The 112,701-nt window shown below is 65.0% G+C and carries 108 protein-coding genes, 2 tRNA genes and 1 riboswitch (2 of these 111 running past the window's edge); of the genes, 50 read left to right on the plus strand and 60 right to left on the minus strand.

Annotated features, from left to right (window positions below; all coding sequences use genetic code 11):
* From BMG00_RS04825 to ccoN, 7 genes are all read right to left on the minus strand, one after another.
* On the minus strand, positions 1-939 hold the 5' end (the start) of the coding sequence (locus tag BMG00_RS04825; RefSeq protein WP_078573534.1) for a heavy metal translocating P-type ATPase. The gene continues 1,287 nt to the left of window position 1, outside the view; 939 of the gene's 2,226 nt are visible here — the first part of the coding sequence; it begins with the start codon at positions 937-939; its stop codon lies off the left edge, out of view.
* 5 nt (positions 940-944) lie between these two features.
* Complete coding sequence (locus BMG00_RS04830) at positions 945-1,409, minus strand: FixH family protein (RefSeq protein ID WP_337957650.1); 465 nt, start codon at positions 1,407-1,409, stop codon at positions 945-947.
* Positions 1,406-2,854, minus strand: coding sequence for a cytochrome c oxidase accessory protein CcoG (gene ccoG / locus BMG00_RS04835; RefSeq protein ID WP_078524962.1), 1,449 nt, complete (start codon positions 2,852-2,854; stop codon positions 1,406-1,408). Before ccoG ends, BMG00_RS04830 begins: the two co-directional genes overlap by 4 nt.
* Before the next feature lie 371 nt (positions 2,855-3,225).
* On the minus strand, positions 3,226-4,110 hold the full coding sequence (gene ccoP, locus BMG00_RS04840; protein WP_078524964.1) for a cytochrome-c oxidase, cbb3-type subunit III: 885 nt from the start codon (positions 4,108-4,110) through the stop codon (positions 3,226-3,228).
* Between the two features lie 31 nt (positions 4,111-4,141).
* Complete coding sequence (locus BMG00_RS04845) at positions 4,142-4,342, minus strand: CcoQ/FixQ family Cbb3-type cytochrome c oxidase assembly chaperone (protein WP_038072058.1); 201 nt, start codon at positions 4,340-4,342, stop codon at positions 4,142-4,144.
* Positions 4,343-4,354: 12 nt separating this feature from the next.
* Positions 4,355-5,083 carry a cytochrome-c oxidase, cbb3-type subunit II gene (gene ccoO, locus BMG00_RS04850; protein WP_078524965.1) on the minus strand — a complete coding sequence of 243 codons (729 nt, stop codon included), beginning with the start codon at positions 5,081-5,083 and terminating at the stop codon, positions 4,355-4,357.
* A 12-nt stretch (positions 5,084-5,095) separates the two neighbouring features.
* Positions 5,096-6,697 (minus strand): cytochrome-c oxidase, cbb3-type subunit I, encoded by a 1,602-nt coding sequence (ccoN, locus tag BMG00_RS04855; protein ID WP_078524967.1) that lies wholly within the window; start codon positions 6,695-6,697, stop codon positions 5,096-5,098.
* A gap of 263 nt (positions 6,698-6,960) precedes the next feature.
* Between ccoN and BMG00_RS04860 the strand changes: the two genes are divergently transcribed.
* Positions 6,961-7,800: a universal stress protein gene (locus tag BMG00_RS04860; RefSeq protein WP_078524969.1), complete on the plus strand. Its 840-nt coding sequence runs from the start codon at positions 6,961-6,963 to the stop codon at positions 7,798-7,800.
* A gap of 66 nt (positions 7,801-7,866) precedes the next feature.
* Here BMG00_RS04860 and BMG00_RS04865 read toward each other — a convergent pair whose 3' ends face one another.
* From BMG00_RS04865 to fnrL, 3 genes are all read right to left on the minus strand, one after another.
* The gene (locus BMG00_RS04865; protein ID WP_146642559.1) at positions 7,867-8,115 is read right to left on the minus strand and encodes a hypothetical protein; all 249 of its coding nucleotides are present in this window, start codon (positions 8,113-8,115) and stop codon (positions 7,867-7,869) included.
* A 176-nt stretch (positions 8,116-8,291) separates the two neighbouring features.
* Positions 8,292-9,185: a PhzF family phenazine biosynthesis protein gene (locus BMG00_RS04870; RefSeq protein ID WP_078573535.1), complete on the minus strand. Its 894-nt coding sequence runs from the start codon at positions 9,183-9,185 to the stop codon at positions 8,292-8,294.
* A complete protein-coding gene (gene fnrL / locus BMG00_RS04875; protein ID WP_078524976.1) occupies positions 9,182-9,928 on the minus strand; it encodes a transcriptional regulator FnrL in 747 nt (248 codons plus the stop codon). The genes BMG00_RS04870 and fnrL overlap by 4 nt, the downstream gene beginning before the upstream one ends.
* Positions 9,929-9,990: 62 nt before the next feature.
* On the opposite strand from fnrL, the gene hemN reads away from it, so the two are divergent.
* Together hemN and BMG00_RS04885 are read left to right on the plus strand one after the other, a co-directional pair.
* On the plus strand, positions 9,991-11,346 hold the full coding sequence (hemN, locus tag BMG00_RS04880; protein ID WP_078573536.1) for an oxygen-independent coproporphyrinogen III oxidase: 1,356 nt from the start codon (positions 9,991-9,993) through the stop codon (positions 11,344-11,346).
* Between the two features lie 145 nt (positions 11,347-11,491).
* Complete coding sequence (locus BMG00_RS04885; protein WP_078524980.1) at positions 11,492-11,659, plus strand: DUF2256 domain-containing protein; 168 nt, start codon at positions 11,492-11,494, stop codon at positions 11,657-11,659.
* Here the strand turns inward: BMG00_RS04885 and BMG00_RS04890 are convergent.
* Positions 11,634-12,524 carry an alpha/beta hydrolase gene (locus tag BMG00_RS04890; protein WP_078573537.1) on the minus strand — a complete coding sequence of 297 codons (891 nt, stop codon included), beginning with the start codon at positions 12,522-12,524 and terminating at the stop codon, positions 11,634-11,636. The genes BMG00_RS04885 and BMG00_RS04890 overlap by 26 nt on opposite strands.
* A 171-nt stretch (positions 12,525-12,695) precedes the next feature.
* Between BMG00_RS04890 and BMG00_RS04895 the strand changes: the two genes are divergently transcribed.
* The 6 genes from BMG00_RS04895 (at position 12,696) to acuI (ending at position 21,157) form a co-directional block, all read left to right on the plus strand.
* A complete protein-coding gene (locus BMG00_RS04895; RefSeq protein ID WP_078573538.1) occupies positions 12,696-15,056 on the plus strand; it encodes a Tex family protein in 2,361 nt (786 codons plus the stop codon).
* Positions 15,057-15,159: 103 nt separating this feature from the next.
* A complete protein-coding gene (locus BMG00_RS04900) occupies positions 15,160-15,864 on the plus strand; it encodes an ABC transporter ATP-binding protein (RefSeq protein WP_078524987.1) in 705 nt (234 codons plus the stop codon).
* A 4-nt stretch (positions 15,865-15,868) separates the two neighbouring features.
* Complete coding sequence (locus tag BMG00_RS04905) at positions 15,869-18,232, plus strand: ABC transporter permease (protein WP_078573539.1); 2,364 nt, start codon at positions 15,869-15,871, stop codon at positions 18,230-18,232.
* A 4-nt stretch (positions 18,233-18,236) separates the two neighbouring features.
* Complete coding sequence (locus BMG00_RS04910) at positions 18,237-19,454, plus strand: efflux RND transporter periplasmic adaptor subunit (protein ID WP_078573540.1); 1,218 nt, start codon at positions 18,237-18,239, stop codon at positions 19,452-19,454.
* Between the two features lie 57 nt (positions 19,455-19,511).
* A complete protein-coding gene (acuR, locus tag BMG00_RS04915; protein ID WP_078573541.1) occupies positions 19,512-20,153 on the plus strand; it encodes an acrylate utilization transcriptional regulator AcuR in 642 nt (213 codons plus the stop codon).
* 14 nt (positions 20,154-20,167) lie between these two features.
* The gene (gene acuI, locus BMG00_RS04920) at positions 20,168-21,157 is read left to right on the plus strand and encodes an acrylyl-CoA reductase (NADPH) (RefSeq protein WP_211274120.1); all 990 of its coding nucleotides are present in this window, start codon (positions 20,168-20,170) and stop codon (positions 21,155-21,157) included.
* Here the strand turns inward: acuI and BMG00_RS04925 are convergent.
* A complete protein-coding gene (locus tag BMG00_RS04925; protein WP_158521679.1) occupies positions 21,154-22,158 on the minus strand; it encodes a helix-turn-helix transcriptional regulator in 1,005 nt (334 codons plus the stop codon). The genes acuI and BMG00_RS04925 overlap by 4 nt on opposite strands.
* Between BMG00_RS04925 and cysD the strand changes: the two genes are divergently transcribed.
* Together cysD and cysN are read left to right on the plus strand one after the other, a co-directional pair.
* Complete coding sequence (cysD, locus tag BMG00_RS04930) at positions 22,134-23,153, plus strand: sulfate adenylyltransferase subunit CysD (RefSeq protein WP_281251059.1); 1,020 nt, start codon at positions 22,134-22,136, stop codon at positions 23,151-23,153. The genes BMG00_RS04925 and cysD overlap by 25 nt on opposite strands.
* Positions 23,154-23,200: 47 nt before the next feature.
* Positions 23,201-25,108, plus strand: a complete 1,908-nt coding sequence (gene cysN, locus BMG00_RS04935; RefSeq protein ID WP_078573544.1) for a sulfate adenylyltransferase subunit CysN — start codon at positions 23,201-23,203, stop codon at positions 25,106-25,108.
* A 45-nt stretch (positions 25,109-25,153) separates the two neighbouring features.
* On the opposite strand, the gene BMG00_RS04940 is transcribed toward cysN, so the two are convergent.
* The gene (locus BMG00_RS04940; RefSeq protein WP_078573545.1) at positions 25,154-26,299 is read right to left on the minus strand and encodes an amidohydrolase; all 1,146 of its coding nucleotides are present in this window, start codon (positions 26,297-26,299) and stop codon (positions 25,154-25,156) included.
* Positions 26,299-27,294 (minus strand): LLM class flavin-dependent oxidoreductase, encoded by a 996-nt coding sequence (locus tag BMG00_RS04945; RefSeq protein ID WP_078573546.1) that lies wholly within the window; start codon positions 27,292-27,294, stop codon positions 26,299-26,301. Before BMG00_RS04945 ends, BMG00_RS04940 begins: the two co-directional genes overlap by 1 nt.
* 183 nt (positions 27,295-27,477) lie before the next feature.
* Here BMG00_RS04945 and BMG00_RS04950 point away from each other — a divergent pair, with 183 nt between their 5' ends.
* Both BMG00_RS04950 and argE read left to right on the plus strand, forming a co-directional pair.
* Complete coding sequence (locus tag BMG00_RS04950) at positions 27,478-28,662, plus strand: M24 family metallopeptidase (RefSeq protein ID WP_078573547.1); 1,185 nt, start codon at positions 27,478-27,480, stop codon at positions 28,660-28,662.
* Positions 28,663-28,664: 2 nt separating this feature from the next.
* A complete protein-coding gene (argE, locus tag BMG00_RS04955; protein WP_078573548.1) occupies positions 28,665-29,819 on the plus strand; it encodes an acetylornithine deacetylase in 1,155 nt (384 codons plus the stop codon).
* A 6-nt stretch (positions 29,820-29,825) separates the two neighbouring features.
* Here argE and bhcA read toward each other — a convergent pair whose 3' ends face one another.
* Complete coding sequence (bhcA, locus tag BMG00_RS04960; protein WP_078573549.1) at positions 29,826-31,016, minus strand: L-aspartate--glyoxylate aminotransferase BhcA; 1,191 nt, start codon at positions 31,014-31,016, stop codon at positions 29,826-29,828.
* Between the two features lie 195 nt (positions 31,017-31,211).
* Here bhcA and bhcR point away from each other — a divergent pair, with 195 nt between their 5' ends.
* The gene (gene bhcR / locus BMG00_RS04965) at positions 31,212-32,018 is read left to right on the plus strand and encodes an HTH-type transcriptional regulator BhcR (RefSeq protein WP_078573550.1); all 807 of its coding nucleotides are present in this window, start codon (positions 31,212-31,214) and stop codon (positions 32,016-32,018) included.
* Here the strand turns inward: bhcR and BMG00_RS04970 are convergent, their stop codons facing one another.
* The 5 genes from BMG00_RS04970 to BMG00_RS04990 form a co-directional block, all read right to left on the minus strand.
* On the minus strand, positions 32,019-33,071 hold the full coding sequence (locus BMG00_RS04970) for an ABC transporter ATP-binding protein (protein ID WP_078573551.1): 1,053 nt from the start codon (positions 33,069-33,071) through the stop codon (positions 32,019-32,021).
* A 9-nt stretch (positions 33,072-33,080) separates the two neighbouring features.
* Positions 33,081-33,917 (minus strand): sn-glycerol-3-phosphate ABC transporter permease UgpE, encoded by an 837-nt coding sequence (ugpE, locus tag BMG00_RS04975; protein WP_078527129.1) that lies wholly within the window; start codon positions 33,915-33,917, stop codon positions 33,081-33,083.
* A gap of 32 nt (positions 33,918-33,949) precedes the next feature.
* A complete protein-coding gene (ugpA, locus tag BMG00_RS04980; protein ID WP_078573552.1) occupies positions 33,950-34,831 on the minus strand; it encodes a sn-glycerol-3-phosphate ABC transporter permease UgpA in 882 nt (293 codons plus the stop codon).
* 67 nt (positions 34,832-34,898) lie between these two features.
* Positions 34,899-36,212 (minus strand): sn-glycerol-3-phosphate ABC transporter substrate-binding protein UgpB, encoded by a 1,314-nt coding sequence (ugpB, locus tag BMG00_RS04985; RefSeq protein WP_078573553.1) that lies wholly within the window; start codon positions 36,210-36,212, stop codon positions 34,899-34,901.
* A gap of 347 nt (positions 36,213-36,559) precedes the next feature.
* Positions 36,560-37,213 (minus strand): pyridoxamine 5'-phosphate oxidase family protein, encoded by a 654-nt coding sequence (locus tag BMG00_RS04990; RefSeq protein ID WP_078573554.1) that lies wholly within the window; start codon positions 37,211-37,213, stop codon positions 36,560-36,562.
* A gap of 61 nt (positions 37,214-37,274) precedes the next feature.
* Between BMG00_RS04990 and pdxR the strand changes: the two genes are divergently transcribed.
* The 6 genes from pdxR to BMG00_RS05020 all read left to right on the plus strand — a co-directional run bounded on the left by pdxR (position 37,275) and on the right by BMG00_RS05020 (position 41,281).
* Positions 37,275-38,723, plus strand: coding sequence for a MocR-like pyridoxine biosynthesis transcription factor PdxR (pdxR, locus tag BMG00_RS04995; protein WP_078573555.1), 1,449 nt, complete (start codon positions 37,275-37,277; stop codon positions 38,721-38,723).
* 121 nt (positions 38,724-38,844) lie between these two features.
* A tRNA-Gly gene (locus BMG00_RS05000) sits at positions 38,845-38,919 on the plus strand.
* Between the two features lie 32 nt (positions 38,920-38,951).
* Positions 38,952-39,026: transfer RNA gene (locus BMG00_RS05005), tRNA-Gly, on the plus strand.
* A 364-nt stretch (positions 39,027-39,390) separates the two neighbouring features.
* Positions 39,391-39,978 carry an imidazoleglycerol-phosphate dehydratase HisB gene (gene hisB, locus BMG00_RS05010; protein ID WP_078525028.1) on the plus strand — a complete coding sequence of 196 codons (588 nt, stop codon included), beginning with the start codon at positions 39,391-39,393 and terminating at the stop codon, positions 39,976-39,978.
* Positions 39,978-40,616 (plus strand): imidazole glycerol phosphate synthase subunit HisH, encoded by a 639-nt coding sequence (gene hisH, locus BMG00_RS05015; protein WP_078525030.1) that lies wholly within the window; start codon positions 39,978-39,980, stop codon positions 40,614-40,616. Before hisB ends, hisH begins: the two co-directional genes overlap by 1 nt.
* Positions 40,616-41,281: a Dph6-related ATP pyrophosphatase gene (locus tag BMG00_RS05020; RefSeq protein ID WP_078573556.1), complete on the plus strand. Its 666-nt coding sequence runs from the start codon at positions 40,616-40,618 to the stop codon at positions 41,279-41,281. Before hisH ends, BMG00_RS05020 begins: the two co-directional genes overlap by 1 nt.
* On the opposite strand, the gene BMG00_RS05025 is transcribed toward BMG00_RS05020, so the two are convergent.
* Positions 41,282-41,668, minus strand: coding sequence for a DUF2147 domain-containing protein (locus tag BMG00_RS05025; protein ID WP_078525034.1), 387 nt, complete (start codon positions 41,666-41,668; stop codon positions 41,282-41,284).
* Between the two features lie 143 nt (positions 41,669-41,811).
* Between BMG00_RS05025 and hisA the strand changes: the two genes are divergently transcribed.
* Entirely contained in the window at positions 41,812-42,531 is a 720-nt protein-coding gene (gene hisA / locus BMG00_RS05030; RefSeq protein ID WP_078573557.1) for a 1-(5-phosphoribosyl)-5-[(5-phosphoribosylamino)methylideneamino]imidazole-4-carboxamide isomerase, read from the plus strand.
* A gap of 105 nt (positions 42,532-42,636) precedes the next feature.
* Positions 42,637-43,107 carry a hypothetical protein gene (locus BMG00_RS05035; protein WP_078525038.1) on the plus strand — a complete coding sequence of 157 codons (471 nt, stop codon included), beginning with the start codon at positions 42,637-42,639 and terminating at the stop codon, positions 43,105-43,107.
* Positions 43,108-43,185: 78 nt separating this feature from the next.
* Here BMG00_RS05035 and BMG00_RS05040 read toward each other — a convergent pair whose 3' ends face one another.
* Positions 43,186-43,776 (minus strand): TetR/AcrR family transcriptional regulator, encoded by a 591-nt coding sequence (locus BMG00_RS05040; RefSeq protein ID WP_078525040.1) that lies wholly within the window; start codon positions 43,774-43,776, stop codon positions 43,186-43,188.
* A gap of 111 nt (positions 43,777-43,887) precedes the next feature.
* Here BMG00_RS05040 and BMG00_RS05045 point away from each other — a divergent pair, with 111 nt between their 5' ends.
* From BMG00_RS05045 to glpX, 4 genes are all read left to right on the plus strand, one after another.
* On the plus strand, positions 43,888-44,103 hold the full coding sequence (locus BMG00_RS05045; protein WP_078525042.1) for a hypothetical protein: 216 nt from the start codon (positions 43,888-43,890) through the stop codon (positions 44,101-44,103).
* 73 nt (positions 44,104-44,176) lie between these two features.
* Complete coding sequence (locus BMG00_RS05050; RefSeq protein WP_078573558.1) at positions 44,177-45,481, plus strand: homoserine dehydrogenase; 1,305 nt, start codon at positions 44,177-44,179, stop codon at positions 45,479-45,481.
* 10 nt (positions 45,482-45,491) lie between these two features.
* On the plus strand, positions 45,492-45,905 hold the full coding sequence (locus tag BMG00_RS05055) for a VOC family protein (RefSeq protein WP_078573559.1): 414 nt from the start codon (positions 45,492-45,494) through the stop codon (positions 45,903-45,905).
* Between the two features lie 83 nt (positions 45,906-45,988).
* Positions 45,989-46,954 carry a class II fructose-bisphosphatase gene (gene glpX / locus BMG00_RS05060; protein WP_078573560.1) on the plus strand — a complete coding sequence of 322 codons (966 nt, stop codon included), beginning with the start codon at positions 45,989-45,991 and terminating at the stop codon, positions 46,952-46,954.
* Between the two features lie 137 nt (positions 46,955-47,091).
* Here glpX and gcvP read toward each other — a convergent pair whose 3' ends face one another.
* From gcvP to BMG00_RS05110, 10 genes are all read right to left on the minus strand, one after another.
* Positions 47,092-49,929, minus strand: a complete 2,838-nt coding sequence (gene gcvP, locus BMG00_RS05065) for an aminomethyl-transferring glycine dehydrogenase (RefSeq protein ID WP_078573561.1) — start codon at positions 49,927-49,929, stop codon at positions 47,092-47,094.
* A 6-nt stretch (positions 49,930-49,935) separates the two neighbouring features.
* Positions 49,936-50,295: a glycine cleavage system protein GcvH gene (gene gcvH, locus BMG00_RS05070; RefSeq protein ID WP_078573562.1), complete on the minus strand. Its 360-nt coding sequence runs from the start codon at positions 50,293-50,295 to the stop codon at positions 49,936-49,938.
* Between the two features lie 24 nt (positions 50,296-50,319).
* Complete coding sequence (gene gcvT, locus BMG00_RS05075) at positions 50,320-51,423, minus strand: glycine cleavage system aminomethyltransferase GcvT (protein ID WP_078573563.1); 1,104 nt, start codon at positions 51,421-51,423, stop codon at positions 50,320-50,322.
* 164 nt (positions 51,424-51,587) lie between these two features.
* Positions 51,588-51,678, minus strand: a riboswitch (glycine riboswitch).
* A 189-nt stretch (positions 51,679-51,867) separates the two neighbouring features.
* The gene (locus BMG00_RS05080; RefSeq protein WP_078573564.1) at positions 51,868-53,199 is read right to left on the minus strand and encodes a glutamine synthetase family protein; all 1,332 of its coding nucleotides are present in this window, start codon (positions 53,197-53,199) and stop codon (positions 51,868-51,870) included.
* Between the two features lie 3 nt (positions 53,200-53,202).
* Entirely contained in the window at positions 53,203-54,030 is an 828-nt protein-coding gene (locus tag BMG00_RS05085) for an ABC transporter permease (RefSeq protein ID WP_078525056.1), read from the minus strand.
* Positions 54,027-54,905 (minus strand): ABC transporter permease, encoded by an 879-nt coding sequence (locus BMG00_RS05090; RefSeq protein ID WP_078525058.1) that lies wholly within the window; start codon positions 54,903-54,905, stop codon positions 54,027-54,029. Before BMG00_RS05090 ends, BMG00_RS05085 begins: the two co-directional genes overlap by 4 nt.
* A gap of 45 nt (positions 54,906-54,950) precedes the next feature.
* Complete coding sequence (locus tag BMG00_RS05095; RefSeq protein WP_078525060.1) at positions 54,951-55,670, minus strand: transporter substrate-binding domain-containing protein; 720 nt, start codon at positions 55,668-55,670, stop codon at positions 54,951-54,953.
* A 38-nt stretch (positions 55,671-55,708) separates the two neighbouring features.
* Positions 55,709-56,503: an ABC transporter ATP-binding protein gene (locus BMG00_RS05100; protein ID WP_078525062.1), complete on the minus strand. Its 795-nt coding sequence runs from the start codon at positions 56,501-56,503 to the stop codon at positions 55,709-55,711.
* Between the two features lie 140 nt (positions 56,504-56,643).
* Positions 56,644-57,087: a tellurite resistance TerB family protein gene (locus BMG00_RS05105; protein ID WP_078525064.1), complete on the minus strand. Its 444-nt coding sequence runs from the start codon at positions 57,085-57,087 to the stop codon at positions 56,644-56,646.
* 76 nt (positions 57,088-57,163) lie between these two features.
* On the minus strand, positions 57,164-58,195 hold the full coding sequence (locus BMG00_RS05110) for an NADP-dependent oxidoreductase (RefSeq protein ID WP_078525066.1): 1,032 nt from the start codon (positions 58,193-58,195) through the stop codon (positions 57,164-57,166).
* Positions 58,196-58,468: 273 nt separating this feature from the next.
* On the opposite strand from BMG00_RS05110, the gene BMG00_RS05115 reads away from it, so the two are divergent.
* Positions 58,469-59,488 (plus strand): hypothetical protein, encoded by a 1,020-nt coding sequence (locus BMG00_RS05115; protein ID WP_078573565.1) that lies wholly within the window; start codon positions 58,469-58,471, stop codon positions 59,486-59,488.
* 49 nt (positions 59,489-59,537) lie between these two features.
* On the opposite strand, the gene BMG00_RS05120 is transcribed toward BMG00_RS05115, so the two are convergent.
* The 5 genes from BMG00_RS05120 to BMG00_RS05140 all read right to left on the minus strand — a co-directional run bounded on the left by BMG00_RS05120 (position 59,538) and on the right by BMG00_RS05140 (position 64,339).
* Positions 59,538-60,701: an SPOR domain-containing protein gene (locus BMG00_RS05120; RefSeq protein ID WP_078573566.1), complete on the minus strand. Its 1,164-nt coding sequence runs from the start codon at positions 60,699-60,701 to the stop codon at positions 59,538-59,540.
* Positions 60,702-60,768: 67 nt separating this feature from the next.
* Positions 60,769-61,401, minus strand: coding sequence for a uracil phosphoribosyltransferase (gene upp / locus BMG00_RS05125; RefSeq protein WP_078525072.1), 633 nt, complete (start codon positions 61,399-61,401; stop codon positions 60,769-60,771).
* Positions 61,402-61,410: 9 nt separating this feature from the next.
* Positions 61,411-62,628 (minus strand): phosphopentomutase, encoded by a 1,218-nt coding sequence (locus tag BMG00_RS05130; protein WP_078525074.1) that lies wholly within the window; start codon positions 62,626-62,628, stop codon positions 61,411-61,413.
* A complete protein-coding gene (locus BMG00_RS05135) occupies positions 62,625-63,947 on the minus strand; it encodes a thymidine phosphorylase (protein WP_078525076.1) in 1,323 nt (440 codons plus the stop codon). Before BMG00_RS05135 ends, BMG00_RS05130 begins: the two co-directional genes overlap by 4 nt.
* On the minus strand, positions 63,947-64,339 hold the full coding sequence (locus BMG00_RS05140; RefSeq protein ID WP_078525078.1) for a cytidine deaminase: 393 nt from the start codon (positions 64,337-64,339) through the stop codon (positions 63,947-63,949). The genes BMG00_RS05135 and BMG00_RS05140 overlap by 1 nt, the downstream gene beginning before the upstream one ends.
* A gap of 240 nt (positions 64,340-64,579) precedes the next feature.
* On the opposite strand from BMG00_RS05140, the gene BMG00_RS05145 reads away from it, so the two are divergent.
* The 4 genes from BMG00_RS05145 (at position 64,580) to BMG00_RS05160 (ending at position 72,109) form a co-directional block, all read left to right on the plus strand.
* A complete protein-coding gene (locus BMG00_RS05145) occupies positions 64,580-66,856 on the plus strand; it encodes an NADP-dependent malic enzyme (RefSeq protein WP_078573567.1) in 2,277 nt (758 codons plus the stop codon).
* A gap of 206 nt (positions 66,857-67,062) precedes the next feature.
* Positions 67,063-68,955, plus strand: coding sequence for a propionyl-CoA synthetase (locus tag BMG00_RS05150; RefSeq protein ID WP_078525082.1), 1,893 nt, complete (start codon positions 67,063-67,065; stop codon positions 68,953-68,955).
* Positions 68,956-69,183: 228 nt separating this feature from the next.
* Positions 69,184-70,650 carry an ATP-binding protein gene (locus BMG00_RS05155; protein ID WP_158521680.1) on the plus strand — a complete coding sequence of 489 codons (1,467 nt, stop codon included), beginning with the start codon at positions 69,184-69,186 and terminating at the stop codon, positions 70,648-70,650.
* Complete coding sequence (locus tag BMG00_RS05160; RefSeq protein ID WP_245794952.1) at positions 70,616-72,109, plus strand: sigma-54-dependent transcriptional regulator; 1,494 nt, start codon at positions 70,616-70,618, stop codon at positions 72,107-72,109. The genes BMG00_RS05155 and BMG00_RS05160 overlap by 35 nt, the downstream gene beginning before the upstream one ends.
* A gap of 23 nt (positions 72,110-72,132) precedes the next feature.
* Here the strand turns inward: BMG00_RS05160 and BMG00_RS05165 are convergent, their stop codons facing one another.
* On the minus strand, positions 72,133-72,897 hold the full coding sequence (locus BMG00_RS05165; RefSeq protein ID WP_078525086.1) for an NAD kinase: 765 nt from the start codon (positions 72,895-72,897) through the stop codon (positions 72,133-72,135).
* A 160-nt stretch (positions 72,898-73,057) separates the two neighbouring features.
* Here BMG00_RS05165 and glyA point away from each other — a divergent pair, with 160 nt between their 5' ends.
* On the plus strand, positions 73,058-74,350 hold the full coding sequence (glyA, locus tag BMG00_RS05170; RefSeq protein ID WP_078573569.1) for a serine hydroxymethyltransferase: 1,293 nt from the start codon (positions 73,058-73,060) through the stop codon (positions 74,348-74,350).
* Between the two features lie 214 nt (positions 74,351-74,564).
* Here the strand turns inward: glyA and BMG00_RS05175 are convergent, their stop codons facing one another.
* Positions 74,565-74,936, minus strand: coding sequence for a hypothetical protein (locus BMG00_RS05175; RefSeq protein WP_078573570.1), 372 nt, complete (start codon positions 74,934-74,936; stop codon positions 74,565-74,567).
* A gap of 129 nt (positions 74,937-75,065) precedes the next feature.
* On the opposite strand from BMG00_RS05175, the gene BMG00_RS05180 reads away from it, so the two are divergent.
* The gene (locus BMG00_RS05180) at positions 75,066-75,839 is read left to right on the plus strand and encodes an alpha/beta fold hydrolase (protein WP_078573571.1); all 774 of its coding nucleotides are present in this window, start codon (positions 75,066-75,068) and stop codon (positions 75,837-75,839) included.
* A 17-nt stretch (positions 75,840-75,856) separates the two neighbouring features.
* Here the strand turns inward: BMG00_RS05180 and BMG00_RS05185 are convergent, their stop codons facing one another.
* The 3 genes from BMG00_RS05185 to BMG00_RS05195 all read right to left on the minus strand — a co-directional run bounded on the left by BMG00_RS05185 (position 75,857) and on the right by BMG00_RS05195 (position 77,064).
* Entirely contained in the window at positions 75,857-76,348 is a 492-nt protein-coding gene (locus BMG00_RS05185; RefSeq protein WP_078525095.1) for a cytochrome b, read from the minus strand.
* A gap of 98 nt (positions 76,349-76,446) precedes the next feature.
* Complete coding sequence (locus BMG00_RS05190) at positions 76,447-76,629, minus strand: hypothetical protein (protein WP_078525097.1); 183 nt, start codon at positions 76,627-76,629, stop codon at positions 76,447-76,449.
* 111 nt (positions 76,630-76,740) lie between these two features.
* Positions 76,741-77,064 carry a hypothetical protein gene (locus tag BMG00_RS05195; RefSeq protein WP_093469909.1) on the minus strand — a complete coding sequence of 108 codons (324 nt, stop codon included), beginning with the start codon at positions 77,062-77,064 and terminating at the stop codon, positions 76,741-76,743.
* Positions 77,065-77,517: 453 nt separating this feature from the next.
* Between BMG00_RS05195 and BMG00_RS17380 the strand changes: the two genes are divergently transcribed.
* Positions 77,518-77,658 (plus strand): entericidin A/B family lipoprotein, encoded by a 141-nt coding sequence (locus BMG00_RS17380; protein WP_093469912.1) that lies wholly within the window; start codon positions 77,518-77,520, stop codon positions 77,656-77,658.
* Positions 77,659-77,816: 158 nt separating this feature from the next.
* Here the strand turns inward: BMG00_RS17380 and lepA are convergent, their stop codons facing one another.
* Positions 77,817-79,616 carry a translation elongation factor 4 gene (gene lepA / locus BMG00_RS05200; RefSeq protein ID WP_078573572.1) on the minus strand — a complete coding sequence of 600 codons (1,800 nt, stop codon included), beginning with the start codon at positions 79,614-79,616 and terminating at the stop codon, positions 77,817-77,819.
* Between the two features lie 118 nt (positions 79,617-79,734).
* Between lepA and BMG00_RS05205 the strand changes: the two genes are divergently transcribed.
* Complete coding sequence (locus BMG00_RS05205; protein ID WP_078525101.1) at positions 79,735-79,926, plus strand: heavy-metal-associated domain-containing protein; 192 nt, start codon at positions 79,735-79,737, stop codon at positions 79,924-79,926.
* A 227-nt stretch (positions 79,927-80,153) separates the two neighbouring features.
* Complete coding sequence (locus BMG00_RS05210; RefSeq protein ID WP_078573573.1) at positions 80,154-80,465, plus strand: hypothetical protein; 312 nt, start codon at positions 80,154-80,156, stop codon at positions 80,463-80,465.
* A 28-nt stretch (positions 80,466-80,493) separates the two neighbouring features.
* On the opposite strand, the gene BMG00_RS05215 is transcribed toward BMG00_RS05210, so the two are convergent.
* A complete protein-coding gene (locus BMG00_RS05215) occupies positions 80,494-80,964 on the minus strand; it encodes a low molecular weight protein-tyrosine-phosphatase (protein ID WP_078573574.1) in 471 nt (156 codons plus the stop codon).
* 28 nt (positions 80,965-80,992) lie between these two features.
* Between BMG00_RS05215 and BMG00_RS05220 the strand changes: the two genes are divergently transcribed.
* Positions 80,993-81,682 (plus strand): NAD-dependent deacylase, encoded by a 690-nt coding sequence (locus tag BMG00_RS05220; protein WP_078573575.1) that lies wholly within the window; start codon positions 80,993-80,995, stop codon positions 81,680-81,682.
* Positions 81,683-81,713: 31 nt separating this feature from the next.
* On the opposite strand, the gene BMG00_RS05225 is transcribed toward BMG00_RS05220, so the two are convergent.
* From BMG00_RS05225 to BMG00_RS05235, 3 genes are all read right to left on the minus strand, one after another.
* Complete coding sequence (locus BMG00_RS05225; RefSeq protein ID WP_078573576.1) at positions 81,714-83,084, minus strand: glutamate--cysteine ligase; 1,371 nt, start codon at positions 83,082-83,084, stop codon at positions 81,714-81,716.
* A gap of 69 nt (positions 83,085-83,153) precedes the next feature.
* On the minus strand, positions 83,154-83,717 hold the full coding sequence (locus BMG00_RS05230) for a hypothetical protein (protein WP_245794953.1): 564 nt from the start codon (positions 83,715-83,717) through the stop codon (positions 83,154-83,156).
* Positions 83,687-84,412, minus strand: a complete 726-nt coding sequence (locus tag BMG00_RS05235) for a 16S rRNA (uracil(1498)-N(3))-methyltransferase (RefSeq protein ID WP_078573578.1) — start codon at positions 84,410-84,412, stop codon at positions 83,687-83,689. The genes BMG00_RS05230 and BMG00_RS05235 overlap by 31 nt, the downstream gene beginning before the upstream one ends.
* A gap of 12 nt (positions 84,413-84,424) precedes the next feature.
* Here BMG00_RS05235 and ubiA point away from each other — a divergent pair, with 12 nt between their 5' ends.
* The 3 genes from ubiA to BMG00_RS05250 all read left to right on the plus strand — a co-directional run bounded on the left by ubiA (position 84,425) and on the right by BMG00_RS05250 (position 87,938).
* On the plus strand, positions 84,425-85,417 hold the full coding sequence (ubiA, locus tag BMG00_RS05240) for a 4-hydroxybenzoate octaprenyltransferase (RefSeq protein ID WP_078525115.1): 993 nt from the start codon (positions 84,425-84,427) through the stop codon (positions 85,415-85,417).
* A 77-nt stretch (positions 85,418-85,494) separates the two neighbouring features.
* Positions 85,495-87,600, plus strand: a complete 2,106-nt coding sequence (locus BMG00_RS05245; RefSeq protein WP_078525117.1) for an OmpA family protein — start codon at positions 85,495-85,497, stop codon at positions 87,598-87,600.
* A gap of 11 nt (positions 87,601-87,611) precedes the next feature.
* Positions 87,612-87,938, plus strand: coding sequence for a hypothetical protein (locus BMG00_RS05250; RefSeq protein ID WP_078525119.1), 327 nt, complete (start codon positions 87,612-87,614; stop codon positions 87,936-87,938).
* 77 nt (positions 87,939-88,015) lie between these two features.
* On the opposite strand, the gene BMG00_RS05255 is transcribed toward BMG00_RS05250, so the two are convergent.
* The 6 genes from BMG00_RS05255 to BMG00_RS05280 all read right to left on the minus strand — a co-directional run bounded on the left by BMG00_RS05255 (position 88,016) and on the right by BMG00_RS05280 (position 95,073).
* On the minus strand, positions 88,016-88,960 hold the full coding sequence (locus BMG00_RS05255; protein WP_245794954.1) for an Lnb N-terminal periplasmic domain-containing protein: 945 nt from the start codon (positions 88,958-88,960) through the stop codon (positions 88,016-88,018).
* 351 nt (positions 88,961-89,311) lie between these two features.
* The gene (locus tag BMG00_RS05260) at positions 89,312-90,496 is read right to left on the minus strand and encodes a DegT/DnrJ/EryC1/StrS family aminotransferase (protein ID WP_078573580.1); all 1,185 of its coding nucleotides are present in this window, start codon (positions 90,494-90,496) and stop codon (positions 89,312-89,314) included.
* A gap of 103 nt (positions 90,497-90,599) precedes the next feature.
* Positions 90,600-91,901 (minus strand): NAD(P)/FAD-dependent oxidoreductase, encoded by a 1,302-nt coding sequence (locus tag BMG00_RS05265; protein WP_078573581.1) that lies wholly within the window; start codon positions 91,899-91,901, stop codon positions 90,600-90,602.
* Positions 91,902-91,905: 4 nt separating this feature from the next.
* The gene (locus tag BMG00_RS05270; RefSeq protein ID WP_078527138.1) at positions 91,906-93,261 is read right to left on the minus strand and encodes a glutamine synthetase family protein; all 1,356 of its coding nucleotides are present in this window, start codon (positions 93,259-93,261) and stop codon (positions 91,906-91,908) included.
* 12 nt (positions 93,262-93,273) lie between these two features.
* Positions 93,274-93,984: a type 1 glutamine amidotransferase gene (locus tag BMG00_RS05275; RefSeq protein WP_078525127.1), complete on the minus strand. Its 711-nt coding sequence runs from the start codon at positions 93,982-93,984 to the stop codon at positions 93,274-93,276.
* 105 nt (positions 93,985-94,089) lie between these two features.
* Entirely contained in the window at positions 94,090-95,073 is a 984-nt protein-coding gene (locus BMG00_RS05280; protein ID WP_245794955.1) for a Hint domain-containing protein, read from the minus strand.
* A 188-nt stretch (positions 95,074-95,261) separates the two neighbouring features.
* Between BMG00_RS05280 and BMG00_RS05285 the strand changes: the two genes are divergently transcribed.
* The 3 genes from BMG00_RS05285 (at position 95,262) to BMG00_RS05295 (ending at position 98,655) form a co-directional block, all read left to right on the plus strand.
* Entirely contained in the window at positions 95,262-96,041 is a 780-nt protein-coding gene (locus BMG00_RS05285; RefSeq protein WP_078525131.1) for an SDR family oxidoreductase, read from the plus strand.
* 75 nt (positions 96,042-96,116) lie between these two features.
* Entirely contained in the window at positions 96,117-97,202 is a 1,086-nt protein-coding gene (locus BMG00_RS05290) for an ABC transporter ATP-binding protein (RefSeq protein ID WP_078525134.1), read from the plus strand.
* Between the two features lie 166 nt (positions 97,203-97,368).
* The gene (locus BMG00_RS05295) at positions 97,369-98,655 is read left to right on the plus strand and encodes a GGDEF domain-containing protein (RefSeq protein ID WP_158521681.1); all 1,287 of its coding nucleotides are present in this window, start codon (positions 97,369-97,371) and stop codon (positions 98,653-98,655) included.
* A gap of 53 nt (positions 98,656-98,708) precedes the next feature.
* Here the strand turns inward: BMG00_RS05295 and BMG00_RS05300 are convergent, their stop codons facing one another.
* Genes BMG00_RS05300 through ccmI form a run of 3 tightly spaced genes read right to left on the minus strand, consistent with a single transcriptional unit; the run spans position 98,709 to position 101,007 of the window.
* Positions 98,709-98,978 (minus strand): DUF1289 domain-containing protein, encoded by a 270-nt coding sequence (locus BMG00_RS05300; protein ID WP_078525139.1) that lies wholly within the window; start codon positions 98,976-98,978, stop codon positions 98,709-98,711.
* A complete protein-coding gene (gene ruvX, locus BMG00_RS05305) occupies positions 98,975-99,448 on the minus strand; it encodes a Holliday junction resolvase RuvX (RefSeq protein WP_078525141.1) in 474 nt (157 codons plus the stop codon). The genes BMG00_RS05300 and ruvX overlap by 4 nt, the downstream gene beginning before the upstream one ends.
* Complete coding sequence (ccmI, locus tag BMG00_RS05310; protein WP_211274112.1) at positions 99,445-101,007, minus strand: c-type cytochrome biogenesis protein CcmI; 1,563 nt, start codon at positions 101,005-101,007, stop codon at positions 99,445-99,447. The genes ruvX and ccmI overlap by 4 nt, the downstream gene beginning before the upstream one ends.
* 196 nt (positions 101,008-101,203) lie before the next feature.
* Here ccmI and BMG00_RS05315 point away from each other — a divergent pair, with 196 nt between their 5' ends.
* The 6 genes from BMG00_RS05315 to BMG00_RS05335 all read left to right on the plus strand — a co-directional run bounded on the left by BMG00_RS05315 (position 101,204) and on the right by BMG00_RS05335 (position 107,055).
* Positions 101,204-102,448 carry a sarcosine oxidase subunit beta family protein gene (locus BMG00_RS05315; protein WP_078525147.1) on the plus strand — a complete coding sequence of 415 codons (1,245 nt, stop codon included), beginning with the start codon at positions 101,204-101,206 and terminating at the stop codon, positions 102,446-102,448.
* 91 nt (positions 102,449-102,539) lie between these two features.
* Positions 102,540-102,692, plus strand: a complete 153-nt coding sequence (locus BMG00_RS17580; RefSeq protein WP_158521682.1) for a hypothetical protein — start codon at positions 102,540-102,542, stop codon at positions 102,690-102,692.
* Positions 102,693-102,731: 39 nt separating this feature from the next.
* On the plus strand, positions 102,732-103,055 hold the full coding sequence (locus BMG00_RS05320; protein WP_078525149.1) for a sarcosine oxidase subunit delta: 324 nt from the start codon (positions 102,732-102,734) through the stop codon (positions 103,053-103,055).
* Positions 103,052-106,006, plus strand: coding sequence for a sarcosine oxidase subunit alpha family protein (locus tag BMG00_RS05325; RefSeq protein ID WP_078573585.1), 2,955 nt, complete (start codon positions 103,052-103,054; stop codon positions 106,004-106,006). The genes BMG00_RS05320 and BMG00_RS05325 overlap by 4 nt, the downstream gene beginning before the upstream one ends.
* The gene (locus BMG00_RS05330) at positions 105,999-106,550 is read left to right on the plus strand and encodes a sarcosine oxidase subunit gamma (RefSeq protein ID WP_078573586.1); all 552 of its coding nucleotides are present in this window, start codon (positions 105,999-106,001) and stop codon (positions 106,548-106,550) included. Before BMG00_RS05325 ends, BMG00_RS05330 begins: the two co-directional genes overlap by 8 nt.
* A gap of 64 nt (positions 106,551-106,614) precedes the next feature.
* Positions 106,615-107,055, plus strand: a complete 441-nt coding sequence (locus tag BMG00_RS05335; RefSeq protein ID WP_078573587.1) for a hypothetical protein — start codon at positions 106,615-106,617, stop codon at positions 107,053-107,055.
* 276 nt (positions 107,056-107,331) lie between these two features.
* Here the strand turns inward: BMG00_RS05335 and purD are convergent, their stop codons facing one another.
* Positions 107,332-108,594, minus strand: a complete 1,263-nt coding sequence (gene purD / locus BMG00_RS05340) for a phosphoribosylamine--glycine ligase (protein WP_078573588.1) — start codon at positions 108,592-108,594, stop codon at positions 107,332-107,334.
* A 66-nt stretch (positions 108,595-108,660) separates the two neighbouring features.
* On the opposite strand from purD, the gene xseA reads away from it, so the two are divergent.
* Positions 108,661-110,244, plus strand: a complete 1,584-nt coding sequence (xseA, locus tag BMG00_RS05345; protein ID WP_078573589.1) for an exodeoxyribonuclease VII large subunit — start codon at positions 108,661-108,663, stop codon at positions 110,242-110,244.
* 71 nt (positions 110,245-110,315) lie between these two features.
* Here the strand turns inward: xseA and BMG00_RS05350 are convergent, their stop codons facing one another.
* The 3 genes in view from BMG00_RS05350 to fdhF are tightly spaced (each overlapping or abutting the next) and all read right to left on the minus strand, a layout consistent with a single transcriptional unit that may run on beyond the window.
* Positions 110,316-110,522 (minus strand): formate dehydrogenase subunit delta, encoded by a 207-nt coding sequence (locus tag BMG00_RS05350; protein WP_078525166.1) that lies wholly within the window; start codon positions 110,520-110,522, stop codon positions 110,316-110,318.
* Entirely contained in the window at positions 110,519-111,289 is a 771-nt protein-coding gene (fdhD, locus tag BMG00_RS05355) for a formate dehydrogenase accessory sulfurtransferase FdhD (RefSeq protein WP_078573590.1), read from the minus strand. Before fdhD ends, BMG00_RS05350 begins: the two co-directional genes overlap by 4 nt.
* On the minus strand, positions 111,286-112,701 hold the end of the coding sequence (gene fdhF, locus BMG00_RS05360) for a formate dehydrogenase subunit alpha (RefSeq protein WP_078573591.1). 1,470 nt of this gene lie beyond the right edge of the window; only the last 1,416 of its 2,886 coding nucleotides appear in the window; the start codon falls outside the window, past its right edge; its stop codon occupies positions 111,286-111,288. The genes fdhD and fdhF overlap by 4 nt, the downstream gene beginning before the upstream one ends.

A 112,701-nucleotide genomic window follows, 5' to 3' on the forward strand; every position in this document is an offset into this window, starting at 1 on the left:
GCCCGTGAGCACCGAGCGGTCGCTCTCGGAATGGCCCTCGATCACCTCGCCGTCGGCGGGGATGCGGCCGCCCGGACGCACCCGGATCAGATCGCCCGGCACGAGTTCCCCGACCGGCACCACGACCTCGGCCCCCTCGCGCAGCACGGTCGCGCGCGGCACTTCGAGCGCGGCCAGCTCTTCGGCCGCCGAGCGTGCCACGGCGCGGGTGCGATAGTCGAGATAGCGCCCCACCAGCAGGAAGAAGGTGAGCATCGTCGCCGCCTCGAAATAGGCATGCGAGCCGGAATGCATCGTCTCGAACAAAGAGATCCCGAGGGCCAGCAGGATCGCGAGCGAGATCGGAACATCCATCCCCAGACGCCCGCCGCGCAGCGCAGCCCAGGCGTTGGCGAAGAAGGGTTGCGCCGCAAAGATCGTCGTCGGGATCGCGATCGCCGCCGAGATCCAGTGGAACAGGTCGCGCGTCGTGTCCTCGGCCCCGGACCAGACCGCGACCGAGAGCATCATGATGTTCATCATCGCGAAGCCCGCGACGCCGATACGCATCAGAAGATCGCGACCGCGCTTGTCGGCCTCAGTGGCCGAGAGCATGCCCGGATCGAGCTCATGCGCCTCATAGCCGATCCGGTCGAGTGCCGAGATCAGGTTCGCCGCCTCGACATCGCTTTCGGCATCGACCGAGGCGCGTTTCAGCGTCAGGTTCACCCGGGCCGATTTCACGCCCGGCTGCTTCATCAACTCGCGCTCGACATCGGTGATGCAGACCGCACAATGCGCTGTGGGCAGCGAGAGCATGATCCGCGCGCCCCTGATATCGCCCGATTTCGCCATCTGCTCGGCCGAAGGGGCCGCGATGCAGGCAGGGCAGGCCGAGGCCGAGACATGCTCGTCCTCGAACTCGTCCACGCTGCGAGATGGCGCCGGCGAAACCGTCATCGCACTCAGCCTTTCACGAAGAGGTCGATCCGCTGGCGAAAATGCGTGCCATCGGCGGCCTCGGCATCAAGATGGATCAGCCAGGCACCCGGCCCGAGCTGCAACGGGGTGACGAAGATGCCGCCCACGTAGTTGAATTTCGGCTCCACGTCCTCGCGGACATGGGTGGTGCGCCCGATCAGCGCCTTCAGCGTCTTGACCTTCGCCGGCAGCCCCGAGTTGTCACGGACGACAAGGCTCAGCTTGCCGTCCGAATAGTCGGGAGAAACCGTCCAGCCGAGCGCCTCCTGCGCCGCGCGGTTCTTGTCGAACTGCTGCGACGCCACATAGGAGTTCTTCACCTCCAGACCGGGAAAGGTGCTGACTGCCTGCCAGGCCATCACGAGGTTCACCGCGATGATGATGCCGAAGGCACCCACGGCAATCATCAACACTTTCCGGCCGGTCAGAGGTTTCGACATCACGCTCATTTCGCCTTTCCGTTGAAGACCGTCTCGGTCGAGACGCGGTCCGTGTTATGGGTATCCTCGACCCAGACCGTCAGTTCGGTCCGGTCCGAAGTCGCCAGCGAAGAGCCCGGCGCAGCCATGATATAGAGACGCTGCGTGTAGGTTTCATCCGCCGGTACCGTCACGGTATCGCCGTCCGTCCCTTCGAGCGCAAGGGAGAGCGTCGATTGCTCTTCCTGCGTCGGCGCGATGACCGAGACCTTGAAGGCGGTATCCTCGCCCGACTTGTTGCGCAGCCGCAGTGTATAGATGTTGCGGATCGTGCCGTCGGGCTCCATCACGTAGAGCGGATCGCGGTTCGGGGTAATGTTGAAATCGATCGGCGAGCGCATGAAGAGCGCCACGACGAGCCCGATGCCGATCCCCGCCCACAGCGTGAAATAGAGGAGCGTGCGCGGGCGCAGAATGTGCTTCCAGACGTTGATGACCGGGTTGCCGGAACGCTCGTTGGCTTCGTCCTTGAGCGCCATGTAACCGATCAGGCCACGCGGCTTGCCGATCTTGTCCATCATCTCGTTGCAGGCATCGATGCAAAGACCGCAGGTGATGCATTCGAGTTGCTGGCCGTCGCGAATGTCGATCCCCATCGGGCAGACGTTGAAGCAGGCCATGCAGTCGATGCAATCGCCCTGGGTCGGATCGTGCTCGCCCTTCTTGAGCTTGCCGCGCGGTTCGCCGCGCCATTCGCGATAGGCGATGGTGATCGTGTCCTCGTCCATCATCGCAGCCTGAATCCGCGGCCAGGGGCAGGCGTAGATACAGATCTGCTCGCGTGCGAAGCCGCCGAAGGCGAAGGTCGTCGCGGTGGCGACGGCGATGGTGATATACGCCACCGGCGAGGCGGTGCCGGCGAAGAGGTCGCGCAGCAGCGTCGGCGCATCGGTGAAGTAGAACACCCAGGCCCCGCCCGTCGCGAGACCGATCAGCAACCAGAGCACCCATTTCGTGACGCGCTTGCGGATCTTCTCGGCATTCCAGTTCTGACGCAGCAGGCGGATCCGGGCGTTGCGGTCGCCTTCGACCCAACGCTCGACCAGGATGAAAAGGTCGGTCCAGACGGTCTGCGGACAGGCATAGCCGCACCACACCCGCCCCAGCGCCGAGGTGAACAGGAAGAGACCGAGACCAGCCATGATCAGGAGGCCCGCGACGAAATAGAATTCGTGCGGCCAGATCTCGATCATGAAGAAGAAGAAGCGTCGGTTGGCGAGATCGAGCAGGACCGCCTGATTGGGCAGTTCCGGCCCGCGATCCCAACGGATCCACGGCAGGATGTAGTAAAGCCCCAGCATCATGGCCATCAGAACCCATTTCAGGTTGCGGAACTGGCCCTTGACGCGACGCGGGAAAACCGGCTCGCGCGCGGAGTAAAGCGGCGGGGGTTCAACTGGTTCGGTGGAGCTCACGACTCTCTCCGTTATTTGACTGCGTCCGAAGCCACTTCTGGGCTGACACCGGGCCCAAGACTTTGACCTGCGTCAAAAAGGCAGATTTGCCATGCAGGAAAAACTGGGCGTTTGGTCGCAGGGCCAGGTCTCCGGCGCGCCGGTTTCCAAGCCCTCGAAGCGGGTTCACTCATCACATGGGCGTGCTCTGGTGCCTCAGACCTTGCTTTTGCGAAAGATACATCCAAGAGTAAGGAAAGGTAACCCTCAACACGAAAAAAGAGGGCCCCAGAGGGCCCTCTTGAAAAGGGCACCGGCACCCCCAGGAAACGCGCGAACAGGACGGGGCGCCGGTGCTACCCGAGGGGACCGAAGCCCCCACGGATGCCGTGTTACTGACCACCGCCGAGGCTGTGGACATAGGACGCGACCGCACGGATATCCGCTTCGGTCAGACGCTCGTTCCAGTTCGGCATCACGCCGAAACGGGCGTTGGTCACGGTGTAGGTCAGCGTGTCCACATCCCCACCATAGAGCCAGATCGCGTCGGTCAGGTTCGGTGCGCCCTGCATCTGGTCGCCAGTGCCGTCTTCGGCGTGGCAAGCAGAGCAGTTGTCCATGAAGACCGTCTCGCCAGCCGATGCGAGTTCCGCATCGCTCTCCTGGCCCGAGATCTGACGGACATATTGCACGACCTGGTCGATTTCCTCACCCGAGAGGATACCGTCCTTGCCGAAAGCGGGCATCTGCGAGAAACGCGCCTCTTCTTCGGGATCGGTCTCGTTACGGATGCCGTGGGTGATGGTGAAATGGATTTCCTCCATCGTGCCACCCCAGAGCCAGTCGCTGTCGAGCAGGTTCGGGTAACCCAGACCCGGGTTACCGCCCGCACCCGCACCGTGGCACTGAGCGCACCAGGTCCGGAACACGGCCGCACCGGCGTTCTGCGTGTAGTTGCGCAGCTCCGGGTCTTCCGCGATCTGGTCGAGATCCACCGCAACCAGTTTCTCCTGGATCGGCTTGTTCATCGCCGCGAACTTGTCGAGATCGGCCTGAACGTTCGCACGCGTCGAGGAGCCCAGAATCCCCGGGGTCGCCCCCGATTTGAAGATCGGCCAGGCGGGCATGGCGATCGAGTAGCCGACGCCCCAGATGATGCAGGCGTAGAACGTCCACAGCCACCATCTGGGGAGAGGGTTGTTATATTCCTCGATGCCGTCCCACGAGTGCCCCGTGGTTTCGACTTCGTGCTTCTTCTTCAACGGTTTTTTGCTCATTTTCTCCACGCCTCCTTAGAACGTGGCGCCGTCATTCCTTGGAGTCCCGGCTTGCGCCGGGCTCCTCGGAACTGGCGGGTTTGTCTTCATTCCGGAAAGGGATCGCGGACGTATCCTCGTAGGTCCGGCGCGCACCGGGGCGAAACACCCAGACGACGATGCCGAGGAAGAACGTGAACAGGAAGATCAGAAACCAGCTGTCCGCGAATTCCCTGAGGATGTGATAGTCCATCGCTAAGCCCCCTTACCGGCTGGCCACGGGTTGGAAGGTCGAGAAATCGACCATGGTTCCGAGCACCTGGAGATAGGCGACAAGAGCGTCCATCTCGGAGATGCCGGGGCGACCGTCGAAGTTACGGACGTTGGTGGCGTTGGGATAACGCTCCAGCAGCCCGTCAGTGTCGGCATCGGGATCCGCCTGGGCGGCAAAGTCCGCCTTCGCGTTCTCGATCATGTCCGACGTGTAGGGCACACCCACCATCGCATCGGTCGACAGACGCTGATCGATATGCGCCGGCTCGATCATCCGGTTCAGCAGGAAGCCGTATTTCGGCATCACCGATTCCGGAACGACCGATTGCGGGTTGGTCAGGTGATCCACATGCCAGGCATCCGAGTAACGGCCGCCGACGCGGGCGAGGTCGGGCCCCGTCCGCTTCGAGCCCCACTGGAACGGGTGGTCGTATTGCGACTCCGCTGCCAGCGAGTAGTGACCGTACCGTTCCACCTCGTCGCGCATCGGACGGATCATCTGCGAGTGGCAGACATAGCAGCCCTCACGGATGTAGATGTCGCGACCGGTCAGTTCGAGCGGCGTGTAGGGGCGCATGCCGTCCACATCCTCGATCGTGTTCTCGAGGTAGAAGAGCGGTGCGATTTCCACGATGCCGCCCACGGTGACCACGAGGAAGGCGAAGATCAGAAGCAGCGTGGCGTTCTTTTCAATTACGCCGTGCTTGTCGAGAAGTCCCATCTGTTCTCCTCCTTACTCGGCGGGCACAGCGGCAACCGAACGCGATTCCACGCGCGGCTGACGAGCGACCGTCATATACAGGTTGTAGGCCATGATGATGCCACCGGTGAGGTAGAGCACCCCGCCCAGAGCGCGCACCACGAACATCGGGTGCATTGCGGCCACGGTGTCGGCGAAGGCGTTCACGAGGAAGCCCTGGCTGTCCACTTCGCGCCACATCAGACCCTGCATGATACCCGCAACCCACATCGAGGCGGCGTAGAGCACGATGCCGATCGTCGAGAGCCAGAAGTGCCAGCTCACCAGTTTCAGCGAGTAGAGCCCTTCACGCGCCCACAGACGCGGCACGAGGAAGTAGAGCGTGCCGAAGGTGATCATGCCGTTCCAGCCGAGCGCGCCCGAGTGCACGTGACCGATCGTCCAGTCGGTGTAGTGCGACAGCGAGTTCACCGCCTTGATCGACATCATCGGGCCTTCGAAGGTCGACATGCCGTAGAAGCCGACCGACACCACCATCATCCGGATGACCGGATCGGTGCGCAGCTTGTCCCAGGCGCCCGAGAGCGTCATCAGGCCGTTGATCATGCCACCCCAGGAGGGCATCCACAGGATCACCGACATCACCATGCCCAGCGTCGAGGCCCAGTCGGGCAGCGCCGTGTAGTGCAGGTGGTGCGGACCAGCCCAGATGTACAGGAAGATCAGTGCCCAGAAGTGCACGATCGACAGCTTGTAGGAATAGACCGGACGTTCGGCCTGCTTCGGCACGAAGTAGTACATCATGCCCAGGAAGCCTGCGGTCAGGAAGAAGCCCACTGCGTTGTGGCCGTACCACCACTGGGTCATCGCGTCCTGCACGCCCGAGAAGACCTGGACCGACTTGGACCCGAAGAAGGAGACCGGGATGGCGAGGTTGTTGACCACGTGCAGCATGGCGATGGTCACGATGAAGGACAGGTAGAACCAGTTCGCCACGTAGATGTGGGGCTCTTTACGCTTGAAGATGGTGCCGAGGAAGGCGAGCAGATAGGCGACCCAAACGATGGTCAGCCACCAGTCGACATACCATTCCGGCTCCGCGTATTCCTTGGATTGCGTCGCGCCCAGAATGTAACCCGTCGCGGCGAGCACGATGAACAGGTTGTAGCCCCAGAACACGAACCAGCCGAGGCCACCGCCCCACAGCCGCGCCGCGGAGGTGCGCTGCACGACGTAGAAGCTCGACGCGATCAGCGCGTTGCCGCCAAAGGCGAAGATGACCGCCGAAGTGTGCAGCGGGCGCAGCTTGCCGAAGTTCAGGTAACCTTGCGCCCACTCGAAATTGAGAACCGGATAGGCGAGCTGGAAAGCGATGATTACGGCGACCAGGAAGCCCACGACGCCCCAGAAGGTCGTCGCGATCACCCCGGCTCGAACCACGCCGTCGAAATACTCGTTTTGCGGTGCCGGCTGGCGGCTCCCCATGGTGCGAAGCACCCAGATGAACGCGATCGCCGCGGCCAGCATGACCTCGACGGCATTCACCTGATAGGCAAGATCGCGCGCGTTCCCGGCCGCGATGGCGGCCAACACCGCCACGAGACCAAGCGCGATCAGCTTGATGTAATCCCACATTTTGTGCGTCCCTTCGTCTTGTCTGCCTTCCGGGCTTCGACTCGTGAAACGAGAATCCCCCCGGAACGTGACTGTAGTCCTTGTGGGGTCAGGGTATGCACGATGCCTTGATCTGCATCAAATGCTCGCGATCCAACTGCGCCATTCGGTCGCAGGGACGTGATCTTTGGGCCACCACTCTTGATCCGTGTCAAAGTCATACGGATTTCGTCGAGTTAGCTTGGGATCCGAAACGTTAATCGGACAGCGCAAGGACAGGACCGATGTCTTACAAAACTCTTCTGACGATCGTCACAGACCCGAAAGCCGCGGCATCGCAGCTTGAAACGGCGATTGCCATCGCGCGCCGCCGCGAAGCCCATCTCGATGTGCTTTGTCTCGGCGTCGATCGCACACAGACCGGCTATTATTATGCCGGGGCAACCGCTTTCGTGCAGCAAGAAACGATGGATCGCGCGCAGGAGGATGCCCGCGCCGCCGAGGTCGCCGTACGCGAACGCCTCGATAGCGAGGATATCCGCTGGGGCGTCGACGCTGTCGTCAGCCAGATCGGCGCGATGGCGACAGTTGTTGGCCTGCGGGCGCGCTTTGCCGATCTTGTGGTCATGGGTCGACCCTATGGCGAAGGTCGCGGACCGGAGATCGAAGCTGCGGTCGAAGCCGCTCTCTTCGAAGGTCAGGTGCCCGTGGTGATCGTCCCCGACGGCTATACGAGCGACATGCCCGCCAAGCGCGTCGTGGTCGCCTGGAACCAATCGCATGAATCGATGCGCGCGATCCGCGCGGCCCTGCCGGTGCTCAAGGCGGCCGATCTGGTCGACATCACCATCATCGACCCGCCCGCGCATGGGCCCGAACGCTCGGATCCGGGCGGCCAGCTCAGCCAGATGCTCTCGCGCCACGGCGTTCACGCCGAGGTCTCGGTGCTCGCCAAGACGATGCCGCGCGTCTCCGACGTGCTCAACCGTCACGTCAGCGACACCAATGCCGATGCGATCGTGATGGGCGCCTATGGCCATTCGCGCTTCCGCGAGGCGATCCTGGGCGGTGCGACGCGTCACATGCTGGAAATGGCGGAAGTGCCGGTGCTGATGGCGCATTGAGCGCCCGCCACCCTCGCCGAGACAAAGCGGCGCCCTTCGGGGCGCCGTTTTTCCTTGCCCTCCCGCTCAGTCGGGCATGATCGTCAGCCCTTTCGATTTGGCCAGCGAGTTGCAGTATTTCGCCCAGTCGCGAAAATCCTCGCTGAAGGCCGAGAGCTTGCCGCGCCCGCGCCAATCCTCGTAGCTTTCGCGCTGGTATCGGGCAACATAGCCCGCAGGATCGACCTGCCCCTCGCCTTGCGCCTGCGATACGGCCGCCGCACGCCACGCGATCCCCGCTTTGTCGAGCTTCTCCGCACGTGCGGGGTCACTCATGAAGGTGCTCATCGCGTGAAAAAGGCCCGAACATTGAGCCATCCTCTGCGACAGGGGGTGAGCCTGCGCAGCACAAGGCAGCAAGACGAGGGCAACGGCAAGGATCGATCGGCGCATCGCGGTCTCCAACGGGATGTTTGCGAGGCTAGCGGCAAATTCCGGCGAAGATCGGGCGTTCAGAGGCCGGGCAGGTCAATCTCGCCGCGCATCACCGGCACCGCGCAGCCCGCGACATGCGCCGCACGCAACTGGCCGCCTTCGACTTCGATGCGCAAAACCAGGTCGGAGGGCCGCCCCATCTCGACGCCCTGCCGTAGCCGGAAGACCGTCTCCCCCTCACCGACGCGACCCTGTCCAACCAGCGGACCAGCAAGGATCGCCGTCGCCGAGCCGGTCGCGGGGTCTTCGGGCATGTTCTCGGCCGGCGCGAACATCCGTGCCTGAAAATCGCAGTCCTCGCCCGCGGTGAAGACGTAAGCGCCCAGTTCGCCGACCCGACTCATCAGCGCGTCGAAAGTCGGTTGGATCGGCCGCGCCCTCGCAAGCGCGTCCAGAGATGCCAGCTCGATAAAGAGAAACCCCGGCCCGCCACGCCAAAGCTGCGGCACGAGCCTCCCGAGGTCGTCCTCTTCCAACCCCAACGCTGCGGCGCAATCGGAGCGGGTCGGCACAACCGTACCTTGCTCGGGCAGGACAGGCGCGGTCAATTCCGCCCGCATCCGCCCGCTCTCCGACCAGACCCGCACAGGCACCGGCCCCGCCTTTTCGCCCAAAACCAGACGCCCCTCGAAACCGGGCCCGTGGCGCGTTGTCGCTAGATGGATCGCCGTGCCGATCGTCGGATGTCCGGCGAAGGGTATCTCTCCGGCGGGCGTGAATATACGCAGCTGCGCCTCATGGTCCGGACGCCGCGGGGGAAACAGGAACACTGTTTCGGAAAGGTTGAACTCGCGCGCAATCGCCTGCATCTGCGCGGTGTCGAGACCTTCGGCCTCTTCCACGATTGCCAGAGGATTGCCGGCCAGCGCCGCGTCGGTGAAAACGTCCAGAGTGACGAAGCGCCGCTTCAAACGAGGAAGCCGCCGTCGCTATCGTCGCCCGCTTCAAGCAAAAGCCGGTCCATGTCGGGTACGGTCACGTGGCGCTTGCCCTGCAACTCGATGACCCCGTCGCGCTTGAGCGCGGACATCTGGCGGCTCACCGTCTCGAGCGTCAGCCCGAGATAGTCCGCCATCGCCTCACGGGTCAGCGGCAGATCGAAGGTCATCCGTGCCGCTGCGGTCGACATATTAACGGAGGCATCGCGCCGCGCCACGATCGACAGGAGCGACGCGATCTTCTCGCGTGCGGTCTTGCGACCAAGCAGCAGCATCCATTCGCGCGCGGCATCCAGCTCGTCGAGGGTCATCTGCAACAGACGCTGCGCGATATGCGGCGTGCGATCCATCATTTCCTCGAAGGGCTTCTTGCGGAAGCAGCACATCAGGATGTCGGTTGTGGCGGTCACGTTATAGGCCGCGCGGGCGCGCCCCGGACGGCCCACGAAATCAGACGGCAGCAAAAGCCCCACCATCTGCGTGCGTCCGTCCTCGAGCGTTTGCGTCAGCGTCGCGATCCCGGAGACCACAGAGGCCACGAAATCCATCTGATCGCCTGCCCAGATCACCGTCTGACCCGCTTCGAAGCTGCGGTAATACTTGATCTTCTCAAGCTCCACGAGCTCTTCCGAATCGCAACGTGCGCAAACGGCCCGGTGCTGGATCGGGCAGTCTCCGCAAGCAAGCGAGACAGGGTATACGTCGTCTTGAGCCATAGGGTGAAAGGGCTTGATCTGAGTCAAATTCTGTTGCGCGTCTTACCGCTAAAGATACCCACATGGAACAGGAATCGCAACTGACCCGGCTCGGGCTATTCGACGCACGGGTTCCCCGCTATACCAGCTACCCCACTGCGCCGCATTTTTCGGCCGAGGTCGGGCCTGCTAAATTTGAAGAATGGATCGAGGCGATTCCCGCAGGGGCGTCTATCTCGCTCTACATGCATGTGCCTTTCTGCCGGCGGTTATGCTGGTTTTGCGCCTGCCGCACGCAAGGGACACAAAGCGAAGAGCCGGTACGCGCCTATTCGGAAACCTTGCTGGCCGAATTGAAGATGCTCAAGGATCGGCTCGCGCCGGGGGTCAAGCTCTCGCGGCTGCATTGGGGCGGCGGCACACCGACGCTGATGCCCGCCGACATGATGCGCCGCGTGGCCAATGCCGTCTTCGAGGCCGTGCCGATGGGCGAAGGCGCCGAATTCTCTGTCGAGATCGACCCCAACGAGATCGACGCCGCGCGCATGGACGCTCTGGCCGAGTCGGGGATGAACCGCGCCTCGATCGGGGTGCAGGATTTTGACCCGCAGATCCAGAGCGTGATCGGACGCGACCAGAGCTACGAGATTACCCGCGCCGCGGTCGAGATGATCCGCGAGCGTGACGTGGCCAGCCTCAATGCCGACATCCTCTACGGCCTGCCCCACCAGACCCCGACCAAGATCGCGGATTCGGTGCAGAAGCTCCTGTCGCTCAACCCCGACCGGGTGGCGCTCTATGGTTACGCCCACGTGCCGTGGATGGCGCGGCGGCAGACGATGATCCCCTCGGATCACCTGCCCACCCCGCAGGAACGTCTGAAGCTCTTCGAGGTCGCGCGCGAGCTTTTCGTGGCCGATGGCTATGACGAGATCGGTATCGACCATTTCGCGCTGCCGACCGACGGGCTGTCGATCGCGCAGAAGGCGGGCAAGCTGCGTCGCAACTTCCAGGGCTATACCGACGATCTGGCCGAAGCGCTGGTCGGCATGGGCGCCTCGTCGATCTCGCGCTTCCCGCAAGGCTATGCGCAAAACGCCTCCGCGACTTCGGCCCACACGGCCGCGATCCGCGAAGGCCGCTTCTCGACCGCGCGCGGCCATGAATTCACCGCCGAGGACAAGCTGCGCGCGCGGCTGATCGAGGCGCTGATGTGCGATTTCGAAGTCAGCACCGAAGAGCTGGTGCGCGATTTTGCTGCCGATCGCGAGGAACTCGCCGCGATGTTCAAGGCTTGCGCGGATCATTTCGGAGACATGGTTCAACTCAGCGACGAGGGGCTGCGCATCCCGATGAAGGGCCGCCCGCTGACACGGATGATCGCTCGCCATTTCGACGCCTACGACCTGTCAAAGGCCGGCCACAGCTCGGCCATCTGAACGAGACGAGACAAGAGACGGAAAAAAGGGGCGACTGCGGTCGCCTCTTTTTTTTCGGGAAGTGAGCGCGACCATCTCCACGCCGCGCCCCCGCTATCAAACGACCGCGACGCATCCACCACGGCCCTTCCCGCGTAGCCAATCCATGAAGATGCGCCGCAAATCCGATCTGCCCTCGAAACTCTGCGCCCATTGCGCGCGGCCCTTCACCTGGCGCAAGAAATGGGCGCGGGATTGGGAACAGGTGCGGTTTTGCTCGGAGCGCTGTCGGCGCGAGGCACGTTCGGTCAGGACGGATGACAGGCCGCGTTGAGAAAACCCACGATTTCGGGCTCATGGGCGTGCAGGCTCTCGCGCAGGTCGTGATCGCCATGAACCGGCAGGAGCTGCGCATCGGGGGCGGCGGCCTGCAAGCGCTCGGCATCGGAAAACGGCGCCGTCGTGTCTTCAAGCCCGTGCACCAGAAGCACCGGACAGCTCACTTGTGTAACCGTATGGATCGGCGCGATTTCGTCGAAACGTGCACCGATCACGCGCTGGACGTGGTGCAGGATATATTGCCCAATTCCGCGAAACGGGATGTGGTGCTCAGCCATCCAGCGCTCCATCACCTCGCGCGGATTGGCAAAAGCCGAGAGGCTGACCACGGCGCAGACATCACCCGCCCGCGCGGCGTGCAGGAGTACCGCTCCCGCCCCGACCGAATGCCCGATCAGCGCGATCCGCGCCGGGTCGATCCCCTCTTGCGCGCGCAGATGCGCAAGCCCCGCCGCGATGTCCTCGGCAAAGCGCGGCATCGACGTAAAGCGCGCCCCGTCGCTGCGCCCGTGACATCGCGCATCGAGAAACATCACCGTGTAGCCTGCGGCAATCAGGGGTGGTGCGAGCCCCAACATCATCGCTGCATTCGCGCCCCAGCCATGCATCACCAGCACTGCCGGGCGCGGTGTCTCGGGCTGTCCCCCCGGCGTGATCACCCAGCCGAAAAGCCGCGCGCCCTCGGGCCCCACGATCTCGACCTGCGCCACCTCGGCCCGTCCCAGATCGAGATCGGCGGGCGTCACCTCATGCGCGATCCGGGGCGCAGCCAACCCGCGCAAGAGCGCGCGATGCACCAGCACCCGCAGCGCCAGCAGCACCGCTCCGAAGATCGCCACATAAAGGAAAAGATCCGCCATTTCGGCCTCTACGCTCATCTGCCGCTCAGCTAGGCCCGCGCGGGCGGACAGACAAGGCGAGCGCGCCCGCGCGCGACAACAGGCCGCGATCCGCCCGGCCCCGGCCTTCCCCCTTTTCCCCGGCCAACGGGGCGGCTATTGCTGGCAGCCCGATTGCATCAGGAGAGAGCCTTGGCCCAAACCGATTCCGCCCCCGTCCAAGCCCGTATCGCCCAGACCATCGCCAGTGACATCGCGGCGAGCCCCGCGCAGGTCACCGCGGCGATCGGCCTTCTCGATGGCGGCGCGACCGTGCCTTTCGTGGCGCGCTATCGCAAAGAGGTCACCGGCGGGCTCGACGACACGCAGCTGCGCCTGCTCTCGGACCGGCTGGGTTATCTTCGCGAGATGGAGGCGCGGCGCGAGACGATCCTCAATTCGATCCGCGAACAGGGCAAGCTGACCGACGATCTGGCGCGGTCCATTGCGCGGGCCGAAAGCAAGGCCGCGCTCGAGGATATCTACCTGCCCTTCAAACCCAAGCGCCGCACCAAGGCGATGATCGCGCGCGAGAACGGGCTGGAGCCGCTGTTGCGCGCCATTCAGGAGGACCGGAGCGCCGCGCCCGAAACGCTGGCCGAGGGTTACATCACCGAGGCCGTGCCCACGGTGAAGGACGCGCTGAATGGCGCGCGCGACATCCTGACTGAAGAACTGTCCGAAAACGCCGATCTGCTCGGGAAGCTGCGCGAGTTCATGCGCGCCGAAGCGATGATCGCCGCCCGCGTCGTGCCCGGCAAGGAAGAGACGGGCGCGAAGTTCTCCGACTATTTCGATCACCGCGAGAAATGGGCCGACATTCCGGGCCACCGCGCGCTGGCCATCCTGCGCGCGGCGAAGGAAGAGGTCGTGACGATGGAGATCGCGCCCGACGCGGAAGCCGGCGAGCCCCGCGCCATCGCCACCATCGCGGCCACGCTCGACACGCAGGCGGGCCGCCCGGGCGATCTGTGGCTGCGCGACGTGGCGCGGTGGGCCTGGCGGGTGAAATTCTCGGTCTCGCTCTATGTCGACCTGCTGGGAGAGCTGCGCCAGCGCGCCCATGACGAGGCGATCAAGGTCTTCGCGCGCAACCTGCATGACCTGCTGCTGGCAGCGCCCGCCGGTCCGCGCGCGACGCTGGGCCTCGATCCGGGCATCCGAACGGGCGTGAAAGCGGCCGTGGTGGACGCGACCGGGAAGCTGCTGGAGACCGCGACGCTCTACCCGTTCCAGCCGAAGATGGACCTGCGCGGGGCCGAGGCGAAGATCATCGACATGGTCAAACGCCACGGTGTGGAGCTGATCGCCATCGGCAACGGCACCGCCAGCCGCGAGACCGAACGGATGGTCACTGACACGCTGAAACTGCTGCCGCCGGGCGTGCGGGCGCCGACGAAAGTGGTCGTCTCCGAGGCCGGTGCGTCGGTCTATTCGGCCTCGGAACTGGCCGCGCGCGAGTTCCCCGATCTGGACGTTTCCCTGCGCGGCGCGGTCTCGATCGCGCGACGCTTGCAGGACCCGTTGGCGGAACTCGTGAAGATCGAACCGCAAAGCATCGGCGTCGGTCAATATCAGCACGACGTGGATCAGCGCCGCCTGTCGCAGGCGCTCGAAGCGGTGGTCGAGGATGCGGTGAACGCGGTGGGCGTCGATCTCAACATGGCCTCCGCGCCGCTTCTGGCGCAGGTCGCGGGGCTTGGGCCCGCACTGGCGCAGGCTATCGTCGCGCATCGCGACGCGCATGGCGCCTTCCCCTCGCGCCGCGCGCTGATGGAGGTGGCGGGGCTTGGCCCGAAAGCCTTCGAGCAATGCGCGGGCTTCCTGCGCATCCGCGACGGCGAAGAGCCGCTCGACGCCTCCTCGGTTCACCCCGAAGCCTATGCGGTCGCGCGCAAGATCGTGGAAAGCTGTGGCCGCGACATCCGCGAGATCATGGGCCAGCCCGCGGCGCTGAAAGGCCTGCGTGCAGAGCAGTTCGTCACCGGCGAATTCGGCCTGCCCACGATCCGTGACATCTTCGCGGAACTGGAAAAACCCGGCCGCGACCCGCGCCCCACCTTCAAAACCGCGCAATTCACCGACGGGGTCGAGGACATCAAGGACCTCAAGCCGGGGATGAGCCTTGAGGGGACCGTGACCAACGTGGCCGCCTTCGGCGCTTTCGTCGATATCGGCGTGCATCAGGACGGGCTGGTCCATGTCAGCCAATTGGCCGATCGTTTCGTGAAAGACCCGCATGAGGTGGTGAAGGCGGGCGATGTGGTGCGCGTGCGCGTCACCGAGGTCGACATTCCGCGCAAGCGGATCGGGCTGTCGATGCGCAAGCAGTCCGAGGGCGGCGCGCGACCGCAGGGCCAGGGCCAGGCGCGGCAAGGACAGGGACCGGGCAAGCCCGGACCGCAAGGCTCGCGCGGCAAGGGCCCCGGAAAAGGTCCCGGCAAAGCGCCTTCGCAAGATAGCGGCAATGGCGCGCTTGGTGCTGCTTTGCGCGATGCGATGAACCGACGCTGAAACCGACCAAGCGGTTTCAACGTTTGGGGTTTTGACTGTCTCGCGGGGCTGTGTTCTGATCGCTCCCGGCCTCTGCGGCCCGAAACGATCACGGAGCCCTCGCGTGCAGCCCGCCTTTCGCACAGAAGCGCTATCGAAGACCTATGGCGAGGGTCCGGCCGCCGTCCACGCCCTGCGTGAAGTGACGCTCGAAATCCCGCGCGGCGAGGTGGTGGTCCTGCTCGGCCCCTCGGGCAGCGGCAAATCCACCTTTCTCAACATCATCGGCGGGCTAGACCGACCGAGCTCGGGCAAGGCCTGGTTCGGCGATCAATGCCTGACCGAGATGTCCGAACGCGCGCTCACGCAATACCGGCGCAGCCATGTCGGCTTCGTCTTCCAGTTCTACAACCTGATGCCCAGCCTCACCGCGCGCGAGAATGTCGAGCTGGTGACGGAGATCTCGAATGACCCGATGGATGCGGGCGAGGCGCTGCGGCTGGTGGGGCTGGAGGGACGGCTCGACCATTTCCCGGCGCAGATGTCGGGAGGCGAGCAGCAGCGCGTCGCCATCGCCCGCGCCATCGCCAAGCGCCCGGCGGTGCTGTTTTGCGACGAGCCCACGGGGGCGCTCGATTCCACCACGGGCCGGCGGGTTCTGCAGGTCCTCAACGATGTGAACCGCGAGCTGGGCACGACCGTGCTGATTGTCACACACGCAGCCGCGACAGCGGCGATGGCGCATCGGGTGCTGCATTTCACCGACGGCCAACTGCGCGAGACGATCCTCAACGAGACCCGCGCCGATCCAGCCGAGATCGAGTGGTAAACCGATGGCGCTGACGATCCTGCATCGCAAGCTCGGTCGCGATCTCTGGCGCATCCGCGCGCAGGCTTTCGCGATCGCGGCGGTGGTCGCGATGGGCGTCATGGTGCAGGTGATGATGGCGGGGTTGACCGATACGCTCACCATCACCCGCGATGCCTATTTCGAACGACACAGGTTCGCGCAGATTTTCGAGCCGCTGACCCGCGCGCCCAATTCGCTGATGGAAAAGGTCAACGCGATCCCCGGTGTGCTGACGACCGAGGGACGTCTGAGCGGTTACGGCCGGATCGACGCCGACGGGGGTGAGCCGGTACAGGCGCGCATCCTTTCGCTTCCCGGTCCGGCAGGGCTCAACGGCATCCTGATGACTGCGGGCCGGATGCCCGTCCCGGGGCGCAGCGACGAGGTCATACTGCTGGACACATTCGCCGCCGCGCGCGGGATCGCGCTCGGCGACACGTTCGGCGTGACCGTCGAGGGCCGCCACCAGCACCTGCGCGTGGTCGGCTTCGCGCGTTCCCCCGAGTTTTTGTTCATGCCCGCGCCGGGTGAGTTCTTTCCCACCGATGGTCGCTTCTCGGTGATCTGGATGGAGCGCAAGGCCGCCGCCGCCGTGCTCGACCTCGACGGGGCGTTCAACGAGGTGCTGGTGCTGACCACGCGCGAACGCCCACGCAAGGCGGTGCTGGCCGATCTCGACAGGTTGATGGCGCCCTATGGTGGCGGCGCGGGTTACGTGCAGGACCAGCAGACCTCGGCGCGCTTCATCGAGGAGGAACTGAAAGGGTTGCGCCAGTCGCGCCTGTTCCTGCCACCGATCTTCCTCGCCGTGGCGGCCTTTCTCCTGAATGTCACGATCACCCGGATCGTGCAGGCCGAACGGCGCGAAATCGGTCTGATGAAAGCCTTCGGCCATAGCGGAGCCGAGATCGCGGGGCATTACCTCGAACTGGCGCTGCTGATCGCGCTCGCGGGCGCTGTGCTCGGGTCGGGCTTGGGGGTGATGGCCGGACGGGCGATCACCGGGCTCTACATGGAATTCTACAAATTCCCCTATCTCGTCTTCTCGATGCGCCCCGGCCCCTTTGCGGGCGGCCTGGCCTTCTCGCTGCTCGCCGCCGCGCTCGGCGCGGCCATTGCGCTGCGCACCGTGTTCCGCCTGACGCCCGCCGAGGCGATGCGCCCACCAGCGCCCCCCGATTTCACCCATGGCCGTATCGGATTTCTTGCGCTCCTGACCCGCCCGCTCGACCAGCCGGGGCGGATGATCCTACGTCAGATCACGCGCCAGCCGTTTCGCAGCCTTGGCACCATTGCGGGGGTCGCCGCTGGGCTCGCGCTCAACATGGCGATGCTGATGATCTATGCGGGGTTCGATCACACGATGGCGGTGACCTTCGGCTTCGCGGATCGCTCGGACGCGACGGTGAGCTTCATCCACCCGGTCTCTCGCGATGTGACCCACGAGATCGCCCACCTGCCCGGCGTGCTCGAGGCCGAGCCGCAGCGCATGGTCCCAGTGCTGTTTCGCAATGGCCCCATCACCCATCGCGGCGAGCTGACCGGCCTGCCCGACCCGGCCACGCTGAACCGTGCGCTCGATACCAGCCTGAACCCGATCCCGCTGCCCGCAAATGGCGTGGTGCTTTCGCGCGGGCTTGCGAACCTATTGGCCCTTCACCCGGGCGATCTGATCACCGCCGAAGTCACCGAGGGGCGCAAGCGCCACCTGACCCTGCCTGTCGTCGCGGTGTCCGACACGCTGCTCGGCGCGCCCGCCTATATGCGTCTCGATGCGCTCACGCGCGCGATTGGCGAGGCCGACCGGATCACCTCGGTTGCGCTTCGGACCGCGGGCCAGCCTTCGGCGGAGCTGCTACACGCGCTGCGCGAGCGGCCCAAGGTGGCGGGCGTCTCGGTGAAGGCCGACAGCTACGCGGCCTTTCGCAAGATCGCCGACGAGGGCGCGGGGCAAATGCGGTTCGTGTTCGGCGCCATCGCCTTCGTGCTGAGCTTCGGCATCGTCTACAACGCCGCGCGCAACGCTTTTGCCGAGCGCGTGCACGAACTCGCCAGCCTGCGCGTGCTGGGCTTCACCCGCGCCGAGGTGACGCTGGTTCTGGCCGGCGAGATCGCGGTGCTGGTGGCGATTGCGCTGCCCTTGGGGATCTGGCTGGGCTGGTGGCTCGCCAATCTCATCGCGGTCGCCTTTTCGAACGAGCTTTACAGGGTCAGTGTCAGCTTCGACCTGCCGAGCATCGCCAAGGCGGTGCTGGTGGTGGTCGCAGCGATGCTGGCCTCGATCCTGATGTTGCGCCGCGCTCAGGATCGGTTGAACATGGTGGCGGCGCTCAAGGCAAGGGACTGACCTCGTGACCCCAAGACCCCGCACCCGCTGGCTGATCCTGATCCTCGTCGCGCTGATCGCGGCAGGCGCGTTCGCCGCGCTTCTCTGGCCGCAAGCGCAGACTGTCGATCTGGGCACCGTCACGCGCGGGCCGATGCGGCTCGCGATCGAGGATGACGGGCGCACGCGGGTCAGCGAGAGCTACACGGTCTCGACCCCGGTGAGCGGACGGCTCCAGCGCCTCGACATCCACGTGGGCGATCCGGTGGTAAAGCGCGAGACGGTCGTGGCGCAGATGCGCCCCGCCCTGCCCGCCGTGCTCGATGCCCGAAGCCGCGCGCAGGCCGAGGCCGCGCTGGCCGAGGCGCAGGCGGCCCTGAGTGCCGCCGAAGGCGATTACCGCGCGGCGGTGGCGATGCGCGAACAGGCGGATGCCGATCTGTCGCGTTCCCAGCGTCTGGCGCTCTCGGGCACGATCAGCCAATCCGCGCTCGACCGCGACCAGATCACAGCCGATTACGCGGCAGCCCAGGAGGCCGCCGCGAAAGCCGCGATCGCGATGCGCGAGGCAGCCGTGGCCTCGGCGCAATCGGTGCTGCAAAACGACGCCGGCGCGAGCAATGGAAAGGGCGCCGAGACGATCCCGCTTTTCGCCCCCGCCACCGGGACCGTGCTGCAGATCCTTCAGGAGAACGAGACGGTTCTCTCCGCCGGCAGCCCGATCATGGAGATCGGCAATATCTCGGACGGGCTGGAAGTGGTGGCCGACCTGCTCTCGCGCGACGCGGTGCGCGTGCGCGTGGGCGATCCGGTCGAGATCACCGATTGGGGCGGGCCGGATGTGCTGGAAGGCAAGGTCCTGCGCGTCGATCCGGCAGGCACCACGAAGGTCTCGGCGCTGGGGGTCGAGGAACAGCGCGTCGGGGTGGTGATCGGCTTCACCGGCGATCCGGGCAAGCGCGCAGGCCTCGGCCACGGGTTCCAGGTGACGGTGCAGATCGTCGTCTGGCAGGCCGAGGACGCGCTGCGCGTGCCCTCCAGCGCCCTGTTCCGGCGCGGTTCGGGCTGGTCGGCGTTCAAGGTCGAGGATGGCCGCGCACGCGAAGTGGCGGTCGAGATCGGCACGGATAACGGTACGGTGGCCGCGGTCACATCGGGCCTGAGCGACGGAGATCAGGTCGTGCTTTACCCGGTCGAGGGGCTGGCGGATGGCTCCACCGTCGCGCCGCGTTCGGGGGGCTGACCGGCCTCCGCAACCAGGGCGCTTTATTTATCATACCATCCGGTATATTAAATCCGCATGAGCGCCCCCGCCCCCGATTCCAACACCCCCCGCCGCCGTGGCCGACCGCCGCGCAAGCCGGATGATCAGGCCGCCCGCAAGGCATTGATCCGGGCGGGGCTCGTGCAGCTGACCGAGCGCGGCTACACCAATGTCGGGCTCGACGAAATCACCGCCGCCGCCGGTGTGACCAAGGGCAGCTTCTACCATTACTTCCCGACCAAGGCCGCCTTCGGCGCCGAGCTGATCGAGGCCTATGGCGCCTTTTTCCGCGACAAGCTTTCGCGCTCGCTCGACCGCGCCGACCTCACGCCGCTCGCACGACTGCAGGCCTTCACCCGCGACGCCGAGGCGGGCATGGCGCGATACGATTTCCGCCGGGGCTGCCTGATCGGCAATCTCGGGCAGGAGATGGGAACGCTCCCCGAGGACTATCGCGCCCGCCTCATCGCCGTTCTGGAAAGCTGGCAGGCGCTGGTGGCCGACTGCCTGCGCGCGGGCCAAGCCGCAGGCGAAGTACCCGCAACCCAAGACCCCGACACGCTCGCCGAGATCTTCTGGACGGGCTGGGAAGGCGCCGTTCTGCGCGCGAAACTTCAACATTCCCCCGAGCCGCTGCGTCGCTTCGCCGACGGGTTCATGCGGCTCGCCCAAAGCTGAAAGGACATGACATGGTGCAGGCCATCGTGGTCGAGAAACCCGAGGAAACGCAGACCGTCGCACTGAAGGAGATCGAGCTGCCGCCGCTGGGTGAAGGCGAGGTCGCCGTGGACGTGGCCTATTCGACGCTCAACTACAAGGACGCGCTGGCGATCACCGGCGCGGGGCCTGTGGTGCGAAGCTTCCCGATGGTGCCGGGCATCGACTGCTCGGGGATCGTGGCCGAGAGCAACCATCCCGGTTTCGCCAAGGGCGACCGCGTCGTGCTGAACGGCTGGGGCGTGGGCGAGAAACATTGGGGCGGGCTGGCAGGGCGCGCGCATCTCAAGGGCGACTGGCTGGTGAAACTGCCCGAGGGGATCTCCTTGCGTCAGGCGATGGCGATCGGCACGGCGGGCTACACGGCGATGCTCTGCGTGATGGCTCTCGAGGCGCATGGTGTAACCCCCGACAAGGGCGAGGTCGTGGTGACGGGGGCCACGGGCGGTGTCGGTAGCGTGGCGACCGCGCTTCTGGGCAAGCTCGACTATACTGTCGCCGCCGTCACCGGCCGTCCCGAGGAAGAGGCTTACCTGAAATCGCTCGGCGCATCCTCGATCGTCGCGCGCGATGAGGTCTCGGGCAAGGCGCGACCGCTGAACAAGGAACGCTGGGCGGGGGCCGTCGATGTGGTGGGCGGCGAGGTGCTCGCCAACGTCCTTTCGATGATGGCCTATCGCGGCACCGTCGCGGCCTGCGGGCTGGCGGGGTCTATGTCGCTGCCGACCTCGGTCGCACCCTTCATCTTGCGCAACGTGACGCTCGCGGGCGTCGACAGCGTGATGTGTCCGCTTGAAGACCGCGTCGAGGCCTGGCGCCGTCTGGCTGCCGATCTCGACATGGACAAGCTCGCCGCGATGGAGATGGAGGTCGCGCTGGAAGACGTGATCGCCACGGCTCCGAAATTCCTCGAAGGGAAGGTGCGTGGGAGGATCGTCGTGCCAGTTGCGCCCGAGCTTGGCTAACAAAGCCAGAGTGCGGAGCCAAGCATCCGCCGCAACAGCCCCGTCTGGCCGCTAACCCCTGCCCGCGCGTAGATCTGCTTCGAGGTCGAGCGCGCGGTTTCAAGCGTCCAGCCGAGGCGCTCTGCCGCCTCGCGCAGGCTCGCCCCGTCACACAGCAGCACCGCCAGCCGCGCCTCGGAGCGGCTCAGATCGAGATCGCCGGCAATCCGCCCTAGCGGCAGGTCTTGTGCCTTCGGAAGGGCGCGCAGATGGCCGATCACGGCCGGTGCGCCCTGCCACTTGCCTTGCGTAAGCCGAAGGTGCACCGGGGGCTCCCCCGCCATCTCGACGGGGCGCGGCGCGCTCTCGCCTGCCGCCAGCGCTGCCAGTGCCTGCCGAAAGGCGAGCGCCGCCTCGGGATCGGCAAATTCGAGCCGTGCGCCATGACGCAGGCGCAGCCGCTCGGTCGCGTCCAACCCGGCCGCGACCTGCGGATCGTGGGCGATCACCGCGCCCGTTGCACTCAGCGCCACCCACCCCGCCCCAAGCGCCGCGGCGCTTCGTTCGGCCATTGCGGCACGCGACCGTTCGATCCCCAGTGCTGCCCGGATCGACAACGCCTGCCCCAGATGCGGCGCGAGATTGGAAAGCGGCAACGCTTCGGCTGCACGAAACTCCCGCCCTGAACGGGCGATCATCAGCACCACCTGCCCTGCCGTTCCCGCCGCGACCTTCAGCACCCGCAGGGGTGTCGGCCAATCCGGCTCCCCCGGCAAGTCGATCTGCGAATAGACCCGATCGAGACGCATCGCGCGCAGTCGCTCGGTCTCGGGCAAGGCGATCTTGCCGAGCTGCCAGCTCGCGCCTTCACCTTCCGAAGCAAGGAGCCGAACCGCCGCCGCCTCTGCATGCGACGCCGCGCAAAGCCGTTCGAGAAAGCGCACCCAGCCTGCCGCGCCCCCCTCGCTTGCCGCCGCGAAGAGCGCGTTGATCAACAATGTGTTTTCGGACTGGCCCAACATTGGCCCAACTTACCCCCCATTTGGGGGGTTATCCAGAAAGAACGCTTCCCTATACCGGGGAAAATTCGCGTTCGGACAAAGGCCCTCCCATGGACCCCAAAACCCTGACCCACCTGCAACGCCTCGAAGCCGAGAGCATCCACATCATGCGCGAAGTGGTTGCCGAGGCCGAGAACCCGGTGATGCTCTATTCCGTCGGCAAGGACAGCGCGGTGATGCTGCATCTGGCGAAGAAGGCGTTTTACCCCTCGCCGCCGCCCTTCCCGCTCATGCATGTCGACACGACCTGGAAGTTCCAGGACATGTACAAGCTGCGCGACAAGGCGGCGAAAGCGGCCGGAATGGAGCTGATCGTCTATCAGAACCCCGAGGCCAAGGCGAAAGGGATCAACCCGTTCGATCACGGCTCGCTGCACACGGACATGTGGAAGACCGAAGGGCTGAAACAGGCGCTCGACAAGCACAACTTCGACGTGGCCTTCGGCGGCGCGCGCCGCGACGAGGAGAAATCCCGCGCGAAGGAACGCGTCTTCTCGTTCCGCTCGGCCAATCACCGCTGGGACCCGAAGAACCAGCGCCCCGAGCTCTGGCGCCTCTACAACGCCAAGAAGGCCAAGGGCGAGAGCGTCCGCGTCTTCCCGATCTCGAACTGGACCGAGCTGGATATCTGGCAATACATCCACCTCGAAGGCATCGAGATCGTGCCGCTCTATTTCTCGGCCCCGCGGCCGACGGTGGAGCGTGACGGGCTGATCCTGATGGTGGATGACGACCGCTTCCCGCTGCGCGACGGCGAAGAACCGGTGATGCGCTCGGTCCGCTTCCGCACGCTGGGTTGCTACCCGCTGACGGGCGCCGTCGAGAGCGAGGCGCAGACCCTGCCCGAAGTCATTCAGGAAATGCTGCTGACCACCACCTCCGAGCGTCAGGGGCGCGCGATCGACCACGATCAGGCCGCCTCGATGGAGAAGAAAAAGCAGGAAGGCTATTTCTGAGCCCTTCCCTCTCGCGCCCCCATTTCCACCCTATCAGGTGAGCCGACATGACGACCAACGATCCGATCTACAAGACCGACGCGCTGATCGCGCAGGACATCGACGCCTATCTCGAGGCGCATCAGCACAAGACCATGCTGCGTTTCATCACCTGCGGTTCGGTCGATGACGGGAAATCGACGCTGATCGGGCGGCTGCTCTATGACAGCAAGATGATCTTCGAGGATCAGCTTGCCGCACTGGAAGCCGATTCCAAGCGCGTCGGCACCCAAGGGCAAGAGATCGACTTCGCGTTGCTGGTCGACGGTCTGGCCGCCGAGCGCGAACAGGGCATCACCATCGACGTGGCCTACCGCTTCTTCACGACCGAAAAGCGCAAGTTCATCGTCGCAGACACGCCCGGCCACGAGCAATACACCCGCAACATGGTCACCGGCGCCTCCACCGCCGATCTGGCCGTGATCCTGATCGACGCGCGCAAGGGCGTGCTGACCCAGACGCGTCGCCATTCCTACCTCGTGAACCAGCTCGGCATCCGCCATATCGTGCTGGCGGTGAACAAGATGGATCTGGTGGATTACGATCAGGCGACCTTCGACGCCATCGTGGCGGATTACAAAACCTTCGCCGACAGTATCGGCATCGAAGACTTCACCGCGATCCCGATCTCGGGCTTCAAGGGCGACAACATCACCGGCCCGAGCGAACACACGCCCTGGTACAAGGGCCCCTCGCTGCTGCCCTATCTGGAGGCCGTCGAGGTGGACGTGACCTCGGATCAGGAGCGTCCGTTCCGGATGCCGGTGCAATGGGTGAACCGCCCGAACCTCGACTTCCGCGGCTTCTCGGGCCTGATCGCCTCGGGCACCGTGCGCCCGGGCGACGAGGTACGCGTGCTGCCCTCGGGCAAGACCTCGAAAGTGGCACGCATCGTCAGCCTCGAAGGTGATCGCGATCTGGCGGTTGCGGGTGAATCCACGACGATCACCCTTGAGGACGAAATCGACTGCTCGCGCGGGCAGGTCATCGTCGCCGCCAAGGAGCCGCTGGAGGTGGCCGACCAGTTCGAGGCTACCATCGTCTGGATGGACGAGACCGAACTGGTTCCGGGCCGCGCCTATTGGCTCAAGATCGGCACCCAGACCGTTTCGGCCACCGTGCACGAGCCCAAATACGAGGTGAACGTCAACACGCAGGAGCATCTGGCGACGAAGACGCTGGATCTGAACGCGATCGGTGTGGCCAACATCACCACCGACCGCGAGATCCCCTTTGCGCCCTATGCCGAGAACCGCGATCTGGGCGGGTTCATCCTGATCGACAAGATGACCAACCAGACCTCGGCGGCCGGGATGATCAACTTCGCGCTGCGCCGGGCCCAGAACATCCACTGGCAGGCCACCGATATCGGGCGCGAGCATCATGCGAACATGAAGCATCAGAAGCCCGCCGTGCTGTGGCTGACCGGCCTCTCGGGCTCAGGCAAATCGACCATCGCCAATATCGTCGAGAAGAAGCTCGCGCGGATGAACCGCCACACCTTCCTGCTCGACGGCGACAACGTGCGCCACGGGCTCAACAAGGATCTGGGCTTCACCGAGGCCGATCGCGTGGAGAACATCCGCCGCGTCGGCGAGGTCGCCAAGCTGATGACCGATGCCGGTCTGATCGTGATCACCGCCTTCATCTCGCCCTTCCGCTCCGAGCGCGACATGGTGCGTTCGATGATGCAGCCGGGAGAGTTCATCGAGATCTTCGTCGACACACCTCTGGAAGTGGCCGAGGCGCGCGACGTGAAGGGGCTTTATGCAAAGGCGCGTTCGGGCCAGCTGAAGAACTTTACCGGCATCGACTCGCCCTATGAGGCGCCCGAGAATGCCGAGATGCGCATCGACACGACCGCGATGACGCCCGAGGAAGCGGCCGATCTGATCATCGCGCGGCTGATCCCGTAAAGACCTTGGCGGGGCGCGGCGATCCGCGCCCCCGAAGACGCGCCCCTAGCCCAGCAGATCGCGGGCGATGCGCTCAAACAGATGCGCGCCGGTGCCGATCAGGTCATCGGGGAAATCGTAATCGGGATTGTGCAGCGCGGGGGCGTCCAAGCCGACGCCAAGGCACATCATCGCCGATTTCGCCCCATGCCCGAACAGTCCGAAATCCTCCGAGGCGCGCATCGGCACGCCCTCTTCGCCATGCGCGATGCCAAGGCTGTCCATCGCCTGCCGTGCGATCCCGACCGCCTCCGCCGCGTTGACCGAGGCCGCGAAGCGGTCATGCTCTTCGATCTCCAGACCCAGCCCCGCAGTCTTAGCCTCCTCAGCCACCCGCGCGCGGATCTCGGCCTCGAGCGCGGCAAGGCTGTCATCGCCGCCCGTGCGCAAGGTCGCGTAAAGCACGCCCTCCCCCGGTGCGATTCCGAAGGTAGGTTCCCCCACCGACAGATGGGTCAGCGTCACGAGGCGGAACGCATCGTCCAGATCGCCGCCCGGACCCAGCGCCTCCAGCACCGGCGCAAGGCGTGCGAAGACAGGGAGCGGTGAGCGCCCTGCTCCGGGATCGGCGGCATGGGCGGTCTTGCCCGAAAGCGTGATCTTCAGCCCGACCGAGGCGCAATTCATCAGCCCCCGCTTCGTGCCAACATAGCCACGCGGACGCCCCGGCAGCCCGTGGATCGCGAAGGCGAAATCGGGGGCGATGCGGGCAAAGTTCGGATCCTCGATCACCGCGCGCGCGCCTGCGCCCGTTTCCTCGGCGGGCTGGAACAGCACGATCACCCGCCCCTTTGCGACGGGTTTGCGCGCGATCAGACGCGCCAGCCCCATCAGCATCACCATATGCCCGTCATGGCCGCAGACATGCGACACACCGGGGCGCTCGGAGACCCACTCGACATGGGGATCTTCCGCGATCGGCAGCGCATCAAGCTCGGCGCGAAAGAGCACCGCAGGGCCCGGCTCACCGCTGTCGAAAACCGCCGCAACCCCATGCCCGCCGATCCCGGTGATCAGTTCGGACGGGTTCAGCGCGCTCAGCTCCGTCGCGATCCGGCGGGCGGTCTCCACCTCCTGCCCCGAGACCTCGGGCGCGCGGTGGAGCGCGTGGCGCAGCGCGGTCAGCTCGACCAGATCGGCATTCCCCAGCATCACCCCTCCTGCAGCTCGCGCAGCACCTCGGCCCCGATCCCGAAGGACCGGATCCGCGCGGCCGGATCGTGGATCATCCCCGTCACCATCAGCTCGTCGGGCTGGTAACGCTCGATCAGCACGGCAAGCTGCGTGCGGATCGTCGCGGGCGAGCCCGTGGCCGAAACCGAGAGCGCCTGCTCGGCCTGCGCCAGAACCTGCGTGGGAATGCCTGCACCCGGATCATGGCTCGGGCGCGGCAGTTTGCCGGGCTTACCCATGCGCAGCCGCGCGAACCCCATCAGATGCGAGGAGCGCAGATAGGCGGCCTCCGCATCCGTCTCGGCCGCGAACAGCCCCGCCGCCATCATCGCATAGGGTTGCGAGAGATGCTCGGACGGGCGGAAGGTCGCGCGATAGGTGGTGAGCGCCTCTTCCAGCATCGCCGGGGCGAAATGCGAAGCGAAGGCATAAGGCAGCCCGAGATAGGCGGCGAGCTGCGCCCCGAAGAGGCTGGAGCCGAGAATCCAGACTGGCACCTTGCTGCCCTGCCCCGGGATCGCGCGCACGCGGGCATCCTCGGGGCCTTCGGCAAGGAAATCCATCAGCTCGACCACGTCATCGGGAAAGCCATCCGCCGGCGCCATATGCCGCCGCAGCGCCCGCGCCGTCGCCATGTCGGTTCCGGGCGCGCGGCCCAGCCCGAGGTCGATCCGGCCAGGATGGAGCGCCTCGAGCGTGCCGAACTGCTCGGCCACGACAAGCGGCGCGTGATTGGGAAGCATGATGCCGCCTGCGCCCACGCGCATCCGCCGCGTCGCGCCCGCGATATGGCCGACGACCACCGCAGTCGCCGCACTCGCGATGCCGGGAAAGTTATGATGCTCGGCCAGCCAGTAGCGGTGATAACCGGCCGCCTCCGCCGCACGCGCGAGATCGGTGCTGTTGGCCAGCGCCTCGGCCGGGCCGCCGCCTTCGGGAATGGGCGAGAGATCGAGAAGGGAGTAACGTTTCATCAGGCCTCCGGGGGTCTCCGGGAATTCGCTCTCAGGGGTTTCAGAGACGCGCGCCGCTGTCAATCGGCGCGGCTGCGCGGCATCGCACAGCCCGCCCGCCCCCGCGCCATGCTCGATCCGGCTTTGCCCTTGACCTCCCCCGCAGGCCCGTCCCACCCTGCGCGCAAGCGACAGGAGAAGCCGATGCCCATCACCAACGCCCCTTTCAGCCAGACCGAATATGACCGCCGGATCGCATTGGTGCGCGCCGCGATGGCCGAACGCGGGATCGAGATCCTGTTCGTCACCAACCCCTCGAACCAGTTCTGGCTGACGGGTTATGACGGCTGGTCCTTCTACACCCATCAGGGTGTGATCCTGCCGATGGAGGGCGCGCCCTATTGGTGGGGCCGCTTCATGGATGCCAATGGCGCACGCCGCACCGTCTGGATGGAGGAGGAGAACATCCTCCATTACAACGACGCGATGGTGCAGTCGGATGTGATGCATCCGATGGAAGACCTCGCCTCGCATCTGCGCATCATGGGCTATGGCAAGGCGCGGATCGGGGTCGAGATGGAGACCTATTTCTACACCGCCAAAGCCCATGCCGTTCTGACCGACGGGTTGCCTGAGGCCGAGTTGAACGACGCGAGCGTGCTGGTGAACTGGCAGCGCCTGATCAAGTCGGGCGAGGAGCTGGCCTTCATGCGCCGCGCCGCGCGGATCTCCGAACTGGTGATCTCGCGCGCGATGGAGCTGGCCGAGCCGGGGCTGCGCAAGCACGATCTGGTGGGAGAGCTCTACAAGACCGCCGTGCAGGGCGAGGAAGACAGCTGGGGCGATTACCCCGCGATCGTGCCGATGCTGCCCTCGGGCCCCGATGCCTCCGCCCCGCACCTGACCTGGAACGGTGAAGCGTTGAAGGCGGGTGAAGCCACTTTCGTCGAGCAATCGGGCTGCTATCGCCGCTATCACGCGCCGCTCTGCCGGACCGTGTTCCTCGGCAAGCCCCCGCAACACATGATTGATGCAAGCCAGGCCCTGACCGAGGGGCTCAATGCCGGGATCGAGGTTGCGCGCGCTGGCAACCGCGCCTGCGATATCGCGCGGGCGCTGAATGTCGAACTCGCGAAAGTCGGAATCGAACGGCCCAACCGCGCGGGCTATGCGGTGGGCTGCTCCTACCCGCCCGATTGGGGCGAGCACACGGTGTCGATCCGCGACACCGACGAGACGATCCTGCAACCCGGCATGACCTTCCACTTCATGCCCGGCCTCTGGATGGACGACTGGGGGATGGAGACGACCGAGACCATCCTGATTACCGAGAACGGTCCGGCCGAGCCGCTGTGCAAGGTCGAGCGCAAGCTCTTCATCAAGGACTGACGATGCGGCTCGACACCACCCGCGCGATCCTCTCGGATCTGATCGGCTTTCCGTCGGTCTCTTCGGACACCAACCTGCCGATCATCCACTACATCGCCGACCGGCTGGAGGCGGCGGGCGCGGCTGTCGAGGTGATGATGGACCCAAGCGGTCACAAGGCGAACCTCTTCGCCACGCTGGGCGAGGCGCGCGATGGCGGGCTGGTGCTCTCGGGCCATTCCGACGTGGTGCCGGTCACCGATCAGGACTGGACGAGCGATCCCTTCACCATGACCGAGCGCGACGGCAAGCTCTACGGGCGCGGCGCCTGCGACATGAAAGGGTTCATCGCGGCCTGTCTCGGCTCGCTCGATCTGCTGGCCGAGGCCGCACGGACCCGCCCGATCCATTTCGCCTTCACCCATGACGAGGAGGTCGGCTGTCTGGGCGCGCAGGAGCTGGTGAAGATCCTCGCCAAGCGCCCCGTCAAACCCGCGCTGTGCATCATTGGCGAACCGACCTCGATGCAGGTTTTCGACGGCAACAAGGGCTGCTGCGAATATACCGTGCGTTTCGAGGGACGCCCGGGCCACAGCTCCGCCCCCGACAAGGGCGTCAACGCGGTCGAATACGCCGTGCGCTACATCAACCGCCTCTTCGAGCTGCGCGCCGAACTGGTGAAGCGCTGCCCCGAGGGCTCGCGCTTCGACCCGCCACCGACGACACTGAACGTGGGCGCCTTGCGCGGCGGGATCTCGCATAACGTTATCGCGCCGCGTGCCGAGCTGAACTGGGAAATACGCCCGATCAACGAGGCCGATATGCGCTTCGTGAAAGAGGAAATCGCGAGTTTCGTCGAGGACACGCTCCTGCCCGAGATGCGCGCCATCGCGCCCGAGGCCGGAATCTCCACCGAGACGATCGGCGAGGTGGTGGGGCTCGAGCCGATGGACGAGAACGCCGCGCGCGATCTGGTCTTCGCACTCACGGGGCAGAACCATGCGGGCTGCGTCGCCTTCAACACCGAAGCCGGACTGTTCCAGTCGATCGGGATGGATGCGGTGATCTGCGGGCCGGGCTCGATCGAGCAGGCGCACAAAGCCGACGAGTTCGTCTCGCTCGACCAGATGTCCCAGGCGCTGGCGATGATCGGGAGGCTCGCCAGCGCCCGGAGCTAGCCGTTCTTACGCGGCGGCTTTCTGTGCAGGCGCGGCCGTCTCGCGGTAATGCGCCTGCGCGGCGGCAACGCCGCTGCCCAGCTCTACCGGCAGCCCCAGATCGGCCATCGCCATCTCGGCGGTCGCCAGACCCGAGAGCGCCATGACATCGGTCATCAACCCAAGGTGCCCGATCCGGAACACCTTGCCCGCGACATCGCCCAGACCGCCCCCGAAGGCCACACCATAGGTATTGAGCGCCTGCGCCACGATCCGGCCCGCGTCGAAGCCTTCGGGCGCGCGCACGGCACTGACGCTGTTGGAATAGAGATCGGGCGAGACCGCGCAGAGCTCCATTCCCCAGGCCGAGACCGCGCGGCGCACGCCCTCGGCGATGCGGGCATGGCGGGCGAAGACGTTTTCCAGCCCCTCGCCCAAGAGCATGTCGCACGATGCTTTCAGCCCGTTCAGCAGCCCCACGGGCGGCGTATAGGGGAAGCCGTTGGCCGCGTAGCCCGCCTGCATGTCGCGAATATCGAAGAAGCAACGCGGCAGTTTCGCGCGCTGAACGGCGGCGAGCGCCTTTTGCGAGAACCCGGTGATCGCGAGGCCCGGCGGCAGCATGAAGCCCTTCTGACTGCCGGTAACGGCCACGTCCACGCCCCAGTTATCCATCCGGAAATTCATGGACCCGATCGAGCTGACCCCATCCACGAAGAACAACGCCGGGTGGCCCGCCGCATCCATCGCGCGCCGGATGCCCGCGACATCCGAAGTCACGCCGGTCGCGGTCTCGTTATGGGTCGCCAGCACCGCCTTGATCTCGTGGCCCTTGTCGGCGGCGAGGATCTCGGCGAAGCGGTCCACCGGGATGCCCTCGCCCCAGTTCACCGTGACCTGCTCGACCACCAGCCCGTAGCGCTGGCACATGTCGATCCATTTATGGCTGAACATCCCGTTGCGACAGGCAAGAACCTTGTCGCCGGGCGAGAGCGTGTTGGTGATCGCGGTCTCCCAGCCACCCGTGCCGGTCGCGGGGAAGACGAAAGCCTCGCCGGTCCTGGTCTTGAGCACCTTCTTCACGCCGTCCAGCGCGGGGTGGATGATATCGGCGAAGCCGGGGCTGCGATGGTCCATCGTCGGGATATCGACGGCCTTGCGCAGGCTTTCGGGAATATTGGTCGGGCCCGGAATGAACACGGGGTTCAGATGGATCATGACGCCTCCTCCTCTGGCTGGGACAAGACGTATCACGTGCGGGCGGGACCGGGTATTTTTACGAAAAGCCGCAGCCGCAGTGCAGAAAATCCAAAGTTTCGATGCTGCTCCAAGGCGTTACGTTTTTCATACAGTGAAATACATTTTTGTTTTATACGTGTTAAAAAGGATTTTCTCTGTCCGGGAGGCGAAACGATGAGCACAGCACGCCGCAAGGGCCGCCCGCGCGGGTTCAATACCGAACCGGGCCAGGGCACGATCCAGGCACTCAACCGGGCGCTCGATGTGCTCGACCTGCTCTCACGCCACGAGGGGCTGAGCCTGAGCGAGATCGCGCGCGGCCTCGGCCAGTCACCCGCCACGATGCACCGGGTTCTGGCAACGCTCCACGCCCGCGATTTCGTCGAGACCAGCCCCGAGGGGCAGGACTGGCATATCGGCCCCGCCGCCTTTCGGATCGGCTCGGCCTTCCTGCGCCACACAAATGTTTTCGAGCGCGCCCGCCCCTTCATGCAGGAGCTGATGCAGGTCACGGGCGAGACCTCGAACCTCGGGGTGGAGCGCGCGGGTCAGGTGCTGTTCACCGGGCAGGTCGAGACGCATGAGGCGATCCGCGCCTTCTTCCCGCCGGGAACGGTCGCGCCGCTGCATGCGTCCGGAATCGGCAAGGCGCTGTTGAGCGGTTACGCGCCCGAGCGGCTGGCGCGGTTCCTCGAGGGTTATGACTTCGCGCGGTTCACGGAAAAGACGATCGGTGATGCTGCGACGCTGCGCGCCCAGCTCGCGGAGGTGCAAGCGCGCGGTTATGCGATCGACGATGAGGAGCGCACCGTGGGGATGCGCTGCGTCGCCGCCCCGATCTTCAACTTCCACGGTGAGGCGGTGGCCGGGATTTCCGTCTCCGGCCCGGTGCAGCGGATGGGTGAGACGCGCCTGCCCGAGATCGGCGCGGCGGTCACAAAGGCCGCGCGCGCCGTCACGCGCCAGCTCGGCGCGGGCTGATCAGTTCAGCCGCTGGCCGGTCTTCGCGTCGAACAGGTGCAGGTCCTCGGGCTTCACCGAAAGCCGCATCTGGCCGACCTCGTTCTGCGCCATGTGAACGCCGGGCAGCGCTGCGGTCATCGCCTCTCCGGTCGCGCTCAGCGTGCCGTGCAGCAGCGTGTTCGCGCCCAGAGGCTCGGCCAGCGTCACCTCGAGCGTGAGCGCGCCCGCATCGTCGGGATGCAGATGCTCGGGCCGGATGCCGAGGCTGACCGGGCCGTCGGGCAGATCGCTCGCGCCCAGCGCAGCGCCACCCAGAATTACCTGACCGCCCTTCACCTCGGCGGGCAGGATGTTCATCGACGGGCTGCCGATGAACTGCGCGGCGAAGACCGTCACGGGGCGCTCGTAGACTTCCAGAGGCGTGCCGATCTGCTCGGCCACGCCGCCATTCATCACGATCATCCGGTCGGCCATCGTCATCGCCTCGACCTGATCGTGGGTCACGTAAAGCGCGGTGATCCCGAGCTTGCGCTGCAATTCGCGGATCTCGACGCGCATCTGCACACGCAGCTTCGCATCGAGGTTCGAGAGCGGCTCGTCGAACAGGAACACGGCCGGCTCACGCACGATGGCCCGGCCCATCGCGACGCGCTGACGCTGCCCGCCCGAGAGTTCACGCGGCTTGCGGTCGAGATAGGGCGTGAGCTGCAAGAGTTCGCCCGCCGCCTCGACGCGGGCCGCGATCTCAGCTTTGGCCATGCCTGCGATCTTCAGGCCGTAGCCCATGTTCTGGCGCACCGACATATGCGGGTAGAGCGCGTAGTTCTGGAACACCATCGCGATATCTCGGTCCATCGGTTCGCGCTCGTTCACGCGATTGCCGCCGATGCAGATCTCGCCTTCCGACACGCTCTCCAGCCCCGCGACCATGCGCAGGAGGGTCGATTTCCCGCAGCCCGAGGGGCCGACGATGACGATGAATTCGCCGTCGCGAATGTCGATCGAGACCCCGTGCAGAACCTCGGTCTTGCCGAAACGTTTCTTGATGTTTTCGAGTTCAACGGTCGCCATTGTCTGCCCTTATTTCTCGCTGTCCACGAGGCCGCGAATGAAGAGTTTCTGCATCGAGATCACCACGATCACCGGCGGCACCATCGCGAGGATCGAGGTCGCCATGATGACCGGCCAGTCCGCGATATCATCGCCCGAGGGGAACATCTGTTTGAGCCCCATAACGATCGTGTTCATCTCGGGATTGGTGGTGATGAGAAGCGGCCAGAGATACTGGTTCCAGCCATAGATGAAGAGGATCACGAAAAGCGCCGCGATATTCGTGCGACTCATCGGCAGCAGGATATCGAGGAAGAAGCGCATCGGGCGCGCGCCGTCGACGCGGGCGGCCTCGGCCAGCTCATCGGGCACGGTCAGGAAGAATTGCCGGAACAGGAAGGTTGCCGTGGCAGACGCGATCAGTGGCAGGATCAGGCCGGAATAGGAGTTCAGCAGGCCGAAGCCCGCGACCACCTGATAGGTCGGCACGATGCGCACCTCGACCGGCAGCATCAGCGTCAGGAAGATCATCCAGAAGAAGAAGCGCCGCCCCGGAAAGCGGAAATAGACGATCGCGAAGGCCGACAGCAGCGAGATCGCGATCTTCCCGAGCGCGATCCCAAGCGCCATCACCATCGAATTGAACAGCATCGTCGCGACCGGCACGTTGACGCCCGAAAACAGCGCGCGCGTGTAGTTCTCGATCAGATGCGAGCCGGGCAGGACCGGCATCGGCGCCTGTGCGATCTCTGACTGGGTATGGGTCGAGGCCACGAAGGCCAGCCAGATCGGAAAGAAGATCACCAGCACGCCCACGATCATCAGAAGATGCGTCAGCCACAGCGCCGAGCCGCGCTTTTCGACCATTCCGGGGGGCGGCTCAAAGCGATTGTCAGCCATCAGTAGTGCACCCGCTTCTCGACGAACTTGAATTGCAGCACCGTCAGGATCCCGACCACCACGAGCAGCACCACCGATTGCGCCGCCGAGCTGCCCAGATCCTGACCCACGAAGCCGTCGGCATAGACCTTGTAGACGAGGATCGTCGTGGCCTGTTGCGGACCGCCGGAGGTAATCGTGTGGATCACCCCGAAGGTCTCGAAGAAGGCGTAGACGATGTTCACGACCAGCAGGAAGAAGGTCGTCGGCGACAGGAGCGGCAGGACGATGGTGAAGAAGCGCCGCCAGAAATGCGCCCCATCAATCGCCGCCGCCTCGATCACCGATTTCGGCACCGCTTGCAGGGCGGCGAAATAGAACAGGAAGTTGTAGCTGATCCGCCCCCAGGACGAAGCCACGACGACAAGCCCCATCGCCTCTCGCTGGTTCAGGACGTGGTTCCAGTCGTAGCCCAGCTGGTTGAGGTAGAAGGCCACCACGCCGATGCGGGTGTTGAACATGAAGAGCCACAGAACCCCCGCCACCGCAGGCGCGACCGCATAGGGCCAGATCAGCAGCGTGCGATAGGTCCCCGCGCCTTTCACCAGCCGGTCGGCCAACACCGCGAGGAACAACGCCGGCACCATAGAAACCAAAGTGACCAGCGTCGAGAACACCGCCGTCGTCAGGAACGAGGCCCGGTAATAGGGATCGGAGAAGAGATATTCGAAATTCCCCAGCCCCACATACTGCATCGACAGGCCGAACGGGTCGGGAATGAACAGCGACTGCCAGACCGCCTCGCCCGCCGGGTAGAAGAAGAACACCGCCGAGATGATCAGCTGCGGGGCAATGAGCAGCATCGGCAAGAGCCAGCCCTTGAAGGTGACGCGTTTTTCCATGGGGGGTCCGGGGTCTTCGAATAGGAAAACCGCGGGCAGGTCTTACCCGCCCGCGGTCTGGATTGGGTTAGCGATTGGCCTGCTCGAAGCGGCGCAGCAGCTGGTTGCCACGCTCCACCGCGTTGTCGAGTGCCTCCTGGGCGGTTTTGTCACCCGACCAGACGGCCTCCAGTTCCTCGTCGATGATGCCGCGGATCTGGTCGAAATTGCCCAGACGGATGCCCTTCGAATTCGCCGTCGGCGCGTTCGCGGTCATCTGTTTCACGGCGATATCGGTGCCGGGGTTCGCGTCATAGAAACCCTGCTCGCGGGTCAGATCGGCCGCGGCCTTGGTGATCGGCAGATAACCCGTGTCCTGGTGCCATTTCGCCTGCACTTCAGGCGAGGAGAGGTAGTTCAGGAATTCGGCCACACCCTTGTAATGGCTGTCATCCTTGCCCGACATCACCCAAAGGGAGGCGCCCCCGATGATGGTGTTCTGCGGCGCGCCCGCGACATCACCCCAATAGGGCAGCGGGTGAACCTCGAAGTTGAACTTGGCTTCGGACTTGATGCCCGCGTAGCCGGCCGAGCTCTCGGTGAAGAGCGCGCAGGTGCCGGCGCGGAAATCGGCGCCACCTTCGTTGCGGCGGCCCTTGTAGATGAACTCGCCCTTCTTGGCCCAGTCACCCAGCGTCTGGATGTGCTTGACCTGCACGGGACCGTTGAACTCGAGCTGCGTGTCGAGCCCGGCGAAACCGTTCTCCTGGCTCGCGAAGGGGACGTTGTGATAGGCGGAGAGGTTCTCGAGCTGGATCCAGCTCTGCCAGGCGGTGGTCATCGGGCAGTCGACGCCCGAGGCCTTCAGCTGGTCAAGCACCTTGCCCACGTCGTCCCAGGTGGTCAGCGGGGCATCCTTGGCCACGCCCGCCGCGTCGAGCATGTCGCGGTTGACCCAGAGAACCGGGGTCGAGGAGTTGAAGGGCAGCGACAGCATCTGACCGTCGGTGGTGGTGTAATACCCCTTCACCGCGCCGATATAATCGTCGGGATTGAACGGCACGCCGGCATCGGCCATCACCTGATAGACCGGCTTGATCGCGCCCTTGGCGGCCATCATCGTCGCGGTGCCGACCTCGAACACCATCAGGACGTCGGGCTGCTCGCCTGCACGGAAGGCCGCGATCCCGGCATTGAGCGTTTCCGAGTAGTTGCCCTTGTGGGTCGCAACGACCTCGTAATCGCTCTGGCTGGCGTTGAAGTCCTTGACCTGCTGATCGACCAGTTCACCAAGGCGGCCCGTGAAGGCGTGCCAGAACTGGATCTCGGTTGCGGCCTGCGCGGTGAAAGGCGCGGCCAGAGTCGCGGACGCAAGCGCCGCACCCAATGCGAAATTCTTCATGTCTTCCTCCCAGTTTGTAGCGGGATTCACGGATTTTTCTCGATCTGGAGCCCTCTCGCGGAGCGTCCACGCTACGGGGCTTAGTCTGCGCGTGTAACAACCATAAAACAAGACTGTGAGGGATCGCGCCGCAGCACGCGTTACCACGTGAAAGCCCCGTGAACATTGGTAAATTTCGTTGATTTTTCCTCGAAATCGGGGGTCTTTCGGGAGGCTTTCGGCCACCAACATCACGCGTTTGTGATCTTCGATTATGATCGGTAATGCGCGAATCGAAAAAAACCGCCCGTTTGCGCGCGGGCGGTTTTCCGGGAATCAGCCGCTGCGAGGCGCAGCTTTCGCGCAGATCAGAGATAGCGGAAGTCGCGCACGTGATCGGGCATCTCGACGCCCTCGAGATTGCGCGGATCGGGGATCGGCTCCCCCACCACCATGCGCACCGGGATCTCGCCCGCCCAGATCGGGAGCGCGTAATCCTCGTCCTCGTCCTTGGGTCCGCCGGCGCGGAGCTTCGCCGCCCCTTCGGAAATCTCCATTCCCATCACCGTTGTCGCCTTCAGATCCTGCGCGTGATCGGGGCGCAGCGTCTCGTAGCGGCCCGGGTAGAGTTGGTTCACGAAATTTCCGAGCTTGGTGAGTTTCTCCTCGGGGTCTTCCACCTTGAAGGCGGTCCCGAAGAGCATCACCGAGCGGGTGTTGAGCGAATGGTGCATCCCCGAGCGCGCGAGAACGAACCCGTCAAGGATCGAGACCGTCAGGCATACTTCGGCCTCCTTCTGCGCGCGCAGCGCGCGGCTCGCCGAGGAGCCGTGCCAATAGACATGGTTGCCCTCGCGCCATTGCAGGGTCGGGGTCACGTAGGGCCTGCCCTCCATGACATACCCGACATGGCACATCGGCTGGGCGTCGAGGATCGCGTTGATCGTGTCGCGGTCGAAATGGCCGCGCTCGTGCAGGCGACGCAGGCGGCTTCTTTCAGTGACGGGGAGGGTGTCGGTCATGGTCTGGCTCCGCGGAGAAATCTTGTCAGCCTGCGGGTAGCGCGATATTGGATTGATAAACATGTCCAATATTAACAAAAAAGTTCATGCCAATTTTAACGCAGCCCTGTTCGCGCTCTGCCTCGAACGCAGGGGCGCGCGGCCCCTCCATGCACAGCTGACCGACGGCCTGCGCGAGTTGTTGCGCGCAGCCCCCGAGGCCGCGGGCCTACGTTTGCCCGCGAGCCGCGTTCTGGCCGAGGAACTGTCGGTCTCGCGGATGACAGTGACCACCGCCTATGACCAGCTTGTCGCGGAAGGCTACCTCGTCACGAGGCAGGGCGGCGGCACCTATGTCGCAGGCGAATTGCCCCATCTCGCGCCCCCAACCCCCGGCCCGCGCAAGACGCCCGAGCCGCCGCGCCCATGGCGTCCTTTCCAGCCCGGCCTGCCCGACCAGTCTCTTTTTCCGCACCGGATCTGGGCGCGCCACCTCGACCGGGCCTGGCGCCAACCCGACCCGGCACTCCTCGACCGACCCGACAGTTTCGGCTGGCCCGCCCTGCGCGCGGCGATCGCAAGCCATCTGTCGGCGTGGCGCGGGCTCGATTGCACGCCCGATCAGGTGCTGATCACCAGCGGCGCAGGAGACGGGTTCGACCTGATCGGGCGCGCGTTACTGCCTCACGGCGCATCCATGGCGATCGAGGACCCCGGCTGGGCGACGCTTGAACACACCTTGCGCGGAATCGGGATCACCCCCGTGGCGTTGCGGGTCGATGGCGAGGGGCTCGATCCCGCGCGCCTGCCGCAGGACTGCGCGGCCGTGAACGTCACGCCCTCGCGCCATTATCCGACCGGGGTTGCGATGCCGCTTGCGCGGCGGCTCGCGCTGCTCGACTGGGCGCACAGGGTTTCGGCGCTGATCGTCGAGGATGATTACGACAGCGAGTTCCGTTATCAGGGCCAGCCGCTGCCCGCGCTGGCCGGGCTCGATGGGTTGCAGCGCGTGATCTACATGGGCAGCTTCTCGAAATTGCTCAGCCCGGCGCTGCGGATCGGCTATCTTGTCGTTCCCGAGGCGCTGATCTCAAAGCTGCGCGCGACCCTCGCAGTTACCGGCTCGCGCGCCTCGCTGGTTCCCCAGCCCGCGCTCGCCGCCTTCATGGCCAGCGGCGAATTCGCGACCCATCTGCGCCGGATGCGGCGGACCTATGCGCGCAGACAGGCGCATCTTCTGGACGCGCTGGCCCCTCTGTCGGATTGCCTCGACCTCGCGCCCGACCCTTCGGGGATGCATTTGTGCATTGGGCTGCGCCCCACATTGGCCGCGCGCATTACCGACAGCGAAATCTCTCGCAGGGCGGCCGAAGCGGGGCTGACGCTGCGCGCGCTCTCGAGCCATTCGGTGCTGCCCGATCCACCGCAGGGGCTTCTCTTCGGTTATGCCGGTTTCGACGAATCGCAAATCAGCGCAGCCGCCGGGGATCTTTGCACCCTGCTTGCGCCCCTTTGCGCGGGCCGTTCGTGATCCGCGCCACGCGCCCAAGTCCCTTGCGCCAAGACCAGAGCGAATTTTGGCCTCGGGGATGAAATTTCCTCTTGCAGCCCCCGGCGCGATCCCCTAAATCCGCCTCCACCGAACCGGCAGCGCGGGCGTAGCTCAGGGGTAGAGCATTACCTTGCCAAGGTAAGGGTCGTGAGTTCGAATCTCATCGCCCGCTCCAGTTCGGACCCTCGGTCGCAAGACCACTCGGATGCGGGCGTAGCTCAGGGGTAGAGCATTACCTTGCCAAGGTAAGGGTCGTGAGTTCGAATCTCATCGCCCGCTCCAATACAAAAGGCCTTCCCTCGGGAAGGCCTTTGTCTTTTCCGGGCTCGCACAAACCATTTCATCGGCCAGACGCGAGGGCGGCGCCCGACCTCGGGTGGGCGCAGCACCACGCGCTCTCATAAAGCGGTTTATCCATCCACCCCACCGAACGCACGAGCCACGCTCGACAGCGCAAAAGCGCCCTCCCGGCGGGAGGTCGGGCGCCGCCCGGTGTTGGTCACACCGGGCCACCCTCAAAATCCGCAGCGATTTTATCCGGAGCCCCATCGACTTTTCCGCCGCATTGCCCCGCCTTTCGCACCACGCCGCTTGAGCGCGCCCCCTGCCCCGGCCTATAAGGCGGTGAGTTTCAAGGAGGCGCCCGATGCGCAAGGCCACGATCAGCCGCAAGACCGCCGAGACCGATATCACCGTCGAGATCAATCTCGACGGCACCGGTCAGTATGACAACAAGACGGGCGTGGGTTTCTTCGACCATATGCTCGACCAGCTCGCGCGGCATTCGCTGATCGACATGACCATCCGCGCCGAGGGGGATCTGCATATCGACGACCACCACACGGTCGAGGATACCGGGATCGCACTTGGTCAGGCATTGGTGAAGGCGCTTGGCGACAAGCGCGGCATCCGCCGCTACGGCCATTTCGCGCTGGCGATGGATGATACGCAGGTGCAATGCGCGCTCGATCTCTCGGCGCGCCCCTTCTTCGTGTGGAATTGCGACATGCCCACCCCGAAGATCGGCACCTTCGACACTGAACTGGTGCGCGAGTTCTTCCAGGCGCTCGCCACCAATGGCGGGATCACGCTCCACATCGACCGCGTCCATGGCTTCAACAGCCACCACATCGCCGAGGCCGCGTTCAAATCGGTGGCCCGCGCGCTGCGCATGGCGGTCGAGACCGACCCGCGCATGGGCGATGTGCTGCCCTCGACCAAAGGGGCGCTTTGATGCTCACGGCATTGGTTGATTACGACTCGGGCAACCTCCACTCGGCCGAGAAAGCGCTTCAGCGCATGGCGAACGAGACCGGGCACGGCACGATCGTCGTGACGTCCGAGCCGGACGTTGTGGCGCGCGCCGATAGGATCGTGTTGCCGGGCGACGGGGCTTACCCGTCCTGCAACGCCGCGCTGCACCGGTTCGAGGGCATGGCGCAAGCGATCGAGGAAGCGGTAACCATCAAGGGCCGCCCCTTCCTCGGGATCTGCATCGGGATGCAGATGCTGGCCACGCGCGGGCTCGAGTTCGAGGAAACCGAAGGCTTCGGCTGGATCCCCGGCGAAGTGGTTAGGATCGAGCCCTCGGACCCTGCGATGAAGGTGCCGCATATGGGCTGGAACGATCTGGTGATCGACCATGAGCACCCGGTGCTCGACGGCATTTCGACGGGCGATCACGCCTATTTCGTGCATAGCTACCATTTCAAGGTGGCCGAGCCCGAGCATCGTCTCGCGCATGTCGATTACGGCGGCGATATCACAGCGATCGTCGGGCGCGACAACATCGTCGGCACGCAGTTCCACCCCGAGAAATCCCAAGCAACCGGCCTGCGGCTGATCGCGAATTTCCTCGGCTGGAAACCCTGATGACGCCGAGGGCGGTCCTGTCATGGTCGTCGGGCAAGGATTGCGCGATGGCGCTACATGCCTGCCGGAGCGAGGGCCACGCGGATGTGGTGGCTCTGCTGTCCACGACCAACGAGGCTTTCGACCGGGTCGCGATGCACGGCACGCGCAATGCGCTGCTGCGCGCTCAGGCCGAGGCGGCGGGTTTGCCGCTGATCGAGGTGCCGCTGCCCTGGCCCTGCTCGAACGACGTTTACGAGGCGCGGATGGCGGCGGCGATGGACCGGGTGAAAGCGCTTGGCGTCGAGACGATGGTCTTTGGCGACCTGTTCCTTGAGGACGTGCGCAATTTCCGAATTGAAAAACTGAAACCGCTGGGCGTCGAAGCCATCTTCCCGCTTTGGCAGCGCCCCACGGATCAGCTTGCGCGCGAGATGATCGCGGCAGGCTTCGTCACGCATCTGGTGACGGTGGACCCGGGCAAGCTCGATCCGAGCTTCGCGGGGCGGCGTTTCGATGAAAGCCTGCTCACCGATCTGCCCGAAGGCGTCGATCCCTGTGGCGAGAATGGCGAGTTTCACACGGCGGTCAGCGCCGGGCCGATCTTCAAAGCCCCGATCCCGGTGCGGGTCGGCGAAACCGTCTTGCGCGACGGCTTCGCCTATGCCGATCTCATTCCCGAGTGATCACTTCACCCGCTGCCAGTCCTGCGACTTGCAGAACAGGCCACCGGCCACGCAACCGGCCAGCGCCATTGCATTGCCGTTCACAGTGACCTTGCCGAGATAGATCTTGTTGTTCGACGGGCGCCAGACCTTGCCTTCGTATTTGCCGCCGCCCTTGGGCGCCATGCCGATCACCAGTTGCTTGCCGATATTGGGCGATTTGTATTCGCCACCGGACTTGAAGGTTTTCACGATCGTGCCGCAGAAAGCCGCACCGCAAGGAGCGATCTGCACATATGCATAGGAACCGTCGTCAGGTTGGGTCTTCCACATCCCCTCGATCGGGTCGGCGAACGCCGCGCCGACGCTGAGTGCGATACCCGCTGCGGCGATCATCAAAGTCTTCATGGCAAATCTCCTCCCTTTTGCCTGCTGTCAGCATCAGGCCACGCAAGAGCGATTCCCGGCAAGACTGACGTGACGTCCGCGTAAGGCTTGGAAATTTCCGAAGGCCATGGCAAGAGGCATCGCGACAGCTCAGGAGTGCCCCGATGATCCTCTACCCCGCAATCGACCTCAAGGATGGCCAATGCGTGCGTCTGCTGCATGGCGAGATGGACAAGGCCACGGTCTTCGGTGACGACCCGGCTGCGCAGGCGGCCAAGTTCGAGGCGGCGGGCTGCGAATGGGTGCATCTGGTCGATCTGAACGGCGCCTTCGCGGGCGAGCCGGTGAACGCGGCGGCGGTCGAGGCGATCCTTGCGCGGATCAAGGTGCCCGCGCAGCTCGGCGGCGGCATCCGTGACATGGCGACGATCGAACGCTGGCTCGACAAGGGGTTGGCGCGGGTGATCCTCGGGACCGTCGCGGTCGAGAACCCCGATCTGGTGCGCGAGGCGGCGAAAGCGTTTCCGGGCAAGGTAGCGGTGGGGATCGACGCGCGGGGCGGCCGCGTCGCCACGAAGGGCTGGGCGGAAGAGACCGACGTAATGGTCACCGACCTGGCGAAGTCCTTCGAGGACGCGGGCGTTGCCGCGATCATCTACACCGACATCATGCGCGACGGCGCGATGACCGGCCCGAATATCGAGGCGACCGAGGCGCTGGCGCGCGCAGTCGAGATCCCGGTGATCGCCTCGGGGGGCGTGTCCTCGCTGCCCGATCTCATCGCGCTGCGCGACACCGGCGTGATCGCAGGTGCGATCTCGGGCCGTGCAATCTACGACGGGGCGCTCGATCTGACCGAGGCGTTGGCTGCATTGCGCAACTGAAATTTCGCCTGCGGAAAACCGCAGGCGATGACATGGATCATTGTGAAATGATGTGTGACGCGGCACTCTCCTAGCGAATATTCGCAACGTGTGGAGGGAGTAGAAATGCGTAAACTCATCTTGGTGGCCGCGATCGTCTGCGCGGCCGGGGCGGCGACCGCTCAGGATGTGACGGTGAAATCCAAGACCGACACGAAGGGGTTTGTCGGCCTGAACTGGACCTTCGGCCCGCATGCCAGCGGTCTTGAGGGTGTCGTGGGCGCGATGAACTACCGGATCGACCCCGATGGCGATGTGAAGGGCGCGAAGCTGTCGCTGCATCTCGGCTTCGGCCCCGGCCCGGTTCAGGGCAAGATCAAGCTGACCGGCGTCGCGGGTCAGGATGACGGGATGGCCGAACTCGGTCTTGGCTATGGCAGCCACGGCTTCTTCGGAACGGGTGGATTGCTTGGAGACCACTGGAACGTCGGCGGCGACCTGTACTTCCAGAACGGCTGGGAAGGCTATGCCGGCTTGCACAGCCTGACTTTCGACAAACCGAAAGCACCAGCGATGGTGATCACGCCTGAACAGTGAGGCTCGTTCAACACAGATGACCTTGCCCAACGGCTGGGACCATCAAAGGGCGGCGTCAGTCGCCCTTTCCTTTTGCGCTCAGGCCCCCACCGCCTTGCGCACCATGTCCCAGTAGATGTCGGCCACCATCGCGCGGCTCAGGCGCCCACCCTCGCGGAACCAGGTATTCACGCCGGTCAGCATCGCGATGATCGCCATCGTGGCTAGCTTGGTGTCGGGGATCAGGAATACCGCTTCCGCCTGCCCCGCCTTGAGGATTTCTTCCAGCTCGGTCTCATAGGTCTTCCGAAGCCCTTCAATCTTCGCGAAATTCTCCTCCGAGAGATTGCGCAGCTCCATGTAGCTCAGGAACACCACCTCGGCGCGTTCGAGGTTGAAGCGAATATGAAAGCGCACGAACCGTTCCAGCCGCGCCAGCGCGTCCGCCCCTTCGGGCGCCTCCGCGCGCCAGGCGGCAATCAGGTCGTCCATGTGGCTCTTGAGGAGATCGAAAAGCAGCGCTTCCTTGTCGGACGTATAGAGGTAGAGCGCGCCCGCCTGCACCCCCACCGCCGCAGCAATCTGGCGCATCGAGACCGCGGCAAAACCGTGGCGCGCGAAGAGCCGTTGCGCCTCGGCGCGGATCTTCGGGCCAGTGATCTCGGAATGTGAACCGGTCTTGCGTGCCATGGCTCGACGCTAACTGAACAACCGTTCAATATCAAACCCCAAACACGCGCATTCGGCTCTGGCAAAGCGGGGCGGCGCGCAATAGTTTGGGCGCGTCGATAAGGAGACCCGATGCGCGCGCTTGCCCTGATTGCCTCGCTGGCCATGCTCACCGCCTGCTCGAAGCATTCGAGCGAGGATTATCCCGCGCTGCTGCCGCTCGATCAGATCCTCGACGACCAGCCCCTGAGCCCCGATCCCGCGCCCGATCTCGAGGCCCGCGCGGCGGCGCTCAAGGCCCGCGCGGACATGCTGCGCGCCGATCAAAGCGCCACAACGTCCCCGTGACGCGTTGCGCCGCGTTGCGCCAAGACCGCTTTCCCGCTAACAGGGCGAAAATCATCCGATCATGAGGTCACCCATGTCCCGCGCCACCGATACTGCTCAGCCCCTGCGCCTTGGCATCGCGGGTCTTGGCACCGTGGGCATCGGCGTGGTGAAAATCGTCCAGCGCCATGCCGCGATGCTGGCCGCGCGCTCGGGCCGCCCGGTTACGATCACCGCCGTCTCGGCGCGCGATCGCACGAAGAACCGCGATGCGGATCTCTCCGAATACGCCTGGGAAACCGATCCGGTGACGCTGGCCACGCGCGAGGATGTGGATGTTTTCGTCGAGCTGATGGGCGGCCATGAGGGCGCCGCGAAAGAGGCGACCGAAGCCGCGCTCAAGGCGGGCAAGGATGTGGTGACGGCGAACAAGGCGCTGCTGGCCCATCACGGGCAGGCGCTGGCGGAACTCGCCGAAAGCCTTGGCCGCACGATCCGCTACGAGGCGGCGGTCGCAGGCGGCATACCCGTCATCAAATCGCTGACCGAAGGCCTTGCGGGCAACGGGATCCGCCGCGTGATGGGCGTGATGAACGGCACCTGCAACTACATCCTGACGCGGATGGAGGATGCGGGCCTGCCCTATGACACGGTCTTTGAGGAGGCCCGTCAGCTGGGCTATCTCGAGGCCGATCCCAACCTCGACGTGGGCGGCATCGACGCGGGCCACAAGCTCGCGATCCTCGCCGCCATCGCTTTCGGCACGCAGGTCAGCTTCGACGACGTGGTGCTTGAAGGGATCGGGCGGATCTCGATCGACGATATCCGCCGCGCGGGCGACATGGGCTACAAGATCAAGCTGCTGGGCGTGGCGCAAATGACTGGCCGCGGGCTGGAGCAGCGCATGACGCCCTGCCTCGTGCCGTCGAGCTCGCCCCTAGGTCAGCTCTCGGGCGGGACGAACATGGTCGTGCTCGAAGGCGACTCGGTGGGCCAGATCGTGCTGCGCGGCGCGGGCGCGGGCGAAGGCCCGACCGCCTCGGCCGTGATGGGCGACGTGATGGATCTCGCGCGCGGAATGCGCCTGCCGGTTTTCGGGCAGCCCGCCACCAGCCTTGCGACGCCCACGCCTGCCGTGACCGCGATTGCCGCACCCTACTACCTGCGCCTTCAGCTGGCGGACAAACCCGGCGCGCTGGCCAAGGTCGCGACCGTGCTGGGCGAGGCAGGCGTCTCGATCAGCCGGATGCGCCAATACGGCCATGCCGACACCTCGGCCCCGGTGCTGATCGTCACGCACAAGACCACCCGCGACGCGATCGACGCCGCGATCGAGGCCCTGCCCGCGACCCGCGTGGTCGAGGGCGAGCCGGTCGCGATCCGCATCGAGGAAGTCTGATCCGGTGGCGATGCTCAGCCATATCTCGCTGGGCATCGCGGATTACGAGCGCGCGCTCGCCTTCTATGCCCCCGTGATGGAGCGGCTCGGGCTGCGGCTGCGCTTTGCCGAACCCGACAAGCATTGGGCGGGCTGGACCGCCTCGGACGGCAGCCGGCCGATCTTCTTCATCACGCGCCCCTTCGACGGCGATGCACCCGCGCCCGGCAACGGGCCCATGGTGGCCTTCGACGCCCCAGACCGCGCCACTGTCGATGCAATCCATGCGATGGTCCTGGAGATGGGCGGGTCGGATGAGGGCGCGCCGGGACTGCGACCGCACTATCACCCCGATTATTACGGCGCATATTTCCGCGATCCCGACGGCAACAAGCTCTGTGTGGTCTGTCATAGCCCCACCGAGCCCCAAGCTGCGCGGCGTTAGCGTTCACAGGGTTGCCCTTCCCTGTCCTAAAGGATTTACCTGAGCCCGGCCCGTAACGCCCCATGGCAGACAGGAAGAAACAGATGACCCCTCCGAGTGATTTCAACGACCGCATGCTTTCGCTGGGCCTTGCCCGTGTTTCGGAAGCCGCGGCCCATGCCTCCGCCGACCTGATCGGACGCGGTGACGAGAAGGCCGCCGACCAGGCGGCGGTGAACGCGATGCGCGATCAGCTCAACAAACTCGAGATCCGGGGCACGGTGGTCATTGGCGAGGGCGAGCGCGACGAAGCCCCCATGCTCTATATCGGCGAAGAGGTCGGCCAGGGCGTGGGCCCCGAGGTCGATATCGCACTCGATCCGCTCGAAGGCACCACGCTGACTGCAAAGGACATGCCCAACGCGCTGACCGTCATCGCGATGGCGCCGCGCGGCACGATGCTGCACGCCCCTGACGTCTACATGGAAAAGCTCGCCATCGGCCCGGGCTACGAAACGGATATCGTGTCCCTCGACATGACCCCGACCGAGCGCGTCGTGGCGCTGGCCAAGGCGCAGGGCGTCAACACAAAGGATATCGCTGTGTGCATCCTCGACCGTCCGCGTCACGAAGCGATGATCGCCGAGGTGCGTGAGACCGGCGCGAAGATCCGCCTGATCACCGATGGCGACGTGGCGGGCGTGATCCATTGCGCCGAGCCCGATTTCACCGGCATCGACATGTATATGGGTTCGGGCGGCGCGCCCGAGGGCGTGCTGGCAGCCTCGGCGCTCAAATGCATGGGCGGTCAGATGTGGGGTAAGCTCTTGTTCCGCAACGACGACGAGCGAGGCCGCGCGAAGAAGGCCGGAATCACCGATTTCGACAAGGTCTATACCCGCGACGAGATGGTCCGCTCGGACGTGATCTTCGCCGCGACCGGCGTGACGAACGGCTCGATCGTGAAAGGCGTGAAGCGCGAGCCGACCTATATCGAATCCGAGACGATGCTGATGCGCTCGAAGACCGGCTCGGTGCGGCGCGTGATCTACCGCAACCCCGTCAAGTGATCGGGGCTGAGATATCATTGAGAGGGCGGCCCTTGGGTCGCCCTTTTTCATTTGCGGAAACTGGCGCGCCCTAGCCCACCCTCAAAACCAAAAGGCCGGAGCAACACCCCGGCCTTTTTTTCATCTTTTGAACCGCCTCACTCGGCCGCGTCGGCGTAAGCCTCGAGCGGCGGACAGGTACAGACGAGATTGCGGTCGCCCCAGACGTTGTCGACCCGGCCCACGGGCGGCCAGTACTTGTCGACCCGGAACGCGCCGGGCGGGAAGCAACCGGCTTCGCGCGTATAGGCGCGGTCCCAATCGGCCACCAGATCCTCGACCGTGTGCGGCGCATGGCGCAGCGGGCTGTCCTCGGGGGTGATCTCCTCGCGCTCGACCGCCGCGATCTCGTCGCGGATCGCGAGCATTGCGGTGATGAAGCGGTCGATCTCGGCCTTGGTCTCGGATTCGGTGGGCTCGACCATCAGCGTCCCCGAAACCGGCCAGCTCATCGTCGGCGCGTGGAAGCCGTTGTCGATCAGGCGCTTGGCGATATCGTCCACGGTCACGCCGACATCGGCGAACTTGCGGGTATCGAGGATGCATTCATGCGCCACGCGACCCCGGTTGCCCATGAACAGGATCGGATAGGCCGATTTCAGGCGCGCCGCGATGTAATTGGCGTTGAGGATCGCCACGCGGGTCGCCTGGGTCAGCCCCTCACCGCCCATCATCAGGATATAGGCCCAGGAGATCAGCAGGATCGAAGCCGAGCCATAGGGCGCGGCCGAGACCGGGCCTTCCTCGCCACCGATCTCGGGATGGCCCGGCAGGAATGGCGCGAGATGCGCCTTCACCCCGATCGGGCCCATGCCCGGACCGCCGCCGCCATGCGGGATCGCGAAGGTCTTGTGCAGGTTGAGGTGGCTCACATCCCCGCCGATCTCGCCGGGCTTCACCAGCCCCACGAGCGCGTTCATGTTCGCCCCGTCGATATAGACCTGACCGCCGAGATCGTGAGTGATCTCGCAGACGCGCTTCACCGTCTCCTCGAACACGCCATGGGTGGACGGGTAGGTGATCATGCAAGCCGCCAGACGGTCGCCCGCGTCCCTGGCCTTGGTCTCGAAATCCTCGAGGTCCACATCGCCATTGGGGGCCGAGTTCACCACCACGACCTTCATCCCCGCCATATGCGCTGAAGCCGGGTTCGTGCCGTGGGCCGACATCGGGATCAGGCAGATGTCGCGCTGATCGTCCCCATTGGCACGGTGATAGGCGGCGATGGTCAGCAGCCCCGCATATTCCCCCTGCGCGCCCGAGTTGGGCTGCATGGAGAACGCGTCATAGCCGGTGATCTCGCAGAGCTTTTCGGTCAGATCCGCGATCGCCTCGTGATAGCCCTGCGCCTGATCGGCCGGTACGAAGGGGTGCAGCGAACCGAATTCCGGCCAGGTCAACGGCATCATCTCGGCCGCCGCGTTGAGCTTCATCGTGCACGATCCCAGCGGGATCATCGCCCGGTCGAGCGCGAGATCGCGATCGGCCAGACGGCGCATGTAGCGCATCATCTCGGATTCGGCGCGGTTCATGTGGAAGACCGGATGGGTCAGATATGCGCTTTCGCGCAGCAGCGCGTCGGGCACGGAGGGCTGCGTCGCTTCCGGCGCGGGATCAGTGATCCCGAAAGCATCCAGAAGCCGCGCGACGATCCCCGGATCGCTGGTCTCGTCGAGCGAGATCCCGACCCGGTCACGCCCCACCTTGCGCAGGTTGATGCCGCGATGGCGGGCGGCGGCGAGAATGCCCTGCTGGCCCACGCCGACTTTCACTGTGAGCGTATCGAAGAAGGCATCGGGCTCGACCACGGCCCCGGCCGCTTTCAGCGCCTCTGCGACCTGAACGGTCAGCAGATGCACCCGCTCGGCGATCGCGCGCAGGCCGACAGGGCCATGGAAGACCGCGTAGAAGCTCGCCATGACGGCCAGAAGTGCCTGAGCGGTGCAGACATTCGAGGTCGCCTTCTCGCGGCGGATATGTTGCTCACGGGTTTGCAGGCTCAGGCGGTAGGCGCGGTTGCCATGGCTGTCGATGGACACACCGACGATCCGGCCCGGCATAGCGCGCTTCATCGCATCGGCGCAGGCCATGAAGGCGGCATGCGGGCCGCCATAGCCCATCGGCACGCCGAAGCGCTGCGCCGAGCCCACCGCGATATCGGCGCCCATCGCGCCCGGCTCTTTGAGCAGGCAAAGCGCGAGAAGATCGGTTGCAACGATCGCCACGGCCTTTGCCGCGTGAAGCGCTTCACACTCGGCGGTGAAGTCGCGCACATGACCAAAGGTGCCCGGATACTGGAAGATCGCACCGAAGACCTTCTCAGCCTCGAGCGCCTCGGGCGCCCCCACGATCACCTCGATCCCGAGCGGCTCGGCACGGGTCTTGATCACGCCGATCGTCTGCGGATGGCAGTTCTCGTCCACGAAGAACGCGGTCGCCTTCGATTTCGCGACGCGCTGCGCCATCGCCATCGCCTCGGCCGCCGCCGTCGCCTCGTCGAGAAGCGAGGCATTGGCCACGGGCAGCCCGGTCAGATCCGACACCATCGTCTGGTAGTTCAGAAGCGCCTCGAGACGGCCCTGTGCGATCTCGGGCTGGTAGGGCGTGTAGGCCGTGTACCAGGCCGGGTTTTCCAGGATGTTGCGCTGGATCGCGGGCGGCGTGACCGTGCCGTAATAGCCCTGCCCGATCAGGCTGACCATCACGCGGTTCTTCTTTGCGACCTCTTCCATTTTCTGAAGCAGGCCGAACTCGGTCAGCGGCGCCCAGGTCAGCGGCTTTTCCTGCCGGATCGAGCGGGGCACCGTCTCGTCGATCAGCGCGTCGAGGTCACGCGCCCCCACGGCCTTGAGCATTTCCTCCATCTCGGACGGGGACGGCCCGATATGGCGGCGATTGGCGAAATCGTAAGTGTCGTAAGTCGTGGGGGTGAACATGTGCGATTACCCGATGAAGTCCTTGTAGGCGGCTTCGTCCATGAAGCCCTCGAGCGCCGAAGCATCGGCCAGTTTCATCTTGAAGAACCAGGCCTTGCCAAGCGGATCCTCGTTCACGAGACCCGGATTATCGGCCAGCTCCTCATTGATCTCGACGATCTCGCCATCGAGCGGCGCGAGGATGTCGGAAGCGGCCTTGACCGACTCGATCACGCAGATCTCGTCGCCCTTCGAGACCTCGGTGCCGGTTTCAGGCAGTTCGACAAAGACGACATCGCCAAGCTGCTCGGAGGCATGCTCGGTAATGCCGACGATCACCAGATCGCCCTCGGTCTTCAGCCATTCATGGTCTTCGGTGAATTTCATGGATTGGTCTCCCGGTTGGTTTTTTCAGCGTTTGTAGGTGGAGGGACGGAAGGGCATCGGCACGACCGTGGCGGGCAGGCGCTTGCCGCGCACCTCGCCATAGACGGTGGTGCCTTCCTGCGTGCCAGCGGGCAGATAGGCCATCGCCATCGGCGCTTCGATCGAGGGACCGAAGCCGCCCGAGGTGACGCGCCCGATCGGCTCCCCGCCCTCGGCGCTGGCGAAGATCTCGACGCCTTCGCGCATCGGCGCGCGGCCCTCGGGGCGCAGCCCCATGCGCAGACGCGACGGCCCGTCTTCCAACTCGCTCAGGATGCGCGCCGCGCCAGGAAAGCCGCCTTCACGCTCGCCCCTCTTGCGCCGCGCCTTCTGGATCGCCCAGGCGAGGTTTCCTTCGACCGGGCTCGTGGTGGTGTCGATGTCGTGGCCGTAAAGGCAAAGTCCCGCTTCGAGCCGCAGGCTGTCGCGCGCACCCAGACCGATCGGCTCCACCGCCTCGTCGGCCAGCAGCGCACGGGCAAATTCCACCGCACGCGCCTCGGGCACGGAAATCTCGTAGCCATCCTCGCCGGTATAGCCCGAGCGCGAAACCCAAAGCTCGGCACCGTTCCAGCCGAAGATGCCCACATCCATGAAGCGCATCGCGGCAACGCCGGGCACCAGCGCCTCGAGCACGCCCTCGGCCGCCGGCCCCTGAAGCGCCAGAAGCGCGCGGTCGGTGATCTCCTCGACGACGTCGAGATGGGCCCGCATATGCGCGAGATCGGTCCCCTTGCAGGCAGCATTCACCACAACGAACAAATGATCGCCACGGTTCGCCACCATCAGGTCGTCAAGAATGCCACCCTCGTCATTGGTGAACATCGCATAGCGCTGGCGGCCCTCTTTCAGCCCCGTCAGGCTCACCGGAACCAGGGCTTCGAAAGCCTCGGCCGCGCGCGCACCCGGCACGATCACCTGGCCCATGTGAGAGACATCGAACAGCCCCGCCTTCGCGCGGGTATGCAGATGCTCCTTCATCACGCCCAGCGGATATTGCACCGGCATCTCGTAGCCCGCGAACGGCACCATCTTGGCGCCCAGTTCGACATGCAGATCGTAAAGCGGTGTGCGTTTCAAATCGCTCATCGCGGCCTTTCCCCTTTCAGCCGGATGACCCGGCATCGATCCAAGGGCCGAATCCCGGCCCGCCCGATGCCCCCTCTGTCCTTGCCCTCCGCCGTTTCCGGTTTCGGGCGCCTGAGATCGTTATCCCTTCGGCGGGCGCATTGCGCGCCTCTCTCCAGAGTCCTTGGTCGGATGCGGTCCTTTTGCCTGAGAGTTTACCGGGGCGGTTGCTCCTTCGGCACCGGGGTTTCCCCCAGATTCTCCCGTATCCGACATAGACTCGCATAGCCCGCCCGCTGCGCCACTGACAAGCCCCAATCGCCAAATGCGCCGTTTCAGAGCAAAATCCGACACGCGCTTGTCGAAATTGCCCAAGCGAGAGGCGCAAGCCGCCGCCCGCCCCCATCTTCTTGATCCAAATATCTCGGGGGGCCGCGCGGTACGCGCGGCGGGGGCAGCGCCCCCTCAAACCGTGTCGAGATAGAGCTCTGTCTGCTCCTGCTCGGAGAGTTCCGCCATGTAATGAAGCTCCTGACGCTTGGTCATGGCGAAATTGTCGATCAGCTCGCGCTCGAAGATCCGCGGCATCATCTTGCAACTCGCGAAAGCCTCGATCGCGGTGCCCCAGTCAGTGGGCATCTGCGGCAGGTCGAGCGCATAGGCATTGCCCTTGATCGGCGGCGGTGCCTCCATCTCGTCCTCGATCCCGATCAGCGCCGCGCCGAGGATCGCCGCGATCATCAAATAGGGATTCACGTCGCCGCCCGCGACCCTGTGCTCGATCCGCCGCGCGGCAGGGCCCGAGGCCGGGATACGCAAGGCCGAGGTCCGGTTCTCATAGGCCCAGGCGATGCCGGTCGGCGCGTGGGCGTCGGGCACGAGCCGGTCATAGCTGTTCTCATGCGGCGCAAAGATCAGGGTCGAACCCTCCATCGCCGCGAGACATCCCGCGACCGCGTGGCGCAGCTTGTCAGAGCCCTGTGCCGAGCCGTCGTTGAAGATGTTGTTGCCCTCACGGTCGAGCACCGAGAAATGCATATGCATCCCGTTGCCGGACCATTCGTCATACGGTTTGGCCATGAACGAGGCCGCGAAGCCGTGCCGCCGCGCAAGCCCTTTCACCAGCATCTTGAAAAGCCAGCTGTCATCCGCCGCGCGCAGCGGATCTGCCTGATGGCTCAGGTTGATCTCGAACTGGCCCGGACCGGCCTCGGAGATCGCCGTATCGGCGGGAATGTCCATCAGCTCGCAGGCTTCGTAGAGTTCGGTGAAGAAAACGTCGAAAGCATCGAGCGCGCGCAGGGACAAGACCTCGCCCCCGGTCCGACGCTTGCCCGAACGCGGGCTGGGCGGAACGCGCAGCGTCTTGCCGCTGTCGTCGATCAGGAAGAACTCGAGTTCGGTCGCCACCACCGGGGTCAGCCCCTTGGCCTTGTAGCGATCCATCACCCGCGCCAGCGCCTGACGCGGATCGCCCGCATAGGGCTTGCCGTCCATATGGAACATCCAGATCGGCAGCAGCGCGGTCGGTGCCGAGAGCCAGGGCATCGGCAGAAAGCCCCGCTCGGTCGGCATCAGGAGTCCATCGCAATCGCCGGACTCGAAGACGAGCGGGCTATCCTCGATATCCTCGCCCCAGATGTCGAGATTCATCACCGAGAACGGAAATCGGGTGCCCTCGGTAAAGACCTTGTCGGCAAAGCGCGCAGGCAGGCGCTTGCCACGTGCCACCCCGTTGAGATCAGCTGCCGCCACGCGGATAGTGCGGACATCGGGATGGTCGTGGAGCCAGTTCATTTCTCACCTGATGATTTGCGGCCTGAACCGGATACGCCTGCGGCTTTCCTGCGGCAGGTGTCGATTGAGGCGCCGGTTGATCACCCCGAAGACCGCGATCACCGCCAGCGTCAGCAGGATGAAGTAGAAGGCCGCAATCGGGTAAGGGATGAATGGGTTGAAGGTCTTGTCCGCGAAATATTTCGCGTAATAGAGCGCGTCGCCCTCTTGCCGGAATGCCGGGAAGCCCGAGAAGAAGACGAGCGTCGTGGCGTGGAAGAGGAAGATCGCCTCGTTCGTGTAGGACGGCCAGCCCAGACGCAGCATCGTCGGCCAGGTCACGCGGCGGAACTTGGCCCAGCCGGTCATGCCGTAGGCGTCGGCCGCTTCCAGATCGCCCTTGGGAACCGAACGCAGCGCGCCGTAGAAGATCTCGGCGGCATAGGCGGAGGTGTTAAAGAACAACACGACCAGCGCCCCCGCCCAGGCCCGCGTGATCCAGTCGGTCGCGACCGTGATCCCGAGGATCGGGATGCCCGCACGCGGCAGCATCGCGAAAGCCTCGTAGGCGAGGAAGAACTGGATGAAGAGGGGCGAACCGCGGAAGACGAAGATGAACCACTCCGCGGGCTTGCGGATAATCGCGCGTTCGGAGTTCTTCGCCACCGCAAGCAAGGTGGCAAGGAAGAAGCCCGCCAGCAGCGCGAGAATGCCGAAATAGAGGTTCCACAGCATCCCCGATCCGATCAGGGTGAACTGCTGGCACAAGGTGAAATCGGAACGCGGCAGCAGCCGCTCGCCGATGCCTACGGAGCGCAGGCCGTAATCCGCGATGGTCTGGATGCAACTCATACGCCCGCCTTCCTGAGTGCTTCGCCTGCCGCAGTAGCCTGCCCGAAGGCGAGGCGGCGGTTGACCCGGGCCAACACGACTTCCGAAAGCTTGGTCATCAAGAGGTAAAACACCAGAAGCACGAGGAAGTAATAAAGCCGCCAGTCCGGGTGCGGGAAGGCGTAGATCTGGGACTTCGTGGCGCCCAGTTCGCGCGCCCAGTAGACGATGTCCTCGATGCCCAAAAGGAACAGTAGCGGCGTCGCCTTGATAAGGATCATCCACAGGTTCGACAGGCCGGGGATCGCATAGGCCCACATCTGCGGGATCAGCACGCGGCGGTTCACCTGTGCGCGGGTCATGCCATAGGCCTCGGCGGTTTCCAGCTGCGCGCGCGGCACCGCCTGCATCGCCCCGAAGAGTACGTTGGCCGCGAAGGCGCCGTAGACCACCGAGAAAGCGATCACCGCGAGGCCGAAGCCATAGATTTCATGGTAGATCTGCGGCGATGATCCCAGCGGGATCTTGGCCGCGGCGCAGACATGGAATTCATTGCCCGTCCAGGCCGGGCCGGGATCAGCGCAGACTGCGCGCGATTTCAGGTATTCGAGCCCCTGATCCATCGCGATCGGCACGAAAAGGAAAAAGACGATGTCGGGCACGCCGCGCACCATCGCGATATAGCCGCGTCCGAGCAGCTTGAACGGCCAGAGCGCCGAGCGCGCGGCCAGCGCCCCCCCGAAGCCGAAGATCAGCGCCACTGGCGCGGTGATCGCCAGCAGGATCAGCACGATCCCGAAGGAGCCATAGAACAGCATGTGCTTGCCCGTGGTCAGGTAGCACAGCATCCATGACAGCCCGTGCAGGGCGGAGGGGTCGGAACAACTCTCGAACATCGCAAGTCAAAACGGGGACGAGCCAGAGCTCGCCCCCGATTCCGATCAGTTGAAGGTCAGGGCGTCTTCGCCGAAATACTTCTTGATCATCGTGTTCAGCGAGCCATCGGCTTTCATCTTCGAGATGGCCTCGTCGAACTTGTCCTTCAGCGCGGTATCGGACTTGCGCAGGCCGATGCCGATGCCCTTGCCGAGCGGCACGTCTTCACCCACGAATTCCATCCCATCGGTGCCCGCGAACGGAACCAGAGCATCCTTGTCCGCAAAGACCGCATCGGCCTCGCCGTTCTTCACAGCGGCGATCGTGTCGTCGAGGGTCGCGTATTCGGCGAGCGTCGCGCCGCTCTCGGCGACATGGGCCGCCTGAATGGTGCCGGTCTGCGCAGCGACCACGCCGCCCTTGAGATCGACATTCGGGTCCATCGACATGTAGGCCGAAGCCGCCGGCGGGTAATAGGCCTGGGTGAAGTCGATCGACTTCTCGCGCTCTTCGGTGATCGACATGCCCGCGATGATGGTGTCGTAGTTGCCCGAGAGCAGGTTCGGGATGATCGAATCCCAGTCATTGGTGACCCAGGTGCAGGTCAGGCCTTCCATCTCGCACAGCTTGTCGCCCAGCTCGCGCTCGAAGCCCGCAACCTGGCCGTTATCATCGATGTAGTTGTAGGGAGGGTAGGCGCCCTCGGTACCCATGCGGACCGTTTCAGCCGCGGCGACGCCGGCCGTCAGGCCGAGAATGGCGGCGGTCAGGATCAGTTTCTTCATTTGTGAGTTCCCCTGTCGTTGGACTTTGGTTCTTGGGTTCATGCCGGCGCGGTGGCCGACAGGAATTGTTGCAGGCGCTCGGATTTGGGAGCGCCGAAAAGGGCCTCGGGAGGCCCCTCCTCCTCGATCTTTCCCTGATGCAGGAAGACGACGTGATCCGAGACATCACGTGCGAGCCGCATGTCATGGGTCACGAGGATCATCGTGCGGTGCTCGGCGGCGAGATCCTTGATGACCTTGACCACCTCCTGCTGCAATTCGGGATCGAGCGCCGAGGTCGGCTCGTCGAAGAGAAGCGCCTTGGGCTCCATGCACAGCGCCCGCGCGATCGCCGCGCGCTGCTGCTGGCCACCCGAAAGCTGCGCTGGCCAGGCATCGCATTTGTCACCGATACCGACCTTGGCCAGAAGCGCACGCGCGAGAGGCTCGACCTCCGCGCGGTCGCGCCCCAGCACCGTCACAGGCGCTTCCATCACGTTTTGCAGGATCGTCATATGGGCCCAGAGATTGAACTGCTGGAACACCATCGAAAGGTTCGTGCGAAATCGCGTGACCTGGGCGCGATCCGCCGGTCGGCGCGCCAGCCCCTCGCCTTTCCACGCCACCGCCTCTCCCTCGAAGATCACTTCGCCTTTCTGGCTGTCTTCAAGAAGATTGCAGCAGCGCAAAAGTGTCGACTTGCCCGAGCCCGAAGACCCGATCAGCGAGATCACATGCCCACGCGGCGCGGTGATCGAGACGCCCTTGAGCACCTCAAGCGAGCCGTAGCTCTTGTGAAGGTCGCGAATTTCGATGACGGGCGCGTCTTGGGGCGCGGGCTCGTTTGTGGTCACGCGGGCAGCTTCTCTTTGTCCATCCGGTCAATCTGGCGCGATTTTGGGGATGAATGCAACTGGGCCAAAAGGCTTGACCAAAGGGAAACGGGCGAAATCACGGGCAGATGGCGAAAAAATGAGCTTGGACCGCAATCCGATCAACCACGTCGCGCCTCCACGCGCTGACGTGCCCGGGCCGAATCGACATCGTTCACTCCCAGCAATTTCGCCGCGAGCCGGATCAGCGCATCTTCATGCGCATCGCGCACGCCATCGGCCAGGGCGACATCCCAGAGCGCCTCGATCACGCCGGTGCGGTCCTCATAGGCGACCTTGTCCTTGAGCGCGCGGGTGAAGCGCACCGTGTCGGGCGCACCTGCCTCTACCTCTTCGGCACGCTTTCGCATCTCGGTGGCCTCGAAGCCGGAGAGCCCGTTGCGCTGCGCGAGAACCCGGTCGATGCGGATCTTCTCCTCCTCATCGTAATGCTCATCCGAGCGCGCGAGCCGCACCAGAAGCGCACCGAGCGCGAGTTCACGCTCTTCTCCCGCCATCGGATCGGGGGCGGGGTCGTTAAGGATATTGAGAAGACGTCCAAACATGGGGATAGAGATAAGGATCCGGCGGGAAAGGGCAAGTCACTGAAAGCGGAGCCCCTGCCCCTCCCCCCGGCGCGCCTCAGCCGACGCGCACCACGACCTTGCCGAAATTGCGCCCCTCGAGCAGATCGTAAAGCGCCTGCGGGGCGGCCTCGAGCCCCTCCACCACCTGCTCCTTGTAGCGTACCTTCCCTTCGGCGAGCCAACCGGTCATCTCGCGGGCGAACTCCTGGTAAAGCTCGGCGGGGAAACTGTCGAAAATGATGAAGCCCTGCATCTTCACCTTCATCCGCAGGATGGTCGAAAGGATCTGCGGTCCGTGATCAGGGCCTTCGGGCAGGCCGGGCAGGTTGTACCAGGCGACCATGCCGCAGACCGGCATCCGCGCGAAAGGGTTCAGGAGCGGCAGCACCGCATAGAGCACCTCGCCGCCGACATTCTCGAAATAGACATCGATCCCGTCCGGACAGGCGGCGGCGAGCTGCGCCGCGAAATCCTCGGAGCGATGATCGATGCAGGCGTCGAACCCAAGCTTTTCGACGACATGGGCGCATTTTTCCGCCCCGCCCGCGATGCCGACGACGCGACACCCCTTGATCCTCGCGATCTGCCCCACGGTCGCGCCGACCGGCCCGGAGGCGGCGGCGACCACCACAGTCTCGCCCGGTTTCGGCTCGCCGATCTTCAACAGCCCCGCATAGGCCGTGTAGCCGGGCATACCGAGAATACCGAGCGCCCAGCTCGGGTTTTGCGGCTCCGGCCCGAGATTGAGAACCTGAGTGCCATCCGAGACGAACCAGTCCTGCCAGCCCGAGGGGGCAAGCACGTAATCGCCCTTCGAAAAACCCGCGAGATCGCTCTCGATCACCTCGGCCACGACCTGCGCAGTCATCACCCCGCCGATCTCGACCGGGGTCGCATAGGATTTCGCATCGTTCATTCGCCCGCGCATGTAGGGATCGAGCGACAGCCAGACCGTGCGCAGGAGCATCTCGCCCTTGCCCGGGCGCGGCACGGCTTCCGTCTGAAGCTGCAGCGTATTTTCGCCGGGCGCCCCTGTCGGGCGTTCGGCCAGAATGATCTTGCGATTGGTCTCGGTCGTCTGCGGCATGGCGTGTCTCCTCTTCGAGCATCCAAGCTAGCTCGCGCTCGCGCCGGGGAAAGGGGGGCGCCGCCCCCCTCTTCGGCTCGCGCCGAATTCACCCCCCGAGATATTTTCGTCAAGAAGAAGCGACGGAGGATGATCCTTCTTCTTGACCCAAATATCTCGGGGGTGAATGGCCGAGAGGCCAGAGGGGGCAGCGCCCCCTCACGCAACGGCTTAGATTGACCCTGAGGGAAGATCGGCTATCCTCTTGAGAAACAAGAGCAGTAACGGGTCCGCATGACCGCCCTATCCGAATATGAACGCCTTGAGGCCGAGGGGATCTGGCGTCCCGACCCGGAGGCGCAGCGCCAGGAGGTGATCCTCTCGCTTGGCGATGCGACGCTGGTGATCGCGGATGACCGCTCGGCCACGGCGCTCGCGCATTGGTCCTTGCCCGCGATGATCCGGCTCAACCCGGGCGCGCGGCCCGCGATTTACGCTCCCTCGGCCGAGCCCGGAGAGGAGCTCGAGATCTCCGACGAGACGATGATCGCCGCGATCGAGAAGGTTCATGCGATGATCGAGGCGCGCCGACCGCATCCAGGACGGCTGCGCGGGGTGCTGATCGCAAGCGGGGTGGTCCTGCTCGGAGCGGTGGTGCTGTTCTGGCTGCCGGGTGCGCTGGTCGATCACGCCGCACGTATCGCCCCGCAGGCCAAGCGCGTCGAGATCGGGCGCAAGCTCCTGACCGAGTTCACCAAGATGACCGGCCAGCCCTGTCACAGCGGCGCGGGCGACAAGGCGCTGGCGGCACTGGCCGAGCGGCTGCCGGGTCAACAGGTGATCGAGGTGCTGCCCGAGGCTCTGGACGGGGCGCGGCTGCTGCCGGGCGGGCTCGCCGTGGTCGGACGAAACACGATCGCGGGCCCGGATACGCCCGAGGTGGTCGCGGGGTTCCTGATCGCCGCACAGCGCGGCGCGGCGGGCGAGCGGCCGTTGCACCGGATGCTCGATTGGCTCGGTCCTGCGGCGGCGTTGCGGCTGCTGACCACCGGCGACCTGCCCGAAAAAGGCATCGCCGAATACGCTCAGCAGTTGATCCAGCACCCGCCCGAGCGGCCTTCCAATGACACACTTTTGCATGCATTCCGCGATGCGGGCGTGAGCTCGACGCCCTATGCCTATGCGCTCGATCCGACCGGCGAGAGCGTGCTCGGACTGATCGAGGCCGATCCCTTCAAGGGCCAGCCCGCGCCGCGCCCGGTACTCGAGGATGCGCAATGGGTCGCCTTGCAGGATATCTGCTCGGCGCATTGAAAAAGCGGCCCCGTCAAAGGCCGCTCCTTATCGTTCAGGGCGTCGGCGCTCAGCGAAGAAGCGCGTCGGAAAATCCGGCAGATTTCGCCGAGACAAGCGCCTGTTTGAGGGCAGCGGTGTTCGAGAACGGGCCTGCGTAGATCACCGTGAGCCTCCCCGCCTTGCCGGTCGCGACCGGCAGACCCAGCGCGCGCAGCCGCGCCTTCGCGGCCTCGGCATTGGCGGGCACTCCGAAGCTGCCAACCTGCACGAAGCGCTTGCCGGAGAGCGCGCCCGGGCGGGTCGCTGTCTTCGCCGGTGCCACCGATTTCGAGGACACCGTCGCCTGCGACGGCGCGACGGGCACGTAGATCACGCGGGTGCCAGGCGGCGCAGCCATCTGCATCGGCACGCCCTCGGTCCAGCGCTGCGCCATCTGCGTGTCTCCATAGGCGGAGCGCGGGCCGCGATAGGGGTTGAGGCGCCCATCGTCAAAGGCCGGACGCCAGCCCCCTTCCGGCGACTTCGAGGTGGTCACGACCGACGCGAGACCACCGACGCTGACTTCGCGCGGGATCTGGCGTGGCGCGGGGGACGCGACGACCGCAGATGCGCCCGGGAGCACATAGGTGCTGGAGGGAGAGGTCTCTTGCGGGCCGCAACGCACGCTCATTCCATCGCGCGTCACCATCAACTGTTGCGCCAGCGGATCGAGGCCCGCGCAGTTCCCGTTCGCGACCGAAGTGCCCGTCGAGGAGGCGATCACCACAGGGGCCGATTGCGGGACCGGGTAGAAGGGGGAATTCGTGGCGCTCGGCGCCGGGATCGTCCTCGGGGCGACCGTCGGGGCCGGAGCACTCGCGCGCGGGGCGCGTGCGGGGACCGCCGCCGTGCGCATCGGGGCGGCTTTGGGTGCGGGAGATGTCACGACCGGCGCGGGGCGCGGGACGACACCGGACGCTGCAGCGAGTTCGGCATCCGAGAACGTCGGCTTGTAGCCGCAGACAGGCGTGCGATCACGGTTGATGCGCGGCACCCATTTCACCGCCTCGCCATAGCCCGCGCGAATGAAGACGCAGCCATTGCTGTCGACATATTGGCGGCCCTCATAGGAAGACGGGGGCGTTTCGGCGGGCCCATAGTCCTCTGCCTGCGCGACGGTACCGAAAAGCCCCGCTCCAGCCCCGAAAACCGCGGCAAGAAACACCGCTGAAAGACCGCCGTCAAAACGCATATCCGCCCCCTGTCCAATCAAGCGACAGGATGACGGAGTCTTTCTTTTGAGTAAAGGGGGTTAGGCCTTACTTGGTGCCGAACATACGGTCGCCCGCATCGCCCAGACCGGGCACGATATAGGCATGTTCGTTGAGGCATTCGTCGAGCGCTGCAGTCACGATCGGCACATCGGGATGGGCCTCTTTCATGCGCGCGACACCCTCGGGGGCGGCCAGCAGGCACATGAAACGAATGTTCTTAGCGCCCTTGGCCTTGATCAGGTCGATCGCCGCGACCGAGGAATTACCCGTGGCCAGCATCGGATCGACCACGATGGTCAAGCGGTCTTCCAGCTCACCCGGCAGCTTGCAGTAATATTCGACCGGTTGCAGCGTCTCGGGGTCGCGATAGAGACCGACAAAGCCCACTCGCGCCGCCGGGATCAGTTCCAGCACGCCATCGAGCAGACCATTGCCCGCGCGCAGGATCGAGACCAGCGCGAGCTTCTTGCCCGCCAGGATCGGCGCATCCATTTCGCAAAGCGGCGTCTCGATATTCTTCGAGGTCAGCTCCAGCTCGGCGGTGATCTCATAGGCCAGAAGCAGGCTGATCTCGCGCAGCAGGCGACGGAAGGAGGCCGTGGAGGTGTCCTTCTCGCGCATCAGGGTCAGCTTGTGTTGCACCAGCGGGTGCTTGACGACGGTCAGGTGTTCACTCATTTCAGTCCCTCACAGAAAGCTCTTGCCCGGTCCTTGCGCCGGAATGCCCAGATGCGCGGCGATCGAGGCCGCGAGATCCACATAACCCACCTGCCCCACGGCGCGCGACCCCTGACCCGGCGCATATCCCAGAACGGGCACGCGCTCGCGGGTGTGATCGGTCCCGGTCCAGGTGGGATCGTTGCCGTGATCGGCGGTAAAGATGGCCAGATCGCCCGGGCGCAGCCGCGCCATGAACTCGGCCGCGCGCCCGTCGAACCACTCCAGAGCGCGGGCATATCCCGAGACGTCGCGGCGGTGACCGTAGAGGCTGTCGAACTCGACGAGATTGGCGAAGGTGAACGAACCCTCTTCGGCCTCGTCGGCGAGCCGTATCAGGTGATCGGCCAGATCGGCGTCACCCTTGCCCTTGTGCAAATGGGTAATGCCGCGATGGCTGAAGATATCGCCGATCTTGCCGATCGCATGGGTCACTCGACCCGCATCATAGGCCCAGTCGAGCAGCGTCGGCGCTGGCGCGGGGATCGCGAAATCGCGGCGGTTCGGGGTGCGGGTGAACCGACCGTTCTCACCGACGAAGGGGCGCGCGATCACCCGGCCCACCTTCATCGCATGCAGCGTCGGCGCGAGCCCTTCGCAAAGCTTCAACAGCCGATCGAGGCCGAAATGCTCCTCATGCGCGGCGATCTGGAAGACGCTGTCGGCAGAGGTGTAGCAGATCGGCCAGCCGGTGCGGATATGCTCGTCGCCCAGCTCCTCGATGATATTTGTTCCCGAGGCGTGGCAGTTGCCAAGGATCCCCTCGGTGCCCGCGATCTGACAGGCTTTCGCGACCAGATCGGGCGGGAAACTGTTCTCGTGATCGGGGAAGTAATGCCATTCCCACGGCACCGGCACGCCCGCCAGTTCCCAATGGCCCGAGGGGGTGTCCTTGCCGGGCGAGACCTCGGTGGCCGCCCCCCAAAGCCCCTGCGGCTGAGCGTCCAGCCCCAGCGCCTCATCGCCAGAAGCAAGCTTCACCGCAGCCCCAAGCCCAAGCGCATCAAGCGCGGGCAACCTCAGGAGGCCGGAGCGCCCGTCTTCGGCCTTCCCGGCGGCACAGGCCTGCGCGATATGACCAACGGTATTCGCCCCGGTATCGGGCACGCCATCATTGAAAAAGCGATCCGCATCGGGCGCTCCACCGATCCCCACGCTGTCCATCACGATCAGGAAGGCACGGCTCATTGCACATCCTCCGGGCCGATGCGGTCATGAATGAGCGGCGGTTCCTCCGGCGCTTCCTCACCCAGCGTGATCGCCGCGAGGATCGCCGCCTCCGCGGCGTCGGCAGCCGCATCGCTTGCCGCGTGGATGATGGTGAGCGGCTCTCCAAGCTCCATCTCTTCTCCCAGCGCGACGGTCTCCCAAAGCCCGACCGAGGGGTTGATCTTGTCCGTGCCCACCAAGCGGCCGCCGCCCAGATGAACCACGGCCTCGCCCAGCGCGCGAGTATTGATCCGGGTGACGTACCCCGCACGCGGGCTTGCCACCGCCCGGATCACCGGGGCCGAGGGCAGACGGTCGGGGTAGCGCTCGACGAAATCCGCGGGGCCACCCAAGGCCGCGACCATCTTGCCGAAGATCTCCGCGGCCCGCCCCGAGGCAATCGCCTCGTCGATCCGCGCTGTGCCCTCTTCCGCATCCGGCGCTAGCCCGGCGAGCACCAGCGCCTCGCCGCCCAGAGCCGCGGTCACATCCCAGAGCGCCTCGTTCACCACCGTCCCGGTCAGCGTCTCGAGCACCTCGATCACCTCAAGCGCGTTGCCCGCCGAATGGCCCAGCGGCTGATCCATGTCGGTGATCAGTGCCGTAGTCTTGCAGCCCGCACCATTCGCGGTGGCCACGAGGCTTTCCGCCAGCGCGCGGGCATCCTCGGGCCGCGCCATGAACGCTCCCGAGCCCACCTTCACATCGAGGATCAAGCCTTCCAGCCCCGCCGCGAGTTTCTTCGACAGGATCGAGGCGGTGATCAGGTCGATGCTCTCCACCGTGCCCGAGATATCGCGGATGCCGTAGAGGCGCTTGTCGGCGGGAGCGATCTCGCCCGTCGCACCGACAATGGCGCAGCCTACCTCGCCCACGACCTTGCGTAGCGCGCCGATGCCGGGCAGCGCGTTATAGCCCGGGATCGCCTCCATCTTGTCGAGCGTGCCGCCGGTATGGCCCAAGCTTCGCCCCGAGATCATCGGGACGTAGCAACCACAGGCTGCCAGCGCGGGCGCGAGCAGCAGCGAGACGGAATCCCCCACACCGCCGGTCGAATGCTTGTCGATCACCGGACCGGGCATGTCCCAAGCCAGCACCTCGCCGGAATCGCGCATCGCCTTGGTCAGGGCCACGCGGCCCTCGGTGCCGATGCCCTTCAGCAGAACCGCCATCGCGAAGGCCCCGGCCTGCGCATCCGAGACCGCGCCATCGGCGAGACCGCGCGCGAACCAGCGGGCGGCCTCTTCGCCCAGGCCCTTCCCGTCGCGCACAGCCTGGATAATGCTGCGCGCGTCCATCAGGTGTTTTCCATGTGGCTCATGTCGAAACGTCCCGGCAGCAACTCGCCAACCGTGGTATCGAAGCGTTCCCCCCGGGTCGTCGCCAGTGCCACCGGCGTGTCGTGACGGGCGAACTCGGCCAGCTTCTGACGGCAACCACCGCAAGGCGGCACCGGGCTTGGGCTGTCGGCGATCACCGCGACTTCGGTGATCTCGGTCTCGCCCGCGGCCACCATCGCCGCGATCGCGCCGGCCTCGGCACAGGTGCCCTCGGGATAGGCCACGTTCTCGACATTCACCCCGCGATAGATCGTCCCCGAGGCACCGCGCACCGCAGCCCCCACCTTGAATTTCGAATAAGGCGCATAGGCGTTTTCGCGCACTTCGCGCGCAGCATCGAGCAACGACATGGGCCGGTCTCCGGGCTGGGCCGGACGTGAAATTTGTCCAGCCGGTTGAGTTTTTCCGATCCTGCGCCGCCCCCGCGCCGGATGCAAGCGCTCACCTCGCGTAGGCCCGCGCGCTCTCGCGCAGTTCATGCCGCAAGGTCAGCGAGACTCTTGCATTCGGTCCTCATGTGCTATCTAGAACGGCACGAGAGTCGCGCGAAGAAAACTAGTTTAGCGCTAAACCAGTTTCGGGAGAAACAGATGGAAGAGGCCCGCCAAGACAACCTCCGGCAATCGGCGCTGGACTATCACGCCCATCCGAAGCCCGGCAAACTGGAGATCCGCGCGACCAAGCCGCTCGCCAACGGGCGCGATCTCAGCCGCGCCTATTCCCCGGGCGTGGCCGAGGCGAGCCTTGCGATCAAGGCCAATCCCGACACCGCGCGCGATTACACGGCGCGGGGCAATCTGGTGGCCGTGGTCACCAACGGCACCGCCGTTCTGGGGCTTGGCAATATCGGCCCGCTCGCCGCGAAACCGGTGATGGAAGGCAAAGCGGTGCTGTTCAAGAAATTCGCCAATATCGACTGCTTCGACATCGAACTGGCCGAGCGCGATCCCGAGAAGCTGGCCGAAATCGTCTGCGCGATGGAGCCCTCGTTCGGCGCGATCAACCTCGAGGACATCAAGGCCCCCGATTGCTTCATCGTCGAAAAGATCTGCCGCGAGCGGATGAACATCCCGGTCTTCCATGACGACCAGCACGGCACCGCGATCGTCGTGGGCGCCGCCGCGACCAACGCGCTGCGTCTGACCGGCAAGAAATTCGAGGACATCAAGATCGTCTCGACCGGCGGCGGGGCAGCGGGCATCGCCTGCCTCAACATGCTGCTCAAGCTTGGCGTAAAGCGCGAGAACGTGTGGCTTTGCGACATCGAAGGGCTCGTCTACGAGGGACGCGAAGCCGAGATGACGCCGCAAAAGGCGGAATATGCACAGGGCACCACTCCCGCGACGCTCGGCGACGTGATTGATGGGGCGGACATGTTCCTTGGCCTGTCGGGCCCGGGCGTGCTCAAGCCCGAGATGGTCGCGAAGATGGCGAAACAGCCGATCATCTTCGCCCTCGCGAACCCGACGCCGGAGATCCTGCCCGACGAGGCCCGCGCGGTGGCTCCCGATGCGATCATCGCCACGGGTCGCTCGGATTTCCCCAACCAGGTCAACAACGTCCTGTGCTTCCCCTTCATCTTCCGGGGCGCGCTCGACGTGGGCGCAACCACGATCAATGACGAGATGCAGATTGCCTGCGTCGAGGGCATCGCGAAGCTCGCGCGTCAGACGACCTCAGCCGAAGCCGCCGCGGCCTATCGTGGCGAAAAGCTGAGTTTCGGACCGGATTACCTGATCCCGAAACCGTTCGACCCGCGCCTGATCGGCATCGTCGCTTCTGCCGTGGCGAAGGCCGCGATGGAGACCGGCGTCGCCGCGCGGCCGCTCGAGGCCCCTGAGGTCTACAAGGCACAGCTCGACGGTTCGGTCTTCAAGTCCGCCCTGCTCATGCGCCCGGTCTTCGAAGCCGCCGCCACCGCCTCGCGCCGCATCGTCTTTGCCGAGGGCGAGAACGAGCGCGTGCTGCGCGCGGCCAATGCGATGATCGAGGAAACCACCGACACGCCGATCCTGATCGGTCGCCCCGAGGTGATCGAAATGCGCTGCGAGCGTGCCGGATTGCCGCTCGACCTGAGGGCGGTCGAGATCGTGAACCCCGAGAACGACCCGCGCTACCGCGACTACTGGGGGACCTATCACGAGCTGATGGCCCGACGCGGCGTCACCCCCGACCTCGCTCGCGCGATCATGCGGACCAACACCACCGCCATCGCGGGGATCATGGTCCATCGCAACGAGGCGGATTCGATGATCTGCGGCACTTTCGGGCAGTATCTGTGGCACTTGAAATATGTCCGCGAAATCCTTGCGCGCGACGGGCTGCATCCGCAGGGCGCGCTTTCGCTGATGATCCTCGAGGACGGCCCCCTCTTCATCGCGGACACACATGTCCACCACCAGCCCACCCCCGAGCAGATCGCGGAAACCGTCATCGGCGCCGCGCGCCATGTTTGCCGCTTCGGGCTGAAGCCCAAGATCGCGCTGTGCTCGCATAGCCAGTTCGGCAATCTCGACATCGACTCGGGCGAACGGATGCGCGCCGCGATGAACCTGCTGCTCCAGCGCGAGGTCGAATTCGACTTTGAAGGCGAGATGCATGTCGATGCGGCGCTCGACCCCGAGACCCGCGCCCGTCTGATGCCCGACAGCCGCTTCGAGGGCGCCGCCAACGTGCTCGTCTTCGCCAATACGGACGCAGCTTCGGGCGTGCGCAACATCCTCAAGATGAAGGCGGGCGGGCTTGAGGTGGGACCGATCCTGATGGGCATGGGCAACAAGGCGCATATCGTGACGCCCTCGATCACCTCGCGCGGGCTGCTCAACATGTCGGCCATCGCGGGAACCCCGGTCGCGCATTACAGCTGAGTCGCAAAGCCCGCAGAGTTTGCAAAGCCCGCATAAGCTGCAAATAAGCTGAATACTCCGTCGGGCTTTGCAAAAGTTTGCGCACGTTTTGTCGCGGCTTATGCAAATTTTTCTGCCGATCCAGCAAATGTGCGCGGTAACATTCTTGCGCCAAATCCGGGCCGGACTTAACACATCCTCCAAATTCCTGAGGAGGAGATGTTCGCATGGGCTATAAAGAGGTCTATTCCGCCTGGCAGGCCGATCCCGACAAATTCTGGATGGACGCCGCCGAGAAGATCGACTGGGACACGAAACCTTCCAAGGCGCTGTTCGACGGCAACGCCCCCTTCTACGAGTGGTTCTCGGACGGCCTCGTGAACACCTGCTGGAACGCGGTGGACCGCCATGTGGAGGAAGGTCGCGGCGATCAGATCGCGATCATGCATGAAAGCCCGATCACCCATTCGACCAAGGGCATTACCTACAAGGAATTGCAGACCCGCGTGGCCTCGCTGGCCGGTGCGCTGAAAATGCGCGGCGTCGAAAAGGGCGACCGCGTCATCATCTACATGCCGATGATCCCCGAGGCGCTGGAGGCGATGCTCGCCTGTTCGCGCATCGGCGCGATCCACTCGGTCGTCTTCGGTGGCTTTGCCGCGCACGAACTCGCGGTGCGCATCGACGACTGCACGCCCAAGGCGATCATCGCCGCAAGCTGCGGCCTCGAGCCCAACCGCGTCGTGCATTACAAGCCGCTGCTGGACGAGGCGATCGAGCTCGCCGAACACAAGCCCGAATTCTGCGTCATCTTCCAGCGCGAGCAGGAAGTGGCGAAGCTGATCGAAGGGCGCGACTTCTCGTGGCACGGCTTCCAATATGGCGTGAAGCCCGCCGAGTGCGTGCCGGTCGAAGGCAACCACCCCGCCTATATCCTCTACACCTCCGGCACGACCGGCCAGCCCAAGGGCGTGGTGCGTCACACCGGCGGTCATCTCGTCGCCCTGCAATGGACGATGAAGAACATCTACAATATCGAGGCCGGCGACCGCTTCTGGGCAGCCTCGGATGTAGGCTGGGTCGTGGGCCACTCTTATATCTGTTACGGCCCGCTGATCGCAGGCGCGACCACGGTCGTCTTCGAGGGCAAGCCGATCGGCACCCCGCATCCGGGCGTGTTCTGGCGCGTCATCCAGAACAACCGCATCAAGTCCTTCTTCACCGCCCCCACCGCCCTGCGCGCAATCAAGCGCGAGGACCCGAATGGCGAGTGGATCAAGCGCTACGCACTACATGACCTGCAAGCGCTGTTCCTCGCGGGCGAACGCGCCGATCCCGACACCGTGGAATGGGCACAGAAGCATCTCGGCGTGCCGGTGGTCGATCACTGGTGGCAGACCGAAACCGGCTGGGCGATCGCCGCGAACCCGATCGGAATCGAGGAACTCCCGACGAAGATTGGTTCGCCTTCCGTGCCGATGCCCGGCTATGACGTGCAGGTGCTCGACGAGGGCGGTCACCCGGTCGAGGCAGGCACGCTCGGCGCCATCGCGATCAAGCTGCCGCTGCCTCCGGGGACACTGCCGACCCTGTGGAACGCGGAAGACCGCTTCAAGAAATCCTATCTCGAGCACTTCCCGGGCTACTATGAGACCGGCGACGCCGGCTACAAGGACGAGGATGGTTATCTCTACATCATGGCGCGCACGGATGACGTGATCAACGTCGCGGGCCACCGACTCTCGACGGGCGGGATGGAAGAGGTTCTCGCCGGTCACCCCGATGTCGCCGAATGCGCCGTGATCGGTGTGGCCGATGAGCTCAAGGGGCAGGCTCCGATGGGCTTCCTGTGCCTCAATGCAGGGTGCAACCGCCCTCATGCCGAGATCGTCAAGGAATGCGTCGCCCGCGTGCGCGACCAGATCGGCCCCGTTGCGGCCTTCAAGCTCGCGACCGTTGTGGACCGCCTGCCGAAAACCCGCTCGGGAAAGATCCTGCGCGGCACGATGGTGAAGATCGCCGACGGGCAGGACTGGAAGATGCCCGCCACGATCGACGACCCGGCGATCCTCGACGAGATCACCGAAGCGCTGAAGGGGCTCGGCTATCCGCGCAGCTGATCGTAGATGTACCGCAGCCGGACCGACCGGCGGCGGTGACGTTCACACGTCGATCACATTTTGTACATTCGCCGCGCTCCTCCCGGGGCGCGGCGTTTTATCTCTGCCCGAACGCTTGATTTCAGGCCCCCACCCCCAGATGATCGTTCGGGGCACCACATGAAAAACCCGATCGCGACACCAACCTCGAACCGTTCGTCGTCGCGCCCTCCTGGCGCGGATACTGCGATGTTGCATCATGATCTGCGCGCGGGGCTGTCGGAAATCCTGGGAGGGTTGTCGCAGCTGATCGCCCGCACCCAGGAAGACGAAACCCGCAGGGGGCTGGAAGCCCTGCGCGGCCTGAGCGAGGAAATGGGGCGGCTGATCTCGCTGTTGAGCCCCGATCTCTCCCCGCCCCGGCCGCATGAGCTGCGGCTTGATGCGTTCCTCGCCTCGGTGGCACGGCGCTGGGAGACGGCGACGCAGGCGCGCGGCATCCGTTTCACGCTCGAGGTTTCGCCCGATCTACCCGCGGCGATAAATCTCGACCGGCTGGCGTTGGAGCGGCTGCTTTCGAATCTGCTTGGCAATGCTTTGGCCCATGGCGCGCAAAAGGCGATCTGGCTGCACTTCGGACTTGAGGGAGATGCGCATTTCACGCTCGCGGTGCGTGATGACGGGCTCGGTTTCCCGGACGCATTGCTGGACGGATCTGCGCCCGTCAGTGTCAGTGAGAGTGCCTCTCTGCCTTTTCCGACGCGCGGGCATGGCACCGGCCTCGGTCTCTCGATCTGCCGAGACATAATCGAAGCCCTCGGGGGCGCGATGCGCCTTGCCAATCCTGCGGGCGGAGGCGCCGAGATCCGCATCACATTGCCGATCACGCCGCTCCGATCCGGCCCCAAACGCGCCGACACGGACTGCCTCGATCAGCTTCCCGACCTGAGCGGATGGACCGCACTCGTCGCAGACGACAGCGCCTCGAGCCGCGTCATCTTCGAGCATCTCCTGCGGGCGATGGGCGCGCAGGTCGTGGCGCTTTCGGACGGAGCTGTGGCGCAACGCAGATTGCTGGTGGAACCGCATGATCTCGCAGTGATCGATATCGAGATGCCGGGCCTGAACGGGCTCGATGTGATGCGCGCGCTGCGCCGCTCGGGGCGCGATTGGGCGCGGATGCCGCTCATCGCCTGCTCGGGCCATGTCCTCCAGTCCGAGCGTACCGCGATGCGCAGCGCGGGCGCCGACATTATCCTCACCAAGCCACTGATCGGCGTAATGCCGATCCTGCGTGCCATCACCGAGATCGCGAATGCCCGTCAGCCCGCGTCGCGCGATTGCTCTCCGAATGACGACCTGCTGATTGCGCGGCTCATGGCACGCACCGGACGCAGCTTCGCCGAAATTATGGGCAACACCTTCACCGAGGATTTGCGCGCCGTGCAATCCGCCCTCTCCGAGGCCCTTTCACAGCAGGATCGCACAACCATAGGTTGCCAAAGCCACAAGCTCGCAGCCGTCGCGGGAGCGATCGGTGACGATATCCTCACCCGACAGGCGCGCGCGCTTGACAGCGCAGCTCGCCATGGCACCTATGAAGATATTGATGACCTTGGGCGTATCGTTCTGGCATTGCTCGAACGGCTCATCGTCAAAATGACACAAGATTTATTGGAAAATGACGATTTCGACCATGAGTGCGCAGGAAAATGACCAGAGCCATGCCGCAGCGGCGGCCGAGACAGTGCCCCATTCGGGCCTGCCCGATTATGAGGGCGGACCACGCCACGAAGTAAGCTCCAAAGACCCAAGCGCAGCCGAACATGTTCTGCTGATCGAAGATATCGGATCGCTGCGGGCCATCTATGACGCCTACCTGCGCGCGGCAGGGTTTGTGACCCACAGTGCGGAAACCGCGGCCGAAGGTCTCGCGATCTTTCGCTCCCATCCGATCCGGATGGTTCTGCTCGACCTGATGCTGCCCGATCGTGATGGCGATACGCTGATTGCGGAGATGCTCGAGCTGCGCCCGCGTACCGCGATCATCGTGGTAACCGCGGACCGTTCGGCCGATCGTGCCGTGCGCGCGATGCATGCGGGCGCGGTGGATTTCCTCGTCAAACCGATCGACGAAACCCGCCTGAACGCCGCGATCGAACGTGCACGTTCCTCGAGCCTTCAGGCACCGGGGGAGAACCCGCACGAGTCGAAAGCCCCGCTGGGCGAATTCATCGGCACGTCGCCACGGATGCAGATGGTCTACGAGCGTGCCCGCTCGGCGGCGCGCTCTTCCGCGCCGGTCTATCTCTGGGGCGAAAGCGGCACCGGCAAGGAGCTTTGCGCTCATGCGATCCATTCGAGCGGGACACGCGGCTCCGGCCCCTTCGTGACACTCGATTGCGGCTCGCTTCCCGCCGACCGGCTCGACAGCGAGCTTTTCGGCCATCACAGCGGCGCCTTTCCCGGCGCGTTGCACGACAAGCCGGGCGCAGTGGCGATGGCAGATGGCGGCACGCTGCTTCTGGACAATGTCTGCGAATTGCCGATGCCCGCCCAGATCAAGCTCTTGCGCTTTCTCGAGACCGGTCAGGTCAAACCCTATGGCGCGACCGAGCCGGTGACGGTGGATGTGCGGGTGATCTCGGCCTCGGCGAACACCCCCGAGGAAACGCTCGCTTCGGGAAAGATGCGCGAAGATCTCTATTATCGCCTCAACGTCCTCTCGATCGAGATGCCGCCGCTGCGCAGCCATGGCGAGGATATCGGCCCGATCGCACGCATGGCGCTGGATCGTTTCGCCGCCGAGGAGAACCGCTGCTACACCGAGATCACCGACGAGGCCATCCGCAAGCTCGAGCGGATGCCCTGGCCGGGCAATGTGCGCCAGCTGATGAATGTGCTGCGCGCGGCGATGGTGATGCATGACGGACCGGTGCTGCGCGCCGAGATGTTGCCTGATATCCCGACTGTCTCGGCGCAGACCGACATCGCGGAGGCAGGGGCTACAACGGTCTCAACCTTCGAAGGGATGACGCTGGCAGAGATCGAGCGCCTCGTGATCGAAGCCGCGATCGAGCGCCATGACGGCTCGATCCCGCGCGCCGCGAACGAGCTGGGCGTCGCGCCCTCGACGATCTATCGCAAACGCGAAAGCTGGTCCGCTCAGGACTGATCCCGAGAGGCGGCCCCTGCACCTCAGGCAAATTGCTCCCGCATGAGCCGCTCTTCGAGCCCGTGACCGGGGTCGAAGAGAATACGATGCGCGATCTCGGGCTCCGAGCGGACCTCGACCCATTTCACCGGCTTCACAGAACGCGAATCCGCATCCGCCATGACCGGGCGTTTTGCCCGTTCGAGCACGTCGAAGCGCACCACCGCCGAGGAGGGCACGATCGCGCCCTGCCAGCGCCGGGGCCGGAAGCTGGCAATGCCCGTCAGCGCCAACACATCCGAGCCAATCGGAAGGATCGGCCCATGCGCCGAGAAGTTGTAGGCCGTCGATCCCGCGGGCGTCGAGACGATCGCCCCGTCGCAGACCAGCTCCTGCATCCGCACCTTGCCGTTGATCGAGATCTTCAGCTTGGCTGCCTGCGGCCCCGCACGCAGCAACGATACCTCGTTGATCGCGAGCGCCTCGTGCAGCACTCCGTCCTCGGTCTCCGCCTTCATCGAGAGCGGGTTGATCACCGCTTCTTCGGCAGCCTCCAGCCGCTCGGGCAGGTTCTCGGCGACGAAATCGTTCATCAGGAAGCCGACCGAGCCGCGGTTCATCCCGTAGACCGGCAGGCCCGTCCCTTCATGCAGGCATTGCAGCATGAAGCCGTCGCCTCCCAGCGCCACGATCACATCCGCGGCGTAGCGGGGCACCTGCCCGTAAAGCGCGACCAGCTCGGCCATCGCCTCCTGCGCGCCCTCGGCCGTCGACGCCGCGAAATGAATATGGTTGTACTGGCTCGCCACGGCGTTTTCCTCCTGCACGTCCAAGGTGTTGCAAGCGCCCGGGCGAAAGACAAGCGCGAAAGGCCGGTGAAAAACCGGTTTTGGTCGCTTTGGGCGCTTTCAGCCTCACGAAAACTGCGCTAAACGGGCCGCGACCCCGGATCTTTGCGAGGAGCGCACCATGACCGAGCAACGCGACGCTGGCTTCTTCACCGAAAGCCTTTCCAGCCGTGACCCCGAGCTTTTCAAATCGATTACCGACGAGCTGGGCCGCCAGCGCGACGAGATCGAGCTGATCGCGTCGGAGAACATCGTCTCGAAGGCGGTGATGGAGGCGCAGGGTTCGGTGATGACGAACAAATACGCCGAAGGCTACCCGGGCAAGCGCTACTATGGCGGCTGCCAGTATGTCGACGTCGCCGAGAACCTCGCGATCGACCGCGCTAAGGAACTTTTCGGCTGTGAATTCGCCAACGTCCAGCCGAACTCCGGCAGCCAGGCCAACCAGGGCGTCTACCAGGCGCTGATCCAACCCGGCGACACGATCCTCGGCATGAGCCTCGACGCGGGCGGCCACCTCACCCACGGCGCCAAGCCGAACCAGTCGGGCAAGTGGTTCAACGCGATCCAGTACGGCGTGCGCAAGCAAGACAGCCTTCTCGATTACGAGCAGGTCCGTGAACTCGCGCTCAAGCACAAGCCGAAGCTGATCGTGGCGGGCGGCTCGGCCATCCCGCGCCAGATCGACTTCGCCAAGTTCCGCGAGATCGCGGATGAGGTCGGCGCTTACCTGATGGTCGACATGGCCCACTTCGCCGGTCTCGTCGCGGGTGGCCAGCACCCCTCGCCCTTCCCCTATGCCGATGTCGCGACCACCACGACGCACAAGACCCTGCGCGGTCCGCGTGGCGGGATGATCCTCACGAATAACGAGGAGATCGCGAAGAAGGTGAACTCGGCGATCTTCCCGGGCATTCAGGGCGGTCCGCTGATGCATGTCATCGCCGGCAAGGCCGTGGCCTTCGGCGAGGCGCTGCGCCCCGAGTTCAAGGTCTATGCCGAGCAGGTCGTGAAGAACGCCCAGGCGCTCGCCGACGAGCTGATGAAGGGTGGCCTTGATATCGTCACCGGCGGCACCGACACCCATGTCATGCTGGTGGACCTGCGCCCGAAAGGCGTGAAGGGCAACGCGACCGAGAAGGCACTGGGGCGCGCACATATCACCTGCAACAAGAACGGCATCCCGTTCGACCCGGAAAAGCCGATGGTCACTTCGGGCATCCGTCTGGGAACCCCCGCCGGCACCACCCGTGGCTTCGGTGAGGAAGAGTTCCGCGAGATCGCCCGCCTGATCGTCGAAGTGGTCGATGGTCTGGCCGCCAATGGCGAAGAGGGCAACGGTGAGGTCGAAGAGACCGTGAAGGCCAAGGTCGCGACGCTGCTCGCACGCTTCCCGATCTACCCCGAGCTCTGAGCTCGACCGATACGCATTGCGAAGGCCCCCGATCTCGGGGGCCTTTTGCGTTTCGGTGGATCGCGTAGCCCTTGCCCGGATCAGCCGCGAAGCGGATCGGGGTCGTCCGGGTCTGGCAGGGATAAAGCGCAGCCCCCCCTATCTCAGGGCGCCCATCCAGCGTCCGGGCGCTGTCCTCTGACCGTTTGTTCAATCTGCTGACGACAAGTCGGCCTCAGATCATCCCCGACCACAGCATCGCGACAAGCAGCGTTCCACCGACCACCAGAAAGATGAACGCGATCGAGCTCCCGAGGTTCAGCAATGCGCCACGCAGTCGATCCCCCGCGCCAAGCGGCTCCAGATAATGCCGGCACGTCGCATAGGCGGCCTCGATCGCCCGCGTATCAAGCTGCCGGGCGACCTTGGGCGCGTGGGCCTTGCGTTCAGCCTCCGCCAGAAGCCGCGCCGCTTTGCGGACCTTGCGCGGCAGCACGCGGGCGCGGCTCGAAACGCGGGTCTCGAGGTCATGCCCCTTCGCCCCCAGCCGCACAGCCAGAAGGCGTGAGACCTGCTCGGTCATCTCGGTGATCCTCTCCGGTCCCATCCGTCTCTCCCGGTCGCTTCCTCACCGGACGCTAGCCGCCCCTGCAACCGCACGCAACTCCCCCTTGCGGTGGCATTTTTTCGCGCAGCCCTCTGGCCGTGATGGCCTGCGCGCTCTAGCTTATGGCCCATGCTGAACACCGTGATCTATCCCGCTGAAACCGACGCCCCGCCGCTGATCATCGCCCCCGGGCTTTTCGGCTCGGCACGCAACTGGAACGCCATCGCGAAACGGCTGAGCGCGGACCGCCCGGTGATCGCGCTCGACATGCGCAATCACGGCGACAGTTTCTGGGATGACGATCATTCCTATGCCGCGATGGCCCGCGATATCGCCGAGGTGATCGAGGCGCATGGCGGGCAGGCCGATGTGATGGGGCACTCGATGGGGGGGAAAGCCGCAATGACGCTCGCGCTGACCCGGCCCGAGCTGGTGCGCAAGCTCGTGATCGCCGACATGGCGCCCAAGAGCTATGCCCATGGCGACAGCCACGGTGCGCTGATCGAGGCGATGCAGGAGATGAAGATCGACGATCTGAGCTCGCGCTCGGTCGCCGACGAACGCTTGGGGGAACGGATCGTTGATCCGGGAACGCGGGCCTTCCTGCTGCAATCGTTAAGCCTGCGCGACGGGCCGGTGCGCTGGAAATTTAACCTTAACGCGCTCAAGGCCAATCTCGACGCGATCCTGGACTGGCCCGATCCCAAGGGCATGCAACCCTTCGATGGCCCTGCCCTCTTCCTGTCAGGCGCGAATTCCCACTATCTGCAACCCGAAGATCACGCGGAAATCCTTGCGCGCTTCCCTCAGGCCCGCTTTGTCGTGATCGAGGGCGCGGGGCATTGGCTGCACGCCGAGAAACCCCGCGAATTCGAGGCGGATGTGGCGCGCTTCCTCGGCTGAGCTCGCGCGCGCAGGGGTCAGCCCCCGGCCTTCATCATCCGCCGCAGCAGGTGATCTTTCAGAACATACTGGTGATAGAGCGCGGCGGCGATATGCAGCCCCGCGAAGATCAGCAGTGCCGTGGTCAGCGCGGAATGGAGCTCGGCCATCCAACCCAGCGTGAGGAAATAGGCCACCCCGCCAGAAATCGGCAGCGCGAAGAGCGTCAGATAAAGCAGCGCATGGATCGCCTTGGCGCCAAAGCGCATCAGTTCGGGATCGTCATGCGGCGGCTCGGGGGTGCCGTGGGTCGCGCGAAGCACCAGCCGCCACGCGGCGAGCAGCAAGATCGCCACCCCCAGCACGATATGGCCGTAGGTCAGGAAATCAGGCGTGACCGACTGGCCCTTCACCTGCCCCCAGAACGTGCGCGCCACCGAATCGTGGAGCAGGAATTGCGGAATGATCAGCAGCACGACAAGCCAGTGCAGCCAGATCTGCGTCTTCGAATAGCCGGGGGCGGTGGACATGAAACCTCTCGCGAATGAACGAACGTAAATTGTGCTTCCTCGATGCAATCAACGAGGAAGCTATGCTGTTCCGTCTATCACGCCCGCGAGAGCAGATGTCAGACGTTCTCGCGGATCATCTTGGCAATGAACCAGGCGACCGGCAGGGCAATGATGAAACCGATCACGGCCGAGGCGATCATTGCATTGGCGGTGAACATGTTCATGGTCAGCGCAGCGATAATCAGGATGCCCGCGAGGGTCGGGCCGGCGAGCGAATACATGATGGCGAAAAGGCGCATGTCGAGTCTCCTTGAGCGGCGCGTTTTATGGGCGAAGATCACCATGATCGCGAAAACGTGACCTTGATCGGAGTCAAACTGGCCGTGGCCGCGCTGCGGCATCCCGACGCATCAGCAAACGAGCTGAAATCGCGCCTCGCCCGTGTCGTCCGGCAGCGAGGGCGAGCGATGGAGCCCGCCTGCCGGCCCGGCGACCACACAGCCCGACGCCTCCTGCGCCGCGCGGATCATGAGCGCAGGCACCCGATCACGCGCGGCACGGCGAAGATAACCCATGCGGATCACCTCGGCCCGCTCGCCTTTCACGAAGACCACGAAATCGATGCCATCGAGGCGCAGGTCGTGACGGGTTGCCCCGAAGAATTGCGGGGCGGGCGACGCGCCACAGCTGGCAAGCGCGAGAAGAGCGGCACAGAGGATTCGGGATTTTGACATTGAAAGGCTCCGGGGAGGGATAACCCGGAGCCTTTCAGAGCATCGTTAACACGCAGTTAACCTGCTCGGGCGGAAAGTGGCGGCCCCCGCGAGGGACGGGCGGAGGCCGCAACGCCGTTCTGACAGGAATCATGCCTGGCGGGGCGGTCAGAACGGGTTATTCCTCTCAATACCTCTTTCGATCCTGAGCCCACCGGATATCCCCGGCATAGGCCCGACCAACACGATCATCGCGAAATCCTGCCCCCCACCGCACCGGATCCAAGTGCCGAAAAGTCCACGCTTCCAACGCCCGCAAGGGCCGCGAAAGGAGCGATCGACTGACGAAGGGGCGATTTCATCGAACTCTCCGTGTTGTGTTCAGACCGCTAACGCCGCACGTTGAAGAGGGTTCCAAGGAACCATAAAAAATTTCATACGTTGGCCAGTGTGGCTTCATAGGAGAGCGAAAAAATGACGAAGACGGTTAAGCTTGGCGCGGCGATGGCGCTGGTGATCCTCGGTCTGGCGGCGTGCAACACGGTGCGCGGCGCGGGTCAGGATCTCTCGGTCGCGGGCAGCACGATCGCGAGCGAAGCCAACAAGGCACAGTAACATCGCCTGCAGAGGCGAAGGGGCCCCGGACCGGAAGGTTCGGGGCTTTTCCATGCGGGGACGAATTCGTTCGCGCTGATCTCGCTTTCGCGCGTAGTTCCAGCCCTTGACCGAAGTCGGATCAGCAAAGAAAAGACCCCGCCAAGGCGGGGTCTGATTCACTCATCCATCTTGAGCGCAGCGATGAAGGCGCTCTGCGGGATTTCCACTTTCCCGAACTGGCGCATCTTCTTCTTGCCGGCCTTCTGCTTCTCCAGCAGTTTCTTCTTCCGGGTCGCGTCGCCGCCATAGCATTTCGCGGTCACGTCCTTGCGCATCGCGCTCAGCGTCTCACGCGCGATCACGCGGCCACCGATCGCGGCCTGGATCGGGATCTTGAACATGTGACGCGGGATCAGGTCTTTCAGCTTCTCACACATGGCACGGCCGCGCGCCTCGGCGCGGTCGCGGTGAACCATGATCGAGAGCGCGTCGACCGGCTCGTCATTCACCAGGATCGACATCTTGACGAGGTTGTCCTCGCGATATTCGGTGATCTGGTAGTCGAAGCTCGCATAGCCCTTGGTGACGGATTTCAGGCGGTCGTAGAAGTCGAACACGACCTCGGCCAGCGGCAGGTCATAGACGACCATCGCGCGCGAACCGGCATAGGTCAGGTCCATCTGGATGCCGCGGCGGTCCTGACAGAGCTTGAGCACGTCGCCGAGATATTCGTCCGGCACGAGGATCGTCGCCTTGATGCGCGGCTCCTCGATATGGTCGATCAGCGTCAGGTCAGGCATATCGGCGGGGTTGTGCAGGTCGCGAACCTCGCCGTCCTTCATGTGCAGCTTGAACACGACCGACGGGGCGGTGGTGATCAGGTCGAGATCGTATTCGCGCTCCAGACGGTCGCGCACCACTTCGAGGTGCAGCAGACCGAGGAAGCCGCAGCGGAAGCCGAAGCCGAGCGCGGCGGAGGTCTCCATCTCGGCCGAGAAGCTCGCATCGTTGAGTTGCAGCTTCTCGATCGCGTCGCGCAGCGCTTCGAAATCGTTCGCATCGACGGGGAAGAGACCGCAGAACACCACCGGGATCGAGGGTTTGAAGCCCGGAAGCGCCTGTGCGCAAGGCTTCTTCTCATGGGTGATCGTATCGCCGACCTTCGTGTCGCGCACCTGCTTGATCGAAGCGGTGAAGACGCCGATCTCGCCGGGGCCAAGCTCGTCGATATTGACCATCTGCGGCTTGAGCACCGCGAGACGGTCGAGCTTGTAGGTCGCGCCCGTCTTCATCATCTTGATCTGGTCGCCCTTCTTGATCACGCCATCCATGACGCGGATCAGAACGACGACGCCGAGATAGGGATCGTACCACGAGTCGACCAGCATCGCCTTGAGCGGCGCGTCACGGTCACCCTTGGGGGCGGGCAGGCGGTGAACGATCGCTTCGAGCACGTCCGGAATGCCGAGACCCGTCTTGGCCGAGATCTCGACCGCATCCGAGGCGTCGATGCCGATCACGTCCTCGATCTGTTCCTTCACCCGCTGCGGCTCTGCCGCCGGAAGGTCGATCTTGTTGAGCACCGGCACGATCTCGTGATCCGCGTCGATCGCCTGATACACGTTCGCCAGTGTCTGCGCCTCGACGCCCTGCGAGGCGTCGACCACCAGCAGCGAGCCTTCGACCGCCTGCATCGAGCGCGAGACCTCATAGGCGAAGTCCACGTGGCCGGGGGTGTCGATCAGGTTCAGGATATAGGTCTTGCCGTCCTTGGCGGGATATTCGATCCGCACCGAGTTGGCCTTGATCGTGATGCCGCGCTCGCGCTCGATATCCATCGCGTCGAGGAGTTGCTCCTTCATGTCGCGTTCGGCCACCGTGCCGGTCATCTGGATCAGACGGTCGGCGAGCGTGGATTTGCCGTGGTCGATATGCGCCACGATGGAGAAATTGCGGATGCGATCAAGATCAGTCATGGGCGCGCGTATACAGGGGAAAATGGGGGCCGGGAAGAGGGATTGAGCGCGTCTCGCCCATTGACCTTTCATCCCGTCGAGCGACATATCTCAGGCAAGCAACTCAGGAGATGCTGCCATGATCTATTCCATCCCGAACATGACCTGCGGCCATTGCAAAGCCGCTGTGGAAGCCGCGATCGAGGAGGTCGGCGGCAAGGCCGATGTCTATCTCGAGGATCGCGAGATCGAGGTATCCGGCCTGCCCGAATCCACCGTGCTCAGCGCGCTCAAGGCCGCGGGTTACGAGGCAACACCGGTCGAGGACTGATCGAACGACGCGGGACGCGCCAGATCGAGGGCCGGATCCAGGGCCAGATCTAGGGGGCGCCCCACCCTGCCCCGCGAGCGGTTGCGGACCGGTTCCCGCACCCTCGCGTGATCGGCGGAAACCCGCCTGTTTCATTGCCTGCCTTTTGAATTTCCGCTAAAATGCGGGACAAATAACGAGGCAGGTCCGGCGCATCTGACGCTGGCCGCAATGCAAAGGGCAGTGCAATGACTTTCAAGACGACACTCGGAATCTGTGCATTCGCCGGCGCGATGACGCTGGCCACGAGCGTTTCGGCCGGTCCGGTCAGCAACGCTTGCATGAAGGCGGGACGCGCGGGCAGCCTGGCGCTCTGCGGTTGCATCCAGAAGGTCGCCGACATGACGCTGAGCAACCGTGACCAGCGCCGCGCGGCGAGCTTCTTCCAAGACCCCGACCGTGCGCAGGAAGTGCGCATGTCCGACCGCCAGTCGGATTCGGATTTCTGGGATCGCTACAAGAACTTCGCCTCGACCGCCGAGAGCTATTGCAGCGAGTAAGGCACCCGTTCGGCCGACGCGCGGGAGATCAGCTCCCGCGCCGTTTCTCTTCCTCATCGGCCAGAAGGTCGGCGACAAGCGCCTCTGCTCCGGCCTCGATCAGATCGAGGGCCGCCTCGAAATCCCGCGTGTAATAGGGATCGGGCACATTTTGCGGCCCGTTCGGCCCGTCGATGAACATCTGCACCTGCGCGCTGATCTGGCGCGGGGCCACGTCGAGCGCGTTGCGCAGGTTGTTCTCGTCCATCGCGAGGATCACGTCGAAGGCGTCGTAATCTGCGGGTGAAATCTGGCGGGCGCGCAACGAGCGCATGTCATAGCCGCGCGCTTCCGCCGCCTCGATCATCGAACCATAGGGCGGCTCGCCCACGTGCCAGTCGCCGGTGCCTGCACTGTCGAACTCGATATCGAGCCCCGCCGCGCGGGCCTTGTGACGGGTGACCGCTTCGGCGGCGGGCGAGCGGCAGATATTGCCAAGGCAGAGAAACAGGATACGCATAGGGCAAGTGATAGCGGAGGGCAGAGCGATGGCCAAGATCGTGATTTTGACAGGCGCGGGCATTTCCGCGGAAAGCGGGATCCGAACCTTCCGCGCCAGCGACGGTCTTTGGGAAGAGCATCGCATCGAGGACGTCGCGACGCCCGAGGGGTTCGTGCAGGATCCCGACCTGGTGCACCGTTTCTACAATGCGCGCCGCGCCGCCGCGACGGCAGCCCAGCCGAACCCGGCCCATATCGCTCTGGCGGCGTTGGAAGCCGACCCGGGCCACGAGGTTCTGATCGTCACACAGAATGTCGATGACCTGCATGAGCGCGGCGGGTCGCAAAACGTGCTCCACATGCATGGAACGCTCTTTGGCGCACTGTGTCATTCCTGCGAGCACCGCTGGCCCGCGCCCGAGGTGATGTCGCCCACCGACAGCTGTCCGTCCTGCAGCGCGCAGGCCACGCGCCCCGATATCGTCTGGTTCGGAGAGATGCCCTACCGGATGGAAGAGATCTGGCATGCGCTGCGTGCGGCGGACCTGTTCGTCTCGATCGGCACGAGCGGGAACGTTTATCCCGCCGCAGGCTTCGTGGCGGACGCGATGCATGCGGGCGTTCCGACGCTGGAGCTGAACCTCGAACCCTCGGCGGGCCGGTCGATGTTCGACGAGGCCCGCCACGGTCCGGCGAGCGTGTTGGTTCCAGAGTGGGTGCGCGAGCGGCTGGGCTGAGGACGGGGCGGCTGACCGCCCTGCCCTCTCATCAATAGCTGTATTCGGCGTAGATCTTGCTCAGATCGCCATTCCACTCGCCGTGGTACTTCTCCAAGAGTTCGTCGGCAGGCACGCGGCCCGTCTCGACGCTCTCTTCCAGCGCGTTGAGGAAATGGGTCTCGTCGAGGATCATCCCGCCTGCGCCCGGCTTGGCGCGCGCCTTCAGGCCCGATTTCGCGATCGCCACCGTCTCGCGTGCGAGGTCGTGCAGCTTGATCCCGTTGAACTCACCTTGCAGCGCGTCGACCGCTGCGGCACGGCGCAGCCCCTCGCGGGTCTCGTGATCCCAGTCCTTCACCAGATCCCACGCGGCATCGAGCGCGGATTGGTCATAAAGCAGACCGACCCAGAGCGCGGGCAGCGCACACAGCCGCCGCCACGGACCGCCATCGGCGCCACGCATCTCGATATATTTCTTGGTGCGTGCCTCGGGGAAGACGGTCGTCAGGTGATCGGCCCAGTCGCTCAGCGTCGGCTTCTCGCCCGGCAGCGCGGGCAACTCGCCCTTCAGGAAGTCGCGGAAGGACTGCCCCAGAGCGTTGATATATTTCCCGTCGCGATAGACGAAATACATCGGCACATCGAGGACGTAGTTGACGTAAGCCTCATAGCCCGCGCCGTCTTCGAACATGAAGGGCAACATGCCCGTGCGCGCATCGTCGAGGTTCTGCCAGATATGGCTGCGCCACGATTTCATCCCGTTCGGCTTGCCATCGAGGAAGGGCGAATTAGCAAACAGCGCGGTGGCGACCGGCTGCAGCGACAGCGCCACGCGCATCTTCTGCACCATGTCGGCTTCCGAGGCGAAATCGAGATTCACCTGCACGGTGCAGGTGCGATACATCATCTGCGTGCCAAGCTCGCCCACGCGGCCCATGTAATCGGTCATCAGCCGGTAGCGGCCCTTCGGCATCATCGGCATCTGGTCCTGCGTCCAGATCGGCGCGGCGCCCAGCCCGATGAAGCGCGCACCGATCTTGTCGGCGACTTTATGCACCTCGCGCAGGTGTTCGTTCACCTCGTCGCAGGTCTGGTGGATCGTCTCGAGCGGCGCGCCCGACAGCTCCAGCTGCCCGCCCGGTTCGAGGCTGACATTCGCGCCGTTCAGCTCCAGCCCGATGATATTTCCCTGCTCTTCGACCGGCTTCCAGCCGAAGCTGTCGCGCAGGCCTTCCAGCATCGCCTTGATCGAGCGCGGGCCGTCATAAGGCAGCGGCAGTTGCTTGTCCTCGCAATAGCCGAATTTCTCGTGCTCGGTGCCGATGCGCCATTGCTCGCGGGGCTTTTCCCCTTCGGCAAGAAACTCTGCCAGTTGCTCGAACCGTTCGATCGGGCCACCGCCCTGCTGCGGAATGGACATGTCTGCTCTCGCGTCGTCTCAAGGAACGCCACAGGTGGCGCGGGGGATGGCCCAAGTCAAGCGCGAAACCTATCGCCGCGTCCACAGGCTTTGTGCGGCAAGCTCGTGATCGAGCGCCGCCGAGAGCTTGCCCATGTCGATCCCGGGCAGGCTCGCGAAGGCATCATAGAGCGCATTCGCCCCCGCCGCGTCGAGCGGGATCAACAGCGCCTCGCCCGCGCCGCTGCGCAGCCGCCAATACTGCTTGCCCTGCAAATTGAGCAGCCGGATCTCGGTGATCTCGCGCAGCGCAAGCTCGCCCCCCATCCCCAGCGCCGTGACATTGCCCGCAGGACCTCCGATGGCCCGCGCCCTAGAGGCCGCGAAATAGGAGATCCGCCCCTCGTCGATCTCGACCAGACCGGGCGCGCCGACATCGCGCGAAAACCGCATCCGGCGCCAGCCGATTAGGGCCCACCCCAGTCCCAGCGCCACAGCGGCCGCGCCCAAAGCCATGAGCAGATAGCCCCCGAGCCAGATCAGCCAGGCGCCGAAAGCAACCGCGACGCCCGCCGCGATGACCTCACCCCAGCGCCGGAAGCCTTGCGCAACCTCGGGACGGATCACCGCCAGTCCCCCAGCGTCGATTGCCAAAGCGTGATCGCCGCGCACACGGCGGTATCCGCGCGCAGAATGCGCGGGCCGAGGCTGACGGGAGTGACGAAATCGAGGCTGCGGAGAATCGCGCGTTCGCCATCCGAGAACCCGCCTTCCGGCCCGATCAGGATCGCCCAGGGACCAGGTTCGAGCCCCGCGAGGGTCTCGGCGGGGCCGACCAGCGCCTCGTCGGCCCAGAGGATGCGGCGTGCAGGGTCCCAGCCGTCGAGCAGCTTCTTCACCGGCTGCAAATCCTCGACGGGCGGCACATAGGTGCCCAGACATTGCTCGGCCGCTTCCTTGGCATGGGCCTGCAAGCGGTCCTGCCGGATCCGCGCGGAATTGGTGAATTCGGTCTGCACCGGCAGCACTTTCGCGCAACCCAGTTCCGTCGCTTTCTCGACGATGAAATCGGTGCGCTCTTTCTTGATCGGCGCGAAGATCAGCCACAGATCCGGCGGTGCAAGCTGCGGCGCGGCCTGTTCCACGCAGGCCAGAACGCCGCGCTTCTTGTGGGCCTCGACGACCTCGGCCGTCCACTCGCCATCGCGCCCGTTGAACAGCGCCACGCGCGCGCCGACCTCCAGCCGCATCACCGCGAAAAGGTAATGCGCCTCGTCCGGCGTCAGAGGCACGGCTTGCCCCGCGCCCAATGGGTGCTCTACACAGAGCCTGATCTTGGCACGTTCCATGAGGCGGACTTTATGAGCGGAAAAACCGAAATGCCAGAGGCGGCGCAAGAGGCGGCAGGCGAAGCGGCGGGCACCGTGGCCGACGCCTATCAGGGCAACTGGGTGGACCGGCTCGCTCCCGCATGGACGCGCCCCTACCTGCGCCTGAGCCGCGCCGACCGCCCGATCGGGACATGGCTTCTGCTGCTGCCCTGCTGGTGGGGGATCGCGCTTGCGGCCTCCTCGACGGGAGGCTTCGTCTGGATGGACCTGTGGCTCGCCGTTGGCTGTTCGATCGGGGCGTTCCTGATGCGCGGCGCGGGCTGCACCTGGAACGACATCACCGATCGCGACATCGACGCGGGCGTTGCGCGCACCCGGTCGCGCCCGATCCCCTCGGGACAGGTAAGCGTGAAACAGGCGCTCGCCTGGGCGGTGATCCAGTCGCTGATTTCCTTTACGATCCTGCTGACCTTCAACACGCCCGCGATCATTCTAGGGATCGTCTCGCTGGTGCCTGTCGCGATCTACCCCTTCGCCAAGCGCTTCACCTGGTGGCCGCAGATCTTTCTCGGCATCGCCTTCAACTGGGGCGCACTGCTGGCCTGGGTGGCCCATACCGGCACGCTGACATGGCCGCCCGTGGTCCTTTACCTCTCGGGTCTGATCTGGACGCTCTTCTACGACACGATCTATGCCCATCAGGACAAGGAGGACGACGCGCTGATCGGGGTGAAATCCACCGCGCGGCTCTTCGGCGACAACAGCGCGAAATGGTTGGGTGCGTTCCTGATGCTGACCGTCACGCTGATGACCGTCGCAGTGATGGGCGCGCTCATGCCCGACGCCCCGCCGCTGCGGCTCGGACTGTCGCTGCTGGCGCCCTGGGCGATGGGCTGGCACATGCTCTGGCAGATGCGCCAACTCGATATCGACAACCCCGATATCTGCCTGCGACTTTTCCGCGCGAACCGCGATACCGGCCTGATTGCTGCGCTGTTTCTCGCCGCTGGCGCAATCGTGTGAGGGGCTTGCGATTGATCCCCTGTCCCGCGCACCTTAAGGAACACGGGTAAAGATTCCCTGGGGAGGGCTCCTGAACAATGCGCACACGCGCCACCCTGTTGACGACTGCCGCCTTCGTCCTCGCGCTCGTTGTCTCGGCCGTGATCGCCGGCGGCGCCGCGACCGTGATCGAGAAAAGCACCAAACAGGAGGTGCGCGTCGCGATGGAGGCGCAGGGCTATGGCTGGATGAACATCCATGCCGACGGCCTTCAGGTCACCCTCACCGGCACCGCCCCGACCGAGGCCGAACGCTTCCGCGCCGTCTCCGAAGTCGACAAATATATCGACAGCTCGCGGGTCGTGGACAATACCGACACCGAGGTCGCGCAGGACATCACGCCCCCCGCCTTTTCTCTCGAAATGTTGCGCAACGAGAACGGGATTTCGCTGATCGGCCTCGTGCCCGCTTCGATCGACCGCGCAGCCATCGTCGAAAAACTCTCGAAGGTCGCAGGCGACGAGGGTGTGACCGACATGCTTGAGAGCGCCGATTACCCGGTGCCGGGTGGCTGGGACGAGGCGATGAGTTTCGGGCTGCGCACGCTCGAGACGCTGCCGCGCTCGAAGGTTTCCGTCACTGCCGGCAACGTCTCGGTGCAGGCGATCACCGACAGCGTTGCCGAGAAAGGGCGGGTTGAGACTTCGCTCGCCCGCAGCCGCCCGTCCGATCTCAAACTCGATTTCGACATCTCGGCGCCGCGCCCGGTGATCACCCCCTTCACGCTGCGCTTCATCGTCGACAAGGACGGCGCGCGTTTCGACGCCTGCTCGGCCGATACGGAAAAAGCGCGCGACCGCATCCTCGCAGCCGCGCGCGCGGCGGGCGCCAAGGGCACATTGAGCTGCACGATCGGCATGGGCACGCCTTCGCCGCAATGGGCCGCGGCCGCCGAGATGGCGATCAAGGCGATGGGCCAGCTCGGTGCGGGCTCGGTGACGTTCTCGGATGCCGATATCGCGCTCGACGCAAAACCGACCGTGCCGCAGAAAACCTTCGACGATGTCGTGGGCGAGCTGGAATCGAACCTGCCGCCAGTCTTCTCGCTCAAGGCGACGCTCGAACCCGTTCCCAACGCCAAGGCCGCCGAGGCCGAGTTCATCGCGACCCGCGACGGCAAGGGCCAGGTCGAGCTGAAAGGCCGCGTGCTCGATGCGCGCCAGCGCGAGGCGGTCGAGAGCTTCGCCCGCGCCAAGCTCGGCCATGACAATGTGCACGGCGCGACCCGCGTCGACAAGGAGTTGCCCGCAGGTTGGCCGGTGCGCACCATGGCCGGGGTCGAGGCGCTTGCCATACTCCATGACGGCACTGTCACCGTGACCCCGAAGCTCATCACCGTCACCGGCACGAGCGGGGACTCGCAAGCCTCCGACACGATCTCGCGCATCCTCACCAGCCAGCTCGGCGAGGCCGTCCAGATGGACCTCAAGGTCAGCTACGACAAGCGGCTCGACCCGACATTGGCCCTGCCCGATGGCAAGGAATGCGTGGCGCGGCTCAATGGCGCGCTGGCCCAGAAGAAGGTCAATTTCGACCCCGGCTCGGCGCAGGTCTCGACCGACAGCCTGCCCGCGCTCGACGCGCTCGCAGGCGCGATGAAGAACTGTACCGAGTTCCGCATGGAAGTCGCGGGCTATACGGACAATCAGGGCCGCGAAGAGATGAACCTGCAACTCTCGCAAGAGCGCGCCCAGGCGGTGATCCGCGGCCTGCTCGATCGCGGCATCCTGATCGGCAATCTCGTGGCCAAGGGCTATGGCGAGGACCAGCCGATCGCTTCGAACGACACCGAAGAAGGCCGTGAGGAAAACCGCCGCATCGAATTCGTGCTGCTCGACGAGACCCCGGTTGACGAGGGCGAAACAAGCGCGCCCGATGGAGCCTCCGACGGCGCTTCCGACGGCGAGCCGCATTGGGACGGTGCGGTGACCGAAGACGGCGCGCCGGCCGACGAAGGCGCAGCGCAACCCGCCGCGGATGCCGTCGAGGCGACGGATGAGGCGGCGGCAACCGAACAAGGCGCCAGCGACACGACCGACACAGGGGCCGCAGAGCCCGCCACACAAGACGAGATCCCGGTCGAGACGCCCGGCAATGACACGCCGCGCCCGAAGACCCGGCCGCAGGATCTCACCAAGGGCTGAGGGGACAGGACATGAACCGCACCGAATTCGTCATCGCCACCGCGATCATTCTCTTCGTCGCCTTTGCTCTGGGCTGGTTCGCGAGCTGGCTGATCCATCGCCTGACGCGCGTGACCCGCGCCGATATGGGCGAGCTGGAGCAGATGGCCCAAGCACTGCACGAAGCCGAGGAAACCCGCGATCAGGCGCTGACCTATTTCGAACAGCGCGAAGCGGAGCTGACCAACCAGCTCAACCAGTCCGAAGCCGAACTGCGCGCCGCGATGGACGGGCTGCGCGACGCCCGCCACGAGGCCGAGGAACTACGCGCCTATATCGAGCGGATGCAGCAGGCCTGAGCGGGAAACGAGGCGAAGCTGCCTGACAGTCAGGCGACTTGGCCGATCTCACGGATCTCGCGCTTGACCGGGCCGGGTCATCTGGAAAGCTGGGGCCGCTGGCGGATCGCCTCGGAATAGCTCAGCCCCGGATGTAGCGTCCCGGCATTGGCGCGCAGCAGAGCGGCGGCCCGGCGCTCGGGCAGCGTGCCCTCCCCTCCCAGAACTCCGAGCGCATCGAGATATTCCGGCAACCGCCCCGACAAGATCAGCGTCGCATTGATCGGCAGGTCGGATTTCAACGCTCGCGCCAGCCCATAGACGACCGTAGTGCAATTGGCCGCAATCGTATTGTAGAAGCGCGGTTTCTGCTCAAGCTGGCGCGCCAGCTCGACATAGGCGAGAAACATCGTGCGACGTTGCTCGGGCGTGAGATCCACGGCATACATCCGCACTGCTTCGTGCCGCAGATCGGTACGCAGTCGCACGATGTCGCGTTCGGTCGCAGCGATCAGCACCAGCTCGAACTGGCGAAAGAACCCGCCAAGTTCACTGAAGGTCTCGTCCGCCTCGCGACGGATCTCGACCGAGAAGACGACATGCTCGCCGCCCGCGAAGCCGAAGCTCACCAGCAGATGGGCGATCTCGGGATTGTCCCAGACCGAAGTGACCATATCGACGCTCTCGAGCGCGTCGAGATCGTAGCTTCGGACAATCCAGCGCTCGGTCGCGGTGTCGCGGCTGTGCCAGTCGAAATCGCGAATGTTGGAGAGCGTGACGGTGTCGCCCTGGACCCGGGCCGTGACACCGCGCGAGACATCCACGGCCCAGTCGCGATCGGCGCGCGGTGTAATCGTCTGATACCAACCCGCCACCATTTCCGCCCCGATCACCAGCACCAACCAGCCAAGGCGGCGCTTGCGCGTGCGCGCCACGAACGCCCCGAGCGTAACGACCGCCAGAGCCGCAAGCGCCACGATCCGCGATGGGCCCGCCAGATGCAGCCAAAGCGCCGTCGCAGACCATGCAGCACCGCAAAGCACGATCAGCGCGAAAAGGAGATGGGCGAGGAGCTGGGAAAAACGGGCTATCGAATCTGTCCTTGAAATGAGTGAAACGGACCGGATCAGGGGCGACGCGGTCCCGCTCCTGCCGGATCAGCCACCCTTGCCGGGCATCGCGGCGGGCATCTTGGCGGGCGGCTGCTCGAGCAGGGCATCTGCGCCGACCTCACGTAATAACCCTCGGCGGCGAAGCTGGCCCAACCCAGTCAGATGCCACGCTAAATTGCGATCGCGCCAATGTTGAGAACCTGATCACCGCCTTGGCGAGGGACAAAAAGGGCGCGATCAACTCGCGCCCCTGTTCGTATCCGCTGACCTCTGCGGGCAGAATTACCCTTTCACCGCAGCGACCGCCTCAAGGATCGCATCGGCGATGTAATCGAGATCGGGCTGCTTGAGACGCGCGGGCAGGCGTGTGTCGCAGGCACGCATCAGCATCGCACGGGTCTTGGGTAGCTCCGGCACATCCCCGAGGAACTGCCAGTTCCAATAGGCGCGTGCATTGTCTTCGCTCAGGCCGAAGACCTGCACGCCGACACCCCGGGCCTTCGCCTCGGTTTGCAGCTTGCGGGCCTCGTCGTCGGTCCACTCGCCCGCGAGGTTGAATTGCAGCGAGTCCGGCGCGCGGGTCTCGGGGCCAAGCGGCGGGGGAACGTCGAGCCACTCGCTCGTGTTCAGGCGCTCGGCGACGTAATCGTGGTTCGCGCGACCGTCGTTCACGCGGCGCTCGACTTCGGGGATCTGGGGGCGGATCACCGCCGCCGAAAGGTTCTGCATCCGGCAGTTATAAAGCGGCAGCTTGTTCTGCCACTGCACGAAGGAGTTTTGCAGGCCCGGGTGCTTCTTCCAGTTATGCTCGTAAGCGCCCGACATGATCACGGCGCGGGCGGCCAGTTCCGGGTCGTCGGTCAGCAGGATGCCGCCTTCGCCCGCGTTGATGAGCTTGTAGGACTGGAAGGAGAGGCAGCCGATCTTGCCGATCGTGCCGATCTTCTTGCCGTTCCAGAGCGTGCCCAGCGAATGCGCCGCATCTTCGATCACCGGGACGCCCTTCTCCCCGGCAAGCTCCATGATCACATCCATGTCGGAGGTGTGCCCGCGCATGTGGCTGATCATCACCGCGTCGATGCTGTCATCGAACTTGGCGCGGAAATCATCCAGATCGATACGATAATTCGCGCCGACCTCGATCAGCACCGGCACGCAATCGGCATGGACGATGGCCGAGGGTACAGCGGCGAAAGTGAAGGCCGGGACCAGCACGCGCGCGCCGCGCGGCAGGTCGAGCGCCTTCATCGCGAGGAAGAGCGCTTGCGAGCAGGACGACACCGCGACCGCGTATTTCACGCCCATGAACTCGGCAAACTCGGCCTCGAGCCGGGCGACGGGCGCATTCTCCGAGGTGTAGCGGAACAGATCCCCGCTTGCGAGAAGGCGGTCGATCTCGGCGCGGGCGGCCTCGGGGATGGGTTCGGCGTCGTAGCAGTTCGGGGCGATTTGTCCGTCACGCGGCATGGCAAGATTTCCTGAAACTGATATTTGGGAAATCTTACACTCTGTGTGGATATTTCTCCAGTGACCATTTCATGACGAAATCGGGACGTGGCAGTTTGCCGCTTCAGATGCCCAGCTTGTCGCGCATAGAGAACCATGTCATCGCGGCGATCAGGAGCGGGCTACGCAGCAGCGCGCCGCCCGGAAAACTCGGCACCTTGAGCCCCGCCATCAGGTCGAACTGCCCGGCCTGTCCCGCAACTGCCTCGGCCATGATCTTGCCCGCCATCGTGCCCATCGCCACGCCATGTCCCGAAAAGCCGCTGGCCGAAAGCGCGTTCTTGAGGGGCCGTGCAAAGTAGGGCATCCGGGTGCGGGTGATCGCCAGCGTCCCGCCCCAGGCGTAATCGATGCGCACATCGGCAAGACCGGGATAGACCTCGAGCATCGGCTTGCGCACGGTCTCGACGATATCGGGGAACTTGTACCCATAGCTCTCCCCGCCACCGAACAGCAGCCGGTTATCTTCGGACAGCCGCCAGTAATTGACGACGAACTTGGTGTCGGCCACGGCGATATTGGCGCGCAGCACCTCGTCGACGCGATCGCCCAGCGGTTCGGTCGCGAGGATGAAATTGTTGATCGGCATCACCCGCGCAGCCACGCGCGGCGAAAGATCCCCCAGATAGCCATTGGCCGCGAAGATCAGGTGATCGGCGTCGACATGGCCATGTTGGGTCTGGATGCGCACCGGCTCTCCGGGACGGATGTGATGGACAAGCGAACCCTCGTGGATCGCGACTCCTGCCTTGTCGCAGGCAAGCGCCAGACCTTGCGCGAAATTGAGCGGATGCAGATGCCCCGCCCCGCGATCGAGATCGCCGCCGATATAGGCCTCGGAAGGGAGCAGTGCATGCAGATCCTCGCGAAACAGCGGCTCGATCTGGTCATAGCCGTAATCGCGGGCGAGTTTCTCGACCATCTTGTGTGAATGGGCGACCTCGGCCTCGGTCCGGCAGGCATGGGCGATGCCGGGATAGAAGGTCACGTCTATCTCGTGGCGCGCGATCAGATCACGGATCAGACCTTTCGCGTCCTCGCCTATATCCCAAAGCCGATGCGCCATCTCGCGCCCGTGGATCTTCTCGAGCGCGTCCTGCTCCAGCCGCTGCCCCGACCCCACCTGTCCACCATTGCGTCCCGAGGCACCGAAGCCGACGCGATGGGCCTCGAGCAGGATCACCGAAAGCCCTTTCTCGGCGAGATGCAGCGCCGCCGAAAGCCCCGTGAACCCGCCACCGATCACGCAGACATCGGCACGCTGCTGGCCCTTGAGCTCGGGCCAGCGTTTCCTCGTCAACGCGGTCGCGGCGTAATAGGAGGGCGCGTGCTCGCCCCTGCGGTCATTGGCGAAAAGCAGGTTCATGAGATCACACGTTCAGCAGAAGATGCTCGCGCTCCCAGGGCGAGATGACCTGCAGGAACTCCTTGTATTCGTTGCGCTTGACCGCTTCGTAGACAGCACAGAACTCCGGCCCCAGCACGTCGCGGATCTTCGCATCCTCCGAGAAAAGATCGAGCGCGTCGCCGAGGTTCACCGGCACATCCTCGGCCGACATATAGGCGTCGCCCAGACATTCGGGCTTGGGCATCTGCTGCTCTTTCAGCCCCAGGTAGGCGCAGGCGAGCGAGGCCGCGAGCCCGAGATAGGGGTTGCAGTCCATCCCCGCGAGGCGGTTCTCGATCCGCCGGGCGGCAGGCCCCGAGATCGGCACGCGCAGGCCCGTGGTACGGTTGTCGCGGCCCCATTCGAGGTTGATGGGGGCGGCGAAGTCGGGAACGTAGCGGCGATAGCTGTTCACGTAGGGCGCCAGCAGCGCGATCACCGCGGGCAGGTGGTTTTGCAGCCCTGCGATGCAATGCAGGAAAGCTTCCGTCTCGCCGCCCTTCTCGTCCGAGAAGATGTTCTCGCCGGTTTCGATGTCGATCACCGACTGGTGGATATGCATCGCTGAACCCGGTTCGCCCTCGATCGGCTTGGCCATGAAGGTCGCAAAGCAATCGTGGCGCAACGCCGCCTCGCGGATCAGCCGCTTGAAGTAGAAGATCTGGTCGGCCAGATGCACCGGGTCGCCATGGGCGAGGTTGATCTCGATCTGGCCCGCTCCGCCTTCCTGCAAGATGCCGTCGATCTCGAACCCCTGAAGCTCGGCGAAGTCGTAGATGTCGTCGATCACCTTGCCGTATTCATCGACCGCCGACATCGAATAGGCCTGTTTCGCTGCCGCGCGACGGCCCGAGCGCCCCATCGGCGGGATGATCGGCTGGTTCGGGTCGATATTGCGCGCAACGAGGAAGAATTCCATCTCGGGGGCGACGACGGGCTTCCAGCCCTCGGCCTCGTACAGCGCCATCACGCGCTTGAGGACATTGCGCGGCGCGATCGGCACCGGGTTGCCCTGCTGGTCCTCGACATCGTGGATGATCTGCAAGGTCCAGTCCGCGGTCCAGGGCGCGGCGGTCGCGGTCGAGAAATCGGGCACGAGGATCATGTCAGGCTCGGTGAACGCGCCCGAGGGGTTGTCGGTCCACTCGCCGGTGATCGTCTGCAAAAAGATCGAGTTCGGTAGGAAGAACCGGTCCTGGAACTGGAATTTCGACGCGGGCATGGCCTTGCCGCGCGCCACCCCGGCAATGTCGGCGACGATGCATTCCACCTCGTCGAGGCGGCGACCCTCAAGATAGTCGCGCGCGGCCTGCGGGATGCGGTCGGTCCAGTCCTTCATCGAGTCCATCGGTCAGCTTTCCGGGCGCGTCTGCGCCCTTTCCTGTAGAAAGAAATCGGCAATCCGTGCCGCCATGCGCCCGGAACCGCTTGAGGCGCCGCCGGGTGCGCCGAGCCTCGCCCGCGCGGCCTCCATCCGGTCATCGGGCACGACGCCGCGCCCGCGTGTGTCCATCAGCCCCTCGACGAACGTATCGCGGAACTCGGGATGGGGCTGCACGGTGAAGATCGTATCGCCGTAAACGAGCGCCGGATAGGCGCAGAACTCATTGCCCGCGACGGGCGTGGCGCCGGGTGGCAGCTTCGTCACCTGATCCTGATGCCAGGCGTTGAGCGTCACCGTCTCGCCGTTGAAGTCGTAATCCTGCGGCCCCACGGCCCAGCCGCCCTCGAATTTCTCGACCTTGCCGCCAAGTGCCTGCGCGATGATCTGGTGGCCGAAGCACACGCCCACCATCGGCACTTTCGCCTCATGCGCCTTGCGGATGAAATCCTCGAGTGGCGGGATGAAGGGATGATCCTCGTAGGCGCCGTGGCGCGAGCCGGTGATCAGCCACCCCTCGCACTCATGCACGTCTTTGGGGAACTGCATGTGCTCGACGTCGTAGCGCGCGAAACTCAGGCCGCGCCCTGCCAGCAGGGTTTCGAACATGTCGGGATAGTCGCCCGCCTGGTCGCGCAGCACGTCAGGGGATTGGCCGGTTTGAAGGATGCCGATACGCATGGAAGATCCGCTCGTGAGCTCTTTTGAGCGGAGCCTAGTGCGGGGCGGGTAGCGCGGCAAGGGGGGCCGAGCCGTTCCCGGCATCAGGCCGCCATCGAGAGGCGCTTAAGTCTTGCGTTTGCGGAAAATCTGCTCACGCCCGATACGGTCGAGCAACTCGCGCGACGCCTCGGTGCCGAAATGCGGCCGATGTGCGAGATCGGGCAGGCGTGCCGAGATCTCCGCGCTCAGCTCCTCGGGCAGAAGCGACAGCGTCGCTTCCGACACCATCAGGCTCTCGACCGGGATACCCTCGGCATAGATGATCTCGTGGCGTGCGAATACGAGCGCGTAATAATCGACGAAACCGCCTTCGCGACGCCAGACATTCTCGTCATCGACGAGATGTTTCGCCTGCACGAGAATTTCCGAAGTATCGGCCAGCCGCTGCCTGCCGCGCCGGTAGAGAAAAACCCGATGGTGGGGCGAGATCACCAGATCGCCCTCATTGCCCAGAACACCCGCCGAAATCACCACGGGGGCGAAACTGCCCCATGCCCGCATCGTGGCCTTCGCGACCAGTTCCACCGGTTGCGGACCGTTATCGCGTGTCAGAACACGATCACCGGCCTTGAGCTGCTCGATCGGCAGCTGCGCGCCCCCCGCAAGCGTGATCATCGTCCCGGTGGTGAAAGCCACGCAGACCAGATCAGCGAGCTGCACCTCGCCCGGATCGTCGCTCGCCTCGAGAAGCGTGTAATCGAGCCGCGGCGCGATCGGCGAAAGCGGCAGGGCGAAATGACGCCCGCTCGGGTCGTGCCGGATCAGCAAGACATCGACCGTGTCACCTTCGGGCGTCATCATCAGGTGGCGTGCGGCAAGGATCAGAGGATCGCCCGGCACTCCGAGCTCGGATCCCTCGGCCACCTGTGCATGAGCGCCACTTTGCGCGAGGATCAGCTTGCGGGATTTTGCCTGACGGTCCAACTGGTAGATATCGCCCGGCTCGCAGAATTCTGCCGGCCCAAGACCGTCACCCTGGTTGGCGCCCGACGTCACCCAGAGGTCTTCGGCCTCGAAGACATGAACGGTCTGGCTGGGGTTTGGCACGCGCACTCCCTTGCCCGTCCGGGCTTCCTGTGTGGGCATTCGCCTTCGATTACCGCCCCCCCGGCCCCAGGGTCAAGCGAAGTTAGATGCGACGGCCTGTGCGTGGATGCGCTTGCCGCCCGGGCAGGGCGAGCTATTGTGCGGCGAAAGCCGGCGGCAGCCGGAACAGAACAGGAGAGGAGCGCGAGATGGATCTGGGGATCAGAGGCCGCAAGGCGATCGTTTGTGCAGGCTCGAAAGGGCTCGGGCGTGGCTGCGCGATGGCGCTGGCCGAAGCGGGGGTCGACCTGATCCTCAACGCACGCGGGGCCGATGCGCTGGCCGCGACCGCCAATGACATCGAAGCCGCAACCGGCGTCTCGGTCATTCCCGTCGCCGCCGATATCACCACCCATGAAGGCCGCGCGGCGGTACTCGATGCGGCAGGCGCGGTCGACATCCTCGTGACCAATGCGGGCGGCCCCCCTCCGGGAATGTGGACCGACTGGTCGCGCGAGGATTTCATCAAGGCGCTCGATGCGAACATGCTTGCGCCGATCGCGATGATGCAGGCGACGCTCCCGGCCATGATCGAGCGCGGCTGGGGCCGGGTCGTCAATATCACCTCGCAATCGGTGCGCGCGCCGATCGCGGCGCTGGGTCTGTCGAACGCCGCGCGGTCCGGCCTCACCGGCTTCGTCGCCGGCACCGCGCGTCAGGTCGCCCCGCACGGGGTGAACATCAACAATCTGCTGCCCGGCATCCACGCCACCGACCGCGCGATCTCGCTCGACACGGGCGTTGCGAAGGCCAAGGGGATCAGCCTCGAAGAGGCAAAGGCCGAGCGCTGCGCCACCATCCCCGCCCGACGCTATGGCACGCCCGAAGAATTCGGCGCGACCTGCGCCTTCATGTGTTCCGTCCATGCGGGCTTCATGATCGGCCAGAACGTGATGCTCGACGGCGGCGCCAACAATATCTCGATTTGAGCGCGCTTGCATGGCGGGCGGAGGGCTGTTATCTCCGCCCCCAATGTCCGAGTGTTTTAATCGAGATTAAGCGACGTGAGCGCAACCCCGATCCCTCCGCGCCTCGAGGTGCAATCGCTGCGGCGGGTCTTCGATGGCCAGCCCGTCGTCGAGGATGTGTCCTTCGCGATCCCGGCGGGACAAGTCACCTGCCTGCTCGGCCCCTCGGGCTGCGGTAAATCCACGACCCTGCGAATGATCGCGGGCGTGGACATGCAAGATGAAGGCCGCATCTTCGTCGATGGCAAGCTGATCTGTGACACCGTCTTTCGGGTCCCGCCCGAGCGTCGCGCGATCGGGCTGATGTTTCAGGACTTCGCACTCTTCCCCCATCTCACCGTGGCCGAGAACGTGGCCTTCGGCCTCAAGGGGAGTGCCTCGGAGAAACGCGCGCGCGTCGGGGAACTGCTGGGCAAGGTCCGCCTGCAGCGGCATGCGAACAGCTACCCGCATGCGCTCTCGGGGGGCGAGCAGCAGCGCGTGGCGCTGGCGCGTGCTCTGGCCCCGCGCCCCGGCATCCTACTGATGGACGAGCCCTTCTCCGGCCTGGACGAGCGTCTGCGCGATGATATCCGCGACGACACTCTGGCGCTTCTGAAGGACGAGGGAACAGCCGTTCTGCTTGTCACGCACGAACCGCATGAAGCGATGCGCATGGCCGACGAGATCTTGCTGATGCGCGCCGGACAAATCGTCCAGCGTGGCGCGCCCTACAATCTCTACAACGCGCCCGTGGATCGCGCGGCGGCAGCTTTCTTCTCCGATATCAACGTGTTGAAGGGGCGGGTGCAGGGCGCACTCACGCCCACGCCCTTCGGAGATTTCCTCACGCCGGGCCATCCCGACGGGACCGAGATCGACATCGTGATCCGCCCGCAGCACCTCAAGATCGACTTCGACCGCGCCGGACGCGGCCCCAACCCGACACCGCAGGACGGCACGCCCGCACGCGGCATCGTCGAGCGCGCCCGCTTCCTCGGCCGTGAGAGCCTCGTCGAGTTCCGCATGGAGTTCGACGGCTCGATCCTGCGCGCCAGCGTTCCCAATGTCTTCCTGCCCAAACCCGGCACGCCGATGTGGCTGATGATCCGCCGTGATCGCTGCTTCGTCTTCGGCGCCTGAGCCGGGAAATCGGCCATCTCGCGGGCGACTGTTAACGCTCCGGAAAGCCGCTTCGCCCTAGTCTGACCGCAGGTATTCCCGAAAGGGGGCTGAAAGGGGTCAGATCAGAGTGCTGTCAAATCGTATGCAACAGGACCGTCAGGGGGCATTTCGTATCATCGCTCTGATGATGGCGATGATCATTCTCTCCGGTACGGTCCACAACTTTCTCGTCTCGGCCAAGACCGGCACCCCGGCGCTGCATCCGTTCTCTGCCCTGGGATACCTGAGCATCGCGATCAGCCTGCTTGTGCAGGCGGGGCGCCCGCTCGCCCCGCCCTACTGGCTGCGCGCCCAGCAGATTTTCGTTCTTTGCTTCATGGGCGAAAGAATGATCGAGGCGTTCGTGCCCGGCTGGCCAAAGCTCATCACCTCCGATTTCGTCGCGGGCCTGAATACCCGGTACAACTTCCACGGCCGCCTTTCCGTCGAAACCGCGACGGGGATTTTCTTTCTCCATCTGGCCATGTTCCTCGCCCCCACCAGCCTCGGCGCCGCGGTTCTCGCTTATTTCAGCGCGCTCTGTCTGGGGATTTTCATGATTTACCAGCTCGGCTTCGGGATCCTGCTGTTTGACGGGCAGTTCTCCATGGCCTCATTCGGCTCGTTGCTGTTCTCGCTGGCCGGGGTCAGCCTTCTTCTGCGCAACAACGGCTACATGCGACCATTCTTTTCCCATCGCGGGCACGGAACGGCAATGCGCGCGCTATTGTTCGCAGCGATCGCCGCGCCCTTTATCGGCGGCGTGGTCTTCATTGAGGTGCAGAACCCCGAAGACCGCAGCGTGTTCGCCCTGCAATTGCTGTTTTCGTCCTTCAGCGCCCTTTTCGTCGGACTCCTGCTGATCCTGGGTCGCCAGATCAATATCGACGCGCGCCAGATCGAGCGCGTCACCAAACATGATCCCTTGACTGGCGCTCTCAGTCGTCAGGGCCTGCGAGATATCCTGCCCGAAGCGGACCTGTTTGGCGGGGCGCTGCTGATCGACATCGATCACCTCAAGGCCATCAACGATCGCTTTGGCCATTCCCAGGGGGATCGGGTTCTGGTCTGGCTGGCCGAGGCCCTGCACGGGCTGTTCACCTCGGCGACGCCCGTCACGCGCTGGAGCGGAGGAGAATTCCTGATCCTTACGACCGACGCCGATGACAACATCCTCGAACGGCATGCAACCCTGATCCATCGCGCCGTCGCGGCACAGGCGCCGCTCGAACTGGGGAAGACGGATTTTCAGGTCAGCGTTTCGATCGGATATTCCGTAATCGACCCCTCGGAAGAGAACGACATACATGCCGCACTCGGTCGCGCCGATGCCGCACTTTACACAGCGAAGCGGATGGGTCGAAACCAGAGCTGCTCGGCGCATAGCAAGAATTGCATCCACCGCGCGTCGATCGAGGACCTCGTGGCTTGAGCTTCGCGCCGCTCTGCCTTGGCGTGAAGCTCTGCTCGCGCGGCATCAACGGCTCACGCTCCGCCCGGTCCGCTCCCCTGACGCGCGGCCCGTCCACCACGACGCTTGCGAAGGCGCGGCGCGCGGCTCGGCAGCTCCTCCATCACCGCACGTCGTGCCTCGGGGCTCATGCGCGACCACATGCCGATTTCCTCAAGCGTGCGCAGGCAGCCCACGCAAAGACGCTCCTCGGGATGGATCTGGCACAGCTTCACGCAAGGGCTCTCGATCTCGGCGCGCTTCCACACTTCGTCCCCGGCGCGCGGGGGATCCTGTTCGCTCATGCCGCCCCCAGATACCGCAGCCGATCGAGCGCGCCCTGCAGGATGAAACCCGCCGCGACATGGTCGATCGCCTCGGCGCGCTTGGCCCGCGACATGTCGGCCTCAAGCATCGCGCGCTCGGCCGCGACCGTCGAGAGACGCTCGTCCCAAAACGAGATCGGCAGATCGGTAAGCTTTTCGAGATTGCGCGCGAACGCTCGCGTCGCCTGACAGCGCGGCCCTTCCGTACCATCCATGTTCTTCGGCAAGCCGAGGACCAGCCCTTTGATATCGCGCTCGGAAACGATCGCCAGAAGTGCCTCGGCATCGAGCCCGAATTTGCGCCGCTTGATCGTCCGGAGGGGTGTCGCGACCGAGCGAAGCCCGTCCGACACCGCCACGCCGATGGTCTTGGTGCCAAGATCGAGCCCCGCCACCGCGCCCGTGCGCGGCAGCGCCTCAGCGAACGCCTCCATCGTGTCGCAGATCATTCGGCCACACCGGCGCGCTGCGCCGCAAGCTGGACCTGCGCCAGCGCATCGGGCGTGTCAGCCAGCGCCTGCTGCGCCTCACCCCAAGCCTCTTTCGCGCGATCCTTCTCGCCCAGCGTGGCCAGCGACGAGATCAGCCGCGACCATTCCGCAGGCGTGCCGCCTTCTGTGGTCAGCCGGTCGAAGAGCCCGTCGACCATGCCCTGAATCATCTGCTGACGATCCTGCGGGCTCATCGAGGCCACATCCTTCATCTGTTCGGCGGTCGGCCCGGGCATCATCGGCGCGGCCTGAGCCGGAGCTGCCGGAGCGCCTCCCTCATCCTTCAGCGCCTGGCCCGCAGGCGCCGCATGCGCCGCATCGATCTTCGCGAGATCCTCGGGGCGCGAGGCGAACTTGCCCTTTGCCTCGCCATAGACCGCATCGGCGCGCTCCACCTCGCCGATCATGCGCAGCGACGAGATCAGTCGGGCCCAGTCATCGGCCGAGCCGCCCTCCTGCGCGAGCCGGTCGTTGAGACGCTCCACCATGCCACGGATCATCTGCTGGCGCTCGGCCGGGGTCATGTCGGCAGCGGCGGCGATATCGGCCTGGTTCGGCCCGACCCCGCGCGGCATCGGCGGCGTGTAATCGCTTTCGCCCGCAAGCCAGGCCAACTCGTTGATGTTCTGCCGGATCATCGGCACCCAGGGGTCGCTGTCTTCGGAATTGCGCAGCAGCCCGTCCCAGATCCGGAACGCCCGGTCACCGCGGGCATTCTGCGCCATCATCAGCCCGACATAATAAAGCGACAGCCCGTTCTTGGGATCTTTCTGAAGCGCGGTCGCGAAGGTCTTCTCCGCCTCGGGCGTGATCAGACCACCCGCCGCGACAACCATCAGCTCGCCGAGTTGCGCGTAATCCTCTGCGCTCGCCTGATCGCCCTTGAGCGCAACGAGACGCTGCTGCGCCTTCCAGGCCGCATCGAAATTGCCCATCGCCGCCTCGTTGCGCGCGAGCAATTCAAGCCCTTTCGGATCGTTGGGATTTTTCGCGACCGCGTCGCGCAGACGCTGCATCAGTTCGGTGAATTGCGGATCGGACTGAGGCTGGTCGAGCTGACGCGCCTTGGCCATCTTCTCGGCCTCTTCCTGCGAAGGGCGGCTGTCATAGAGCTTGTCGGCATTCTGGAACCGCATTGCGAGCGGCTGGTCTTCATAGCCCTCCGCCCCCATGCGGCCGTAAAGCCAGAATGCCCCGCCGAAAATTACGGCCCCGCCAATCACCAGCGCAATCGTCGCCCCTTTCGGCGCCATCGACAAATCCGACCCGGCCTGCGCCTTGCGGTCGGCTTCGAGCATCCGACGCGAGATCTCCAGCTTGGCGCGCTCCGCCTCTTCGCGCGAGGTCACGCCGCGCTCCACATCCCGGTCAAGGTCGCGCAGCTGGTCACGATAGACCTTCACGTCATAGGAGGCCGCCGGTGCCATGTCTTCATCTTCGCGTCCCCGCCACAGGGCAAGCACGAACAACAGCGCGATGACCGCGACGAGCGCAGCGGCGATGATCCAGAACAGCATGGCGTCTCCTCTTCCTTCGCCCCCCATTTAGGCGCTTTGGGCGACCGCCGAAAGGGTCAAGCGCGCGAATGGAACCCGATGTCGCAGCCGCATGTCGCTTTTTTCCCTGCGATGCCGCAACAGGGGGGCTTTCACCCGGCGGGCCGGTCCATCACAAGGGTGGGGAGAGTCGGTCAACCAGCCCGGGGGCGCGGACATGAAACGCTATTCGATCTTTGCCGTCGCACGCGAGGCGCTGCGCTATCACAGCGGATGGGAACGCGCCTGGCGCTCGCCCGAGCCGAAAAAACGCTACAAGGTCATTGTGGTGGGTGCTGGCGGGCATGGTCTCGCGACCGCCTATTATCTCGGCAAAGTCCACGGAATCACCGATGTTGCGGTGATCGAGAAGGGCTGGCTGGGTGGCGGCAACACGGGCCGCAACACGACGATCATCCGCTCGAACTATCTTCAGGATCCGTCCGCCGCGATCTATGAAAAAGCGCGCTCGCTTTACGAAGATCTCAGCCAGGATCTTAACTACAATGTGATGTTCTCGCCGCGGGGTCTCCTGATGCTCGGTCAGACCGAACATGAGGTGCGCGGCTACAAGCGCACCGTGCACGCCAACCGCCTGCAGGGCATCGACACCGAATGGATCGGGCCGGAGCAGGTCAAGGAGCTGGTGCCGATCATCAATATCGACGGGCCGCGCTATCCGGTGCTGGGCGCGCTGCTGCAAAAGCGCGGCGGCACGGCTCGGCACGATGCGGTCGCCTGGGGCTATGCGCGGGCCTGTTCGGCGATGGGCATGGACATCATCCAGAAATGCGAAGTGACCGGCGTGCGCACCGAGGGCGGCAAGGTTCAGGGCATCTCGACCACCAAGGGCGAGATCGACTGCGAACAACTCGCCATCGTCGTCGCGGGGCACAGCTCGGTCATGGCCGAGATGGCGGGCTTCCGTCTGCCGATCGAAAGCGTGGCGCTGCAGGCCTGGGTGTCGGAACCGATCAAACCCTGCATGGACGTGGTCGTGATGGCCAACACCGTGCACGGCTACATGTCGCAATCCGACAAGGGTGAGATGGTGATCGGCGGCGGCACGGACGGCTTCAACAATTACACCCAGCGCGGTTCGTGGCACCATGTCGAGGAAACCACCCGCGCTCTGGTTGAGACCTTCCCGATCATCTCGCGCCTGAAGATGTTGCGCCAATGGGGCGGGATCGTGGACATGACCGGCGACCGCTCGCCCATCCTGTCGAAAACGCCCGTGGAAGGCATCTTCGTCAATTGCGGCTGGGGCACCGGCGGGTTCAAGGCGATCCCGGGCTCGGGCTTTGCCATGGCCGAGCTGATCGCGCGCGGCCACTCGCCGCTGACCGACGAATTCGGCCTCGACCGTTTCCGCGAAGGCCGCTTCATCGACGAGAGCGTCGCCGCCGGGGTGGCACACTGATGTCGGTTCGCAACACTCGCCGCATCTCCGGGAACCCGGTAAAGGTCTGTCCCGTTACCTGTCCAACGCAACAGCGAAAGGACATGAACAGATGTCGGAATCGAAAAACAACAGCTTCATGGGCTTCATCATCGGCGCGCTCGTCGTCGTCGTGGCGGGCCTTGTCTGGTTCATCTATTCGGGCGGCGAGATGCCCGGCCAGAACGAAGCCGAAATCCAGATCAACCTTCCCGACGGCAACTGATCGCGGGCGTCCTGTGGCGCGCCGCAAGGAGGGCGCGCCATGCTGAGCCTCACCTGTCCCTGCTGCGGCATTACCGCAGAGGAAACCGAATTCGCTCCCGGCGGCGAGGCGCATTTGAAGCGCTTCGGGCCGGGCTCGAGCGACGAGGATTTCGAGAGCTATCTTTTCGCCCGCAAGAATCCCAAGGGCGTGCATTTCGAGCGCTGGCGCCATGCCTATGGCTGCGGCAAATGGTTCCTTGCCGCGCGTGACACCAACACGCTCGAGGTCTTCGCCACCTACAAGGCGCAGACCTCCGAACCCCCCGCCGATGTGATCGCGAAGATCAAAGCGAAACGCCCCGACTGGGAGGGCTATAAATGAGCACGCGTCTTGCCAAGGGCGGCCGTCTGATCGACCGCGCGAAACCGCTCGCCTTCACCTTCAACGGCAAGCCGATGCGCGGCTTTGCCGGCGACACGCTGGCGTCGGCGCTGCTGGGCGGTGGACAGGTGATGGTCGGGCGCTCGTTCAAGTACCACCGTCCGCGCGGGATCGTGGCGAGTGGGGCGGAGGAGCCCAACGCGCTCGTGGGCCTGGGCCGTAATGCAAGGTTCGAACCCGATCAACGCACAACCACGACAGAGCTGTTCGACGGCGCCGAGGCCACCAGCCAGAACCACTGGCCGAGCCTCGACTTCGATATCGGCGAGATCAACGACACCTTTTACAAATTCCTGCCCGCAGGCTTCTACTACAAGACCTTCATGGCGCCCCGAGCGGCGTGGAAGCACCTCTTCGAACCCGTGATCCGCAAATCGGCGGGCCTCGGGGGCGTGCCGAAAGAGGCCGATCCCGACCGCTACGAACAGGTCTATGCCCATTGTGACGTGCTCGTCGTCGGTGGCGGCGTGGCGGGTCTCGCGGCCGCGCTCAAAGAGGGCCGCGCGGGCAAGCGTGTCTGGCTGATCGAGCAGACCCCGAACTGGGGCGGGCGCACGCCCGTCGATGGCGGTCAGATCGACGGCCACGACGCCCAGGACTGGATCGACAGCACGCTGGCCGAACTGTCCTCGATGGAGAATGTCACGATGCGCACCCGCCTGATGGCGGCCGGCCTGCACGATCATGGCTATGTCATCGGTTACGAGAACCTCGCCGACACCACCCCCGGCGACGGCCGTCCGCGTCACCGCCTCTGGCGCATCCGTGCGGGTCACACGATCACCGCGACCGGCGCGATCGAGCGTCCGCTGGCCTTCGCGGGCAATGATGTGCCCGGCGTGATGCTGGCCTCGGCGGTGCGCGATTACATCGTGAACTGGGCGGTCTCGCCCGGCGATCGCACGGTGATCGTGACCAACAATGACGACGCCTATCGCACGGCGCTCGCGATCCTCGATGCGGGCCTCACGGTCTCGGCGGTGATTGACGCGCGCGAGGAAACCCATGGTGCGCTGCCGCAGGCCGTGAAGGCCCGCGGCGTACGTGTGCTCGAAGGGCGCGGCATCGCGAAGGTGCAGGGCCGCAAACATGTCACCGGTGTCGAAATCTGCGCGCAGGCCGGCGAAGGCGGCGCGGTCGAGACGATCCCCTGCGATTGCGTCGCGATGTCGGGCGGCTGGTCGCCGGTCGTGCATCTGTGGTCCCATTGCGGCGGCAAGCTGACCTGGGACGATGCGCGCGCGATGTTCCGCCCCGATGCGACGCGTCCGCCCACCGGCGCGGATGGCTCCGCGATGGCCACGGTCGTCGGTGCTGCGAATGGCGATCTGACGCTGCCCGAGGCGATGGGCGGGCTGGGCATCGGCGCGGCCTCGGAAGAGGAAGCACCGCTCGCGCAGGTCTGGATGATGCCCGCGGGCGCCCCCGATGCGCTGCGCTTCAAGAGCTTCCTCGACTACCAGAACGACGTGAAGGTCTCGGACGTGCAACTGGCGGCCCGCGAAGGGTTCGAATCCGTCGAACACACCAAGCGCTACACGACGCTCGGCATGGCGACGGATCAGGGAAAGCTGAGCAATATCAACGGCCTCGCCGTCCTCTCCAACGCGCTCGGCCAACCGATCCCGGCAACCGGAACCACCACATTCCGTCCGCCCTATACGCCGATTTCCTTCGGCGCAGTCACGGCCGAGGCGAAAGGCGATCTGTTCCAGCCGCTGCGCCGCACGCCCATGCAATCCTGGCACGAGAGCAAGGGTGCACATTGGGAGCCGGTCGGCCATTGGCGCCGCCCCTATTGCTACCCGCGCAGCGGCGAGACCCATCGCAACGCGGTCAATCGCGAGATCACCAACACCCGCAAGAATGTCGGGCTTCTCGACGCCTCGACGCTGGGCAAGATCGTCGTGAAAGGGCCGGACGCGGGGAAATTCCTCGACATGCTCTACACCAACATGATGTCGACCCTGCCGGTGGGCAAATGCCGCTACGGGCTGATGTGCAACGAAAACGGCTTCCTGATGGATGACGGGGTCGTGGCGCGTCTGTCCGAGGATACGTGGCTGTGCCACACCACCTCGGGCGGGGCGGATCGCATCCATGGCTGGATGGAAGACTGGCTGCAATGCGAATGGTGGGACTGGAAGGTCTACGTGGCCAACCTAACCGAGCAATTCGCGCAGATCGCCGTGGTCGGCCCGAAGGCACGCGACCTGCTCGAACGTCTGGGCGGCATGAATGTCTCGCGCGAGGCGCTGCCTTTCATGCAATGGGCGGAGGGCAAGCTCGGGAATTTCGACGCCCGCATCTTCCGCATCTCCTTCTCGGGAGAACTCAGCTACGAGATCGCGGTGCCGGCATCGCAGGGCCTCGCACTCTGGGAGACGCTGATGGCCGAGGGCGAGGCGCTTGGCGTGATGCCCTATGGGACCGAGGCGCTGCATGTGATGCGCGCCGAGAAGGGCTTCATCATGATCGGCGACGAGACCGACGGCACAGTGATCCCGCAGGATCTGGGCCTGAACTGGGCAATCTCGAAGAAGAAGACCGACTATCTGGGCAAGCGCGCGCAGGAGCGGTCCCACATGACCGACCCAAACCGCTGGAAGCTGGTCGGTCTCGAGACGCTCGACGGCTCGGTGATCCCCGATGGCAGCCACGCGCCCGCCGAAGGGTTCAACGCCAATGGTCAGCGCAACACGCAAGGCCGCGTGACCTCGACCTATTACTCGCCGACGATCGGCAAGGGGATCGCGATGGGTCTGGTGCTGAATGGTCCCGACCGGATGGGCGAGGTGATCGAGTTTACCGGCGAGGGCGATGCGATGATCAAGGTGCGGATCGTGGATCCGGTCTTCTACGACAAGGACGGGGAGAAGCAGAATGTCTGATGCTGTCAGCGCCCTTCAGGGTGAAACCCATGAAGGCTTCGTCACCGTCGCCGAGGCCGGTCTGATGGGCATGATCACGATCCGCTGCGATCTGGGCTCGAAAGGGCTCGCCAAGGCGCTGAAAGCCGAACGGCTGCCCGTGCCCGGCCCGCGCCGGATCGAGACGGTCGAGGGTCGCTCCATCGCGTGGATGAGCCCGGATGAGCTGCTGTTGATCTGCCCCCACGCCGAGGCGCCTGCGCTGACCGAGCGCCTCTCCGCAGCGCTCTCGGGCGAGCACGCGCTGATCGTCAATGTCTCCGACGCCCGCGCGATGTTCACTATCCGCGGTGCGAAGGCCGATCAAGTGGTGATGAAACTCTCACCTGCCGATGTCGCGACCCTGCCCGCGGGCGAGATCCGCCGCTCGCGCACGGCGCAAGTGGCGGCAGCCTTCTGGCGCTCGGGCGAGGATGAGATCTCGCTGGTATCCTTCCGATCTGTTGCAGGCTATGTTATCGGACTACTTGAAGTTTCCGCCCGCAAGGGCAGCGAGTTGTTTTAAGAACCGGCGATCCCCCGCGCGATTTTGGGGCGGCGATTCGCCCCAATTTCACACGAGGTCTTTGATGCGCTCTCTCCTTGTCGCCATTCCCCTTTTCTTCGCGTGTCTCGCGACGGGTGCCCACGCCAAGAACACCAACATCGTTGTACCCAAGGGGACCGTGGCCCTGCATTGTGAGTTTCGCACGGGCTACCTTTCGAACAGCACGCCCAGTGTCGTCGACCTCTATCGAGAACCCGGCGCGAACTGGCATGTGATGGATCCCTTCCTCGCCTATTTCAAGAAGCCGCCGCAACAGGTCGAGATCCTCGTCGACAACCCCAAACGCATCACCTACGGCTGGACTGTGGAACGCGTGAGCTCTGACAGCAACAATTTCGCCGCGCGCGTCAATTTCCGCCTGACCCTGATCAAATCGGACCGGCGCGCCTCGCTCACGGTTCAGCCCACAGGGTTTCGCAGTGAAGCCGCCTGGGGCCGATGCCTTCCCCTGCGGACTTTCTGAGCCAACACCGCGCCAAGGGAGGCGCCGCCCCCGCCTTTCAGACACCCCAGGGATTTTTGGGCCAGTTCGAAGACGAAAAAAGCCCGGCTCGATCCGCAGAGGGGCGGGCGAGCCGGGCAACTTCGAATTGGGCGGTCATGAGCGTCCCCGCCTGTACCGCATCGCCTCGATAACTTGAGTCTGCTTAAGACTTCGTTGCGCGCCTTCGAATTGGCAAAAATATCCCGGGGGGCTGGCCGGAAGGCCAGCGGGGGCAGCGCCCCCTCCCCCCTAGGATCAGAGCGCGCGCCAGCCGATATCGCGCCGACAGAACCCCTCCGGCCAGTCGATCGCATCGACCATCGCATAAGCCCGGTCGCGGGCTTCCTGAAGGGTCGCGCCACGTGCGGTGACGTTCAGAACACGCCCGCCCGTCGCGACGATCTGGCCATCCTTCGCGGATGTGCCCGCATGGAACACCATGTTGAAGCTGTCATCGGGAAGCGTATCCAGGCCACGGATCGCCGAACCCTTCTGATATGCTCCGGGATAGCCTTTCGCCGCCATCACCACGGTCATCGCGTGATCGGGTGACCACTGCGCGCGCACCTCGCCCAGACGACCCTCGGCGCAGGCCAAAAGCAAATCGAGCGCCTGTGCGCCCAGACGCAGCATCAGCACCTGGCATTCGGGATCGCCGAAGCGCACGTTGTATTCCACCAGCCGCGGCTGACCGTCCTTGATCATCAGCCCGGCATAGAGCACGCCCTGGAACGGCGTGCCGCGCCTGGCCATCTCGGCCACGGTCGGGCGCACGATCTCTTCGAGCGCTTTCGCCTCGATCTCGGCGCTCAGCACCGGGGCGGGGGAATAGGCGCCCATGCCGCCCGTGTTCGGCCCGGTATCGCCTTCGCCGACGCGCTTGTGATCCTGCGCACCGCCGACGGCGAGAATGTCCGTCCCGTCGCAGAGCACGAAAAGCGAGGCTTCCTCGCCCTCCATGAATTCCTCGATCACGACTTCCGCACCCGCCGCCCCGAAGGCGCCGCCGAAGATCTCGTCGATCCCGTCGAGCGCCTCATCGAGCGTCATCGCCACGATCACGCCCTTGCCTGCCGCCAGACCATCGGCTTTCACCACGATCGGAGCGCCCTGTTCGCGCACATAGGCCTTCGCGGCTTCAGCCTCGGTGAAGCGCGCATAGGCTGCCGTGGGAGCCGCGCAGGCATCGCAGATCTCTTTCGTGAAGGCTTTGGAGGCCTCCAGCTTGGCGGCTTCCGCCGAAGGCCCGAAGGTCAGGATCCCTTGAGCGCGCAGCGCATCGGCCACGCCTGCCGCCAGCGGCGCTTCCGGCCCGACCACCACGAAATCCACGGCATTCGCTTCGCAGATCTCCAGCACCGCCGCCGCATCGCAAGGGTCGATATCGGCGCAATCGGCGATCTGCGCGATCCCGGCATTGCCCGGGGCCACGATCAGCCGGTCGCATTTCGGGTTTTGCTTGATCGCCCAGGCCAGCGCATGTTCGCGCCCGCCACCGCCCAGAACCAGAATGTTCATCGCTCGCCCCCTTGGCCTTGCCGTTTGCGCCTTCTAAGCTGCGCACCAATGCGAGGCAAGGTGGCGATGGACCTTCTGGAAGACGATAACGGCTCGAACGCGCATGAATACACGGTCTCCGAAATCTCGGGGGCGGTGAAACGGGTGATCGAGGGCGAATTCGGCCGCGTGCGCGTGCGCGGCGAGGTCGGGCGCGTGTCGATGCCGCGCTCGGGGCATATGTATTTCGACCTGAAAGACGACCGCGCGGTGATCGCCGCCGTCAGCTGGAAGGGGCAGGTCGCGCGGATGCAGGTCCGCCCCGAGGAGGGGATGGAGGTCATCGCGACGGGACGGATGACGACCTTCCCGGGCCAGTCGAAATACCAGCTGATCGTCGATGAGGTCGAACCGGCAGGCGCCGGTGCGCTGATGGCGATGCTCGAGGCGCGGCGCAAGCAGCTCGCCGCCGAAGGATTGTTCGATGCCAGCCGCAAACATCCGATCCCGTGGTTGCCCGAGGTGATCGGTGTCGTGACCTCGCCTTCGGGCGCGGTGATCCGCGACATCCTCCACCGTCTGCGCGACCGCTTTCCGCGCCGGGTGCTGATCTGGCCGGTGGCGGTGCAGGGCCAGGCCTGCGCCCCCGAGGTCGCCCGCGCGATCCGGGGCTTCAACGCGATGGAAAAAGGCGGGCCGATCCCGCGTCCCGACCTGATCATTGTCGCCCGTGGCGGCGGCTCGATCGAGGATCTCTGGGGCTTCAACGAAGAGATCGTGGTGCGTGCAGCCGCCGAGAGCGCGATCCCCCTGATCTCGGCGGTGGGCCACGAGACCGACACGACGCTGATCGACTATGCCTCGGACCGGCGCGCGCCCACGCCCACGGCGGCCGCCGAAATGGCGGTGCCGGTACGCGCCGAACTGGCGGCGTGGCTCTCGGAGGCCCAGACCCGGATGATGCGCGCCGCGCGCGGACGCATCGACCAGCGCGACCAGCGCCTGCGCGATCTCGCGCGCGGCCTTGGCCGCCCCGAGGCGCTGACCCAACCGGCGCGGCAACGGTTCGACATGTGGTCAGAGCGGCTGGGGCCCGCGTTGCGCACGCTGGTACTGCGCAAGAACAGCCGCTTTGCCCCGCTCGCCGCGCAGATCTCGCCGAACCTGCTGCGCCGCTTCATCCGGGACCGCTCCCGCGAGATCGACGGCTTCGCGACCCGGCTCTCCCCGGCTCCCGCCACGCGGATGCGCCGGGCGCGCCAGGAATTCGAGCAACTCTCGAAACGGCTCGACAGGTCTCGCCAGCGCATGATCGGTGAGGCAGAACGGCGCAATCGCGAGGGGGCGCAACGCCTCGGCGCGCTGAGCGAACGCCTCGCGCGCGCGCCCCGCGCACGTCTCGACGCGCTCAGCGACCGGCTCGAGCGGCTCGACCGCATGCGCCAGACTTTGGGTTATACCGAGACGCTCAAACGCGGCTACGCGGTCGTGCGGGGGCCTGACGGCGTTGTCACCAGCGAGAAACAGGCCGCGAAACAACCCGGCCTCGAGATCGAATTTGTCGATGGCCGCCTCGCGGTAATCCCCGGAGGCGGCGGCACCGCCGCGCCGGCCCGCGCGAAGGGCTCAAAGAAAACGGATCCCGGGCCCGAACAGGGCAGCCTGTTCTGAGCACGCCTTCTCGACTTGGACCAAAATATCCCGGGGGCGGCGCAGCCGCGGGACAGCGCCCCTCCGTGCGCTCAACCCCTGCCGCGGATCGCGGGGAGCGCGGCATTTACCAGCGGGTGCAATTCCTGCGCTGCGTGATGCGCGATGAACTCCTCGCGCATCGCAGGCGCCCAGTTGGCGTTGATATGATCGGCCACGGCCTGCGCCTGATCGCCCGGCTGGCTCTCGAAGAAGCGCGCGATCTGGTTGGCCATGCGGGCAAGTTTGTCAGGCGTCATGCCGTGGCCTCCTGCGGGGCGGTGTAAAGGGCAAGCGCGCCGCAGGCGCGCGCGATCAGCGTCAGTCCCGCCGCGCGGGCCTCGGTCACCGCCAGCGCGGTCGGGGCCGAAGGACCGAGGATCATGGGCATGCCGACCGTCGCCGCCTTCTGGACGAGATCGACCGAAAGGCGCGAGGTCATCACGAGCGCACCGCTGTCCGGCGCGATCTCCCGGCGGCTCAGTGCCCCGATCAGCTTGTCGAGTGCATTGTGCCGGCCCACATCCTCGCGGCACAGCACCAGCCCCTCGCCGGGACACCAGAAGGCCGCGGCATGGACCGCGCGGGTCTCGTCCTGAAGCGGTTGGTGAGCACGCAACGCCCCGAGCGCGGCTTCGGCCTCTTGGGGCGAAAGGCTCCAGCGCGGAGCCTTCACGCGCGGAAGGGGTCGGCGCGCCTGTTCAAGCTGTTCGATCCCGCAAAGCCCGCAGCCCACCGGTCCAAGCGTCGCGCGCCGGCGTTCGGCAAACCGCACCCCGGCCGGCGCGGCGAGCCAGTTGCGGGCCTCGATCCCGTCCTTGCCCGTCGCGATCTCCTGCCGGACGATCTCGGAAGGTGCCGCGATCAGCCCTTCGGACAAGGCGAAGCCGAGCGCGAACTCTTCAAGATCGGCGGGCGTCGCCATCATCACCGCCTGCGTCACCCCGTCGAAAGACAGCGCGACCGGCACTTCCTCGGCCAGCCGCACCGCATCGCCACCGGGCAATCGCCAGTCGCTCGCCGTCATTCGGCAGCCTCGACGCGGCGGGTCAGTTTCGTCTGCGCCTCATAGAGTTCCTGCCAGTCCGATGGCCCGTTCGAGAGCGCCACCTGCACCGCCGTCACCTTGTATTCCGGGCAATTCGTCGCCCAGTCGGAATTGTCGGTGGTGACCACATTCGCCTGCGTGTCGGGGTGGTGGAAGGTGGTGTAGACCACGCCGGGCGCGACCCGGTCGGTGATCGTCGCGCGCAGGGAGGTCTCGCCCGAGCGCGAGGCCAGCCGCACCCAGTCGCCCTCGTTGATGCCGCGCTGCTCGGCGTCATGCGGGTGGATCTCCAGCAGGTCCTGATCGTGCCAGACGGAGTTCTCGGTCCGCCGGGTCTGGGCACCCACGTTATACTGGCTGAGGATGCGACCCGTCGTCAGCAGGAGAGGGAAGTGCGGGCCGGTGCGTTCGTCGGTCGCGACATAGGCCGTGCGGATGAAACGCCCCTTGCCGCGCACGAACCCGTCTTCATGCATCACCGGCGAGCCTTGCGGATGCGCCTCGTTACAGGGCCATTGGACCGAGCCCATGTGGTCGATCAGCTCGTAGGTCACGCCCGCGAAAGATGGCGTGGTGCGGGCGATCTCGGCCATGATCTGCGAGGGGTGGGTGTAGCTCCAGCCCGCGCCCAGCGCATTCGCCAGCGCCTGCGTCGCCTCCCAATCGGCCAGCCCCGCTTTCGGTGCCATCACCCGGCGCACCCGGTTGATCCGGCGCTCGGCATTGGTGAAGGTCCCGTCCTTTTCGAGGAAGGTCGAGCCCGGAAGGAACACATGGGCGTAGCGCGCGGTCTCGTTTAGGAAGAGGTCATGCACGATCACGCAGTCCATCGCCGCGAGGCCCGCGGCGACGTGATGGGTGTCGGGATCGGATTGCAGGATGTCCTCGCCCTGAATGTAGATCGCCTTGAAATCGCCTGCGACGGCGGCGTCGAGCATGTTCGGGATACGCAGCCCCGGCTCGGGGTCGAGCGTGGTGTGCCATTCGGCCTCGAAGATCGCGCGCGTCGCGGCGTCGGAGACGTGGCGATAGCCCGGCAGCTCATGCGGGAACGACCCCATATCGCACGACCCCTGCACGTTGTTCTGGCCACGCAGCGGGTTCACGCCCACGCCGGGGCGCCCGATATTGCCGGTTATCATCGCAAGGTTCGCGATCGCGATCACGGTGGTCGAGCCCTGGCTATGCTCGGTCACGCCCAGCCCGTAATAGATCGCCCCGTTGGGTGCCGCGGCATAGGTGCGGGCCGCCTGGCGCAGGGTCTCGGCTGGAACACCCGTCAGCGCTTCGACGGCCTCGGGCGAATGCGCGAGATCGGCGGCGAACTCGGCATAATCCGACCATTCCTCCCAATCGCAGCGCTCACGGATGAACGCCTCGTCATAGAGCTT

Source organism: Thioclava marina, assembly GCF_002020135.1.
In the GTDB taxonomy this organism is placed as follows: domain Bacteria; phylum Pseudomonadota; class Alphaproteobacteria; order Rhodobacterales; family Rhodobacteraceae; genus Thioclava; species Thioclava marina.

Bases quoted from the DNA above. Each gene is read 5' to 3' on its own strand.
- BMG00_RS05115 (WP_078573565.1), top strand. From the start codon at position 58,469: ATGACCGCCCTATCCGAATATGAACGCCTTGAGGCCGAGGGGATCTGG.
- xseA (WP_078573589.1), top strand. From the start codon at position 108,661: ATGGACCTTCTGGAAGACGATAACGGCTCGAACGCGCATGAATACACG.
- BMG00_RS05320 (WP_078525149.1), top strand. From the start codon at position 102,732: ATGCTGAGCCTCACCTGTCCCTGCTGCGGCATTACCGCAGAGGAAACC.
- hisH (WP_078525030.1), top strand. From the start codon at position 39,978: ATGCTCACGGCATTGGTTGATTACGACTCGGGCAACCTCCACTCGGCC.
- BMG00_RS05160 (WP_245794952.1), top strand. From the start codon at position 70,616: ATGACGATTTCGACCATGAGTGCGCAGGAAAATGACCAGAGCCATGCC.
- BMG00_RS05080 (WP_078573564.1), bottom strand. From the start codon at position 53,199: ATGAACTGGCTCCACGACCATCCCGATGTCCGCACTATCCGCGTGGCG.
- BMG00_RS05120 (WP_078573566.1), bottom strand. From the start codon at position 60,701: ATGCGTTTTGACGGCGGTCTTTCAGCGGTGTTTCTTGCCGCGGTTTTC.
- ugpA (WP_078573552.1), bottom strand. From the start codon at position 34,831: ATGGAAAAACGCGTCACCTTCAAGGGCTGGCTCTTGCCGATGCTGCTC.
- BMG00_RS05095 (WP_078525060.1), bottom strand. From the start codon at position 55,670: ATGAAGAAACTGATCCTGACCGCCGCCATTCTCGGCCTGACGGCCGGC.
- BMG00_RS05235 (WP_078573578.1), bottom strand. From the start codon at position 84,412: ATGGAACGTGCCAAGATCAGGCTCTGTGTAGAGCACCCATTGGGCGCG.
- BMG00_RS05150 (WP_078525082.1), top strand. From the start codon at position 67,063: ATGGGCTATAAAGAGGTCTATTCCGCCTGGCAGGCCGATCCCGACAAA.
- BMG00_RS05335 (WP_078573587.1), top strand. From the start codon at position 106,615: ATGCGCTCTCTCCTTGTCGCCATTCCCCTTTTCTTCGCGTGTCTCGCG.
- BMG00_RS05050 (WP_078573558.1), top strand. From the start codon at position 44,177: ATGTCCCGCGCCACCGATACTGCTCAGCCCCTGCGCCTTGGCATCGCG.
- BMG00_RS05045 (WP_078525042.1), top strand. From the start codon at position 43,888: ATGCGCGCGCTTGCCCTGATTGCCTCGCTGGCCATGCTCACCGCCTGC.
- fnrL (WP_078524976.1), bottom strand. From the start codon at position 9,928: ATGGCTCAAGACGACGTATACCCTGTCTCGCTTGCTTGCGGAGACTGC.
- BMG00_RS04885 (WP_078524980.1), top strand. From the start codon at position 11,492: ATGAAGATGCGCCGCAAATCCGATCTGCCCTCGAAACTCTGCGCCCAT.
- glyA (WP_078573569.1), top strand. From the start codon at position 73,058: ATGACCGAGCAACGCGACGCTGGCTTCTTCACCGAAAGCCTTTCCAGC.
- purD (WP_078573588.1), bottom strand. From the start codon at position 108,594: ATGAACATTCTGGTTCTGGGCGGTGGCGGGCGCGAACATGCGCTGGCC.
- gcvP (WP_078573561.1), bottom strand. From the start codon at position 49,929: ATGTTCACCCCCACGACTTACGACACTTACGATTTCGCCAATCGCCGC.
- BMG00_RS05315 (WP_078525147.1), top strand. From the start codon at position 101,204: ATGAAACGCTATTCGATCTTTGCCGTCGCACGCGAGGCGCTGCGCTAT.
- BMG00_RS05300 (WP_078525139.1), bottom strand. From the start codon at position 98,978: ATGAGCGAACAGGATCCCCCGCGCGCCGGGGACGAAGTGTGGAAGCGC.
- BMG00_RS05245 (WP_078525117.1), top strand. From the start codon at position 85,495: ATGCGCACACGCGCCACCCTGTTGACGACTGCCGCCTTCGTCCTCGCG.
- hisA (WP_078573557.1), top strand. From the start codon at position 41,812: ATGATCCTCTACCCCGCAATCGACCTCAAGGATGGCCAATGCGTGCGT.
- BMG00_RS04860 (WP_078524969.1), top strand. From the start codon at position 6,961: ATGTCTTACAAAACTCTTCTGACGATCGTCACAGACCCGAAAGCCGCG.
- BMG00_RS05250 (WP_078525119.1), top strand. From the start codon at position 87,612: ATGAACCGCACCGAATTCGTCATCGCCACCGCGATCATTCTCTTCGTC.
- gcvH (WP_078573562.1), bottom strand. From the start codon at position 50,295: ATGAAATTCACCGAAGACCATGAATGGCTGAAGACCGAGGGCGATCTG.
- BMG00_RS05110 (WP_078525066.1), bottom strand. From the start codon at position 58,195: ATGCCGCAGACGACCGAGACCAATCGCAAGATCATTCTGGCCGAACGC.
- gcvT (WP_078573563.1), bottom strand. From the start codon at position 51,423: ATGAGCGATTTGAAACGCACACCGCTTTACGATCTGCATGTCGAACTG.
- BMG00_RS05285 (WP_078525131.1), top strand. From the start codon at position 95,262: ATGGATCTGGGGATCAGAGGCCGCAAGGCGATCGTTTGTGCAGGCTCG.
- ugpE (WP_078527129.1), bottom strand. From the start codon at position 33,917: ATGGTCGAAAAGCGCGGCTCGGCGCTGTGGCTGACGCATCTTCTGATG.
- ugpB (WP_078573553.1), bottom strand. From the start codon at position 36,212: ATGAAGAATTTCGCATTGGGTGCGGCGCTTGCGTCCGCGACTCTGGCC.
- BMG00_RS05085 (WP_078525056.1), bottom strand. From the start codon at position 54,030: ATGAGTTGCATCCAGACCATCGCGGATTACGGCCTGCGCTCCGTAGGC.
- acuR (WP_078573541.1), top strand. From the start codon at position 19,512: ATGAGCGCCCCCGCCCCCGATTCCAACACCCCCCGCCGCCGTGGCCGA.
- hisB (WP_078525028.1), top strand. From the start codon at position 39,391: ATGCGCAAGGCCACGATCAGCCGCAAGACCGCCGAGACCGATATCACC.
- BMG00_RS04970 (WP_078573551.1), bottom strand. From the start codon at position 33,071: ATGGCGACCGTTGAACTCGAAAACATCAAGAAACGTTTCGGCAAGACC.
- BMG00_RS04845 (WP_038072058.1), bottom strand. From the start codon at position 4,342: ATGGACTATCACATCCTCAGGGAATTCGCGGACAGCTGGTTTCTGATC.
- BMG00_RS05185 (WP_078525095.1), bottom strand. From the start codon at position 76,348: ATGTCCACCGCCCCCGGCTATTCGAAGACGCAGATCTGGCTGCACTGG.
- BMG00_RS05225 (WP_078573576.1), bottom strand. From the start codon at position 83,084: ATGTCCATTCCGCAGCAGGGCGGTGGCCCGATCGAACGGTTCGAGCAA.
- BMG00_RS05295 (WP_158521681.1), top strand. From the start codon at position 97,369: ATGATGGCGATGATCATTCTCTCCGGTACGGTCCACAACTTTCTCGTC.
- BMG00_RS05220 (WP_078573575.1), top strand. From the start codon at position 80,993: ATGGCCAAGATCGTGATTTTGACAGGCGCGGGCATTTCCGCGGAAAGC.
- ruvX (WP_078525141.1), bottom strand. From the start codon at position 99,448: ATGATCTGCGACACGATGGAGGCGTTCGCTGAGGCGCTGCCGCGCACG.
- BMG00_RS05270 (WP_078527138.1), bottom strand. From the start codon at position 93,261: ATGAAGGACTGGACCGACCGCATCCCGCAGGCCGCGCGCGACTATCTT.
- cysN (WP_078573544.1), top strand. From the start codon at position 23,201: ATGACGACCAACGATCCGATCTACAAGACCGACGCGCTGATCGCGCAG.
- BMG00_RS05055 (WP_078573559.1), top strand. From the start codon at position 45,492: ATGCTCAGCCATATCTCGCTGGGCATCGCGGATTACGAGCGCGCGCTC.
- BMG00_RS17380 (WP_093469912.1), top strand. From the start codon at position 77,518: ATGACGAAGACGGTTAAGCTTGGCGCGGCGATGGCGCTGGTGATCCTC.
- BMG00_RS05090 (WP_078525058.1), bottom strand. From the start codon at position 54,905: ATGTTCGAGAGTTGTTCCGACCCCTCCGCCCTGCACGGGCTGTCATGG.
- BMG00_RS05195 (WP_093469909.1), bottom strand. From the start codon at position 77,064: ATGTCAAAATCCCGAATCCTCTGTGCCGCTCTTCTCGCGCTTGCCAGC.
- glpX (WP_078573560.1), top strand. From the start codon at position 45,989: ATGACCCCTCCGAGTGATTTCAACGACCGCATGCTTTCGCTGGGCCTT.
- bhcR (WP_078573550.1), top strand. From the start codon at position 31,212: ATGAGCACAGCACGCCGCAAGGGCCGCCCGCGCGGGTTCAATACCGAA.
- BMG00_RS05275 (WP_078525127.1), bottom strand. From the start codon at position 93,984: ATGCGTATCGGCATCCTTCAAACCGGCCAATCCCCTGACGTGCTGCGC.
- BMG00_RS05205 (WP_078525101.1), top strand. From the start codon at position 79,735: ATGATCTATTCCATCCCGAACATGACCTGCGGCCATTGCAAAGCCGCT.
- BMG00_RS05330 (WP_078573586.1), top strand. From the start codon at position 105,999: ATGTCTGATGCTGTCAGCGCCCTTCAGGGTGAAACCCATGAAGGCTTC.
- BMG00_RS05035 (WP_078525038.1), top strand. From the start codon at position 42,637: ATGCGTAAACTCATCTTGGTGGCCGCGATCGTCTGCGCGGCCGGGGCG.
- ccmI (WP_211274112.1), bottom strand. From the start codon at position 101,007: ATGCTGTTCTGGATCATCGCCGCTGCGCTCGTCGCGGTCATCGCGCTG.
- BMG00_RS05040 (WP_078525040.1), bottom strand. From the start codon at position 43,776: ATGGCACGCAAGACCGGTTCACATTCCGAGATCACTGGCCCGAAGATC.
- hemN (WP_078573536.1), top strand. From the start codon at position 9,991: ATGGAACAGGAATCGCAACTGACCCGGCTCGGGCTATTCGACGCACGG.
- BMG00_RS04905 (WP_078573539.1), top strand. From the start codon at position 15,869: ATGGCGCTGACGATCCTGCATCGCAAGCTCGGTCGCGATCTCTGGCGC.
- BMG00_RS04945 (WP_078573546.1), bottom strand. From the start codon at position 27,294: ATGAAACGTTACTCCCTTCTCGATCTCTCGCCCATTCCCGAAGGCGGC.
- upp (WP_078525072.1), bottom strand. From the start codon at position 61,401: ATGAGTGAACACCTGACCGTCGTCAAGCACCCGCTGGTGCAACACAAG.
- ccoP (WP_078524964.1), bottom strand. From the start codon at position 4,110: ATGAGCAAAAAACCGTTGAAGAAGAAGCACGAAGTCGAAACCACGGGG.
- BMG00_RS05020 (WP_078573556.1), top strand. From the start codon at position 40,616: ATGACGCCGAGGGCGGTCCTGTCATGGTCGTCGGGCAAGGATTGCGCG.
- ccoN (WP_078524967.1), bottom strand. From the start codon at position 6,697: ATGTGGGATTACATCAAGCTGATCGCGCTTGGTCTCGTGGCGGTGTTG.
- BMG00_RS05145 (WP_078573567.1), top strand. From the start codon at position 64,580: ATGGAAGAGGCCCGCCAAGACAACCTCCGGCAATCGGCGCTGGACTAT.
- BMG00_RS05135 (WP_078525076.1), bottom strand. From the start codon at position 63,947: ATGGACGCGCGCAGCATTATCCAGGCTGTGCGCGACGGGAAGGGCCTG.
- BMG00_RS05260 (WP_078573580.1), bottom strand. From the start codon at position 90,496: ATGCCGCGTGACGGACAAATCGCCCCGAACTGCTACGACGCCGAACCC.
- BMG00_RS05350 (WP_078525166.1), bottom strand. From the start codon at position 110,522: ATGACGCCTGACAAACTTGCCCGCATGGCCAACCAGATCGCGCGCTTC.
- BMG00_RS04940 (WP_078573545.1), bottom strand. From the start codon at position 26,299: ATGCTGGGGAATGCCGATCTGGTCGAGCTGACCGCGCTGCGCCACGCG.
- bhcA (WP_078573549.1), bottom strand. From the start codon at position 31,016: ATGATCCATCTGAACCCCGTGTTCATTCCGGGCCCGACCAATATTCCC.
- ubiA (WP_078525115.1), top strand. From the start codon at position 84,425: ATGAGCGGAAAAACCGAAATGCCAGAGGCGGCGCAAGAGGCGGCAGGC.
- pdxR (WP_078573555.1), top strand. From the start codon at position 37,275: ATGTCCAATATTAACAAAAAAGTTCATGCCAATTTTAACGCAGCCCTG.
- ccoO (WP_078524965.1), bottom strand. From the start codon at position 5,083: ATGGGACTTCTCGACAAGCACGGCGTAATTGAAAAGAACGCCACGCTG.
- BMG00_RS05210 (WP_078573573.1), top strand. From the start codon at position 80,154: ATGACTTTCAAGACGACACTCGGAATCTGTGCATTCGCCGGCGCGATG.
- fdhD (WP_078573590.1), bottom strand. From the start codon at position 111,289: ATGACGGCGAGCGACTGGCGATTGCCCGGTGGCGATGCGGTGCGGCTG.
- BMG00_RS04990 (WP_078573554.1), bottom strand. From the start codon at position 37,213: ATGACCGACACCCTCCCCGTCACTGAAAGAAGCCGCCTGCGTCGCCTG.
- BMG00_RS05265 (WP_078573581.1), bottom strand. From the start codon at position 91,901: ATGAACCTGCTTTTCGCCAATGACCGCAGGGGCGAGCACGCGCCCTCC.
- BMG00_RS04830 (WP_337957650.1), bottom strand. From the start codon at position 1,409: ATGAGCGTGATGTCGAAACCTCTGACCGGCCGGAAAGTGTTGATGATT.
- BMG00_RS05190 (WP_078525097.1), bottom strand. From the start codon at position 76,629: ATGCGCCTTTTCGCCATCATGTATTCGCTCGCCGGCCCGACCCTCGCG.
- BMG00_RS05105 (WP_078525064.1), bottom strand. From the start codon at position 57,087: ATGTTTGGACGTCTTCTCAATATCCTTAACGACCCCGCCCCCGATCCG.
- BMG00_RS05325 (WP_078573585.1), top strand. From the start codon at position 103,052: ATGAGCACGCGTCTTGCCAAGGGCGGCCGTCTGATCGACCGCGCGAAA.
- lepA (WP_078573572.1), bottom strand. From the start codon at position 79,616: ATGACTGATCTTGATCGCATCCGCAATTTCTCCATCGTGGCGCATATC.
- cysD (WP_281251059.1), top strand. From the start codon at position 22,134: ATGTGTTTTCGGACTGGCCCAACATTGGCCCAACTTACCCCCCATTTG.
- BMG00_RS04925 (WP_158521679.1), bottom strand. From the start codon at position 22,158: ATGTTGGGCCAGTCCGAAAACACATTGTTGATCAACGCGCTCTTCGCG.
- BMG00_RS05155 (WP_158521680.1), top strand. From the start codon at position 69,184: ATGTTGCATCATGATCTGCGCGCGGGGCTGTCGGAAATCCTGGGAGGG.
- BMG00_RS05025 (WP_078525034.1), bottom strand. From the start codon at position 41,668: ATGAAGACTTTGATGATCGCCGCAGCGGGTATCGCACTCAGCGTCGGC.
- BMG00_RS17580 (WP_158521682.1), top strand. From the start codon at position 102,540: ATGTCGGAATCGAAAAACAACAGCTTCATGGGCTTCATCATCGGCGCG.
- BMG00_RS05130 (WP_078525074.1), bottom strand. From the start codon at position 62,628: ATGAGCCGTGCCTTCCTGATCGTGATGGACAGCGTGGGGATCGGTGGA.
- BMG00_RS04890 (WP_078573537.1), bottom strand. From the start codon at position 12,524: ATGGCGGATCTTTTCCTTTATGTGGCGATCTTCGGAGCGGTGCTGCTG.
- BMG00_RS04865 (WP_146642559.1), bottom strand. From the start codon at position 8,115: ATGAGTGACCCCGCACGTGCGGAGAAGCTCGACAAAGCGGGGATCGCG.
- BMG00_RS04950 (WP_078573547.1), top strand. From the start codon at position 27,478: ATGCCCATCACCAACGCCCCTTTCAGCCAGACCGAATATGACCGCCGG.
- BMG00_RS05140 (WP_078525078.1), bottom strand. From the start codon at position 64,339: ATGTCGTTGCTCGATGCTGCGCGCGAAGTGCGCGAAAACGCCTATGCG.
- BMG00_RS05175 (WP_078573570.1), bottom strand. From the start codon at position 74,936: ATGGGACCGGAGAGGATCACCGAGATGACCGAGCAGGTCTCACGCCTT.
- BMG00_RS05215 (WP_078573574.1), bottom strand. From the start codon at position 80,964: ATGCGTATCCTGTTTCTCTGCCTTGGCAATATCTGCCGCTCGCCCGCC.
- argE (WP_078573548.1), top strand. From the start codon at position 28,665: ATGCGGCTCGACACCACCCGCGCGATCCTCTCGGATCTGATCGGCTTT.
- BMG00_RS05180 (WP_078573571.1), top strand. From the start codon at position 75,066: ATGCTGAACACCGTGATCTATCCCGCTGAAACCGACGCCCCGCCGCTG.